The organism is Roseovarius sp. E0-M6, from assembly GCF_037083845.1.
Taxonomy (GTDB): Bacteria; Pseudomonadota; Alphaproteobacteria; order Rhodobacterales; family Rhodobacteraceae; genus Roseovarius.
In genome coordinates, this window is the sequence record NZ_JBAPLA010000008.1 from 108,991 (window position 1) to 191,490 (window position 82,500).

At 59.9% G+C, this 82,500-nt stretch carries 72 protein-coding genes and 2 tRNA genes (1 of these 74 only partly in view); 51 read left to right on the forward strand and 23 right to left on the reverse strand.

The features are described 5' to 3' along the window. A protein-coding gene (gene dtd / locus V8359_RS17025) for a D-aminoacyl-tRNA deacylase (RefSeq protein ID WP_336430290.1) crosses the window boundary here: on the reverse strand, positions 1-383 show its 5' portion. 67 nt of this gene lie to the left of the window's left edge; the window shows 383 of its 450 coding nt (coding positions 1-383); it begins with the start codon at positions 381-383; its stop codon lies beyond the left edge, outside the window. Positions 384-689: 306 nt separating this feature from the next. Here dtd and V8359_RS17030 point away from each other — a divergent pair, with 306 nt between their 5' ends. Further along, entirely contained in the window at positions 690-1,214 is a 525-nt protein-coding gene (locus tag V8359_RS17030) for an REP-associated tyrosine transposase (protein WP_442970396.1), read from the forward strand. Positions 1,215-1,544: 330 nt separating this feature from the next. On the opposite strand, the gene V8359_RS17035 is transcribed toward V8359_RS17030, so the two are convergent. After that, on the reverse strand, positions 1,545-1,976 hold the full coding sequence (locus V8359_RS17035; RefSeq protein ID WP_336430292.1) for a hypothetical protein: 432 nt from the start codon (positions 1,974-1,976) through the stop codon (positions 1,545-1,547). A 5-nt stretch (positions 1,977-1,981) separates the two neighbouring features. Beyond that, positions 1,982-4,177, reverse strand: coding sequence for an excinuclease ABC subunit UvrB (uvrB, locus tag V8359_RS17040; protein WP_336430293.1), 2,196 nt, complete (start codon positions 4,175-4,177; stop codon positions 1,982-1,984). Positions 4,178-4,393: 216 nt separating this feature from the next. Between uvrB and V8359_RS17045 the strand changes: the two genes are divergently transcribed. From V8359_RS17045 to V8359_RS17125, 17 genes are all read left to right on the forward strand, one after another. After that, positions 4,394-5,248, forward strand: a complete 855-nt coding sequence (locus tag V8359_RS17045; RefSeq protein ID WP_336430294.1) for a hypothetical protein — start codon at positions 4,394-4,396, stop codon at positions 5,246-5,248. A gap of 45 nt (positions 5,249-5,293) precedes the next feature. Further along, positions 5,294-5,369, forward strand: a tRNA-Thr gene (locus V8359_RS17050). A 434-nt stretch (positions 5,370-5,803) separates the two neighbouring features. Then, positions 5,804-6,814 carry a response regulator gene (locus V8359_RS17055; protein WP_336430295.1) on the forward strand — a complete coding sequence of 337 codons (1,011 nt, stop codon included), beginning with the start codon at positions 5,804-5,806 and terminating at the stop codon, positions 6,812-6,814. Between the two features lie 844 nt (positions 6,815-7,658). Beyond that, entirely contained in the window at positions 7,659-8,765 is a 1,107-nt protein-coding gene (gene wecB, locus V8359_RS17060; protein ID WP_336430296.1) for a non-hydrolyzing UDP-N-acetylglucosamine 2-epimerase, read from the forward strand. 118 nt (positions 8,766-8,883) lie between these two features. Continuing rightward, positions 8,884-9,861, forward strand: a complete 978-nt coding sequence (locus V8359_RS17065) for a Gfo/Idh/MocA family protein (protein WP_336430297.1) — start codon at positions 8,884-8,886, stop codon at positions 9,859-9,861. A gap of 1 nt (position 9,862) precedes the next feature. Next, positions 9,863-10,438, forward strand: coding sequence for an acyltransferase (locus V8359_RS17070; RefSeq protein ID WP_336430298.1), 576 nt, complete (start codon positions 9,863-9,865; stop codon positions 10,436-10,438). Between the two features lie 32 nt (positions 10,439-10,470). Continuing rightward, a complete protein-coding gene (locus tag V8359_RS17075; RefSeq protein ID WP_336430299.1) occupies positions 10,471-11,604 on the forward strand; it encodes a DegT/DnrJ/EryC1/StrS family aminotransferase in 1,134 nt (377 codons plus the stop codon). 169 nt (positions 11,605-11,773) lie between these two features. Then, positions 11,774-12,148, forward strand: a complete 375-nt coding sequence (locus V8359_RS17080; protein ID WP_336430300.1) for a GNAT family N-acetyltransferase — start codon at positions 11,774-11,776, stop codon at positions 12,146-12,148. 13 nt (positions 12,149-12,161) lie between these two features. After that, on the forward strand, positions 12,162-13,427 hold the full coding sequence (locus V8359_RS17085) for a glycosyltransferase (protein ID WP_336430301.1): 1,266 nt from the start codon (positions 12,162-12,164) through the stop codon (positions 13,425-13,427). A gap of 89 nt (positions 13,428-13,516) precedes the next feature. Then, positions 13,517-14,641, forward strand: coding sequence for a DegT/DnrJ/EryC1/StrS family aminotransferase (locus V8359_RS17090; RefSeq protein WP_336430302.1), 1,125 nt, complete (start codon positions 13,517-13,519; stop codon positions 14,639-14,641). Between the two features lie 17 nt (positions 14,642-14,658). Continuing rightward, positions 14,659-15,420 (forward strand): class I SAM-dependent methyltransferase, encoded by a 762-nt coding sequence (locus tag V8359_RS17095; RefSeq protein WP_336430303.1) that lies wholly within the window; start codon positions 14,659-14,661, stop codon positions 15,418-15,420. Positions 15,421-15,458: 38 nt separating this feature from the next. Continuing rightward, entirely contained in the window at positions 15,459-16,316 is an 858-nt protein-coding gene (locus tag V8359_RS17100; RefSeq protein ID WP_336430304.1) for a transketolase, read from the forward strand. After that, entirely contained in the window at positions 16,309-17,226 is a 918-nt protein-coding gene (locus V8359_RS17105) for a transketolase family protein (protein ID WP_336430306.1), read from the forward strand. The genes V8359_RS17100 and V8359_RS17105 overlap by 8 nt, the downstream gene beginning before the upstream one ends. Then, positions 17,223-18,035 (forward strand): sugar transferase, encoded by an 813-nt coding sequence (locus V8359_RS17110; RefSeq protein WP_336430307.1) that lies wholly within the window; start codon positions 17,223-17,225, stop codon positions 18,033-18,035. Before V8359_RS17105 ends, V8359_RS17110 begins: the two co-directional genes overlap by 4 nt. A 3-nt stretch (positions 18,036-18,038) precedes the next feature. Continuing rightward, positions 18,039-19,190, forward strand: coding sequence for a glycosyltransferase family 4 protein (locus V8359_RS17115; protein ID WP_336430308.1), 1,152 nt, complete (start codon positions 18,039-18,041; stop codon positions 19,188-19,190). Next, a complete protein-coding gene (locus tag V8359_RS17120; RefSeq protein WP_336430309.1) occupies positions 19,180-20,127 on the forward strand; it encodes a D-glucuronyl C5-epimerase family protein in 948 nt (315 codons plus the stop codon). The genes V8359_RS17115 and V8359_RS17120 overlap by 11 nt, the downstream gene beginning before the upstream one ends. 5 nt (positions 20,128-20,132) lie before the next feature. After that, complete coding sequence (locus V8359_RS17125) at positions 20,133-21,407, forward strand: oligosaccharide flippase family protein (RefSeq protein ID WP_336430310.1); 1,275 nt, start codon at positions 20,133-20,135, stop codon at positions 21,405-21,407. Here the strand turns inward: V8359_RS17125 and V8359_RS17130 are convergent. Beyond that, positions 21,385-22,752, reverse strand: coding sequence for a hypothetical protein (locus tag V8359_RS17130; RefSeq protein WP_336430311.1), 1,368 nt, complete (start codon positions 22,750-22,752; stop codon positions 21,385-21,387). The two genes, V8359_RS17125 and V8359_RS17130, sit on opposite strands and share 23 nt — an antisense overlap. A 292-nt stretch (positions 22,753-23,044) precedes the next feature. Between V8359_RS17130 and asnB the strand changes: the two genes are divergently transcribed. The 3 genes from asnB (at position 23,045) to V8359_RS17145 (ending at position 27,723) form a co-directional block, all read left to right on the forward strand. Further along, positions 23,045-24,892: an asparagine synthase (glutamine-hydrolyzing) gene (gene asnB / locus V8359_RS17135; RefSeq protein WP_336430312.1), complete on the forward strand. Its 1,848-nt coding sequence runs from the start codon at positions 23,045-23,047 to the stop codon at positions 24,890-24,892. After that, positions 24,868-26,334 (forward strand): hypothetical protein, encoded by a 1,467-nt coding sequence (locus V8359_RS17140; protein ID WP_336430313.1) that lies wholly within the window; start codon positions 24,868-24,870, stop codon positions 26,332-26,334. The genes asnB and V8359_RS17140 overlap by 25 nt, the downstream gene beginning before the upstream one ends. Positions 26,335-26,427: 93 nt before the next feature. Next, positions 26,428-27,723, forward strand: coding sequence for a nucleotide sugar dehydrogenase (locus V8359_RS17145; protein WP_336430314.1), 1,296 nt, complete (start codon positions 26,428-26,430; stop codon positions 27,721-27,723). Between the two features lie 63 nt (positions 27,724-27,786). Here the strand turns inward: V8359_RS17145 and V8359_RS17150 are convergent, their stop codons facing one another. From V8359_RS17150 to V8359_RS17160, 3 genes are read right to left on the reverse strand one after another with little or no spacing between them, the layout of a single operon-like run. Continuing rightward, a complete protein-coding gene (locus V8359_RS17150; protein WP_336430315.1) occupies positions 27,787-29,295 on the reverse strand; it encodes a heme biosynthesis protein HemY in 1,509 nt (502 codons plus the stop codon). Between the two features lie 18 nt (positions 29,296-29,313). Further along, positions 29,314-30,798 carry a COG4223 family protein gene (locus tag V8359_RS17155; RefSeq protein ID WP_336430316.1) on the reverse strand — a complete coding sequence of 495 codons (1,485 nt, stop codon included), beginning with the start codon at positions 30,796-30,798 and terminating at the stop codon, positions 29,314-29,316. Positions 30,799-30,808: 10 nt separating this feature from the next. Then, the gene (locus tag V8359_RS17160) at positions 30,809-31,522 is read right to left on the reverse strand and encodes a uroporphyrinogen-III synthase (protein ID WP_336430317.1); all 714 of its coding nucleotides are present in this window, start codon (positions 31,520-31,522) and stop codon (positions 30,809-30,811) included. Positions 31,523-31,603: 81 nt separating this feature from the next. Between V8359_RS17160 and tsaD the strand changes: the two genes are divergently transcribed. The 5 genes from tsaD (at position 31,604) to folE2 (ending at position 35,786) form a co-directional block, all read left to right on the forward strand. After that, on the forward strand, positions 31,604-32,692 hold the full coding sequence (gene tsaD, locus V8359_RS17165; protein WP_336430318.1) for a tRNA (adenosine(37)-N6)-threonylcarbamoyltransferase complex transferase subunit TsaD: 1,089 nt from the start codon (positions 31,604-31,606) through the stop codon (positions 32,690-32,692). After that, positions 32,689-33,648, forward strand: a complete 960-nt coding sequence (locus V8359_RS17170) for an NAD(P)H-dependent glycerol-3-phosphate dehydrogenase (protein WP_336430319.1) — start codon at positions 32,689-32,691, stop codon at positions 33,646-33,648. Before tsaD ends, V8359_RS17170 begins: the two co-directional genes overlap by 4 nt. After that, on the forward strand, positions 33,648-33,917 hold the full coding sequence (locus tag V8359_RS17175) for a YciI family protein (RefSeq protein WP_336430320.1): 270 nt from the start codon (positions 33,648-33,650) through the stop codon (positions 33,915-33,917). The genes V8359_RS17170 and V8359_RS17175 overlap by 1 nt, the downstream gene beginning before the upstream one ends. A gap of 4 nt (positions 33,918-33,921) precedes the next feature. Beyond that, positions 33,922-34,341: an EVE domain-containing protein gene (locus V8359_RS17180; protein WP_336430321.1), complete on the forward strand. Its 420-nt coding sequence runs from the start codon at positions 33,922-33,924 to the stop codon at positions 34,339-34,341. Positions 34,342-34,685: 344 nt separating this feature from the next. Beyond that, positions 34,686-35,786, forward strand: a complete 1,101-nt coding sequence (folE2, locus tag V8359_RS17185; protein WP_336430322.1) for a GTP cyclohydrolase FolE2 — start codon at positions 34,686-34,688, stop codon at positions 35,784-35,786. 13 nt (positions 35,787-35,799) lie between these two features. Here the strand turns inward: folE2 and V8359_RS17190 are convergent, their stop codons facing one another. After that, positions 35,800-36,594 (reverse strand): crotonase/enoyl-CoA hydratase family protein, encoded by a 795-nt coding sequence (locus tag V8359_RS17190; protein WP_336430323.1) that lies wholly within the window; start codon positions 36,592-36,594, stop codon positions 35,800-35,802. Between the two features lie 226 nt (positions 36,595-36,820). Here V8359_RS17190 and V8359_RS17195 point away from each other — a divergent pair, with 226 nt between their 5' ends. Both V8359_RS17195 and V8359_RS17200 read left to right on the forward strand, forming a co-directional pair. Then, positions 36,821-37,951, forward strand: coding sequence for a pyridoxal phosphate-dependent aminotransferase (locus V8359_RS17195; RefSeq protein WP_336430373.1), 1,131 nt, complete (start codon positions 36,821-36,823; stop codon positions 37,949-37,951). 89 nt (positions 37,952-38,040) lie between these two features. Further along, complete coding sequence (locus tag V8359_RS17200) at positions 38,041-38,205, forward strand: hypothetical protein (RefSeq protein WP_336430324.1); 165 nt, start codon at positions 38,041-38,043, stop codon at positions 38,203-38,205. 24 nt (positions 38,206-38,229) lie between these two features. Here V8359_RS17200 and V8359_RS17205 read toward each other — a convergent pair whose 3' ends face one another. Then, positions 38,230-39,432 (reverse strand): pyridoxal-phosphate-dependent aminotransferase family protein, encoded by a 1,203-nt coding sequence (locus V8359_RS17205; protein ID WP_336430325.1) that lies wholly within the window; start codon positions 39,430-39,432, stop codon positions 38,230-38,232. A 146-nt stretch (positions 39,433-39,578) separates the two neighbouring features. On the opposite strand from V8359_RS17205, the gene V8359_RS17210 reads away from it, so the two are divergent. Then, positions 39,579-40,262 carry a fused DSP-PTPase phosphatase/NAD kinase-like protein gene (locus V8359_RS17210; protein ID WP_336430326.1) on the forward strand — a complete coding sequence of 228 codons (684 nt, stop codon included), beginning with the start codon at positions 39,579-39,581 and terminating at the stop codon, positions 40,260-40,262. Between the two features lie 37 nt (positions 40,263-40,299). On the opposite strand, the gene V8359_RS17215 is transcribed toward V8359_RS17210, so the two are convergent. Beyond that, positions 40,300-40,599, reverse strand: a complete 300-nt coding sequence (locus V8359_RS17215; RefSeq protein WP_336430327.1) for an FtsB family cell division protein — start codon at positions 40,597-40,599, stop codon at positions 40,300-40,302. Between the two features lie 134 nt (positions 40,600-40,733). Between V8359_RS17215 and V8359_RS17220 the strand changes: the two genes are divergently transcribed. Then, positions 40,734-42,356, forward strand: a complete 1,623-nt coding sequence (locus tag V8359_RS17220) for an acyl-CoA dehydrogenase family protein (protein ID WP_336430328.1) — start codon at positions 40,734-40,736, stop codon at positions 42,354-42,356. Between the two features lie 105 nt (positions 42,357-42,461). On the opposite strand, the gene V8359_RS17225 is transcribed toward V8359_RS17220, so the two are convergent. From V8359_RS17225 to V8359_RS17235, 3 genes are all read right to left on the reverse strand, one after another. Further along, positions 42,462-43,355: a fructose bisphosphate aldolase gene (locus tag V8359_RS17225; RefSeq protein ID WP_336430329.1), complete on the reverse strand. Its 894-nt coding sequence runs from the start codon at positions 43,353-43,355 to the stop codon at positions 42,462-42,464. A 117-nt stretch (positions 43,356-43,472) separates the two neighbouring features. Next, the gene (locus tag V8359_RS17230) at positions 43,473-44,255 is read right to left on the reverse strand and encodes an SDR family NAD(P)-dependent oxidoreductase (RefSeq protein ID WP_336430330.1); all 783 of its coding nucleotides are present in this window, start codon (positions 44,253-44,255) and stop codon (positions 43,473-43,475) included. A gap of 57 nt (positions 44,256-44,312) precedes the next feature. Further along, positions 44,313-45,503, reverse strand: a complete 1,191-nt coding sequence (locus tag V8359_RS17235; protein WP_336430331.1) for a phosphoglycerate kinase — start codon at positions 45,501-45,503, stop codon at positions 44,313-44,315. 129 nt (positions 45,504-45,632) lie between these two features. Here V8359_RS17235 and V8359_RS17240 point away from each other — a divergent pair, with 129 nt between their 5' ends. The 4 genes from V8359_RS17240 (at position 45,633) to V8359_RS17255 (ending at position 48,532) form a co-directional block, all read left to right on the forward strand. Beyond that, a complete protein-coding gene (locus tag V8359_RS17240; protein ID WP_336430332.1) occupies positions 45,633-46,139 on the forward strand; it encodes a peptidylprolyl isomerase in 507 nt (168 codons plus the stop codon). Next, positions 46,132-46,683, forward strand: a complete 552-nt coding sequence (locus V8359_RS17245; protein ID WP_336430333.1) for a peptidylprolyl isomerase — start codon at positions 46,132-46,134, stop codon at positions 46,681-46,683. The genes V8359_RS17240 and V8359_RS17245 overlap by 8 nt, the downstream gene beginning before the upstream one ends. A 25-nt stretch (positions 46,684-46,708) precedes the next feature. After that, positions 46,709-47,458 carry a DUF4336 domain-containing protein gene (locus V8359_RS17250; RefSeq protein WP_336430334.1) on the forward strand — a complete coding sequence of 250 codons (750 nt, stop codon included), beginning with the start codon at positions 46,709-46,711 and terminating at the stop codon, positions 47,456-47,458. Between the two features lie 93 nt (positions 47,459-47,551). Further along, on the forward strand, positions 47,552-48,532 hold the full coding sequence (locus V8359_RS17255; RefSeq protein WP_336430335.1) for a DUF3179 domain-containing protein: 981 nt from the start codon (positions 47,552-47,554) through the stop codon (positions 48,530-48,532). A gap of 68 nt (positions 48,533-48,600) precedes the next feature. Here V8359_RS17255 and V8359_RS17260 read toward each other — a convergent pair whose 3' ends face one another. Further along, entirely contained in the window at positions 48,601-50,139 is a 1,539-nt protein-coding gene (locus tag V8359_RS17260) for a trimethylamine methyltransferase family protein (protein WP_336430337.1), read from the reverse strand. 425 nt (positions 50,140-50,564) lie between these two features. Here V8359_RS17260 and V8359_RS17265 point away from each other — a divergent pair, with 425 nt between their 5' ends. Then, positions 50,565-51,545, forward strand: a complete 981-nt coding sequence (locus V8359_RS17265; protein ID WP_336430338.1) for an NAD(P)H-dependent flavin oxidoreductase — start codon at positions 50,565-50,567, stop codon at positions 51,543-51,545. 282 nt (positions 51,546-51,827) lie between these two features. Here V8359_RS17265 and V8359_RS17270 read toward each other — a convergent pair whose 3' ends face one another. Then, positions 51,828-53,000, reverse strand: coding sequence for a pyridoxal phosphate-dependent aminotransferase (locus V8359_RS17270; protein WP_336430339.1), 1,173 nt, complete (start codon positions 52,998-53,000; stop codon positions 51,828-51,830). Between the two features lie 96 nt (positions 53,001-53,096). Next, a complete protein-coding gene (gene soxR, locus V8359_RS17275) occupies positions 53,097-53,567 on the reverse strand; it encodes a redox-sensitive transcriptional activator SoxR (RefSeq protein WP_336430341.1) in 471 nt (156 codons plus the stop codon). Between the two features lie 80 nt (positions 53,568-53,647). On the opposite strand from soxR, the gene V8359_RS17280 reads away from it, so the two are divergent. The 4 genes from V8359_RS17280 to V8359_RS17295 all read left to right on the forward strand — a co-directional run bounded on the left by V8359_RS17280 (position 53,648) and on the right by V8359_RS17295 (position 58,403). After that, positions 53,648-54,022, forward strand: a complete 375-nt coding sequence (locus tag V8359_RS17280; protein WP_336430342.1) for a VOC family protein — start codon at positions 53,648-53,650, stop codon at positions 54,020-54,022. A 225-nt stretch (positions 54,023-54,247) separates the two neighbouring features. Beyond that, on the forward strand, positions 54,248-55,678 hold the full coding sequence (cysS, locus tag V8359_RS17285; RefSeq protein WP_336430344.1) for a cysteine--tRNA ligase: 1,431 nt from the start codon (positions 54,248-54,250) through the stop codon (positions 55,676-55,678). A gap of 262 nt (positions 55,679-55,940) precedes the next feature. After that, entirely contained in the window at positions 55,941-57,560 is a 1,620-nt protein-coding gene (gene cimA, locus V8359_RS17290; protein ID WP_336430345.1) for a citramalate synthase, read from the forward strand. Positions 57,561-57,638: 78 nt separating this feature from the next. After that, positions 57,639-58,403, forward strand: coding sequence for a squalene/phytoene synthase family protein (locus V8359_RS17295; RefSeq protein ID WP_336430346.1), 765 nt, complete (start codon positions 57,639-57,641; stop codon positions 58,401-58,403). 195 nt (positions 58,404-58,598) lie between these two features. On the opposite strand, the gene V8359_RS17300 is transcribed toward V8359_RS17295, so the two are convergent. Continuing rightward, positions 58,599-59,585: an adenosine kinase gene (locus V8359_RS17300; protein WP_336430347.1), complete on the reverse strand. Its 987-nt coding sequence runs from the start codon at positions 59,583-59,585 to the stop codon at positions 58,599-58,601. Further along, a complete protein-coding gene (gene nth / locus V8359_RS17305) occupies positions 59,582-60,226 on the reverse strand; it encodes an endonuclease III (RefSeq protein ID WP_336430348.1) in 645 nt (214 codons plus the stop codon). Before nth ends, V8359_RS17300 begins: the two co-directional genes overlap by 4 nt. A 162-nt stretch (positions 60,227-60,388) precedes the next feature. On the opposite strand from nth, the gene V8359_RS17310 reads away from it, so the two are divergent. Further along, positions 60,389-61,237, forward strand: coding sequence for a bifunctional helix-turn-helix domain-containing protein/methylated-DNA--[protein]-cysteine S-methyltransferase (locus tag V8359_RS17310; protein WP_336430349.1), 849 nt, complete (start codon positions 60,389-60,391; stop codon positions 61,235-61,237). 177 nt (positions 61,238-61,414) lie between these two features. Next, positions 61,415-62,083, forward strand: coding sequence for an OmpA family protein (locus tag V8359_RS17315; RefSeq protein WP_336430350.1), 669 nt, complete (start codon positions 61,415-61,417; stop codon positions 62,081-62,083). 60 nt (positions 62,084-62,143) lie between these two features. Here the strand turns inward: V8359_RS17315 and V8359_RS17320 are convergent, their stop codons facing one another. Next, a complete protein-coding gene (locus V8359_RS17320; protein ID WP_336430351.1) occupies positions 62,144-62,677 on the reverse strand; it encodes a hypothetical protein in 534 nt (177 codons plus the stop codon). Between V8359_RS17320 and V8359_RS17325 the strand changes: the two genes are divergently transcribed. The 3 genes from V8359_RS17325 to V8359_RS17335 all read left to right on the forward strand — a co-directional run bounded on the left by V8359_RS17325 (position 62,677) and on the right by V8359_RS17335 (position 65,069). Continuing rightward, on the forward strand, positions 62,677-63,543 hold the full coding sequence (locus V8359_RS17325) for a LysR family transcriptional regulator (RefSeq protein ID WP_336430352.1): 867 nt from the start codon (positions 62,677-62,679) through the stop codon (positions 63,541-63,543). The two genes, V8359_RS17320 and V8359_RS17325, sit on opposite strands and share 1 nt — an antisense overlap. 111 nt (positions 63,544-63,654) lie before the next feature. Beyond that, positions 63,655-64,758, forward strand: coding sequence for a 3-isopropylmalate dehydrogenase (gene leuB, locus V8359_RS17330; protein ID WP_336430353.1), 1,104 nt, complete (start codon positions 63,655-63,657; stop codon positions 64,756-64,758). A 234-nt stretch (positions 64,759-64,992) separates the two neighbouring features. Then, a tRNA-Pro gene (locus V8359_RS17335) sits at positions 64,993-65,069 on the forward strand. 40 nt (positions 65,070-65,109) lie between these two features. Here V8359_RS17335 and V8359_RS17340 read toward each other — a convergent pair. Together V8359_RS17340 and V8359_RS17345 are read right to left on the reverse strand one after the other, a co-directional pair. Next, the gene (locus V8359_RS17340) at positions 65,110-67,617 is read right to left on the reverse strand and encodes a cation:proton antiporter (RefSeq protein ID WP_336430354.1); all 2,508 of its coding nucleotides are present in this window, start codon (positions 67,615-67,617) and stop codon (positions 65,110-65,112) included. A gap of 159 nt (positions 67,618-67,776) precedes the next feature. Then, a complete protein-coding gene (locus V8359_RS17345) occupies positions 67,777-69,309 on the reverse strand; it encodes a catalase (protein ID WP_336430355.1) in 1,533 nt (510 codons plus the stop codon). Positions 69,310-69,487: 178 nt separating this feature from the next. Here V8359_RS17345 and V8359_RS17350 point away from each other — a divergent pair, with 178 nt between their 5' ends. From V8359_RS17350 to V8359_RS17360, 3 genes are all read left to right on the forward strand, one after another. Then, positions 69,488-70,132 carry a GntR family transcriptional regulator gene (locus V8359_RS17350; protein ID WP_336430356.1) on the forward strand — a complete coding sequence of 215 codons (645 nt, stop codon included), beginning with the start codon at positions 69,488-69,490 and terminating at the stop codon, positions 70,130-70,132. Between the two features lie 120 nt (positions 70,133-70,252). Next, positions 70,253-71,176 carry a dihydrodipicolinate synthase family protein gene (locus V8359_RS17355; RefSeq protein WP_336430358.1) on the forward strand — a complete coding sequence of 308 codons (924 nt, stop codon included), beginning with the start codon at positions 70,253-70,255 and terminating at the stop codon, positions 71,174-71,176. Beyond that, the gene (locus tag V8359_RS17360) at positions 71,176-71,949 is read left to right on the forward strand and encodes an SDR family oxidoreductase (RefSeq protein ID WP_336430360.1); all 774 of its coding nucleotides are present in this window, start codon (positions 71,176-71,178) and stop codon (positions 71,947-71,949) included. Before V8359_RS17355 ends, V8359_RS17360 begins: the two co-directional genes overlap by 1 nt. Positions 71,950-72,011: 62 nt before the next feature. Here V8359_RS17360 and V8359_RS17365 read toward each other — a convergent pair whose 3' ends face one another. Both V8359_RS17365 and V8359_RS17370 read right to left on the reverse strand, forming a co-directional pair. After that, positions 72,012-76,130, reverse strand: a complete 4,119-nt coding sequence (locus V8359_RS17365) for a translocation/assembly module TamB domain-containing protein (protein WP_336430361.1) — start codon at positions 76,128-76,130, stop codon at positions 72,012-72,014. Between the two features lie 2 nt (positions 76,131-76,132). Further along, entirely contained in the window at positions 76,133-77,953 is a 1,821-nt protein-coding gene (locus V8359_RS17370) for an autotransporter assembly complex protein TamA (protein ID WP_336430362.1), read from the reverse strand. A 345-nt stretch (positions 77,954-78,298) separates the two neighbouring features. On the opposite strand from V8359_RS17370, the gene V8359_RS17375 reads away from it, so the two are divergent. From V8359_RS17375 to V8359_RS17390, 4 genes are all read left to right on the forward strand, one after another. After that, positions 78,299-79,267, forward strand: a complete 969-nt coding sequence (locus tag V8359_RS17375) for an agmatinase (protein ID WP_336430363.1) — start codon at positions 78,299-78,301, stop codon at positions 79,265-79,267. Positions 79,268-79,377: 110 nt separating this feature from the next. Further along, a complete protein-coding gene (locus tag V8359_RS17380) occupies positions 79,378-80,295 on the forward strand; it encodes an MBL fold metallo-hydrolase (RefSeq protein WP_336430364.1) in 918 nt (305 codons plus the stop codon). Continuing rightward, entirely contained in the window at positions 80,295-81,236 is a 942-nt protein-coding gene (locus V8359_RS17385; RefSeq protein WP_336430365.1) for an MBL fold metallo-hydrolase, read from the forward strand. Before V8359_RS17380 ends, V8359_RS17385 begins: the two co-directional genes overlap by 1 nt. A gap of 228 nt (positions 81,237-81,464) precedes the next feature. Further along, positions 81,465-82,500 (forward strand): YeeE/YedE family protein (locus V8359_RS17390; protein WP_336430367.1); only part of this gene is annotated, 1,036 nt, incomplete at its 3' end.

Here is an 82,500-nt window from a genome sequence, read left to right on the forward strand (position 1 = left end):
GCGCCGAATTCACCGGTTTGCGCGGGCACGCCAAGGTCATAGAGGCAATCGGTGAAATATTCGTAAAGGCGCCGCCCTTCGTCGGGCGGGGCGGCGGCGGAGAAGCCGGGCCGGTTGCCGCTGCGCGTATCGGCGGCGAGCGTGAACTGGCTGACGACGAGAGCCGAAGGCGTGTCCGCATCAAGGATCGAGCGGTTCATGCGGCCAGACTCATCCTTTAAAATCCGTAGCTTGGAGATTTTCGTAGCGAGCTTGCGCGCCTCGTGTTCGGTGTCGTTCTGCATGGCACAGACGAGGATGAGCAGGCCGGGACCGGTTTCACCGACGATATCGTTTCCGACGGTAACCCGGGCGTCGGTGACCCGTTGAATGAGGGCGCGCATGGGTAAGGACCAAAGGTTAACGGTCTGAACACAACGTCGGTATCACGTCGGTATCGCGTCCGCATCATGTATGTGAACTGTGAGTCGGGCGATGCGTGAAGGGAGCGTGCGGTGGGGCAGCCAGACCTCGGGCGAAAGCGGAGAGTTGCGGTTTCGTATGGCGTGCAGAATGGCGCGCGGTTGGTCAGGGCGCGTAGGGTGGGCAATCTGCCCACCGCCCGCAACACCAACGCAAAGACGGTGGGCAGATTGCCCACCCTACGGATGGTAACGCGATGTTAACCTTGGAACGGTCAAGTTTGACCCATGCCGAATTATGTCAGGGCGCGCGTTCCGGGCGCGACTTATTTTTTCACAGTGAAGCTGTCTGACCCACGGCTGGCGTTGTTGACGGATCGGATAGATGACCTGCGCGCGGCTTATGTCGCAACAGCGCGGGAAGCTCCGATCACATGCGACGCGATGGTTGTCCTGCCCGATCATTTGCACGCGGTTTGGACCTTGCCACCGGGAGACTCGGATTTCCCCGAGCGTTGGCGCCGTATCAAGGCGCGTTTCTCGCATCGCATCGGGCGGCACATGCCGCGATCGCCGAGCAAACGCGGGAAGCGGGAATGCGGTCTGTGGCAGCGCAGGTTTTGGGAGCATGTGATCCGCGACGAGGCGGATTACCACAATCATATTGCCTATTGCTGGGGCAATCCGGTGAAGCACGGGCTGGTGGCGCGCGCAGTGGATTGGCCTTATTCGTCACTGCATCGGGATATCCGGCTGGGCCGGGCCGGGGCGGAATGGGCAGGTCAAGAGATCAACGGTGATTTCGGAGAGTAGGGTGGGCAATATTGCCCACCGTGGTTGCATTGGTGTCCGGCGGTGGTGGGCAGATTGCCCACCCTACCGTTGGCTTATTCGTCATTGCATCGGGATATCCGGCTGGGCCGGACCGGGGCGGAATGGGCAGGACATGAGATCAACGGTGATTTTGGAGAGTAGGGTGGGCAATATTGCCCACCGTGGTTGCATTGGTGTCCGGCGATGGTGGGCAGATTGCCCACCCTACGCTTGCTTTGCATTAATCGCCTATTCGCGGTTGGTGCCCTTTAAGACTCGATAACCTGAGAACTTGGGAGTTAGCATCGGGCAACAAAAACTTTTGCGTGTTTACACAAAAGGATTAGAAAAAAGAAGCATCAGCATTGTTTCATAAGCAAATTTGGCGTCTCTTTCTAAGCTAGGTGTGTAAGCGTCACTGTAACAGGAAATTTCTTTTTGACCGTTTGCCTGTAACGAGTGAACCCAACTGTTTCGTAACTTTCTTAGCTTGTGAATTCGGTTTTTCAGTTCGTCGTCAAGTTCATATTTTTCGATTAAAATGTAAAGTTTAGCGTCATAGTCTGATTGCTCTGTTTTAAGGTAAGCCTCACACGTGCTGGCGCAAAGAATGATAGTTGATATGTCGGCACCTGCAACAAAGCAGGTGTGGGCCTCATATGACATAAGCGTAGCCCATTCAGAAAAGGATGCACCGCCTTGCAGAAGGTGCTCTTCCAAGTCTAAAGCCCATTGATCGCGCTCAAAAGAATCGGAACGCATCAAAACTACCTCCCCCGCCGCTTCACATTCCCCCCGCGCTGCCCCGGTCGTCCCGCCGTTGACCGCCCGCGCCCCTTTGTCGCCTCGGCTGAAGCTTTCTCCACCGCCTGCTGCCGTGCAAGGGGATCGTCCGCCACGGCGAGGTCCACCGCCTCGAGCCGCTTGACCTCGTCGCGCAGGCGGGCGGCCTCTTCGAACTCGAGGTTCTCGGCGGCGCGGCGCATGTCGGTGCGCAGTGCGTCGAGATGGGCCTGAAGGTTGCCGCCGGTGGGGCTGTCGACCTGGGCGGTGACGCGGTTCATGTCCACGTCGCCCTTGTAAAGCCCCGCGAGGATATCCTCGACATTCTTCTTGATGGTGGCAGGTGTGATGCCGTGTTCCTCGTTATAGGCGATCTGCTTGGCGCGGCGCCGGTCGGTTTCGCCCATGGCGCGCTCCATCGAGCCGGTGATGCGGTCGGCATACATGATGACCCGGCCTTCGGAATTGCGCGCCGCGCGGCCGATGGTCTGAATGAGCGAGGTTTCCGAGCGCAGGAAGCCCTCCTTGTCGGCATCGAGAATGGCCACCAGCCCGCATTCGGGGATATCCAGCCCCTCGCGCAGGAGGTTGATGCCGATGAGCACGTCGAAGGCGCCAAGGCGCAGGTCGCGCAGGATCTCGATCCGCTCGATCGTGTCGATGTCGGAATGCATGTAGCGCACGCGGATACCCTGTTCGTGCAGGTATTCGGTCAGATCCTCGGCCATGCGCTTGGTCAGCGTGGTGACAAGGGTGCGGAACCCGTCGGCGGCCACCCGCCGCACCTCGTCCAGGAGGTCATCGACCTGCATTTCCACCGGCCGGATTTCGACCATCGGGTCGAGGAGGCCGGTGGGGCGGATCACCTGTTCGGTGAAGACGCCGCCGGTCTGCTCCATCTCCCATGCCGCGGGGGTGGCGGAGACAAAGACGGATTGCGGGCGCATGGCATCCCATTCCTCGAACTTCAGCGGGCGGTTGTCCATGCAGGAGGGCAGGCGAAAGCCGTGTTCCGCGAGCGTCATCTTGCGCCGGAAGTCACCCTTGTACATGCCGCCGATCTGCGGGACCGAGACGTGGCTTTCGTCGGCGAAGACGATCGCGTTGTCGGGGATGAATTCAAAGAGGGTGGGGGGCGGCTCTCCGGGGGCGCGGCCGGTGAGGTAGCGTGAATAGTTCTCGATGCCGTTGCAGACGCCGGTCGCCTCGAGCATTTCGAGGTCGAATTGCGTGCGCTGTTCGAGCCGCTGCGCCTCAAGCAGCTTACCCTCGCCGACGAGCTGATCAAGGCGGATGCGGAGCTCTTTCTTGATGCCGATGATGGCCTGTTGCATCGTCGGCTTGGGGGTCACGTAGTGCGAATTGGCATAGAGGCGGATATGGTCGAACGTGTCGGTCTTTTCGCCGGTGAGCGGATCGAATTCGGTGATGGATTCCAGTTCGTCGCCGAAGAACGAGAGCCGCCACGCGCGGTCTTCGAGGTGGGCGGGGAAGATTTCGAGTGAATCTCCGCGCACACGGAACGAGCCACGCTGAAACGCCTGATCATTGCGCTTGTATTGCTGGGCCACGAGATCGGCCATCACCTTGCGCTGATCATAGTCGGAGCCGGTCTTGAGATCCTGTGTCATCGCGCCGTAGGTCTCGACCGAGCCGATGCCGTAGATGCACGAGACCGAGGCCACGATGATCACGTCGTCGCGTTCCAGAAGCGCCCGGGTGGCCGAGTGGCGCATCCGGTCGATCTGTTCGTTGATCTGGGATTCCTTCTCGATATAGGTGTCGCTGCGCGGCACATAGGCTTCGGGCTGATAATAGTCGTAGTAGCTCACGAAATATTCGACGGCGTTGTTCGGGAAGAACCCCTTGAATTCGCCGTATAGCTGCGCCGCGAGTGTCTTGTTGGGGGCAAGGATGATGGCGGGGCGCTGGGTTTCCTCGATCACGCGGGCCATGGTAAATGTCTTGCCCGTGCCGGTGGCGCCCAGAAGAACCTGATCGCGCTCGCCCTCGGTGACGCCTTGGGTCAGTTCGGTGATGGCTGTCGGCTGATCGCCCGCGGCGGAAAACTCGGTCACCATCTCGAACCGTTTGCCGCCCTCGAGCTTGGCGCGGGAGGCCACGTCGGGCGCCGGGGCGTGCAGAACCGGGGGTGAACTGTCGGAATGGGCGTAGGGCATGGGAAGGCGTCCTTCGGATTTGATCCCAATGTGACGTTTTTGGCGTGAGCTTCAAGGTGGGGTGGCCGGCGCGCGTGCATTCTGCAACATGAGGTCAGGGAAGGGCCACGATTTGGCCTTGATCCGCGCGTAGCCTTGGGTCAGATCAAAGGGACCGGGACAGGTCCGAAAGACGGCAGGAACCACATGCAGGTCATCATTCACGCCGGCGCACACATGACAGACGAGGAGCGCCTCCTCAAATGCCTTATGGGCAATGAGCCGGTGCTGTCCGAGCTTGGCACGCTTGTTCCGCATCCCAGCACCTATCGCAAGCAACTGCGCGACATGATCAACGAAGCCGCCTCGAGCGGCATTCCCGCCGATGGCGCGCGGGCGACCATCATGCAGCAAATGGGTATCGAGCCCGGGGCCGAGCCGGAGCGGATCGTCCTGTCGAACCATGGCTTCTTTGGCACGCCGCGCATGGCAGTGACCACCGGACAGTTTTATCCCGCCGCCCCCAAGCGCATGGAAATCCTTCAGCGCATCTTTGACGGCGACGATCTGGAGCTTTTCTTTGCGCTGCGCAATCCGGCGAGCTTTCTGCCGGCGATGGCGCAGGAGACGAAGTTCAATTCGGTGTCGGAATATCTGGGCGGAGGCGATCCGCATGACATGCGCTGGTCCGAGCTTGTGGCGCGGCTGCGGCAAAGCTGTCCCGACGTGCCAGCGACCATCTGGTGCAACGAGGACACGCCGCTTATCTGGACGGAACTCCTGCGCGAAATGGCCGGAGTCGAGCCGACGATCCGCATGGATGGCGAGTATCTTCTTCTGCGTGAGATCATGACCGCCGCGGGAATGAAACGGTTCCTGACCTACATGGACAGCCATCCTAACATGACCGAGATTCAGGCCCGGCGTGTGATCGCGGCCTTCCTAGACAAATTCGCCGACGATGAGGCCATCGAAGAAGAACTTGATTTGCCCGGTTGGACCGAGACGATGGTTGATGAATTGAGCGAGGCTTATGACGAGGATATCTTTGCCATAGCGCGGATTCCCGGCATCACGCTGATTACGCCATAAGCGGGATTGCCAACCCCCCCGGCGCCTGCTAAATCCGCGCCCGGCGCCCCTATAGCTCAGCTGGTAGAGCAACTGATTTGTAATCAGTAGGTCCGCGGTTCGAGTCCGTGTGGGGGCACCATTTTCCGTCTTTTTGTGCTATCGGCTTTGGCTGCTTTCGTGGCGTGACGTATCCGCGTTTCGGGGTTAGCTGCGAGCACGCGAGGAAGATGCCGTCCGTGACCCTGTCGGATGCTGCGCTGCAATGGGACGATACGGCAGGAGGTGGCAGGGAGTGCATCGGTGCGATCCGGCCGCGCAATCCCGTTTTGGGCGCGGCGTGAGTGGCCCCATTTCACCGCAGGCATCATTGTTTGATCCTTAAACGTGACGAGAATTTGGCCGGATTTTTCAGCATCATTGAGCGCGCAGGTAAATAAGCATAAAAACAAAGGCTTGCACATCTTCATATCGCCTTTCCGGTGTCTGGAACACTCCAAAAAATCGCCAGATTTGATTGCTATACGATGTGTTCGAACGGTCTGAAGTCTTTATCCTGTGAAGGAGAATGTCACCATGCGGCTGCTTCTCGTAGATGACGATCCGGTTTTTTGTGATCTCGCGACCGCGGTTTTGGCGGAGAGCGGTTTGACCGATCTGACGCTGGCGCGATCGGCAGAAGACGCATTGCAGATCGTCGATGAGCAGCGGATCCCATTCGACTGCTACCTGCTGGATATCATGCTGGACGGCATGGATGGCATCGAACTTTGCAGTCGCCTGCGTCAACGCGTCGATTGCAGAGTTGCGCCGATGATCATGATAACGTCTGCCAAGGCCGCGCCGCTGATGGAGCGTGCTTTCGCGGTTGGGGCGACCGACTTTCTTCGCAAACCTCTGGACGAGACCGAGCTTGTCGGCCGAATCAGAATGGCCATGCAACTTGTCGCGGTGACGAAAAAGGAACGGCGCCGCACCAGCGCCTTGTTGGCGCTAAGCTCCTACGGGTCAGACATCGGTCCTATGACCCCGGAAGAACGCCTTTGCTTTCCGGATGTTGCGAGCATGCTGGATTACTATGAACTTGAGAACCGGCTGTTGCGGATGCAGTCGGGTCACTATCAGTTCAGCGTCTTCCGCGTCGAGATCGACAATTTTTCCCGGTTCAACCGGATGACCGAACGCAGAGATGTCTTGCAGCTGTTGCAGACGACCGGCGCCCGTATCTCCGAGGCGATCCCAAAGCAGCCGTTGTTGCTGTCTCATACCGGGGCAGGCCGGTTCATTGGGTGTATCATCGGCCGACAGCCCGACATCCTCCCCGCGCTTGAGGAGCGTCTTCAACTGCCGGTTTCCGAGGCTACGACGGAGCGCGACGCGTGCGCACACGATGAAGCATCGCTGGTTGTGACGGCGTTGTCGGACAGAAAGATCATGTCGCGGGACGCGGCCATCGCGCTTCTGCGGACCGAGTTTGAAGAAACGGCTTCGACGCAGGCCGAAGATCGGCCCGAGATCGACACGATCGAGGACGAAATCTTTGCCAAGGCGACCGATGTCGAGCGCAATATCTTCGCGGAAAACTGAACGCAGCAGCAAAAACCAGAGCCTTTGGGATCAGCGGAGCGATCGGGGGAAGGTAAACTTCGGTTCCTGCATGTCGTTGGGCGATGCAGCCGAACAGAGGCTTTTGCCGAGTCAGATTTCACCGTGTAAGACCCCCCGAACAACATAAGGTGAAGCGGTTTGGGTACTCGAAATCTTGCCTTGCCGACATTTAGAAGCCAAAAAACTGCCGCACCGGTTTGAGCTCTTCCTGTATCATCCTTCATACCGCGTTTGACCGTCATCGAAACAAGACGCTGCCTATTGAATCTTTATGTACCTGGCTCGCTTCAATAATAACCTGTCAATTTTGAGGCACGGCAGCGTTGTGTCTGGTGGAGCGAGCTGGGAATTGCTTTATGGTCTTCAGCCTTACTATTTCTCTGCAAACGCCTGAGCCTTGATTGGATTATGTCTGTGTCTGTTGGTTGAAGTGTTATGAGAGAATCCTGAGACACAGAAATTCGCGGAATGCAGCGGGAGACGCGACCTTTGGGCGTGTTTGCCTTTGATCGATGCTTCAATTCAACCTCGAAGCGCTTGCAAGGTTCTGTAGAGAAGGCTTGGATATTCATGATCCCATGATTGCTGCTACGATGATTTGGCGTGACGAGGCAAAGTCACCCATACGCGTCGTCGACACACATGAGGGGGGGTCTTTATGCCCATAGCGTCGTGCAGCTGTTGCGTTCTTCGTAGAAAATACCGACAAGCTGGATCGCGGCCTAAAGACTGATTCCAGACCTTGTTTTGGAATAGCTTGCCAGGAGTAAACTACGCCTCCGATGCTAATTGATCGGAGTTGCCTATTTTTATTGGAGGGTTCATGAAAATTGTAACGATCATCGGAGCGCGACCGCAATTCATTAAGGCAGCGGTCGTGTCGCGGCGCATTCTTTCCCGAACCGATATGGAAGAAGTTCTGGTCCATACTGGGCAGCATTACGATGACAACATGTCCGACGTTTTTTTCAAGGAAATGGGCATCCCCGCTCCAAAGTATCATTTGGGGATTGGCGGCGTCGGACATGGCGCTATGACCGGGAGGCAGCTTGAGGCGATCGAGACGGTGTTGATTGATGAAAAGCCCGACATACTGATCGTATATGGAGATACGAATTCGACATTGGCAGGTGCGTTGGCTGCTGCGAAGTTGAATATCCCGGTGGCTCATATCGAGGCCGGCCTGCGAGGATTCGACCGGCGCGTGCCAGAGGAAGTAAATCGCGTGGTCACGGATCATGTGTCGTCGTGGCTTTTTGCGCCGACCGAGGCGGCCGTAGAACACCTGCGTCAAGAAGGTATCGATCCCGAAAATGTCGTCCTCTCCGGCGATGTGATGTATGATGCGGCGCTGGTTTATGGTGCCGAGGCTGAGCAGAAATCGGATATTCTTGACCGCTTAAACCTCGTTTCGGGCGATTTCCGTTTTTGTACGACCCACCGGCAAGAAAATACCGACAACATGTCGCGCCTGACAGGGATATTCGACGCTTTGCGCGCGCTCGCCGAAGAAAAACCTATGGTTTTGCCATTGCATCCGCGGACTCGTAAATGCCTTCAGGCAATTGGCAGGTTCGACGAGATGACAAAAGGTATTACCCTGATTGATCCGATCGGATTTTTCGACATGATTTGTATGCTCCGGGGAGCGTCAGTTGTCATGACAGATAGCGGAGGGGTTCAAAAAGAAGCCTATTTCCACGGCACGCCGGTGGTCGTGATGCGAACCGAACAGACCGAATGGACGGAACTCGTCGATCTGGGCTGGGCACATATGGTACGTCCGGACAATGCTAAGGCACTGGTTGATGTCGCGCACCGAATCGAGGGCACCGCCGGAGACACCTCGACGCAGCCCTATGGCAACGGGCACGCCGCAGATGCCATACTGGACAATTTGTTTGAAGGCTTTAAAGGTTCATGCCGATAATCAGAGATTTTAAGGAAAAGGGTCCGCAGGACAATCAATCCGAGGCCTTCTAGACTTGCAACGAAAGAGTGGTCAATCCGCCTCTTTTGTCAGCAAAAAACTTACGCGGGACAAACATATGAATACGATCAAGGTCGCACAGATTGGTTGCGGTTACTGGGGCAAGAACCTGGCACGAAATTTCGCGGAACTGGGGGCGTTGGCGGCGGTGGTCGACGGGAACCCCGATACGGCAAACGCTTTTTCAGAGCAGTATTCCGTGCCCGTGCGCACCTTGGACGAGGTGCTGGCCGATAACACGATTCAGGCCGTTTCCCTAGCAACCCCGGCGGAAACCCATGCTGCGCTTGCCTCGCGTGCGATAAAGGCCGGCAAGCATGTTTATGTCGAAAAGCCGTTATCCTTGGAGATCGCCGACGCAGAGGCTGTGATCAAAGAAGCGGCCAGTGCCGAGCGTGTCCTTATGGTCGGGCACCTATTGCAATACCACCCGGTTTTCCTACGCTTGCGAGAAATCGTGGAGTCAGGGACACTCGGGCCCCTGCGGTATATTTATTCCAACCGCATGTCGCTAGGTAAATTCCGGGTCGAGGAAAATGTTCTTTGGTCTTTCGCGCCGCACGACTTTTCGATGATCCTGTCGTTGGCTGGTGAAGAACCAAGCACGGTGACAGCGCAGGGGGCGGCTTTTGTAACAGCTGATTTGGCGGACTGGGCAACTGTACAGTTCGTGTTCCCGTCCGGAGTTCGTGGGCACGTTCAGGCCAGCTGGCTACATCCGTTCAAGGAACACCGCCTGGTGGTTGTCGGCGAAAAGGCGATGGCGGTTTTCGAGGATTCTGCCTCCGAATGGGGTGAGAAACTCAAAATCTATGATCACACGATCGACTATTCCGGTGCGGTACCGGTTCCGCGTAAGGCCGATGCGCAGTGTATTGCAGTCGCACCTGGCGAACCCCTCAAGGAGGAGTGTCGTCATTTTCTCGATTGTGCCGAAAACGGCAGGTCGCCGCGAACCGATGGAACCGAGGGGTTACGTGTATTGCGCGCTTTGGAGCAAGCTGAATCGGCCCTGCAAACCTCATTGAGAGCGTGAAATGAACGATAATACAGCCTTTGTACATGAAAGCGCCTATGTGGACGACAAGGTCGAAATCGGGTTAGGCACGAAGATATGGCATTTCGTTCATGTGCTGCCAAATACCACGATCGGACGCAATTGTGTGCTTGGTCAAAACGTAATGGCCGGCCCGGATGTGACCATCGGTGACAATTGCAAAATCCAGAATAACGTTGCGCTTTATCGCGGTGTCATTTTGGAGCAAGGAGTGTTCTGTGGGCCGTCGTGCGTGTTCACAAACGTGCTGACGCCACGGGCAGAGGTCGAACGAAAGGACGAGTTTGGCCAGACGTTGGTGCGCGAGGGTGCTACAATTGGTGCAAATGCCACCATCGTTTGCGGCAACACCCTAGGCAAATATTGCATGGTCGGGGCAGGAGCCGTAGTGACACGTGACGTGCCTGATTATGCTCTTGTAATAGGCACACCGGCGCGGCGGATCGGCTGGGTGAGTCGGACTGGCGACCGGCTTAACGAGAACCTTGTTTGCCCGCGAACCGGCGAGCGATATGAGCAAGTCGGACCTGATGCTCTGCGTCCGCTAACAGACTGATATTCAATCAGAAGGCTTGGAGATCTGATTCTATGCAATTCATCGACTTGGGCGCTCAGCAGGCGCGTATCAAAGACAAGCTGGACACCCGCATTCAGGGTGTTTTGGCGCACGGCAAATACATCATGGGCCCAGAGGTCAAAGAACTTGAGGCCGGTCTGAGCGAATTTTGTGGCGCGCGCCATGTTCTTGGCTGTGCCAATGGAACGGATGCGCTGCAACTGGCGCTTATGGCTTTGGGGGTTGGTCAGGGTGACGCGGTGTTCTGTCCCAGCTTCACATTCGCGGCCACGGCCGAAGTTGTTCCCGCCACGGGCGCGGTTCCGGTTTTCGTGGACGTGGATCCGCGGACATTCAACATTGATGTCAGCAGTCTGGAGCGGGCGATCGAACACGCCAAGGCGAATGGGTTGAGACCAACTGCGGTTATTCCAGTGGATTTGTTCGGTTTGGCTGCCGACTACACAGCGATCGAAGCCATTGCCGCTGCAGAGGGCTTGAAAATACTGGGTGACAGCGCTCAAGGGTTCGGCGCAACCTACAAGGGCCGTACGACCGGTGCGATTGGAGATATTGCGACAACATCGTTTTTCCCTGCCAAGCCCTTGGGTTGCTATGGTGATGGCGGTGCCGTCTTTACTAATGATGATGACTATGCCGCGCTTTTAGAGAGCTTGCGCGTCCATGGCAAAGGCAACGACAAGTATGACAACGTGCGGATCGGACTCAACTCGCGTCTTGACACCTTGCAGGCCGCTATCTTGCTGGAAAAGCTCGCCGTGTATGGCGATGAGATCGAGGCCAGACAAAAGGTGGCCGAACGTTACAGCACCGAACTGCGCGAGCTGGTGGAAGTTCCCTTAGTACCGGAAGGACAGAAGTCGGTCTGGGCGCAATATACGCTCAAGCTGCGCAATGGGCAGAGTCGGACTGCAGTGCAATCGGCTCTGAGCGACGCTGGGGTTCCCAGCGTTGTATATTATCCGATGCCGCTGCACATGCAAACCGCCTACAAAGAATTCCCCTGTGATCCCAGCGGTCTGAAGACGAGTGAGGATCTGTCTCATCGCGTTCTTAGCCTGCCAATGCATCCCTATCTATCAGCAGATGATCAGGGCCGCGTGATTGACGCGTTGAAAAGTGCGCTGCAAGCCGCTGTAGCCTGAGAACGACGCGGTGCCGGTCCTTTTTTATTCATCCAACAAGTTGGACCCCTCGCTGCTGTCGCAGGCGCGGGCCCGGTGCCCGGATTATGAAGCAACGCTCTGGCGTCCCAGCGGTGGGAGTATAATTCCGCCTGCGGCCTCCGGAGTAGCTTATCACATCTATGGTGCCATGCACCGCCTAGGCCTTTTCGCCAATGATGACTATTCGGCGATGCTGCTGGCAAAGGAAGGGACACCGCCAGCGCATATTTCGTCGGTTTTTCCTGGTTTCATGCGCTTTCCATTTATGAAGCCGGAGGACCTGCAGATTGGGGCAACCGCCACCGCGCCCGAGGCCGCAGGGTCGGGGCTGGCCACCAGAGCGATTGTGGAGATCGTCGACCGGCTTGAGAAGCCTGACCGCACGTTCTGGTATTTGACGGATGCAGCCAACGCCGCCTCCTGCCGGGTTATTGAAAAGGCAGGTTTTCGGCTCGTTGGGGAGGGCGAAAAATACCCCCGCCTAGGGGTTCGAGCGCTGGGATACTACGATATCAGGCAATAGCAGGGGAAAGAACTTGCGAATTTGGACTTCGGTGATTGGCCAGCGACTTGATGACGCGCAAAACACTCGTTCGATGCTTCTGTGTGACGCGTTGTTGAAGCGCGGTCACGAGGTGGTCATGTGGACTTCGGCCTATGATCACATACATAAAAAATGGCGGCCTGAATGGCGCGAAGCGCACGGCGGACCCTTCATCATGGATAACGGCCTCGAAGTGCGCTTCATGAAGGGGTGTGGTTACAGCAAAAACATGTCGCCCCGCCGGTTCCTTGACCACTGGCTCTGTGGGCGAGATTTTTTGCGGCAGGCTTCTGACTTGCCGGCACCCGATGCCGTTGTCGCATCCATACCTGATCACCTGACCGCCGACGCGCTTGTGAAATTCGCGCGACGTGCCCGGACAGCGGCGATTGTGGATGTGCGGGACAAATGGCCCGACATCTTTATTGATTACGCTCAACAGCCGATGCTTCGCGCGATGGTCCGGTTGGCACTTTTGTCGGAACGACGGCGGGCTGCTCGAACCTTGGGCGATGCCGATGCGATCGTGGGCATGATGGGTTCAATGGTCGAGTGGGGTTTGGAGCGCGCAGGGCGGCCTTCGGGTGAAGAAGATCGGGTTTTCTATCTCACAACGGCGGAAAAGAATTTTGGAGAAGCCCCGGTGCCCGATATTGATCCGGCTTCGGACGCGGCCGCGGCAATACAAGCGACAGAAGGACGGATCGTTTTCTCTTTTACCGGGACATTCAACCGGACCCAGCATCCGCTGATACTACTTGATGCACTCGATATTCTGAAAAAGCGTAACGACCCGGCGCTGGACCGTGCTTCTTTTATCATCGGCGGGGGGGGCGTTGATGCCGACAGGGTGCGAACGCGAGCGGCCAAACACGAGAACGTGGCTCTGGCCGGTTGGTTGAAATCGAATGAAATGGCTGCGATCTTGAGGGCTTCGGACGTCGGGCTTCTTTTGATGAATTTTCCTTCGCCGGCCTTTAACAATAAGGCATTTTCCTATTTGGCTAGCGGTATCCCGATTATAAATTGCGCGACTGGGGACTTGGCTGACCTTCTGACCGAAAACGAGGCAGGCATGAACGTGCGCGGTGGTGATGCTCTCGGCCTAGCGGAGGCCATCTCCAAATTGACGCTCGATGATGCTCTGCGGACCCGTATGCGCGGTAATATACGGGTAGCTTATGATCGTTTTTTCGACCGTGATGCCAACTACATCGACTATGCGAAGCATATAGAGCGTGTCATCGCGATGCGGTGATATTCACGGCCTTAAAGGGTCTGTTCTTTGGAGCCGATATTCGTTAGAGCATCGAGTGAATTTTGAAAGTCGGCCAGAGGATTCGTGGCATGCAGACACATAGGGATATACCTTTCTTCAACTATCCTGGTTTGTTTGAAGAAGATGCCGAACAATACCTTTCAGTGATGAAGAATGCGCTCTCGCGTGGTGCTTTCATCATGCAGAAAGACCTGTTGGATTTTGAGCAGCACTTAGCCGATTATCTGGGATGTAAGCACGCAATAGGAGCTGCGGACGGGACTGCTGCACTCATCCTTTCCCTGCGGGCAGCAGGGGTCGGGGATGGTGATGAGGTCATTGTATCCTCTCATACGTTTGTTGCCACCGCTGCGGCGGTGCATCATGCTGGTGCTACCCCGGTCGTCTGCGACTGTCTTTCGGACAGTATGATGGATCCCGAAAGCGCCCGTAGCATGATTACGGACAAGACCAAGGCGATCATGCCGACGCAATTGAACGGACGAACGTGCGACATGGATGCGCTTTGTGCGCTGGCCGACGAACATGGGCTAAAGATTGTTGAGGATAGCTGCCAGGCGCTAGGGGCGCGGTATAAGGGCACGCCTGCGGGCCTTTTTGGCGTGGCCGGATCATATAGTTTTTATCCGGCTAAGACTCTGGGCTGCTTTGGAGATGGTGGCGCGGTTGTGACCGACAGCGATGAGGTCGCGGCGATGATCCGGCAGATGCGTGATCATGGTCGGGGTCCGGACGGCAAGGTCACGATGTTCGGTCATAACGGTCGGCTTGACAACATCCAGGCTGCGGTTCTTGACGTTAAGCTGGCGCGTTATGATGCCTATGTGGCCCGGCGCCGCGAGATTGCGGCCCGCTATACCGAGCGGCTTTCTGGTATTGAGGGCTTACTTCTGCCGCCGGGTCCTGAAGCCGACCCCAATCGCTTCGATATCTACCAGAACTACGAGATCCAAGCCGATCGTCGGGATGCACTACGAGAGCACTTGTCGCAAAAAGGTGTTGGGACCATCATTCAATGGGGCGGCTGGATGGTGCACCAGTTTGATGATCTGAACCTACGCGTAGACGCGCCTTATGCCGAAGAGATGTCTCGCCGTTACATGATGTTGCCAATGCATCATCTTCTCAGTGACGCGGATGTTGATCATGTGTGCGACGCAGTTCTCGACTTTTACCAACGCAACTCAATTTAAAGTGGTCACCGAACTCTATGAGCCAAAAACCAATCAATGTCGCGGGCGGTCTGCGCACCGATGCCGAAGCGCAAGAAGGAACGCGCAACCAAGCCCTTTTTGAAGCCAACCCGTCGCCTTGGGAAACCAAGATGGAGAATTTTCCCAAGTATGTGCGGCGGCAGAACATAACCCGTTTTCTTGCACTTTACGAGATTTTCAAGAAAGTTTTGCCGGTCAAGGGATCAATCGTTGAATGCGGCGTGAATCATGGGTTCGGGCTAATGAGCTGGGCCAAGTTCTCTGCCATCATGGAGCCAGTGAACCTGACGCGTCGCATCTATGGATTTGACACATTCGAAGGGTTTCCCGGCGTCAGCGAAAAGGACCGCTCTGCCAGTTCAATGCATGTCAAGGAGGGCGACCTTAAGGCCGACGTGCATGATGAGCTTTCGGATCTTATCGACATCTATGACAGCACGCGATTCATCGGCCATGTAAACAAGGTCAATTTGGTGCGCGGTGACGCGACCCAAACGATACCGCAATTCGTCGAAGATAACCCGCATTTGCTGATCTCGCTTCTTTACATGGATTTCGACCTTTACGAACCAACCAAGGTCGCACTGGAGCATTTTCTGCCGCGCATGCCCAAAGGAGCGGTGCTGGCCTTTGACGAGTTGGACAACCCGCTCTGGCCTGGCGAGACGCTCGCAATGCTCGAGGCCCACGCCAAGCGCCCACTGCGCATCGAGCGGCTGGAATTTGACCCGTATATCGGTTTTGCCATTCTCGATTGAGGAGGCTGACCATTATGGATCAGGAAGGAAAAACAGCAGTGACAAACAGTCCTGATTTCGACTCGGTAAGAGAAGCAGCGCATCGCGTGCGCAGGCATGTTCTCGACATGACCAGCCGGGGAAAAAGTTCGCATGTCGGCTCGGCACTTTCGATGACCGATATCGTGACAGTGCTCTATGGGCACATGATGACCTATGATCCTGCTGACCCCCGGTCGGCAAACCGAGACCGGTTCATTCTTTCGAAAGGCCATGCCGGGGCCGCGGTCTATGCCACGCTGGCCGAATTCGGCTTTTTCGACCCGGGCCGCCTCAAAGACCATTACCAGAACGGGTCGGTTTTTTCGGGCCATGTCAGCCATAAGGGTGTTCCGGGGGTGGAGCTGTCGACCGGCTCACTCGGGCATGGTCTTGGTGTGGCGACGGGGATGGCGCTCGCCGCACGTCGCCAAGGCAAGAGCCACCGGGTCTACGCAGTCCTCTCGGACGGGGAATGCGATGAAGGCTCGAACTGGGAGGCAATACTGTTTGCCGCCCATCACAAGTTGTCGAACCTGACTGTGGCGGTGGATTACAACAAGATCCAGTCGCTGGCACCGGTGTCGGAGACCCTAGCGCTCGAGCCGTTCGCAGACAAATGGCGTGCGTTCGGCTGGCATGTCGAAGAGGCAGACGGTCACGATCACGAGGCGCTCTTCAATGCCTTTGAGGCTGCCAATATCGCCCTTACTCCGGGTGTCGTGATTTGCCATACCACCAAGGGCAAAGGCGTGAGCTTTATGGAGGATTCGGTCCTGTGGCATTACCGAAATGCTCAAGGACAGGAATATGAAGATGCTGCCGCCGAGCTTGACCGCTTTGCAGCCAGCGACAGGAGATTTGAGCCCGATGCGTGATGCCTTTCTCAAGGAGCTGACCCGGCAAGCCGCCGAGGATGCCGGTGTAATGCTGATCACCGGTGATCTGGGATTTGGCGTTCTCACCGAATTCTCGCAACGGTTTCCCGACCAATTTGTCAATGCCGGCGTTGCCGAACAAAACATGACGGCGATGGCCTGTGGCATGGCTATGGAAGGCTACCGCGCCTTCACCTATTCGATCGCCAATTTCACGACGCTGCGCTGTCTCGAACAGATCCGCAACGACGTGTGCTATCACGACGCCGACGTGACGGTGGTGTCAATTGGTGGCGGGTTTTCCTATGGCCAGCTCGGTGTGTCGCATTTCGCGACCGAAGACCTGGCGATCCTCCGGGCGTTGCCGAACATGACGGTTATCGCCCCCACCGACCCTTGGGAGGCCGAGGTGTTGGGCCGTCAGATGGCGGAACTCAAGGGGCCGAAATATCTGCGCATCGACAAAGGCAAGGCAGGTCTGCCCGAAGACCGTGACAGCGTACGGATCGGCAAAGCGCGACGGGTGCGCGACGGAAGCGACGCTACCATTTTCTGTATCGGCGCGATCCTGTCCGAAGGGCTGGCTGCGGCCGAAATGCTGGAGAAGGACGGCATCTCGCTACGCGTCGTCGGTATCCACACGCTCAAACCGTTGGACACAGACGAAATCGTGGCCGCCGCGCGCGAGACCGGCGGTGTCGTGACGCTCGAGGAGCATTCCGTGATAGGTGGGTTGGGCGGCGCGGTGGCCGAAACCCTCTTGGAGGCAGGCTGTGCGCCCGGCTTCTTCCGTCGCATGGGGCTACAGGACATCTATCCCAGCGTGGTCGGCGACCAGGATTACCTGCGCACAGAATATGGCATGGATGCGAATGCAGTCGCGGGTATGGTGCGAAAGGCACTGTCGTGACCGATCTCACCCCTTCAGACGCGTCCGTCACCGTCGCTGAGCGCAACAGCTATCCTCTCAAACGGTTGTTCGATATCGTGGCATCGCTGTTGGCGCTGATTTTGGCGGGACCGGTGTTACTGGTCTCGCTGCTGCTGGTCTGGTTGCAGGATCGTCATTCGCCTTTCTACATGGCCCGCCGGATCGGACGCGGTGGTGACAGCTTCACTATGATCAAGGTGCGCTCAATGATCGTCAGGGCCGAAAGCTCGGGGGTGAATTCCACCGGCGCCCATGACAACCGCATCACCCGGGTCGGGCGGTTCATCCGCAAGTTCAAGATCGACGAACTGTCGCAGTTTCTCAACGTGCTCAAAGGCGACATGTCCGCCGTCGGTCCGCGCCCCAACACTTGGAGCTGGGGCGTTGAGCTGTATACACCAACCGAACACACGATCCTTTCGGTCCGCCCTGGCATCACCGACCTATCTTCGATCGTGTTCTCGGATGAGGGCGAAATCCTCGATGGTGCCGACCATCCGGACCTGCTTTACAACCAGATCATCCGTCCTTGGAAGAACCGTCTGGCCCTTTGGTATATCGACAACATGACGCTGGGAATGGATATTCGCATCTGCTGGCTGACGGTCATGGCGATCCTCGACAAGCCGAAGGCGATCAGCGGCGTCGTCGCGCTGTTGGAGCGCGGTGGGGCCGATCCCAAATTGATTGAAGTCTGCCGTCGCGACGCTCCCCTTCCCGCGGCCCCGCCGCCTGGGGCTCAAGAAATTGAGACTGGGGCTCGGATGTTCGATCAGACCGGGGGATGAGATATGGGAAAGAAACCTAAGGCCCTACATCTGACCACGGTACACAATCCTTTCGACGTGCGTATCTTTCACAAGCAGTGCGTCTCTCTGGCCAAGGCAGGTTTTGACGTTGCGCTGGCCCAGCGTGGGGAAGTGGATGAAACTCGTGACGGGGTGCGCATTCGAGCGCTGCCCCGCTATGGTTCGCGTATAAAACGGATGACCCTCGGTGTGTGGCACGCTTTCAGAGTGGCGCGTGAGGAACGTGCGCAGATCGTTCATCTCCACGATATAGAATTACTTTGGGCGGGTATTCTACTTCGGTTGTTTGGCGCGAAAGTGATCTATGATTGTCACGAGGACGTTGCGGCGGATCTCGATGACAAAGCTTATTTGCCCCGCGCCTGCATCCGACCACTGAAGATTGTGGTGCGCGCTGTTGAGGGTGTCGCAGCGCGCGCCTGCAGTCGCATCGTCGTTGCAACTTCTGGGATAGAAAGGAATTTCGCAGGCTTCGATCCGGTGCTCTTACGAAATGTCCCTATACTGGGAGAATTGGCTAGCCTGAATGCTCCTACCTTCAGCCAGCGTGATAGACGGATTGTTTACATCGGCGGTCTTGCGCCCTTTAACGGCGTTGAGCAGATGATTCGCGCCATGGGGATTTTGCCCGAGGGACATGGAATCCGCTTAACACTTGGCGGGGAGTTTGCTTCTGAAGCTGAAGAACAGACTGCACGCGGATTGCCTGGAGCTGAATACGTTGATTTCATCGGTTGGGTGGGTCGTGATCAGGTCGCGCGGGAATTCGCGCGCGCTCGGGCGGGCCTCGTAGTCTATCAGCCAACAGCCAACGTGGTGAATTCCGAGCCGAACAAATTTTTTGAGGTCCTTTCGGCAGGGCTGCCGCTGATTGCGTCTGATTTTCCACATTGGCGTGTGCTGGTTGAAGCTGCCGATTGTGGCCAACTGGTTGATGAGAGCGACCCGCATAGCATCTCCGAGGCGATTCTGCGTGCCGTTGATCATCCTGATGTGTCAGAGGCTTCGGGCGCGCGCGGGCGTCAATTCGTCGAAGCGGAGCGCAATTGGGCGCGTGAAGAAGGAAAACTGATTGCGATGTACGAGAACCTCCTCGGCTCGGCATCGCGTCAAAGGATTACAGATGCCGCGTAAACCGCTGAAAAAGCTTCTGGGTGACATGGGCGAGTACATTACCGGCAGCGCATATATTCCTCGCGATGCACCAAAAGACGGTGATTGGCCCTATCCGTTGAATTGCCTTTTCATGCTCGACGATCCGACCGCATACTTTGAGCCGCGGGACGGCGATGGTGTGCCTATGAAGAACTTCGCAAACTCGATCGGGGTGCATTATTTGCCATCTCGGGTGGCGGCTTACGGCTTTGCCTGTTGGCAGGCTTGGAAGGCTGGAGACACCACGCGGAAGGACGACTTCTTCAAGGCTGCCGATTGGTTCGTTGCTCACGAGGATGGACTTTTTCTGCATCATTTCAGTTTGACAAGTGTTGGGCTAGAAGCACCGTGGCTCTCATGCATAGCCCAAGGCGAAGGGATATCGGTATTGGCCCGTGCCTACGTGGAGACCGGTGCGGAGCATTACCGAGATGTGGCTGTGGCGGCGCTTGCACCGCTGACCCGCCCGGTGGCGGACGGGGGTGTCTTTAGCAAGTTGCCAAATGGCGCGTATTTCTTGGAGGAGTATCCCGGAACGACGCATCGGCACGTGTTGAACGGCTGTCTTTATGCGATGGTGGGTTTGCATGATCTGGACAGGATCGCACCCGAATCTGGCGCAGGTGCGCTGTTGCAGGAATTGTTGAAAACAGTGGCTCTCAATGCGGATGCTTGGGAGCGGGGCGGGTGGTCGCTTTATCAATACGCCCCTCGGGGATCAGGCCTTGCGATGAATTACAACACTCCCGGATATCAGAATGTGCATATCGCACTACTTTCGTTCCTTGCCGCTGAGCGCGATACCGAGGGGCTGGGGCGAGTCGCTGATAGATTGAGCCGCGCCGCAGAAAGCTTGCCACGACGGCTGATCGCTCTGGGTGGCAAAGTTGCCTACCGCGCTCGGGCGGGCTGGTAGGTGTTATGAGATTGCGACAAAAGCTCAGGGGTGGCACATTCTCTGCCATGATCCTGACCGGGGGCGCGGCTGGGGTCGCACAACTGTTCGTATTGGCCACAACTCCAATCGCTACACGGCTTTTCGACGGTGAGGCCTTTGGCACACTAGGCCTGTTCATGGCCTTTTCCAATATCCTGACTATCGGCGTTCATTTTGGCTTAATAGATACTATTCTCGCAGCCAAGGATGACGACGAAGCCGAGACGCTGCTACTGGCGGTCTTTCTCAGTATTGCAGTGATGTCCGTGCCGGTTGGAGCCACGATGTTTGCGCTTATTGCGCTCGATCTTTTTGGAGCAGGTGCGCTGCCAATTTGGACGGCCCCGGCAACTGCGCTGCAAGCGGCCTGTGTGGCTGCGGTGATGGCCCAACAGATGGCCGCAATCCGTCGACGCACCTATCGTACGCTTGCTGGATCACACTTGGCTCTCGGCCTCTCGCGCGGCGGGGGTCAGATTGGGTTTGGCTTTCTCGGTCTGGGGTCGATCGGTCTGGTGATGAGTGAGTTGGGGAGTCGCCTTGTTACTGCGCTGGTGCTTTGGCACCTTTCGCCGCCGCTTCCGAAATTGGATCGGAAAGCGCTGCGCCGGGCAGCATCGACAGCTTTGGGCTGGCGGCGTTTCATGGTTTTCCGCACTCCGGCTACGCTGCTTGGCGTCCTCAAGGTTTCTTTTCCTCCGCTTCTGATCGGAGCGTTCTTCATGGTAGATCAAGTAGGGTACTTTACCCTTACCACTGCTGTCCTATTTGCTCCTATCGGCCTTCTTCAAAAAGCGATCGGAGATGTCTTCACTGGGAACTATTCAGCAGCGCGCCGGTCTGACCCGCGAGAAGCCACTCGCATATTATGGCGCACGGCTGCGGGGCTTGGGGGGCTTGGTTTCCTGATGGCCGCAGCGCTATATTGGAGCGGACCAGAGCTCTTTTCCGTAGTCTTTGGCGCACCTTGGCGCAGCTCTGGTGAAATAGCCTCAATACTCGCCCCAGCATTTTGGGCAATGGTCTTGGCGGCGCCTCTTTCACCGGTGCTGAATGTGTTGCGACGTCCAGATTTACTCATGTGGTTTAATGCTGCAGCGGTCGTTGTTTTCATCTTTCTCTATTGGGCGACAGGTTTCTGGCGTCTAGATTTTAAGGCGACGGTTGGCGGTATTTCTACGATTATACTTGTATCTAACCTTGGACTCTTTGGCTTGGTCACGTTGGCTGACCGTTTCATCCATGAGAGGATGGACTGAGATCCAAAGTCGCTATGGGCTGCTGAGGCTTGGAGGACTTGCGTTTCGTAGAGCCACCAAGGGGCATCATCCATATCATAACAATCAGCAGCAAGATGCCATTCGAAGTCAATGAAGTGTGCACAGCAGTGTTTGCTAGGACCAAGGCAGGTGAGATGGTCAGCGCCGTGACGACCATTGGGTCTTTTCGTGCCGCTGCAATGTCGTATAGCCACATCACTATCATGCATTGTATGCTTGCGAAGAGCATACCGGCCGTACCCATGTTGGCAAACCCATTAGCCAAAAAACTAGCGTTGGCGTTATTATCTTCGACAGTAGATACATAGCCTCCTGCGATCCTCGAAATGGGCTGGGAAAGTGGAGAATTCAAGAAAGAAGACAGGAAACTGTCCGCGTAGAACACCATTGGCAGTTCCGAGAACAGCTCGATATAAGTCGCAGCCAAAAAGCCATTGTTAAGCGCCATGCGGAACGTCGTTGTCCAGAGAACAAGGATATTTCCGGACACCATGCTGAACAGCCAAGGGATAAAATAAATAAACAAACAAACAAACAATATAGCAGCCTTGGGTGAAGCTTCATTGCCGCCTTTTTTGCGAAGAAAGAAGTAGAACAAGCCGGTAATAATAGCGGTTAGCGCATTGATTTTGTGTGTGGAGATAGCGAAGGAAAGAATTCCAGCCATTACGCCGATAATCACAAGAGCGGGTTTCTTTCTGGCCATTCCGATTACAGTCAGGATAGGTGCGATAGCCGATCCCAACCAATTGCAGATATAAAAGACAAATGTCGGGATGTCTGTGAGGCCTTCCTTAATATATCGGCGGCGCTCGTAGACATTCTCGGTAAGGCTTTCCAGACTATATTCTCCAAACAACAGTGCTGCTAATATTGGGACGCCTACCAACAGGCTCAGCACGCTTCGCCGTAAGGCTCGAGACGGAGTTTGACTAAACGTAAAGCTTCGAACCGGAATAAGGTTTTTCAGTTGAATCGCGCTGAAGCTTACGCAGAACATTAGAGTTGCGAAAGTTTCGGCCGTGTCAAAATCAGCGTTGTACATCGCGAAGAACGCAACCGAAGGTAAATATAGGATAAAATACAGTAGAAGGAAAATATAGTCAGAAGGTCGTGTGGTATTGGCCGAAATGAGCAAACCAGGAAGAACCGCCAAAACGAAATAGAGCACATATATTCCCGAAAAGGGAGTAATAGGTGGGAAGAAAAAGAAGAAATCTGCTTGGAACGAAGGTAAAATAAAGCGACCGTATATATGGATGTTGACCATAAATACTGCAGTCGCACTCAGCGCCATCAGTCCTTTGAATTTCGCGGATTTCATGGGCCGTCTTTCAGTCTCGTGTGGCTCGTCGGCCCGCGCACAGTCGACATCGCGTGAGCGAAGTTACCGAAAACGAGGATCGCCGGTGCTATACACATTGGCACTGTAATGGTCCACAAAAGATTGCGAAAACGACTGAAAGTCGAATGATTTCAAAACCTGAGCTTTCAATTCTCCGAGAAATTACGCGCGGTAAGCTATAGCTCCCAGTATTTTTAGCGTCTTTTGTTGCAAGGCTCAATAAACCGTAATAACCGGTGCTGAGGTGCCTTGGGGGACGGGGAGAATAGACATGTGCGGGATTTCAGGTGCGCTGTCTTTGAGTCCTGAAAAGGATGTCCCGGCTTTGGTGCAGGCGATCGTCGAAGACCAACGACCCCGAGGTCCTGATGCCCAAGCTGTGCAAACCTATGCTTCGCCAGAGTTTCGTCTTGCTCTTGGTCATAACCGTCTGAGTATCATTGACCTCAGTGAGGAGGCCAATCAGCCAATGCTCAGCGAGGATGGTTCGCTCGTGATGGTGTTCAATGGTGAGATCTACAACTACATTGAATTGCGAGCGGAACTGGAGGCTGCAGGCTACCGCTTTTCCACCAATAGCGACAGCGAGGTTTTGCTGACCGCTTTTCGTCATTGGAACGAAGGTGCATTGTCACGCACGATTGGGATGTTCTCTCTCGCGATTTATGATCGGCGCGACCATAGCTTATTTCTCGCGCGTGACCGGTTCGGGGTGAAACCCTTCTATTATTACAGTGATCCTCGCACTTTCGCCTTTGCCTCGACGCCGCGCGTTTTGGCAAAGGATGCTGGGCTTAAGCCTGATTTGGAATATGTCGCTCGCGGTATCGCTCTGAAGTACTATGAAGATGACAGTGATATCGCTCCTTATGACGGGCTAAAGGCATTGAAGCCTGGGCACATGATGCGTGTGCGTGTTCAGGACGGAAGGCTATCGTTAGACACACGTGCCTACTATGATCTCACGGCCCGCGCTGATGAAACTCGCGAAAGGCTTGCGGGGATGTCCTCAGCGGCGCTTGACGAAGAATTGATAGCACTCTTAGATTCGGCAAACTCCTTGCGCTTGCGTTCCGACGTGCGGGTGGGGCTGTCTGTTAGTGGGGGGGTCGATTCATCGATGATTGCCTCTCTGATCGCCCAGACGGGGGAGCCGCCAACCGGATTTTCCTTTGGTCATCCCGAAGCGCTTGATAGCGAAGGCCCGCTGGTCTCACGATTGGCCGAGCATACAGGGATGCATACTCGCTGGGTCTGGCCCGAGGCGGGTCCTGATCTGGCTGATCTTTTTTGGAAGACTTTACAGGCGCAGGATGCGCCATTTCCCCATGTTTCGATCATGGCGCAATATGCTGTGTTCGAGGCCGCTCGGGCCGATGGTTTTACCGTTATGCTCGGCGGGCAGGGGGGGGATGAAGCGTTCATGGGGTACCGCAAATTCTATCTTTTTTATTTGCAATCCATCATGCGCACTCGCAATTTTGGGGCCCTTCCACATTTTCTGAGCGCATCGTTGCCGCTCGTACCGCCGGTCATGCGTCGCTCCGGTGTTTTCTGGTCGGAACGTAAGCGCTATAGCGGTGGAACCGAAGGTATGGGGGTGTCGCTTCGACTGCCAGCACCGCGCAATGTCCATTCGCCCGCACTCTTGCCAGGACAAAGCTTGGCCGAACGTCAAGCGCTAGATGTGACACGGTTCAGTTTGCCCACGCTTTTGCGCTATGAAGACCGGAATTCGATGGGCAACAGCATTGAGAGTCGGTTACCGTTCATGGATCAACGTGTGGTCGAGTTCGGCATTGCTCTACCACCGAAACAGAAACTGAATAGTGGATTCGGTAAGCATATACTGCGCCGGGTTGCAAAAGGTATGATTCCTGAAGAGATTCGAGTGAACCGGGACAAACGTGGCTTTGATGTCCGGCAAGGTCAATGGTTGCGCTCGGGACTTGGTGCGGTGCTGCGTGATGCGCTGGAAGAGCGCCGTGATGTGGCGCGCGAATTCCTGCCTGCGGGTGATGAAATCGCCACTGTGTTTTCAGATGGTCGGTTGTCTTCGGACCCGCAAGCCTTCAAACAGGCTGTGTCACTGATATGGTTGGCCAAAGCTGGGATATGATCTTTCGTTTTTTACTTTGCGCTATGATGGTGGTTCCCGCCGGAAGTGTTCAGAGCGCGGATCAATGTCTTTCTCATTCGGAAGCTCCAGAGGCATTGATCTCTGAAAGTCTTGTAAGAATTGATGAAATCCTTTCAGGCATCTCACCTCCGACGAATACGGGAATATATCAGGCTTATAATTTGGCTAGGGCGCCATTGGATCTCGTTTATGGCGCGGAAGGCAATCAGGTCGCCGAAGCAAAGGTGCGCCTGAGCCTCGCCGATTATCTGCGCGAATTGCCACGAATAGGCACTCTTCAGGAGATGCACGGTACTGTGGTTAAGATCGACGGATTTTCGGTCAAGAATGGTTCAGAGTCGAGGCGACGCGTTCCGGTGGCCGTGGTGCCGGGCTCAGGTGAAGCCGCATTGTCCTCGGGTTCAGCGATACAGTTCGGTTTCCTTGTCTCGACCGCGCTGCGTTCGGCGGCTGATGCGGGCTCTTCTGTCGATGCCGAAATCAGGGCGCTATACGAGTTTACGATGAACGATACGCTGCGTTTCTACTGGCTTGAAGCTCCGGCTTGGCACTGGGCCGGTGTCTATCCGAACCGTAAAGCGCGAAGCGCGGCGAGGTTCGGATACTTTCTTCGTTTGCGCCCAGCGTTCTTCCAAGCCTTCACGGATTACGACCTACATATTTTTGCATTGGCCGCAAATCTACGCATCACGCTTGCCGAATGGCCCGAACTGGCTCGAGCAGGAGACCTCGCTTTGATTGATGAGGTTCTGGACACAGCTTTTCGGGCCGTAGAGGAGAGAATGGATGGCGGAGAGTCGGGCGACGGTTTTGGTTTTGATCGGGGTCGCTGGCGGGATGCCAATGGGTTTGAATACACGGCCTGTGAGAGTGCAGCCCCACCTCAGGCACCTTGTGGGCCGCCCGCCGCCGACCATCCCGATGTCAGCCACGCTCAACGCTGGCCTCAGTGGCTGCGGAGCTTATCGGGAGCCGCAGAGCTTCGCGGTCGGATCGATCTCGCCAAAGAACTGGAAGATCGGCGAGTTGGCCTGGCGCGTCAGATATCCGGCGCTGCGCTCTATTGGCGGGATCAGCGTCCGGTTCTGCGAAATTTCATCAGCGGCGCTGATGGTTGGTACAGGTACGACAAAGATGTGAAGGGGTATGGGCATCCCCCTTCTTCACTGACGGGGTGGGCCTTTGGATTCGGTGCGTACTCTGCTCTGGCTCCGCTTAACCCAGACCTTGCCAAAGCCTATCGGGAATTTTGCTCTGTTATCCAGAGTGACGATCCTAAAGATGTTGCTTTTCGGGTGAAATTTTATTCCCAAAACCCTATTTCCCCGCGGCCAGCAGATGCTCCCGCAAAGGATGATTATGGCACCTCCTCGCCTGCGGTATTCGCTTGTCGCGCTTATGCAGCGCTCGGATGCTTCTAAAACGCGGAAACGCTCGAATAGTGAAAAATATCCTAGCTAAGAAATGGCAAAACGGCTATGCCGCGCCTGAATAGAATTGCATTGGAACGGCTTATGTTTTCAGCAGAAGATATTAGACTGCGCAGACCTAAAATTGGTATTCTTGGTCTTGGTTATGTGGGAATTCCACTGGCTTTGCGCATCGCCGAAACTGGCTTCACTGTTCTTGGATTTGATGTGCTGTCGGAGCGCGTGACCGATCTCAATTCCGGTATCAGCCCGATCAAGCACATTGCTAATTCTGATGTGCAGAGAATCGTAGAAAGCGGCTTCGAGGCAACGACGGATTTCACCCGTGCCTCTGAATGTGATGCGTTGATCATTTGTGTGCCAACACCGCTGGATAAATCACGTGAGCCCGACCTGAGCTTTGTCGTCGCTACCATGAACAACATCGCTGGTAGCCTGCGCGAGGGGCAGCTTCTGGCATTGGAAAGCACCACTTGGCCTGGCACTACAAAAGAAGTGCTTTTGCCGTATGCGGAACGAGCCGGCCTTTCGGTGGGAACTGATTTTTTCCTAGTCTATTCGCCAGAACGCGAAGATCCCGGCAACCCGAATTTTCAGACGCGCACGATCCCCAAAGTGGTCGGTGGACATACACCTGCCTGTCGCGCGGCGGGAGAGGCGCTCTATGGAGCATTTATCGATCATGTGGTGCCAGTCAGCTCCACCGAAGCCGCCGAGATGGTCAAGCTTTTGGAAAACATCCACCGGTCGATCAATATCGGTCTCGTAAACGAGATGAAGATCGTGGCCGATGCGATGGGGCTCGATATTTTCGAGGTGATCGACGCCGCCAAAACCAAGCCATTTGGCTTTACGGCCTATTACCCCGGCCCCGGAATTGGCGGACACTGCATTCCGATCGACCCTTTCTACCTGACTTGGAAGGCGCGGGAATATGGACTGCACACCCGCTTTATTGAGCTTGCTGGCGAGATCAACGCCGGCATGCCGCAATATGTGGTCGACAAGACAGTACGCGCTTTGAACGAAGCGGGCAAAAGCTTGAAGGGGGCAAAAGTTCTTGCCTTGGGTATCGCTTACAAGCGTGACGTGGACGATATGCGTGAAAGCCCATCAGTTTTTGTCATGGAGCTGTTGCGTGACTGGGGGGCAGAGGTGGCCTATTCTGACCCGAACGTACCGATCTTTCCCGAAATGCGCGAACACAGTTTCGATCTGTCTTCAGTGGAACTGACCTCCGAAAGCATCGCCTCGTATGACGCGGTGATCCTGCTTACCGATCATAGCGATTTCGACTACGATTTGATCAGGAAACATTCCAAGACATTAGTCGATACGCGAGGCAAGTTTCGTGGTGATTTAGGCGTAATCCGCGCCTAACCCGCTCGCCCTGAGTTGAGCCTATCAGGCTGTGATGCAGATCCACCCATCCCGCGCAACGGGTCAGTTGGGCGCGGTGGTGTTGTCGCTGGTGTCTTCGGAGACGATTTCGGCGTCTTCGACGATGGGGGACGTGGATTTTTCGGTTGTGTCGGAGCCTGTATCTTCCGCGGTGTCGGTCTGGCTTTGATCCTCGATCGCGCCGACGATGAGGGGGAGCATTTCGACGCCTGTGGGCATTGCGACCTGTGCTGTTGGCGGTGTTTTCCAGTCGAGCGTATCGACCGATCCGCAGTTTTCACAAGCGGCCACCCATTCGGCGTGGATATGCTGACATTTGTCGCAGATCCATTGTGGGCCGCGCGGCGCCGAGAGCGCGCGGGCGAGCCAGCCCCTGACCACAGCGTCATTCGCCCCCTCGCCGCGTTCGATCGCGGCCATGATGGTGAGGGCGCGGGCGTCGGCCTCGCTTTCGGCGAGGGTTCCGAGGGCGCGGCGGGCGGCCGGGAAATTCTCGGCGGCGATCTGAAGTTCGGCTTCGACCAGCTTGGCCTCTCGGTGGTCGGGTGAGAGGCGGAAGAGCTTGGTGAAGCGCTTGAGGCGGGCGTCGGGGGTTTCATCGGGTTCTACGGCGGCATAGGTGGCGGCCAGATCAGGGTGGGGCTGCGCCTCCCATGCCTTTGTCACCACGCGGTTGGCATAACGTTTCTTGCCCTGATTAATATAGGCCCGCGCCGCCATGACAGCGGCCGGCACGAGGTTTGGCGACAGTCGATTGGCTTCGATCGCCGCCTCGCGGGCTTCGATGGTCTTGCCTTCGTCGGCTACATCGCGGGCCTCGGCGAGGGCCAGAACGGCATCGCGGCGGCGATGCACGTCGCGGGGCAGGTTGCCATGCTTGAGCTTGGCGCCGAGTGTCGCACGCGCGTCGGACCAATTGGCATTCTGGGTTTGCAGGCGCAGCAGCGTGTCCTGCACCTCTTCGTGTGCGGGCTTCATGCCGAACGCCTTTTCGGCGAGTTTCAGGGCAGTATCGGTGTCGCCGTCGGCAAGTTTCTGTTGCAACAGGCCACGGACCCCCACGAACCGCGTCCTGTCATTGGCCAGAAGCCGCCTGTAGCTTTGTTCGGCGGTCTTGCGGTCGCCCGTCATCTCGGCCGCCTGTGCGGTGATGAGGGTCGTGAGTTCGGGTTTCTTGAGATACTTTTCGGCCTTGTGGGCGCGGGCCATAGCGACGTTCCCCTCGCCCGAGGCGAGGGCCATCATGCCTTCGGTCAGGGCGCGGTAGCCCTTTTCCTGCCGGTTGCGATCGAACCAGCGCGAGATCGCCGTTTCATCACCGTTGATGAAGTGCAGGACCGCGACAAGCAGCGAGGCGAGTTTGAGCAGCACCCACATCGCCACGATCAGCACGACAAGCGCGATCACCGCCTTGAGCGGCGAGAGATTGACCTCATACCCCGCCATCACGATGCGCACCCCGCCTTCGAGGTTGAGCAGATACATCGCACCGAAGCTGGCCGCCACGATAAGCGCAAGGAAGATGACGATCTTGATCACGGACCAAAGCATATGAGCGCCCTTTCGGGGTTAATTGAGTTGGGCGCCGATAGAGTCGGCGGCGTTGACGGCATCGAGACGCGTGGTGGCCCGGTCCATCCAGTCAGAGAGTTCGGTGCGGGCCTCTTCGGGGAGGGCTTCGAGTTCGGCCAATGTATCGGCCAGACGCCCCTCGCGCAGCGCGGCCTCGGCGCGTGACAGCACCGCGTCGGGGCCCGACCCTTCGCGCGGTTCGAGCGAGCGCACGCCAAGCTGAGACGACAGGAAGCTTGCGAAGCCGCCGTTCTCGGACTCTTCGGACCCCGATCTGCGGGCCGCCGTGAGCGCGTCACGCGCGGCGTCGGGGAAGGATTGCCTGAGGTCGCTGAGCGTGGGCACACCGGTTTCGGCGACCTGCGACAGCGGTGCGGGAATGTCCTGTCCGGTGTCACGCAGATCGGACAGGGCCGTATCGAAGGGGGCGCCGGTATCGAGGGCGGTTTGCAGGCGGGTCAGAGCCGCGCGGCGCAATGTGTCGCGCGCGGATTGCTGTGCCATTTCTTCCTGCCGGGCGGCGTTGTCCATCAGCGTTTCGATCTGCTCGCGCTGGGTGTTCAGGGTCTCGCGCAGGTCGGCCAGCTCTTCGGAGGTGGCGCCTGAGCCGCCCTCTGTGGGGGCCGTGGGCCGCGCTTCCAGATCCGAAACACGAGTGTCGATAGTCTCCATACGCTCGGTCAGGTCGTCGAGCCGGGTGCCCAGATCATCAAGCGAGGATTCGATGCCGCTCAGGTCCGGGGCCTCGGTGTCGCTCTGTGATTCGGCGGACTCGAGCCGGTCCGAGAGGTCTGCGATTTCCGCAGACTGATCGTCGAGCCGGGTTTCGAGAGTGGAAAGTGCTTCGGCCGACGGTCTTTCAAGCACACCCAGTTGCGGAAGAATGAAATAGGCCGCACCCGCGCCGATCAGGGCCGCGACAATGCCGCCGAGGATCATTGATCCCCCGCCGCCGCCGCCGGATTCGGCGGGGGATGTGGCGGGCAGATGGGCGGTTTGATCGGTTTTCTTCGCCCCGTCATGGGCGGTTTCATCCGTTTCGGACTTGTCCGTGACCTTTTCGGTGTCTGACGTGTGGGTTTCGTCCGCGCCTTCGACCTTTTCGGGCGTTTCGGACTTACCCATGGCAGGGGAGGGATCGGCAGCGTCGCCTGTCTCGGGTCCATCCCCGTTTTCTTTGGTGTCGTCGGTGTGGGTGTCATCCGCGCCTTCGACTTTCTCTGGCGTCTCGGACTTGCCCATGGCGGGGAGGGGATCGGCGGTTTCTTCTGTCTTGGCGTTGTTCTCGGGCTTTTCGGTGGCCTGATCATCCTTGTGGTCGGGGGGCGTGGTGTCGCCTGCCGTCTCGACCGGCTGATCGGTGTCGGAGGTGTCAGCAGGTTTTGTCACCTTTTCAGCGTTATCCGCCTTCTTCGAAGCGGTTTTTCGCGATGGCGTCGTCTTTTTCGCGGCCACGGTGATCACCCTTTCATCACGTTCCAACCCTGTCACCTTACTGTGGTGACATGTTACCCTCAACCCGTCTCGCAACGTTCCACGCGGCGGGAAGTTCCTCCAGAAGCGCCTTTGCATCGGGTCGCGGCGCGACAAGAACGTTGCCAGCATATGCGTCGGGCACGGTCGCGGCGACCGCATCACTGAGCGCCAGAATCACAAGCGGCGCGGTGAAGGGCGCGTTTTCAAACAAGATGCACCCGGAGCGCGGTGAGAAAAGGGGAATTACGACCGGATTTTCGCCGCTAAGGCAGGCGCGTGCCTCGGGGGTGAGCGGTTGCGCGTGTTGAGTATAGACTACGGCCTCACGCGTGGGCAGGCCCGCCTTTGACAAAGCGTTTGAAATACTCACCGCGACATGTTCGCCGCGCAGATGCAGTAACGGGGGTTGCGGCGGGTCGTCGCGGAGCATTTGCAGAAGGGTGGTGGCATCCGGCGCCGTCATGCGCACCGAGAGCCCTGCGTCACGGGCCAGAGAGGCAAGCCGTGGCCCCACGACATAGGTCGGCATGTCGCGAGGTGCGGCAAAAAGCGCATGCTGCGAGGTCAGCAGAAGCGTTGCGGCATCGCCGGGATCGGGCACCCTGCGCCGTTCGATCCGTAGAAGGGGCGACAGCACGACGCGCGGATCGAAGCCCAGAGCCGTCCGCGCCGCATCGGCAAACCGTGCGCCATCCGGGTCCGGGCGGGTGATGAGCAGGGTTGGCGGCATGGGGCGGGTGTCCTCTGCGCGGTTGTTTGCGCCATCGCCCGGTGTTACCTGCGATGGGTAGTTTCCGCAACGGGCAGGCCCATGGGCGACACTCTTACCATCCTTGGTATCGAAAGCAGCTGTGACGATACGGCGGCGGCGGTTTTGCGCGTTGGCGACACGGCGCAGACCCTTTCCTCGATCGTGAGCGGACAGGGAGAGCTGCATGACGCCTATGGAGGTGTGGTGCCCGAGATCGCGGCGCGCGCGCATGCCGAAAAGCTTGATCATTGCGTGCGCGAGGCGCTGGACGAGGCCGGGGTGCGGGTGCGCGACCTTGATGCGGTGGCGGTGACGGCGGGTCCGGGCCTTATCGGGGGGGTTATGTCGGGTGTCATGTGCGCCAAGGGAATTGCGGCGGGCGCGGGGCTACCGCTTATCGGGGTGAACCATCTGGCGGGACACGCGCTGACGCCGCGGCTGACGGATGGGGTGGCCTATCCGTATCTCATGCTGCTTGTGTCGGGCGGGCATTGTCAGTTTCTTCTGGTGCGCGGCGCGCAGGACTTCGCGCGTTTGGGCGGAACGATCGACGATGCCCCCGGTGAGGCTTTCGACAAGGTGGCGCGCCTTCTGGCGCTGCCGCAGCCCGGTGGCCCCTCGGTCGAGGCCGAGGCGGCACGTGGCGATGCCACGCGCTTTACCCTGCCCCGTCCGCTTTTGGACCGGGCGGGATGCGACATGTCCTTTTCCGGGTTGAAGACCGCTGTGTTGCGCGCCCGTGACGGGGTCATGACCGACAACCGGTTAGGCCGACAGGCGCGGTCCGATCTTTGCGCCGGGTTTCAGGCGGCGGTTTGTGACGTTCTGGGCGAAAAGACGCGCAGGGCCCTTGAGATTTACCTGTCCGAGACGCCGGAGCGCGCCACCCTGACAGTGGCCGGCGGTGTCGCGGCCAATGGGGCGATCCGCGCGCGATTGACGGAGGTGGCACGCGGGGCGCATGTTGATTTTGTCGCGCCTCCGCTGGCGCTTTGCACGGATAATGCCGCGATGATCGCCTATGCGGGGGCCGAGCTTTATCGATTGGGCCAGCGTGATGGCATGGAGCTTGCCGCGCGGCCGCGCTGGCCGCTGGATCGGACCAGCCCGGCGATGCTCGGGTCCGGCAAGAAAGGAGCGAAAGCATGATCGGCGTGATGGGAGCGGGCGCATTCGGCACGGCACTGGCGATTTCGTTTGCGCAGGAGGACCGGGTTTTGTTGGTGGCGCGGGATGAGGATCATGCGCGCGCCATGCGGGACGAGCGCGAGAATGCGCGGCGTCTGCCCGGTGTGGCCCTGCCCGATGCGCTTGAGGTAAGCGCAGAGACGCGCGCGCTGAGTGAGTGCGATATCGTGCTTGTCTCGGTTCCCACGCAAAAACTTCGTTCCGCGCTTGAGGGTGCGCGCGAGATACTGGCCGACAAGGCCCTTGTGGCCTGCTGCAAAGGGGTTGAGCGTGAGACGCAGTTGAGCCCGACACAGGTCATTGCCGAGGTTCTGCCTGCGGCCACGGCAGCGGTGCTGACCGGGCCGAGCTTTGCCGCCGATATCGCGCGGGGCCTGCCGACCGCGCTGACGCTGGCGGTGGCGGATGAGGCACAGGGCGAAGTGTTGCAGGCAAGTCTGAACGCACCGCATCTGAGGCTTTACCGGACCACGGATGTGACAGGTGCCGAGCTTGGTGGTGCGTTGAAGAACGTGATCGCGATCGCCTGTGGTGCCGCGATCGGTGCGGGCCTTGGAGAGAGCGCGCGCGCCGCGCTGATGACCCGCGGCTATGCCGAGATGGCGCGCATGGCGCACGCGCTGGGCGGCAGGCCCGAAACGCTTGCCGGGTTGTCGGGATTTGGTGACCTTGCGCTGACATGCATGTCCGAACAGTCGCGCAACCTGCGCTATGGGCTAAGCCTTGGGCGGGAGGAGACGTTCGAGGCGGGCGTCACCGTCGAGGGCGTGGCGACCGCGCGCGCGGTACAGGATCGCGCCCGAGCACTGGGTGTGGACATGCCTATCACCGATGCCGTTGTCGCGCTTGTCGCCGGTGAATTGCGCGTCCGCGAGGCCATGGATATGCTGTTGTCACGACCATTGAAGGAAGAATGATGCTTATTGCTCTTATTGCCCGCGACAAGCCCGGAGCGCTTCAAACCCGGCTCGAGACGCGGGATGCGCATGTCGCCTACCTCAAGTCCAGTGGGGTCGTCTCGCAGGCCGGGCCGTTGTTGACCGACGCGGGCGAGATGTGCGGCTCGCTCATCGTGCTGGATGTCGCGGACATGGATGCGGCGAAGGCCTGGGCGGCGGCGGACCCTTATGCCGAGGCGGGCCTGTTCGAAAGTGTCGAACTGATCGAGTGGAAGAAGGTGATCTGATCTCATGCGCTATTGGCTGTTCAAATCGGAACCTGCGACCTGGAGCTGGGATCAACAGATGGCCAAGGGCGAGGCCGGTGAGGAATGGGACGGTGTGCGCAATTATCAGGCGCGCAATTTCATGCGTGATATGGCCGTGGGCGACCGTGGCTTCTTTTACCACAGTCAGACCGAAAAGGCCGTGGTCGGTATCGTTGAGGTCTGTGCCGAAGCGCATCCCGACAGCACGACCGACGATGATCGCTGGGAGTGTGTGGATATCAAGGCGGTGCAGCCATTCGCGCACCCCGTGAGCCTTGACATGGTGAAGAACGATCCGCGCCTTTCCGAGATGGTTCTGGTCCGCAATTCACGCCTGTCGGTGCAGCCGGTGACGGACGAGGAGTGGCGCATCGTCTGTGACATGGGAGGTGTCACGGCCTGAGCTTGGGCCCGGGGGCCCGCATATCAAGCGGAGGGCGCGACCCAATGGCCGAACCCTCCGCTTCCCCACGTGCTCCCTACGCACCACACGTGTCTTGTTGGAAATAAAGGTTCGGCCATACTGGTCCGACAGGGTTCACCCTACAGGATGGTGCGGAGAAGTCCAAAACCAAGTGTTTCGCATCTTGTTCAAATCCGACGTTTCAGGGGCGGTCATAGGGGCGTCAAACGCTGCCGGCTGTGAATTGTGAACCGGGTGGCACCCGGAGACGTATACCGATTCAACAATGGCAATTTGACCGCGGGCAGCTTATGTAAGGCCCGGCTGAGTGTGAGGGATTTTCCATGAATCTGCGTCCTGAGGAACTGACAAAAGCCCCGGACCGTGACGAGGCGCGTGAGGCGTTGGCCCGGTTGCGCATCTGGGCGAAGGATGCGACGCCCGAGGAAATCGCGGATCTCGATCCGGCGATCGCGCGTCTTCTGCCGCAGGGCGAAGTGTCGAACTATCCCAGCCTGAGGCGCGATTATCCCGAGGGATTCGTGGTCGATGACGCCTATCGCGCGACCCTGCCCGATTTGCAGAACGGTCCAACGTCATTGATCCGTGGCGCGCGACAGCAGCTTCAGCATGTAGGTATCTCGAATTTCCGCCTGCCGATCCGGTTCCACCGGCGTGACGACAGTGACCTGACGCTGGAAACCTCGGTGACCGGGACCGTCAGCCTTGAGGCCGGCAAGAAGGGCATCAACATGTCGCGCATTATGCGCAGCTTTTACAAGCACGCCGAGAAAACCTTCAGCTTTGAAGTGATCGAGGCGGCGCTGGACGATTACATCACCGATCTCGACAGTATCGACGCCCGTATTCAGATGCGGTTTTCCTATCCGATGAAGATCAGGTCGCTGCGGTCTGATCTTGAGGGATATCAGTATTACGATTTCGCGCTGGAACTGGTCGAGACGGGGGGTGTGCGGCGCAAGTTCATGCATCTCGACTATGTCTATTCCTCGACTTGTCCTTGCTCGCTCGAACTAAGTGAACATGCGCGCCAGCAGCGCGGACAACTGGCGACGCCGCATTCACAGCGGTCGGTTGCGCGGATATCCGTGGAAATGTCATCGGACGCTTGTCTGTGGTTCGAGGATTTGATCGAGATCGCGCGCAGCGCGGTGCCCACGGAAACGCAGGTCATGGTCAAACGCGAGGATGAACAGGCGTTTGCCGAGCTGAATGCCGCCAATCCGATCTTTGTCGAGGATGCGGCGCGGCTTTTCTGTGAGGCGCTTTTGGCGGACGCCCGGATCGGTGATTTCAGGATCGTGGCAAGCCATCAGGAAAGCCTGCACAGTCATGACGCGGTGAGCATTCTGACCGAAGGTCCGACATTCGCCTCGGAAAGTCTTGATCCAAAGCTGTTCAACACGTTGTTTCATGTAGGCTGAGAGGCCGTCGCGTTCAGCGGTCGCCGGTAAACTTGGGGTTTCGGCCTGCCATGTTGGCGGCGATCACTTCCATCTGATGCGGCCTGCCGATGAGTTGCGTCTGTTCACGACTCTCGGCCATGAGCACATCGGATGCCGGCGCCCCGCTTTGGGCGACAGCGATCAGGCGTTTGGCGGCACGGATGGCCGATGGGCTTCGCGTCGAGATTTCAGCCGCGAGTGCCTGCGCCGAGGCAAGCGGGTCGTCGGCCAGTTCGGTCACGAGCCCCCAGTGTTCGGCCTGTGATGCGGTGACGGGCGCAGCGGTATAGGTCATGCGGCGGATCACGTCATCGCGGGTCAGGCGGGGTAGAAGAACCATGCCCCCCATGTCGGGGATCAGCCCCCATTTCATTTCCATGATCGCCAGTTCGGCATCGGGCGCGGCGACCCGCATATCCGCCCCGAGCGAAAGTTGAAACCCGGCCCCGAAGACCGCGCCATGCAGCGCCGCGATGACCGGAACCGGAATGCGGGTCCAGACCATTGCCACCTCCTGAAACAGGTTGGTGTCGCCGTGGCTGCGGGGCATCACGAGGGATTCGGGGTCGCCCGCGGCAAGTTGTCCGAAACTCATCACATCGAGCCCGGCACAAAAGGAGGCACCTTCGCCGGAGAGCACGACGGCGCGAATATCCGCGTCGATGAGCGATTGACCCGCCGCGACGATGGCGTCGGCCATGGCGGGATCTATGGCGTTGCGCTTGTTCGGGCGGTTAAGCCGGACATGGGCGACATGATCCGAGATTTCGGTGGTGACGCGGGACATGGGGCGCTCCTGTTAGGACGTGGGGACGCGGACGCCCGATCCTAGCGCAGCCGGTGCGCCATGTCATGATGACGTGAGGGCACCAGAGACGCGGCGGCGATGAGCCCAAAGCATTTGAGGAACGGTCGGGTTGACCCTGGGTTTCGCGAATGAGTGTCAGGTGGGTGTCGCCCCGCCGTCACGCCAAGCACTTGCGCGTCTGGCACGGCTGTCGTTATCTGCCGGCATGACAGAAAAATCCCCCAGCCACGCGCGCCCGACCCCGCTTGTCCGTTCCTTGCCACCGACGGTGCCGTTTGTCGGACCCGAAGTGCATGAACGCGCCAATGACATGCGTTTCCGCGCGCGGCTTGGCGCGAACGAAAACGTCTTTGGCCCATCGCCCAAGGTGATCGCCGCACTTGCCGAGGCCGCGAGCGAGATATGGAAATATGGCGATTCGACCAGCCATGACCTGCGTGCGGCATTGGCGGCGCATATGGATGTCGCGCCGGCCAATATCGTTGTGGGCGAAGGGATTGACGGGCTGCTGGGGTATCTTGTGCGGCTGATGGTCGAGCCGGGCGATGCTGTGGTCACCTCGGACGGGGCCTATCCGACGTTCAACTATCACGTCGTGGCGCATGGTGGCGTGCTGCACAAGCAACCTTATCGCGACGATCGCGAAGACCTGCCCGGGCTGATCGCGGCGGCGCGCGAGGTGGGTGCGAAACTTGTCTACTACGCCAATCCCGACAACCCGATGGGCACATGGGAAAGGGGGCAAGACATCGTGGCGAATCTGGACGATCTGCCCGAGGGCGCGCTTCTGGTGCTGGATGAGGCGTATGTGGAACTGGCCCCCGAGGGCACGGCGGCGCCGGTTGCGGCGGATGATCCGCGGGTGATCCGCATGCGCACCTTTTCCAAGGCCTATGGCCTTGCCGGGGCGCGGATCGGGTATGCGCTGGGCGAGGCGCCGCTGATTGCGCAGTTCGAGAAGATAAGAAACCACTTCGGCGTCAACATACTTGCACAGCGGGCCGCGCTTGTGGCGTTGCAGGATCAGCAGTGGTTGAGGGGAATTCGCGACAAGGTGGCCGCCTCGCGGGAGGGGATCGCGCGGATCGCTGCCGAAAACGGGCTTGAACATGTGCCCTCGGCCACGAATTTCGTGACCATCGACTGCGGGCGAGACGGGGAATTCGCGCGCCGTGTTCTGGCGGCGCTGGTGGCACGGGGGGTGTTCGTGCGGATGCCGTTCGTCGCCCCTCAGGACAGATGCATTCGCGTTAGCTGTGGGGCGCCGGGCGACCTTGAGATCTTGGCCGAGGTGTTGCCTCAGGCGCTTGCGGCGGCGCAAGACCGAGGTGACTAACGCGTTTCGCGAAAATCCGTGAGTCAGGTATTTCACCAAACGCTTTAAAGCGCGAATCGGGCTATCATGGCGCCATGCAGCGTGGACAGATGCCAGAAGCACCGAACTATACGAGCGCGGCCCTCGTGATGGGGCTGGTCAATCTGTTGTGGATATTCGGCGTCATCTGGGCGGTGTTCGGACTGCCGGTCGTGGTGGCGGTGGGTATCGTCCTCAATCGGGTGATCACGTGGCTGGCGCACCGGCGCGGCTAAACCTTGCCGCGCCGGGACGAAGGGTCAGGCCCGGGAGCCGAGTTCGCGCGCCGCAGCCGAAAGACCGCCCGCGCCATAGGGAATGCCCAAGGAGTCGAAACCTGCCTCAACGGTGCCGAGCATCCCCATGATCATGGGGACGTTGATATGGCCCATATGGCCGATCCTGAAGAAACCTCCGGCTTCGGGGCTACCCGGTTCGGCCATGCCGAGGCCGATTCCGAGGGTCACACCAGCCTCGTTTTCGGTCCAGCGGCGCAGGCGGTCGGCGTCGGGCGCGGGCAGGGAAAGCGCCGTCACCGCGTGGCTGCGATAGGCGCGGTCCGCGATATTGAGCCGCAGTGTGCCGTCACCGTCGCTCCACGCCTCGCACGCGGCCCAGATCGCGCGGGCCAGCGTGGCATGGCGGGCCCAGACCGCTTCGATCCCTTCGGCCATGATCATGTCGAGTGCGGTTCGCAGCCCATGCAGGTGATGGGTGGGCGCGGTGCCCCCGAAATACTGATAGAACCCATCGGGGTCGGCGCGCGGACCCCAATCCCAATACCGGCTGACGCGGTCGAGGCGGGTGCGGGCGTGGGCGGCCTTGTCACTGAACCACACGAAGCCGAGCCCCGGCGGCAGCATAAGACCCTTTTGCGAGGCTGATACGGCCACATCGACCCCCCACTCGTCCATTTCGAACCGGTCGCAGGCCATCGAAGCGATGCAGTCGACCATGAGCAGCGCCGGATGCCCCGCCGCGTCAATCGCCGCGCGGATGCCCGCGACGTCATTGACCACGGAGGTGGAGGTGTCGGTGTGGGTTGCGAGCACCGCCTTGATCGTGTGCCCGGTATCGGCGCGCAGTCGTTCCTCAAGGCGTGTCGGGTCCACCGGGCTGGATTTCCCAAAGTCGAGCAGTTCGGGCACAAGACCGATGGAGTCGGCCATTTCCGACCAGCCCATGCCGAAACGACCGGTGGCAAGCGCCAGCACCTTGTCGCCCGGCGCAACCGTATTGGCGAGCGCGGCCTCCCATGCGCCGTGGCCGTTGGCCACATAGATCGCGACCTTGCCGGCTGTGCGCGCCACAGCGCGCAGGTCGGGGATGAGGCTATCGGTCAGTTTGATGAGGTCGCCCTCGTAGATATTGGGGGCGGCGCGATGCATTGCGCGCAGCACTTCGTCAGGCACCACCGAAGGGCCTGGAATGGCCAGATATGTGCATCCGTGGGACAGGGTCATGGGCTCTACTCTCGTTTGGGTCGCGGTCACTCTAGGGCCGGCCTTGCCGAGGTCAATCGCTTGTCCGGCTTGTCACCGGGCGGGGCAGGCCCTACATGGGGGCGTCTTTAAACCGGCACATCGACACGTGGAGCGGAACGCGGCATATGAAGCTTTTCAAACGGATTTCAGATTGGGAACGCGGGCTTCGTGCGCGGTATAACACCGATCTGAGCACGCCCGAGAACCGCCGCCGCGCGCATATCTACAACCTGTGGTTCGATCATGCGATCCTGCGCACGGTGTGGACCAATTTCTTTCCGGTGGCGCCGGGGGTGTGGCGGTCGAATCACCCCACCCATCGGCGCTTTGAGAAAATGAAGGCGATGGGGATACGCACGATCCTGAACCTTCGGGGTGCGGCGGGTGCGGCGCATTATCTGGCCGAGGAGGAAAGCTGCCGAAAGCTTGGTCTGACGCTGGTCAACGTGACGCTTCATGCCCGCACAGCGGCACCGCGTCAGGATATCCTGCGTCTGCTCGAGGCGTTCCGCGAGATCGAGAAGCCGTTCGTGATGCATTGCAAGTCCGGGGCGGATCGGGCCGGATTTGCCTCGGCTATCTGGCTTTTGGTGATAGAGGGGCGCCCGGTCAGCGAAGCCCGGCGGATGCTGAGCTTCAAATATGTGCATATCCGCAGGTCAAAGACCGGTGTTCTGGATCATATCCTTGATATTTATGAGGCACGGCAGGCCGAAACGGGGATAGGCTTCGAGGAGTGGATACGTCACGAATACGAGCCCGAGGCGCTTCAGCTTGAATTCGACCGGACATTCCGCCGGAAATTTTGACGCAATCGGATAAAGAGTGCCGCGGTCGGATCGCCGGTCAGCGAATGACGATTTCGTCGCTGCGCATGAGGCCCAGAACGCTGCGGGCCTGTTCGTCCAGAAGATCGAGATCGAGATAGGTGTCCGAGAGGCGCTTGGTCAGGTTTTCCATACGAGTGACCTGTGTGTCGAGCGTATCCAGCCGGGCCTGAAGCGCGCGCGATTCGCCTTCGATCTCGGCGCGGCGGAACAGGCCGAAATCGCCTTGGACGGCGGCGAATGTGAAATAAAGACCAAGGCCGAACGCCACGGTGAAATAGATCAGCACACCCATTGCGGGCCGTTTTCGCATGCTCAACTGCTCTGCCTTCTTTCGTGTTGCGCCTCTTGGCGGGCGTCGGTGCGACAGTGGCACAGGCATAAGGGTTTGTGAATCCCCTTTTCATTCACGGGACAGCGCCTGTAGCATTCAGGCCAGAGGAGGCCTTGCCCATGGCGACACTACCCGCCCACGATGTCACAGATACTCATGAGATCAGCAATCAGCCCCCCCCGGTCGGTGACAGGGATCTGTGGGCCGGCGATCCCGCATTGCGGGATCATGCCGTTGCAGCCGGTGCGGAGGCCGATCACCTGGCCGATTACGGGGCACAGATGGGCCGCGCCGAGATGGTCGAGGCCGGACGCCGCGCGCGCGGCACACAACCCGAGGCGGTGTTGTTCGACGCGGGCGGGCGCAGGCTTGACGAGGTGCGGTTTCATCCGGCCTATCACCGGCTACTGGAGGTGGGCATCGGGGCGGGGTATTCCGCGCTGCCATGGGAGGGGCGAAGCGGCGGGCACGCAACCCATGCCGCGATGGTTTACCTCACCAGTCAGATCGAGCCGGGCGTCTGTTGTCCAATGACCATGACCTATGCGGCGGTGCCGGCGCTGCGGGCGGATACCGAGCTTCTTCGGACCTGGGTGCCCAAGCTGACCGCGCGGGTCTATGACGGCGCAGCACAGCCGCTTGGGCGCAAGCCCGGCGCGACGATGGGCATGGCGATGACGGAAAAGCAGGGCGGGTCGGACGTGCGCGCCAACACCACGCGCGCGGTGCGCGAGGGCGATCACTACCGCCTGCGTGGGCATAAGTGGTTCTGTTCGGCGCCTATGTCGGACGGATTTCTGATGCTGGCGCAGGCACCCGAGGGCCTGACCTGTTTTCTGGTGCCGCGTTGGCGCGAGGACGGGCGCAACATGGTCCATATTCAGCGCCTCAAGGACAAGCTTGGTAATCGCGCCAATGCCTCGGCCGAGATCGAGTTGGCCGATGCCTATGCGCACCGCTTGGGTGACGAGGGCGCAGGCGTCCGCACGATCATCGAGATGGTGCACCATACGCGGCTTGATACGTCGATGGCGCCGGCCGGGCTGATGCGGGCCGCGCTGGACCATGCTCATCACTGGGCCGCCCATCGCAGCGTGTTTCAAAAGCAACTCATAGATCAGCCGCTCATGCGGTCGGTGCTGGCCGATCTGGCGCTCGACTGGGAGGGAACGCTGGCGCTGGGTCTGTATGTGGCGGCGGCGTTCGACCGTGACGACGAGCCATCACGCGCCTTTGCACGTCTGGCGGTGGCGTTGGCGAAATACCTTGGCAACAAGCTCTGCCCCGGCCTTGTCTATGAGGCGATGGAGGCCATGGGCGGTATGGGTTATGTCGAAGACACCGATCTGCCCATGCTGTACCGCGAGGCGCCGCTCAACTCGATCTGGGAAGGGTCGGGTAACGTGATCTGCCTCGACATCCTGCGAACCCTGCGCAAAGAGCCGCTGGCCGGGGAGGTTCTGAGTGCAGAACTGGGGGAGGCAATGGGCCAATCGCGTGGGTTCGATGCGGCGCTGCGAGCCCATATGGCACGGTTTCCCAAGCTTCCCGAGGAGGGCGAGGCGCGCTGGTATGTCGAGAGCCTTGCAACTTTGCTGGTGGGATCGGTTCTGATGCGCTCCGCGCCGGCGGCTGTGGCCGACGCCTATGTCGCAACGAGGCTGCATGGCGACCGGGGCCGAACGGCAGGCGCGATCGGTGGAGTGGATACCGACGCCATACTGAGCCGCCTTAGCCCCTGATCCAAACGTTGGAGGGGGGCGCGCTCAGGCGCGTTGAGGTGCTGCGCCTTGTGATGACGCGCGTCCGAGAGGCGAGAAGCCGGTTGCCGCTTTTCGCGGCGTGCCTTAGCCCGAGATCGAGGCGTCGTAGATGCTCTGGACGGTTTCGCGCAGGGTGCTGTCGAACGTGTCATCGTCCTGATCGGCCGAAAGCCCCTCGGTAAGGGCGCGCGAGAAGCTGGCGATGACCCCGGTGTTGCGCGAGAGGCGTGCATTGGCCTCTTCGCGGCTATAGCCCCCCGAGAGAGCCACCACGCGCAGAACGCGCGGATGATCGACCAGCGGTTTATAGAGATTATCGGTCTCGGGCAGGGTCAGCTTGAGCATCACCTCGCGCCCGTCGGGCAGGGCATCGAGATGGCGGGTCAGCGCCTCGAGCAGCATACTCTCGGCCTCGGATTTGTCGGTGATCGAAATCGTCACTTCAGGCTCGATGATCGGCACGAGGCCGTGATCGAGGATGATGCCGCCGATCAGGAATTGCTGGGCCACGACGGCGTCGATGCCACTTTGGCTTGCCGCGTCGACGACCGAGCGCATCTTGGTGCCGAAGATGCCCTGTTCGCGCCCCCGCAGAAGCAGCGCCTCGAGGTCTGGCATGTCTTTCATAAGGCGCACGCCATCGGCTTCGTCGGCAAGGCCCTTGTCCACCTTGAGAAAGGGAACGACGGCGCACGCGTCCCACAGGAACCGGGCTGTCGGCTTGCCGTCGATTTCGCGGTCCATTGTCATCTCGAACAGGATCGCGCCCACGATCCGGTCACCGGAAAATGCCGGGCTTTTTACAATGCGGGCGCGCATCTGGTGAATCAGGTCGAACATTTCGGTGTCCGAGCTGTAGGCATCTTCGTTGATGCCATAAAGCTTGAGCGCCTTTGGGGTCGATCCGCCGGACTGATCGAGCGCGGCGATGAAGCCTTGCCCCTCACGGATTTTCTGTCTTTGCTCGGCCTGCGACATGTGACGTCCCCCTAATGACAATATCTTTTGCGATCTCTTAGGCGAGGGGCGTCAGCCGTGCAATCGTGGTGACGCTAACATGCGGTCCAGAGTCACCCCTTGATGCGCGTCAGGACCTTAGCCCCGACCCTTGCTCATGAACTTGCCGGCGATGAAAGTGGTGACCGCCCGTGGCGCAAAGCGCGGTGCAGCCGCGAACATCTTGTTCATCGCGCCGGTCACGCGAATCCTGCGGCCTTTTTTCATGGCTTGCCATCCGACGCGCGCGACGCTTTCCGCGCTGGCCGGGCGGCCAAGCTTCAACAGGCCGACACCGCGCATATCGGCGGCATCGAAAAACGCGGTTTCCGTGGCGCCGGGGCAAAGCGCGGTCACGCTCGTGTTGCTGCCGCGGAGTTCTTCGGCCACCGCCTCGGTGAGGGACAGGACATAAGCCTTGGTCGCATGATAGACTGAAAGATTGGGGCCGGGCATGAAACCGGCGGTCGAGGCCACGTTGAGGATGCGCCCGCCGCCCTGTGCCTGCATGTGCGGAATGGCCATTTTCATAAGGTATGTGAGCGCGGTCATGTTGACGCCGATGGTGCTCAGGTCACGGGGCCAGCCTTTGCCGCTGCCAAAGGTGCCGTGACCGGCGAGCCCGGCATTGTTCACCAGAATGTCGATATGGCAATCGCGGCTCGCCTCCTGCCAGAGCGATTCCACCTGAGAAAGATCGCCGAGATCGGCGGGTAGGACGCGGATTTCCCCGGCAATTCCGTGCAAGTCCTCTGCGAGAGCGGTCAGCTTGTCCTTGGACCGGGCGGTCAGGATCAGGTTGCGGCCTTCGGCGGCGGCGATTCGGGCGAATTCCGCCCCGAGACCTTCGGAGGCCCCGGTGATGAGGGTCCAGTTTTCCACGCGATCAGAATGCGTCTCTGAGGTGCCATGCGTCAAGCGCGCAACGCGTTGCGGGCGCTAAGCTTGGCCCTTGAGCGCGGCCACACCGGGCAGTTCCTTGCCTTCCATCCATTCGAGGAATGCGCCGCCTGCCGTGGAGATGTAGGTGAAATCGTTGGCCGCGCCGGCCTGATTGAGGGCGGCCACTGTATCACCGCCGCCCGCGACCGACACGAGAGCGCCGCCGCGGGTGAGACGGGCCGCTTCGCCGGCGGCGGCGTTGGTGGCCGCGTCAAAGGGTTCGATCTCGAATGCGCCGAGCGGGCCGTTCCAGATGAGCGTGTTCGCCCGTGCCAGCGCGGCGTTTACCCGCGCGACACTTTGCGGACCAGCATCGAGAATCATCGCGTCTTCGGGGCAGGCGTGGGCCGGCACGGTTTCGTTTTCGGCGCCTGCCTTGAATTCGCGCGCGACGACAACATCGGCGGGCAGGATAATCTCGCACCCGCCTGCGCCCGCCTTGGTCATGATCTCGCGCGCGGTGTCGGCCATGTCATGTTCACAGAGCGACTGACCGACGTTGAGACCCTGCGCCGCAAGGAAGGTGTTGGCCATGCCGCCCCCGATCACGAGCATGTCCACCCGGCTTACCAGATTTCCCAGAAGGTCGAGTTTGGTCGAAACCTTGGCGCCACCGACCACAGCCAGAACAGGCCGCCGAGGCGTGCCGAGTGCAGCCTCAAGCGCCTGCAATTCGGCTTGCATCAGGCGACCGGCACAAGATGGCAGGTGGTGGGCCACGCCTTCGGTCGAGGCATGCGCGCGGTGGGCCGCGGAAAACGCGTCGTTGCAGTAGATGTCACCGAGACCGGCGAGCCGGCGGGCAAAATCGGGATCGTTCGCTTCTTCGCCGGGGTAAAAGCGGATATTTTCCATTAGGAGCACATCAGCGGCCAGCGCCTCGTCCGTCAGGTTTTCCGCGCCTTCCAGCGTTTCGAGAAGCGTCACTTTCCGGCCGAGCGACTTTTCCAGGGCGGGCAGAATGACGCGCAGCGACATGTCGAGAACCACCTTGCCCTTGGGCCGACCAAAATGGGCCAGCAGGACCGGTTTGCCGCCGCTTGCAATGATATCCTCGACGGTGGGCACGATCCGTTCGATGCGGGTGGGGTCCGTGACGCGGCCCTCCTCGACCGGCACGTTGATGTCCACGCGGGTCAGCACGCGTTTGCCGTCAAGGTCCATATCGTCGAGGGTGTTCCAGCCCATGTTCCCGTTCTCCCGTTCAGAGCGCGCGTCTCTCATGGCGCGAACGGGTTGGAGGGTCAAGCCGGGACGCTTGGCAATCGCGTCCGAAACACATACCTATCGGGCAACAGCCAATGCAAGGAGCGCCAGATGGCCGAAATCAAAGACCCCGAAAACACCATCCTGATGGAACTCAAGGATGGCACCGTCACGATTGAGTTGTTGCCGGACGTCGCGCCGGGACATGCGGAGCGGATGAAAGAACTGGCGCGATCGGGCGCCTATGACAATGTGGCCTTTCACCGTGTGATCGACGGTTTCATGGCCCAGACGGGCGATGTGGCTCATGGCAACATGGAGCGGGATTTCAATCTGCGCATGGCCGGGACCGGAAGCAGCGATCTCCCCAACCTCAAGGCCGAGTTCAGCGGCGTGCCGCATGACCGCGGAACGCTAGGAGCGGCGCGCAGTCAGAACCCGGACAGTGCGAATTCGCAGTTCTTCATCAACTTCAAGGACAACCATTTCCTGAACCGGCAATATACCGTCTACGGCCGGGTCATCGACGGTATGGAGCATGTGGACGCGATCACCCGGGGTGAGCCGCCCGCCGATCCCGACCGGATGGTCAGTGTCAAGGTGGCTGCCGATGCGTAAATGGGCGGTGCTGGCGCTGAGCCTGATGGCGAGCCCCGCGCTTGCCACGGGTCTCAAGATCGATATCGAGGGCAAGGCCAACGGATCGGTCGAGATCGACCTTTTCGAGAATGTGGCCCCCGGTCACGTGGAGCGGATCACCAAGCTTGCCCGTGAGGGCAAGTATGACGGCGTGGTCTTTCACCGCGTGATCGACGGATTCATGGCACAGACGGGTGATGTGCAATTCGGTCGCCTTAACGGTGGCGACATGCGCAATGCCGGGCGCGGAGGGTCGGACCTGCCCGATCTCAAGCAGGAATTCTCGGACAAGAAGTTTCTGCGTGGCGTCGTGGGCATGGCGAGAAGCCAGAACCCCAATAGCGCCAACAGCCAGTTTTTCATCATGTTCGCACCGGGTGAGTTTCTGAACGGGGACTATACCGTTGTGGGCGAGGTCACTGACGGCATGGAGGTGGTCGATGCCATCAAGCGTGGCGCCGGCCAAAACGGCACTGTGGTCGGGCAGCCTGATGTCATGACGTCTGTCACGGTGACCGAGTAGGGATTTGGCCACCGGATATGAACCCTTGAATGTCCCAAAGCCCGTCGCGGACGGGCTTTGGATCGTGGATGGCCCTTCTGTTGCCTGCCGCGGAATTCCGCACCCGACGCGGGCGACCATCGTGCGCTTGTCGGATGGGACGCTTTGGGTGCATTCGCCCACGCCCATGACCGAAGATATGGCCGGGACCATCGGCGCGCTGGGGCCGGTGGCGTATCTCGTGGCACCCAACCGTTTGCATTACACTGGCATTCCGACATGGCAGGCCCGGTTCCCCGACGCCGAGACATGGGCCGCGCCGGGCGTGGCAGACCGCGCCGCAGCCGAGGGGGTCGAGCTTCGCATCGACCACGATCTTGATGACCTTGCGCCATGGCAGGACGAGATCGAGCAGCATCTTGTCGCCGGAAGCGCGCGTCATCGCGAATTTGTCTTCTTTCATCGGGATAGTGACACGCTGATCCTGACCGATATCATCCAGAACTTCGAGACCGTGCATCTTCCGCCATGGGTGCGGCCTCTGATCTGGCTTTCCGGCGCCGATGACAGCGACGGGCGGATGCCGAGCCTGTTGCGCATGAGCTTTCGCGACAAGGCCGCGCTGGCCGACAGCGTCGAGGAAATGATCGGATGGGCGCCGCGCCGGATCATCCTGAGCCATGGGCGCTGTTACGAGGGCAACGCTGTGAGCGAGCTTGAGCGGGCCTTCCGACGCGAGCTTAGATCACGGCGCTGGGGCGAGGCGTCGAAAGTGATCCGGGGTGGCCAAGACTGAGCACGGATTGTCACGAATGCGTGGGGCCCACTGGCCAGAAACCGGCCCGCCCGGCACAATGCGCACATCGCGATATCCGGGAGGAGCTTTGTCATGCATCACTCTGTCAGCCGCATCCTTGGTGCTATCACTCTGATTCTTGTTCTGACCGCGCCGCTGCGCGCCGAACCTGCCTTGTGGAAGAACGAGTGGCCCGAGACGAATTTCGACCTCACATCAATCAACAACTGGAGTGAGATCATGTCGGGAGGGCCGCCCAAAGATGGCATTCCCGCGATCCACGACCCCAAGTTCAAGCCTGCAGGATCAGAGGCCCGGATCAAGGACAAGGAGCCGGTGATCACGCTTGAACTGGGCAATGCGCCGGCGCGCGCTTATCCGATCCGCTATCTGATCTGGCACGAGATCGTGAACGACAGGGTGGCCGGGGTGCCGGTGGCCGTCACCTTCTGTCCCTTGTGCAATTCCGGCCTCAGCTTTGACCGGCGGGTAGATGGCCGCACGCTCAGCTTTGGCGTGTCAGGCAAGCTTCGGCATTCGGACATGGTGATGTATGACCGCGAGACCCAAAGCTGGTGGCAGCAGGCCATAGGCGAGGCCATTGTCGGCGACCTTACCGGTGAGGAGCTTCGCTTGTTGCCAAGCTGGATGGAAAGTTGGGGCCAATTCAAGGCGCGCAATCCCGATGGGCTTGTTATGGAGCAGCCGAACTTCCGCAGGAATTACGGGCAAAATCCCTACCCGGGATATGACAGCCTGAGCAAACCGTTCCTTTATTCGGGTGAGCGCCCGCCGCACGGTATCGAACCGCTGGCGCGGGTCGTGCGTGTGGGGCCCCGGGCATGGCCATTGGCGCGTATCCGCGATGCCGGCGCGTTAAAAGAGGCAGGCATTCGCCTAAGCTGGCAGGCGGGGCAGGCGTCGGCGCTCGACAGTGCGAACATGGCGCGGGGGCGTGATGTGGGCACCGTCAGGGTGCGCGATGCCCAAGGCCGGGACGTGCCGCATGACATGATGTTTGCCTTCGCGTTTCATGCCTTCTGGCCCGAGGGGCGCTGGATGTTGGGCAGATGAGTATTTGAGGAAAGATGAAAGCCCGGACGCGAATCCGGGCCTTAGATCATGTTTCCCTGTCCAAGCTGTCAGGCCGGAAGATGAATGTTGAACCTGCGCCGGATGTCCGCATCAAGCGCCGCATCGAGCCGCGCCGCCGAGCGGGCCGCCAGAATCTCGTTCTTTTTGGCGATGGCCTTGGCGTTGAGATCGGGTTTGCCGATCTCCGCCCATTCCTTGGGTGATGTGCGATCACCGAGCTTGGGATACTGATAATCCGATTGCATCCGCGCCAAGGTCTGATCGGTTCCGAGATAGTGGCCCGGCCCCTCCATGCAGACCGTGCGCATCTGATCGAGTGCGATGGTTTCGTCCGTCACCTCGATCCCGCGCACGCAGCGCATGGCGTGTCCGATCAAATCGTCGGCGAGAATGAGTGATTCGTGACAAAAGCCCAGAAGAGAGGCATGCATGCCCGCTGCTTCGTAGATCATGTTGAGCCCTGAAAGCCCCCCCATCACGTTCGAGCACATCGCTTCCCATCCGGCCTGCATGTCGGGTGTCTTGGCATCGGTGATGCCGCCGACAGCGCCGCCGGAGAGGCCGTAGAATTGATGCATCTGGGCACATCCCGCACTGAGAAGAGCCTGTTCGCCCGAGCCGCCGGTCATCGCGCCGGTGCGCAGGTCGAGGCCGAAGGGCCATGTGCCGAAGATCGCCGGATGACCGGGGGAGACCGCATTCACATAGACCAGTCCCGCAAGGCACTCGGCGGTGGCCTGCACGATCGCGCCCGCGATGGTCGAGGGGGTCGTCGCACCCGCCATGCCCGCCGACAGGAGCAAAACGGGCATACCGCCCCGGATGCAGTTCTCCATCACCTGACAGGCTTCGGTCGCGAATTTCATCGGCGGGACGACGAAACAGTTGGAGTTCGACATGAAGGGACGCGCGCGCCATTTATCCTCGCCGCCCGCGATCATATGCAGCATCTCGAGCGCCGGACCTACGAAATCGGGTTCGGTGAAGGAGGTGCCGATATGCTTGGTGGTGCCCGAACAGCAGGCATAGACAGTGTTGAGGTCCATCTCGCGGTTGTCGGGAATGTCGCGGGCGACCATCGGGCGCTGAACAAAGTGGATGTTGTCGAGGACATCGCAGATGCGGGCCGCGTCGTGGAGATCCTGAAGCGTGCTGTCGCGGTAGGCGCGGCCTTCGACATCGACCATGCTCACCGCCGCGCCCGCCGTTCCGTAATGGACGCGCGTGCCGCTGAGGTCGAGATCGTGGCGCGGGTCGCGGCCGCAGAGCGTGATGTCCTTGCAGGCCTTGGCCAGCGCGTCCTCGACCACGGTGCGGGGAAAGCGGATGCGCCCGTCCGGGCCCTGTATGGCCCCGGCACCGGTAAGGTATTCAACCCCGCTTGGGGGCGCGTCGGCAAGACCGATGGTTTCAAGCGCCTCGAGCGCGGCTTCGTGGAGGCGGTGGACCTGAGCTTCGGTCAGGGCCTTGTATCGACCGCCTTCCATACCAGGGCGTATTGAGCGGAGCGATTCGATGGGAGGGGCCGCGCGGCTGGCACGACGCGCGGCGCGTCCGCCGCTCCGGCGAGGGGTGATATCATTCATAATGGTGATCCTTGGAAATACCTGGGGAAGGGCGAAAATATCAGCCTATCCCCGGTCGCCCCCGTGCGGCGCGGCCCCGGGCCGCCCCGATCGTATAGATCACCAAAGCGATCTTGCAGCACGCGATCATGTGCTGACCTCCCTACCCATATTGGTTAGAGATTGCTTGAGCCGAATAAGGCGTTCTGTCCCAATCGCGACATATGTCGCAAACGGAACGGTCTGCGGGACATTTTTGGCCGTGGCTGCGACCCGCGGTGATCGGGGTCGAGTTCATACCGCTTATGAAGCATTAGCGATCACAGGGTGTATGACCGCCTTGGGCAATTAGAAATGGCAGGATCAACTCCAGCAGGACCAAATATGTCTTGGAAGGCGCTCTCTGCTATAGTTTGCGAAGGGAACCATTTTAAGGAGCCAATCTTATGTCCACAGCATTTTGCCGAAAGTTCGGCGTTGAGCACCCTATCGTTTTGGCACCGATGGGACGCGTTGGACCGCCAGAGCTGGTCGCCGCGGTCAGCAATGCTGGGGGCCTTGGGTTGGCACCACTTTGGACCGATGGTCCGGACACAATGAGATCGGAGATACGTCGGATTAAGGAGCTGACCGACAAACCCTTCGGCGTCAATCTCAATATGGATTTTCGAAATGAAGAGCAATTGGATGTCTGTCTCGAAGAGGGCGTTGAGGTACTCTCACTTTTCTGGGGCGATACTGGCAATTTCGTTGAACGCGCGAAAGCCGGCGGGACAAAAGTTATAATCACAGCCAGCACCGCCGAGAGCGCGCGCGAGGCTGTCGACCTTGGTGCCGACGCCATCTGTGCGCAGGGTTGGGAGGCCGGTGGGCACGTGGAGGGCAAGGTTTCTACCATGGCACTTGTTCCCGCAGTTGTTGATGCGGTCGGTGAGGTGCCGGTAGTCGCGGCGGGCGGTATAGCTGACGGGCGTGGGTTGGCGGCGGCAATCGCGCTCGGCGCTTCGGCGGTCTGGATCGGCACCCGTTTTCTCGCCGCAGAAGAAGCACCTGTTCATCCAGTTTACCTTGAGCGCCTGTTCGCGGCATCCGAAGACGATACGGATCATTATGACGACCTCTATGACCTTGTTTGGCCAAACGCACCGCATCGCGCCCTAAAGAATAGCACCTCAGCGGTTTGGGAAGCCGCTGGAAAGCCGCCGCTCGGCGAGAGGCCGCGAGAGGGTGACGTTCTTGCCCGGCGCCCGGATGGTGTTGAGATCCCCCGCTACGCCAGCGCGGTGGCTTTCGCGGCGTTGGAGGGGGAGATTGAGCCGCTACCATTGTGGTCTGGCCAAGGTGTCGGCCTTGTTAATAAGGTCCAGCCGGCCGCGGAAATCGTTCAGGAAATAGTCAAACAGGCAAAGGCCATTGTCGACTTCTAGAACCACGCAAGCACTCTTGCGCTATCAAAGCGGGTAGAGCGGATGGGCCGATCGTCGCCGCGCGAGTTCATCAAGGCCGGAACCGGAAGCGCTCAGGAGCCCGGTGAAACGGGGGCAGTTCAATTCAGATTAAACCAGAGCGATAACATGATCATATTCTCCGCTATCTCGCGCAGCGGGCACTCGACGAGTTCGGGTCTGAAAGACAGGGATGCTCCCCGCATGGTGACCCAACGCGGTTTGCGGGCCTCGTCATTGCTTTAGGGCCTTTCGCAAAAGGCCTTAGTTTGCCAGTGCTCCGGCCAGATCAATGAGATCGCGCACCGCCTCTTCTAGCCGGTCATCGGCCACGGTTAGCGCCACGCGCAGGTGTCCGGCGGCGGCGGTGCCGAAGCTTTCACCGGGCATCACGGCAACATGGCGTTCATCCAGCAGGCGATTGGCGAAATCTTCGCCCGAGAGGCCGGTGGCGCGGATATCGACCATGACATACATCGCCCCGTCCGCAGGTATCGCACGCGCGGCGTTCTGCCCCTCCATGAGCTTGAGCACGAGGTCGCGGCGGCGGCGGAATGGCTCGGCGATCATCTCTTCGAACTCTGTTCCCTGATCGAGGGCGAAGGCCGCTGCGTGCTGAACAAAGCCGGAAATGCCGTAGGTCGTATGTGTGGCGAGATTGGCCATATGCTCGATCGCCTCGGGCGGGCCGACAACCCAGCCAACGCGGCTTCCGGTCATGGCGTGGCTTTTGGACATGGACCCGATGACGAGCGTGCGCTCTTCGAGCCCGGGAAGGGCGCGGGGGCTCAGGTGATCGCCGATCCAGACCTGTGTGTCATAGACTTCGTCCGAGATGATCCAGAGATCGTTCTCGGTGGCGACGCGACCGATGCCGTCAAGGGTTTCACGGGTGTAGACAACGCCGGTCGGGTTGTTGGGAGTGTTAACGAGGATCGAGCGCGCGCCGGGCGCGACGGCGGCGATATCGTCCGGGTCGGGCTGAAAATCGCGGTCGGCGCGGGCCTCGACAGAGACAGGGGTGGCGCCGACGGTTCGGATGGTGCCGGGATAGGTGGTATAATAGGGATCAATGTAGAGCGCCGTATCGCCCGGATCGCAGACCGCGTGGTGGGTGGCGAAAAGCCCGCCCTGACCGCCGGGCACGATCAGCACGTGATCGGGTGTGGTCATCACGCCGGTCCGGCCCGTGATCCGTGCGGCGACACGTGATCTAAGGGCCTCCTCGCCTTCGAATGTGGTGTAGCCGGTATGGCCGTCACGCGCTGCGTTGTGCATCGCCTCAAGGATGATGGGATCGGTGCGGATATCGTGCTCGCCTATGGTGAGTTCGGTCACATCCACGCCGCTGCGCACCATGTTCTTGGCTTTGCGGAACACGTCCCACCCGTCCGAGCCACCACCAGTCATGTTTCGGATCGTGTTCGAGAACCGCATCTTCAAATCTCCTGTCGCGTGATGCGGGGACGTGACCCAAGAGGCACGGGGATGTCAAGCAGGCTCCGGGCGGTCGGACGTTGCGCGGGGCGCGCGTCAGGTGGTTTCGGCCCTGTCGCCCAGCACATAGCGCGGGCCCGCGCCGTGCCGGCGCGCGGTATCGCGCGGGTTGTAGAGCGCGCAGGTGCGCAGTGAGAGGCAGCCGCATCCGATGCAGCCGTCAAGCCGATCGCGAAGCGCCTGCATCCGGGCGATGCGGGTGTCGAGCACTTGGCCGAAACTGCGCGAGATGCGGGCCCAGTCGGCCTTGGTGGGCGTGCGGTTCTCGGGGAGCGTCGAGAGCGCGGCACGGATTTCGGCGATCGAGAAGCCGAGACCTTGGGCGATCATAATGAAAGACAGCCGGCGGATGTCGGAGCGGGCGAAACGCCGGTGCCCCGCGGCGTTCCGGTCGGGGCGCACAAGGCCCTCGTCCTCGTAGTAGCGGATGGCCGAGGGGGCGAGGCCCGTGCGCTCCGAGATATAGCCTATGGGCACTCCGCGATCGGCCAAGCGTCTGCTTTGCATGAATATTTTTCCTATTGATCTAAAGCATACTTGAGAAATTACAGTAATTACCAATGAAACTCAAAAGGAAAGGACATGCAATGAATCTGGAGCATGTGAACATCACGGTGCCCGACCCCAAGGCCAGCGCGGCCATCCTCTGTGAATTGTTCGGCTGGCACGTGCGGTGGCAGGGCGCGGCGAAGGACGACGGCTTTACCGTGCATGTGGGCGACAGGGACAGCTATCTGGCGCTTTATGCGCCGGCGAAACCACTTGAACCGATGGGAGACACCTATGCACATGTGGGCGGCATCAATCATGTGGGCGTGGTGGTGGACAACCTCGACGCGGCGGAAGCGAGAGTGGGCGCAGCGGGATACATGCCGCGCAACCACGGCGACTATGAGCCCGGGCGGCGGTTCTATTTCGACGGGCCGGACGGGATCGAGTTCGAGGTGGTGAGCTATTCCTGAGCGCGGGGCCGGGTGGCCGGTGTCGGATATGAGTATTTGACCCAAGAAGAAGCAGGGGCGGCGCGCTTGACCGAAGGTTGCGGCGCTCCTATGCTTCGGACATGACCAAGACCTGCATCATCATTTGCTGCATTACCTGCTGAGATATTCAGGCGGGCCGGTCACCTATTTCAAACATGAGAGTTAGTTGGTAAGCCCGCCGCGAGACGCGCGTGCGAGGGAACCATGACGACGATCAAGCTGCACAATACCAAGACCCGCAAGAAGGAGGTGTTTGCGCCTCTCGATCAGGATGACGTGCGGATGTATGTCTGTGGGCCGACGGTCTATGACCGGGCGCATCTGGGCAATGCGCGGCCCGTGGTGGTGTTTGATGTGCTCTACCGTCTGCTGCGGCATGTCTATGGGCCGGATCACGTGACCTATGTGCGCAACTTCACCGACGTGGATGACAAGATCAACGCACGGGCGGCGGAGAGCGGGCGGGCCATAGGCGAGATCACGGCGGAGACGACGCAGTGGTTTCTGGATGACATGGCGGAACTGGGGGCTTTGGAGCCCAACCACATGCCGCGCGCCACGCAGTATATCCCGCAGATGGTGGCGATGATCGAGGATTTGATCGCCAAGGGCCATGCCTACGCCGCCGAGGGCCATGTGCTCTTTGCCGTGGACTCGTGGCGTGAGAGCTATGGCAAGCTTTCGGGGCGCTCTGTTGATGACATGATCGCCGGTGCGCGGGTCGAGGTGGCCCCCTACAAGCGCAACCCGATGGATTTCGTGTTGTGGAAGCCGTCGGATGAGGGGCAGCCGGGGTGGGACTCGCCTTGGGGGCGGGGCCGTCCGGGCTGGCATATCGAATGCTCGGCGATGGCCTATGAACTCTTGGGCGAGAGTTTCGACATCCATGGCGGCGGCAACGATCTGATGTTCCCCCACCACGAGAACGAGATCGCCCAAAGCTGCTGCGCCCATCCCGAGGGCGAGTTCGCGCGCTACTGGCTGCATAACGAGATGCTGCAGGTCGAGGGCAAGAAGATGTCCAAATCCTTGGGCAATTTCTTTACGGTGCGGGATTTGCTGGATCAGGGCGTGCCGGGTGAGGTGATTCGGTTCGCGTTCCTGAGCACGCACTACCGCAAGCCGATGGACTGGACGGCGGAAAAGGCACGGAGTGCGGAAAGAGCGCTTCGTCGTTGGCGCAGCTTGGTTGAAGGGATAAAACCCGGACAACTTCCAAAGGAAGTTGAAGATTTCCTTGCCGATGATCTGAACACAGCAGGCGCGCTCAACTTTCTTGGCCATCTGGGGCAGGTTCTTTTTCAGAAGGCAGGATCGACGTGGAATGCCGGGCCTGAGACATTGAAAGACCCGGAATGGTCCCGGCTTGCAGGTGAGTTCGTTGCATCGGCGCAGTTGCTTGGTCTTTTGTATCCGACATTGGGTCAATGGACGGAGGTTCCCGATTTGCACCCTTTGGCACGGCGCCTTTCGGAGTGCCGAACCGCAGCCCGTGCCAGTAAAGACTTCTCCGAGGTCGATGCGCTTAAAGCGGCTCTCGTCGATGCAGGGGTCGAGGTGCGGATGAGCAAGGAAGGTGTAGAGCTTGTCCCCGGACCGGGCTTTGACGCTGCCAAGCTGGAGGGGTTGAAGTGACGCGCATTGCAGCACACCGCCTGCCTGCCGCGCAGGGCCCGACCGCGGGGGGGCGCTGCACCGCTTGTGGTCTGCACTTTATGGTTACGTTTACTGCGACGATTGTTCGGGTTGCGACGTTGCAGAAGCGCCCGCCCGTCACGCCAAAGGCGTGCCGACTATGGACGGCGCACCTCTGGTGCGACGGGCGGTCGGGCGCTGCGCGGCGGCGCGTTCCGCGCCTTGTTTCCGCGCAGGGCGCGTGCTGCGAGGGGCGCGCGGCATGACCAAGGAACGTCTCTACCTCTACGACACCACCCTGCGGGACGGGCAGCAGACCCAAGGTGTCAGCTTTTCCACGCCGGAGAAGATCCAGATTGCGGAGGCGCTGGATGGCTTGGGTGTGGATTACATCGAGGGCGGCTGGCCCGGCGCGAACCCCACCGACAGCGCATTTTTCGAGAGCGCGCCGCGGACGCGGGCCACGCTGACCGCCTTCGGCATGACCAAACGCGCCGGGCGCTCGGCGGAGAACGACGACGTTCTGGCCGCCGTGATGAATGCAGGCACCCAAGCCGTGTGCATCGTCGGCAAGACCCATGATTTCCACGTCAGCGCGGCACTTGGCATCACGCTGGAGGAAAATGTCGAGAACATCGCCAAATCCGTGGCGCATCTGGTCGCGCAAGGGCGAGAGGCGCTGTTCGATGCGGAGCATTTCTTTGACGGATACAAGGCGAACCCCGGCTATGCGCTTGAGTGTCTGCGCGCGGCAATGCAGGCGGGCGCGCGGTGGATTGTGCTGTGCGATACCAATGGCGGCACGCTTCCGCACGAGATCGGCAGGATCACCGGCGAGGTGATCGCGGCGGACCTGCCGGGGGAGCGTTTGGGCATTCATACGCATAACGACACCGAGAGTGCCGTCGCGGGCAGCCTCGCCGCCATTGATGCCGGCGCCCGTCAGGTGCAGGGCACGCTCAACGGTCTGGGCGAGCGGTGCGGCAATGCCAACCTCACGGCGCTTATCCCGACGCTTCTGTTGAAGGAGCCTTATGCGAGCCAGCTTGAGACCGGGATCACCTTCGGCGCGCTGGAGGGGTTGACCCATGCGAGCCGGATGCTTGACGATATCCTGAACCGGGTGCCGGTGCGGCAGGCGGCCTATGTCGGCGCGTCGGCCTTTGCGCATAAGGCGGGGCTGCATGCCAGTGCGATCCTCAAGAACCCGGCGACGTATGAGCATATCGACCCCGGTGCGGTGGGCAACGCCCGGATCATCCCGATGTCGAACCAAGCGGGGCAATCGAACCTGCGCCGCCGCCTGAGTGATGCGGGGATCGAGGTGGAGCCGGGCGACCCGGCGCTGGCGCGTATTCTGGAGGAGGTCAAAGAGCGCGAGGATCGCGGTTTTACCTATGACAGCGCGCAGGCCAGCTTCGAACTTTTGGCGCGCGGTGAGCTGGGACAGCTGCCCGAATTCTTCGAGGTGAAGCGCTATAAGGTCACGGTCGAGCGGCGCAAGAACAAGTATGACCAGATGGTCACGCTTTCGGAGGCGGTGGTCGTGGTCAAGGTCGATGGCGACAAGAAGCTGTCGGTGAGCGAGTCGATGGACGAACAAGGCAGTGATCGCGGCCCGGTTAACGCCCTGTCGAAGGCGTTGGCCAAGGATCTGGGCCGCTATCAGAATGTGATCGACGATATGCGGCTGGTGGATTTCAAGGTGCGGATCACCCAAGGCGGCACCGAGGCCGTCACGCGCGTCATCATCGACAGCGAAGACGGGCAGGGCCGTCGCTGGTCCACTGTGGGGGTCAGCCCGAACATCGTGGACGCGTCTTTTCAGGCGCTTCTAGATGCGATCAATTGGAAGCTTTTTCGCGACGGCTGCATGACATGAGCAAGCGGGGCGCCATAGCGCGCCTGTGGCGCTCAGGTGTGGTGACCTTTACCGGATCAGGCGAACGGGATGCGACCGATGGATGACGCCATCCGCGCCTGTGCCGATCTGGTGCGCCGGGGCGACCCGGAGAGGTTGCGCGCGGCGATGGCCGCACCGGTGCCGGCACGGCGAAAGCTGTTTCCGATATATGCCTTCAATGTCGAAGTGGCGCGCGCGCCTTGGGTGACACAGGAAAGCATGATTGCCGAGATGCGGCTGCAATGGTGGCGCGATGCGCTTCTGGAGATCGCTGAGGGGCGCGACGTGCGCCGTCACGAGGTGGCCACGCCCCTAAGTGGGGTTCTGGACCGGGCCAGTGCCGTGCAATTGGATGAGCTGGTGCTGGCCCGGCGCTGGGACATATATCGCGAGCCTTTCGAGGATGAGGCCGCCTTTCGCTCTCATCTCGATCATACCGCGGGGCATTTGTTGCGGGCCAGTGTCCGCGCGCTTGGGGTCGAACCGGACGAGGCGGTGACGGATGCGGGATTCGCGCTAGGGCTTGCCAACTGGTTCCGGGCCGTGCCTGCACTTGAGGCGGCAGGACGGATGCCGCTTGTCGATGGGCGCGAAAGCGCTGTGCGCAGTTTGGCCGAGGAAGGGCTGAACCGGCTTGGGCGTGCGCGCAGGGCAGGTGTGCCTGCCGCGGCCCGGCCTGCGATGCTGATGCTGTGGCAGGCCGGGGGGATACTTGGCCGCGCCGCGCGACGGCCCGCGCTTGTCAAGGCGGGCGAGATCGAACCAGCGCCACTCAGAGATCGGCTCACCCTCACGGCGCGGGCTCTTTCCGGCAGGTGGTAGCGCGGGGTGTTGCGGAAAATTCTGCTAATTTTCCGGTGCCTCCGGCGGGATATTTAAAGCGTTTCGCCTTTAACCTGAGACATCAGCGAAAGGCGAAACGCGTGCAACGCCTGAATGTTGCGCTGCGTTTCGCGAAAATCTGTGATTCAGGTTTTTCGCGAAACGCTTTAGGGCAAGAAGAATGGCAGTCGGGGGTCAGACCAGACCTTCGGCCTTGAACAGGGCCCAGACATCGGCCTCGGGGCGGGCGCCGTAATGTCCGATGACCTCCGCCGCCGCGATGCATCCCATGCGGCCCGCGATTTCGAGCGGTTTGCCGGTGACGAGGCCGTAAAGGAACCCGGCGGCAAACTGATCGCCGGCGCCGGTCGTGTCGAGCGGGGCGATCCGGTCCACCGGTACCTGGACGTTGGTGTCGCCCTTGTGGATCGCGACATCATGGCCCGAGCGTGTGCACACGATGAGGGCCGAGTCGCGCGCGGCCTCTTCCAGCGCGGCACCGAGATCGTCGGTCTCATAGAGTGAGCGCCATTCGTGTTCGTTGCCGATAACGTAGTCCAGTTCCGTGACCAGTTTGCGGAAATCGTCGCGGTGGCGGTCAACGCAGAACGGATCGGAGAGCGAGATGCCGGCCATGCCCCCGGCAGCGCGACAGGCGCGCGAGGCGGCGATAAAGGCGGCCTTGCCCTTGGGCTTGTCGAAGAGATACCCCTCAAGAAGCAACAGGCCCGCGGCGCCGGCCACTTCGTCAGCGATGTCGTTGGGGCCAAGCTCGGTGGAGATGCCGAGATACGTGCTCATCGACCGTTCGCCATCGGGCGATACGAAGATCATCGAGCGCGAGGTGGGCAATTCGCCACCTGCGACGGGGGCATTCACAAATTCGGTGCCGACCTCCGTCATGGCGTTTGCATAATAATGGCCCAGATCGTCATCCGAGACCCGGCCAACGAAACCGGTCGAAAGCCCAAGCGCGCCAAGCCCTGCGATCGTGTTGGCAACCGAACCGCCCGGCATTTGGGTTCGGTTGTCCATCGCGTCATAGAGCGCTTCGCCCCGGTCCTGTTCGATGAGGGTCATGACGCCTTTTTCGATGTTCATTTGCGTCAGGAACGCGTCATCGCAGCGGGTAATCACATCAACGACGGCGTTGCCGATGCCGACGGCCTGGTATTTGGTCATATGGTCTTGTCCTCGAATTGGCAGAGATCGCGAATGATACAGGTGGGGCACAAGGGTTTGCGCGCCTTGCAGTGATAGCGGCCGTGTAGAATCAGCCAATGGTGAGCGTGGTGTTGAAAATCGGCCGGAATCTGATTTTCGATCGCCCGCTCCACGGCAACCACGTCCTTGCCGGGGGCGATGCCGGTGCGGTTGCACACGCGAAATATATGGGTGTCGACGGCTTGGGTGGGCATGCCCCACCACATATTGAGGACGACATTGGCGGTTTTGCGACCCACACCCGGCAGGCTTTCCAGAGCTGCGCGTGAATTGGGCACCGTGCCTTCATACTCATCAACGAGAATCTGGCTGAGCTTGATGACGTTTTTGGCCTTTTGCCTGAAGAGACCGATTGTCTTGATATGTTCGGTCAGCCCCTCGACGCCGAGATCGAGCATCTTTTGCGGCGTGTCGGCGACCTTGAAGAGGTCGCGGGTGGCCCGGTTGACAACGGCGTCGGTGGCTTGGGCCGAAAGTGCGACCGCGACCACCAGCGTATAGGCGTTCACGTGCTCAAGCTCGCCTTCGGGCTTGGGATCGGCCGCGTGGAAGCGCGTAAAAATCTCGCGGATCGTATGGTAATCAAGCTGTTTTGCCATGCTGCATGCTATGCCCGCCCGCGCGCTGCATGGCAAGTCATGCCTCGCAGCCGGGGCCGCAATTCCCGCGTGATCGGGACCGCGCTGCTGTCTTTGCGCAAAATCCGGGTCGCAGTGCGCCGGGCAGGGGCTTAGGATCATGGGATCAAGGAGTGTGGCGATATGAATGCCCCCATAGAACGCAACTATCATTATCAGGTCATGCGCCGGGCCATCGACCTGATCGACGCGGGCGGTGAGGATATGACGCTCGACGCGTTGGCGCGGCAGATGCAGATGAGTCCGGCGCATTTCCAGCGGCTGTTCTCGTCATGGGCCGGTGTATCGCCGAAACGGTATCAGCAATACCTGACGCTCGGCCACGCGAAGGCGATGCTGGAGCGGAACTTTACCACGTTGGAAACCGCCGATGCGGCGGGCCTTTCGGGGACGGGCCGTTTGCACGACCTGTTCCTGAGGTGGGAGGCGATGAGCCCCGGGGATTATGCCCGCAAGGGCCGAGGCTTGCGGATTTACTGGGGATGGTTCGACAGCCCCTTTGGCCTCGCGCTGGTGATGGGTACACAAAAGGGCCTTTGCGGTATCGGTTTTGCTGGGGAGATGGGCGAAGAGGCCACGATGCAGGACCTTGTGTCGCGGTGGCCGGACGCCGCCTTTGTCGAAGACCCGATGATGCTTAGGCCGTGGGCTCTGACTGCGTTCGGCGCGGGCGACCAAGCGGCGGAGGTGACACCGCTCTACCTTATCGGTGCGCCCTTTCAGATCAAGGTCTGGGAGGCACTGCTGAGCATCCCGTCCGGTCAGGTGACAACCTATTCCGAGATCGCGCAGGCCATCGGCCGCCCCCGGGCCGTGCGCGCGGTGGGCACGGCTGTGGGCCGCAACCCGATCAGCCTTTTGATTCCCTGTCACAGGGCCTTGCGAAAGTCTGGCGGACTGGGTGGATATCACTGGGGGCTACCGGTCAAACGGTCGATCTTGGCATGGGAGGCCGCCCGCGCGGAAGCTTAGGAGTAGGCGGCGGTGGTCTTGGTGCTGCGGGGTTGCTCGGCCTCGTGTCGCGTGCTGCCATGCCTGCTGCGCGAAATGCCGCTGATTTCCCCCTATCGAAGGCTTGGGGATCGGCGGAGGGATGCCTATAATCAACTGAATGTCCAAAAGGGACGATTGAGCGATGAGGCAAATCAGATGATCCGAGTGAAAACCAAGAATGGTGCGATGACGTTGGCGGGTGTGTCGCTGTTGCTGGTCAGTGCGTGTGCCGAGCCTGCGCATCTCAAGGGCCAGAACCCGAATGCGCGCACCCAGCAAGGGGCGCTGATTGGTGGCCTTGTCGGTGCGATCACCGGTGCCGCCGCAAGCGACAAGAAAGGCAAGGGCGCGGTGATTGGCGGCGCGATTGGCGCGTTGGGCGGTGCGGCCATTGGCAACGCACTCGACAAGCAGGCGGCGGAACTTGAGCGTGATATCGCGAATGACAATGTGAGCGTCACCAACACGGGCGACCGCCTTATCGTGACGATGCCGCAAGACATTCTGTTCGCCGTCGATAGTTCAACGGTGAATTCCGGCTTGCGCGGCGACCTGATGACCGTCGCGGACAGCCTGAGATCATATCCCGATACGACGGTTCAGGTGGTCGGCCATACCGACAACACCGGCGAAGCCGCCTATAACCAGCGCCTGTCCGAGCGGCGGGCGAATGCCGTGGCGGATGTGCTGATGGATGGGGGCGTGTCCTTTAACCGCATCCAGACTTATGGCCGCGGTGAGGATCAGCCCATCGCGTCGAACCTGACCGAGGACGGGCGTGCCCAGAACCGGCGGGTCGAGATCGTCATCCTGCCGAACGCCTAAACACGGACGTCTTGAGACGCCAAGAGGAAAGGCGGCGCATCCGGCGCCGCCTTTTTCTTGTTACGACCGTTGGCGGCACCCGCAGAACGTGTTCGCCATCATCGTGGAAAGGGGCATCCACCGTACGAACGAGAAAGAGCGCCGCCGCCGCCGGTCAGGGGGCGTGAAGCTACCGATGTCGCGCAATTCGGACAACGACACGGACCGAACCCGATGACCCGCAAACCTGCCGCGCACGCCGCGAGGAACGACGATCATCGCGTCTGATTTTCGGGCCAGATCCGCGGCAGATTTCAATGTTGCGCGGTTGGTGACGATGATCTCGGTGACCTCGGTCATGTGGTCGTCCGGCGCGCTATTGGCCAGCCTGATATGCCAGCCAGCATTCCAAAACGCTTCGGCGGCTGCGGCGCAGAAGGTATCGTCGGGGTCGAGAATGAGAACCGTTTTCTCCATGGCTTTTTCCAAATATCTATGTCTCTGGACAGTTAACCCAAAGTAAGCATACGCTTTGCTGAATGGGAATTGCCGAAATTCAGAAAACAGGTATTCAATATTGAATGGGTAACTCGATTTCTTCCTGTGACTGGTCATTGATCCGCGCGTTTCTTGCAGTGGCCGAGAGCGGTTCCTTGTCGGGTGCCGCGCGCAATCTTGGGTCAAGCCAGCCCACATTGGGGCGTCAGATCAAACAGCTTGAGGAAATGCTCCAACAGGTACTTTTCCACAGGCAGGCGAAGGGACTCACGCTGAGCGAGTCGGGTCAGGCGATTCTTGAGCCCGCACAGGCCATGCGGCGGGCGATGACGGATATCGAACTGACGGCGATGGGCCGTCAGACCGCGCTTGAAGGCACGGTGCGCATCACCGCAAGCGAGATGGTTGCGCAATGGCATTTGCCACAGATCATCGCGGACATCCGCGCCGCGCATCCGGGCATCATGATAGACGTCGTGTCATCGGATAGTAGCGACAACCTCTTGTTTCGGGAGGCTGATATCGCGATCCGGATGTATCGCCCCGAGCAGCTTGAACTGGTGGTGACGCATCTGGGCGAGGTTCAACTGGGGCTTTATGGTGCAAAGGGCTATCTGGACCGGACGGGGCGGCCCGAAACGATGGCTGAAATTCTCAAGCATAACCTTATTGGATACGACCGGAATGAAGAGATCATCAAGGGTATGCAGGAGCGTGGCCTGCCGGCAAGCCGCGATTGGTTTTCGGTGCGCTGTGACAGTCACCCGGTCAACTGGGCGCTTGTGCGTGCCGGCTGTGGATTGGGTTTCTGTCATGTGGAGATTGCGCGCGCTTACCCGGATGTGGAGCGCATAGACGTGCCGCTGGATATTCCGGTGCTGCCTGTCTGGCTGACCACTCATCAGGCGCTGCGGCACACGCCGCGCATTTCGGTTGTCTGGGACGCGCTGTCGGAGGGTCTTCGCAAGCGGCTTGAACCGTGAGGTGATCTGACCCCGGGTCCGCATGGCACGATGCAGACCGCTTTCTTGACCATCCCGGCGGCGCGCGCTAGGCCAATCGCGACAGTGACCCACCCGAAAAAGGACCGTTCCATGACCAATCCATCGCTTCTTATTCTGCCCGGTGACGGGATCGGCCCCGAGGTCATGGCAGAGGTCCGCAAGGTCATCGAATGGTTTGGCGCGAAACGCGATCTTGCCTTCGACCTTGACGAAGACCTTGTCGGTGGCTCGGCCTATGACAAGCACGGCGTGCCGCTGGCCGACGAGACGATGGCGCGTGCGCAGGAGGTGGATGCGGTTCTTCTGGGGGCTGTGGGCGGCCCGAAATACGATGATCTCGATTTTTCGGTGAAACCCGAGCGTGGCCTTTTGCGGCTCCGCAAGGAGATGGACCTTTTCGCGAACCTGCGCCCGGCTCAGTGTTTCGATGCGCTTGCCGATTTCAGCAGCCTGAAGAAGGATATCGTGGCCGGTCTGGACATTATGATCGTGCGCGAACTGACCAGCGGCATCTATTTCGGAGAGCCGCGCGGTATCTTCGAGGAGGGCAATGAACGCGTTGGCATCAACACCCAGCGTTACACCGAAAGCGAGATCGAGCGCGCGGTGCGCGCGGCGTTCGAATTGGCCATGCGGCGGGGTCGCAAGGTGTGTTCGATGGAGAAGGCCAATGTGATGGAATCGGGCATCCTCTGGCGCGAGGTGGCAAGCCGCGTGGGGCAAGATTATCCGGATGTTGAGCTGAGCCATATGTATGCCGATAACGGCGCGATGCAGCTTGTCCGGGCGCCCAAGCAGTTTGACGTCATCGTGACAGACAACCTGTTCGGGGATGTGCTTTCGGATTGTGCGGCGATGCTGACGGGATCGCTTGGGATGCTGCCATCGGCATCATTGGGCGCCCCGATGGAAAATGGCCGGCCCAAAGCCCTTTACGAACCGGTGCATGGAAGCGCGCCCGATATCGCGGGGCAGGGCAAGGCGAACCCGATCGCCTGTATTCTGAGCTTTGCCATGGCGCTTCGCTATAGCTTTGACAAGGGGGACGAGGCCGCACGCCTTGAGGCCGCTGTGGAAAGCGTTCTGGCGGATGGGGTGCGCACCGCCGATCTGCTTGGTCCCGAAGGGGGCTCGCCGATTTCGACGTCCGAGATGGGCGATGCCATTCTCGCGGCCCTTGACGCAAGCCTTTGACCGCATTGATCGAGCTCGACTTCGCCCCCGGTGCATTGCGCCCGGGGGTTTGGTTTGAAGCGTTTCGCGAAAACCTGTGAGACGGAGGGCTGCGAAACGCTGCGCGAGGCCGAAACGCATTTGCGAAGCTGACAAGTGTCATGCAACTCCGAACCGACCCCCGGCAACCCGCATCTTTTATTGTTTGAACGGCTTGCAAGTAACGTGTTTTAACAGTAATCGGCACGGCACGGTCGGAGTGTAGCTCAGCCTGGTAGAGCACTGTCTTCGGGAGGCAGGGGTCGGAGGTTCGAATCCTCTCACTCCGACCAATAAAACAAGGCGCCCAAGGGCGTCTTTTTTGTTTTCTGATCAAGTCTGGGACGCAGACAACAACACGTCTGGATCAATGCCGCGTTTTTCGGCGCTGGCGCGGACGGCTTCCTGAAGCGTGGTGCTCCTACGGAGGAGGCGGCGAAATCGCTCTTCGTCAAGCACGAGCAATGTGGACGGAGAGATGGCGCGGGCCTCGGTGCGGCGGGCTCTGTTCATCAGGATTGCAAGTTGTCCGAACATTTCGCCCCGGCCCAGCCGCCATGTCTGACCCGCGCTTTCGAGTTCGAACGCCCCTGATGCGATGAAGAATACGCGCTTTGGCAGGCTGTCTTTGCGGATCACGACATCACCGGCGTTCACGTATCGGGTGTGCAGTGAGCGGGCCAGACGTTTTTGTGCCCGTAGGTCGAGATTGGCAAAGAGCGGGAACTGTTTCATCAATTCGGTGCGTCGCAGGGCGATATCGAGCCGGGGCCGCACTTCGGCTTGCGCGCGCCGCGCTGCGACGTCCTGCATCAGTGCTGTGTAAACCTCTGCCCCAATGAGGCCATCCTCGCGCATGGTCGTGTATTCTCGTTCCTCGAGCCGAAGGGCTGTGCGCCGGATGAAGCGGCGTTCCAGCTCTTCGGCATAGCCAGGATATTGGAGACGAAGCCCCTGAAGCGCAGTTTCCAGCATGTCGACCCGCCGCGCCAACATCTCGTTGAGAAGTTCTGCCACGCGGCGACCGTGAATGCGCCGGATACGACCTTTGATGAAATCGCCCAAGTCTTTCAGGATCAGACGTTGCGCCAACAGAAGTTCGAACCGATCGGTGGTCATACGTGCGAGTGGCGCCGAAAGCCCGAGGCGCCGGTTCAGAACCACCGCCGCGCGCAGCCCCGAGCCATAGGCGATACTTCGGCGTGCGCTGCGCATATAACCGCTGCGCCCGTCGCTGCGCGCCCCCTCAATGAGCCGGTCGGCATCCGAAAGCACCTGTTCGGCCATGCGCGCCGAGATCGTTCTTTCCCTGACCCGTTCAAGGATCGTGTCACGCTCATGACCGGCAAGCGCGATGAGCCCGAGCGTGATCCTGTCGCGATCGAGAATGTCGGCGCTTGCCTCGGCGTTTTTGACCGAATTGTCCAACCTTTCGCCAAATCTTTTGGCTTCGGAGCGCACGATGTTGTGGGTCAGATCGTAATTCTCGGCTGTGCGGGCGATATCCTCGCGCACAGTCTGAAGTGCCACAGCCACCACCTGCCGCGAAAGAGCCTCGTCAAGCGGCGACAGCCGGTCGAGCCCGAGCCAGTGAATGACGGGCCGTAGCGTCGTGCCCTGCACGATCAGGGTAAAGAGTGTAAAGCCGGTGGCAAGGATACCGACGACGCGCTTGACCTCGACTGGCACCCGGAAACTCTCGGTCACCGCCAATGCCAGCGCGAGTGTTACCGCCCCGCGCAACCCGCCCCACAAGATCGCGGCACGATAGGGCCGCTCGACCGCCGGTGAGACCCGCAGTAGCGTGAGCAATGGCAGGAGCCCGAAAAGTATGAGTGCCCGGGCTGCGATCGCGGCAAGGATAACGACGCCGACCAGCATAAAATCAGATGCCCTGACCTCTTCCAGAAGTCGCGGAATCAACAGCGCCGCAAGGATAAAGATCAGCGCGCCCGCCCAGTGTGCGAGCAGATCCCAAACCTCGCGCAGGTTGGCCCAGGCTTGCGGTGGCAGGCGCCCCGGTCCGGTAAGGTTGAGCGTTAGCCCGGCGGTCACCACCGCGATCACCCCCGAGGCACCGACGCTTTGTTCGGCGCCGATATAGGCCAGATAGGGCAATGCCACCGAGATCGAGATCTGTGCCAGTTCATGCCGGTTGAAGAGCGCCATAACCCAAACCGAGATTCGCGCCATGAGCCAACCGGTCAGCGCTCCACCCGCGATGAGAACGGGAAACCGCGACAGCGCATCGCCCAGATTCGGATTGGGCACCCCGAGCATCACGAAGCTCATGAAAAGGCCGAATAGCGCGATCGCGGCGGCATCGTTCAGCAGGCTTTCACCTTCGATGATCCGCGCCAGCCTTCGCGGCGCGGAGAGCGAGCGAAAGATGGATACCACCGCCGACGGGTCGGTCGTGGAGACAATCGCACCGATCAGCAGACACGTCGTCAGCGACAATGTGCTTGCCCATGACAGCGCATAGCCCACGCTCACGGTGGCGACGATGACCGCAACAACGGCGAGCACCAGAATCGGCACCCAGTCATCCAGCATCCGCCGCAAATTCATGCCCAGCGTGACCTGAAACAGCAGTGTGGGCAAAAATACGTAGAGAAAGACGTTGGACCGGATAGGAAGGCCGAGGATCGCTTCGGCCACCGGGTTAAGCGCATCGGTCAGTTCCGTGCGCAGAAAGAAAACCGCCCCGAGCCCGATCAGAATGCCCAGTGTCGCGAGGATCACGCTATAGGGCAGGCGCAGCCGCGCCGCCAACGGCTCGGCCACCCCGATCACGAAAAACAGTGACGCGATCACCGTGGTGATAAGAACAATGTCCATGACTTTGATCTAGCCCGAAAAAGGGCTGAATGAAAACGCGGCGGTCAATTTATGGGCCGCCGGAGCAATGAATGATGAATAAACAAGTCGTGACCTTCCGCCAGATGCCTAGCCATGTCTCTGGCGGCATCTGGCGAAGTCCGGATGATAAAGCCGCGTCTATTCGACCGCGTCCTTGCTGTCGATGCTTTCGGCCGATGCGAGGCCCGGCGCGTCCGAGGCACCGCCAAGCTTGTCCCGAACCCCTTTCTCGATCTTGTCGCCGGTGTCGCGGTCGATGTTACGCCAGTAATCGAAGGCGCGTTGAAGCACCTTTTCGCTGACGCCGTCGCGCAGGTGGCCGACAACATTCTCGACCAGACGGGCGCGCGCCGCGTCATCCATCACGTCACGAACCAATATGCCTGCCTGTGTCCAGTCGTCATCGTCCTCTCGCAGAGTATAGGCTTGGCGCACCATGTCGCCGTCCGCGTGCCAGAGCCCGGCCTCGCCCCGGGTATCGGGCTGTGCCGTGGGGCCGCCGTATGAATTGGGCGCGTAAACCGGATCCGAGACATTTTCGGTTCTACCGTGGCCGTCCTTGGAATAGCTGTGAACGGGACACTTGGCGCTGTTTACCGGAATCTGTTTGTAATTCACGCCAAGCCGCGCACGGTGTGCGTCTGCGTAGGAGAAGCCGCGTGCCAGCAACATCTTGTCCGGCGACAGGCCGACACCCGGCACCATGTTGTTGGGTTCGAACGCAGCCTGTTCGATCTCGGTGTGGAAATCGGTGGGATTGCGGTCGAGAACCAGTTTGCCGACCTCGATCAACGGGTAATCCGAATGTGGCCAGACCTTTGTCAGGTCAAATGGATTGAGGCGATATGTCTTGGCGTCCTCATAGGGCATGATCTGCCATTTCAAGGTCCAGCTTGGGGGAGTGCCGTCGCGGATCGCGTTGAAAAGATCCCGCCGGTGGAAATCTCCGTCGGTTCCGGCAAGCTCGTCGGCTTCTTCCTGACTGAGGTAGGCATTCCCGTCACCCTGATCGGTGTGGAAATGGAATTTGACCCAGAACTTCTCGCCTTCGGCATTCACCAACGAATAGGTGTGGCTTGAATAGCCATTCATCTCGCGCCAGGTCCGGGGAATGCCGCGGTCCCCCATAAGATAGGTGACCTGATGCGCGCTTTCAGGTGAGAGCGTCCAGAAATCCCACTGCATATCGTGATCGCGCATGTCATTGTCGGCGCGGCGTTTCTGGCTTCGGATGAACTGTTGAAACTTGAGCGGATCGCGCACGAAGAAAATCGGCGTGTTGTTTCCGACCATGTCGAAATTGCCGTCTTCGGTATACATCTTGACCGAGAAGCCCCGTGGATCACGCCACGTGTCGGGGCTTCCACGCTCGCCAGCGACGGTCGAGAAGCGAACCACCACGTCGCATTTTGCGCCGGGCTGAAATATCTTGGCCTTGGTGAAGCGCGAGACGTCCTGCGTGGTCTCGAAATGTCCGAACGCCCCGGCGCCCTTCGCGTGGGGTTGGCGTTCCGGGATACGCTCCCGATTGAAATTTGCCATTTGCTCAAGAAGGTAGGTATCGTTCAGGACAATCGGTCCGTCGGGCCCGACGGTGAGCGAATGCTCGTCGCTCTGAACGCGAATACCGGCATCTGTCGTGGTGGGGGGGACGTCTTTTTCGCTAGCCATTGTCAGCCTCCATAGTTGTCCTTGAGGATAACCGGCGTGCTTTCCAGAAGTTCCTTGAGCATCTGGCAAGAGCGACTGAAGTTTGACCAGCATGGCTTTACGCATTGTTGTCCTTGGTATACCAAATATTCAGATTGGCATTGAAAACCCGGACCGAGTTGAGAGAGCGGAGCCATAGGTGCAAAAAGAGCAAAGCCTTGCCGAAAACACAGTTCAACGGCTGCGCACCATGATCCTGCGTGGTGAGCTTGCCTCTGGCACGCCGCTTCAAGAACGCACTTTTGCTGAAAAGCTGGGAGTTTCGCGGACCCCGGTCCGCGAGGCGATCGCGCGTCTTGTGAGCGAAGGTCTGGTCACCCGCACGCATCGCGGTGTGCCAACCGTAAACCGGATTTCCATTACCGAGCTTGTGGAAATCTTGCATGCTCGTAGGCTGTTGGAATGCGAAACTGCGCGGCAAACGGCAAGTGTTCATTCGGATCCGGAAATATGGTTGAAATACAAAAGAATATTAGCCGGATATCTCAGCGGAGAGCGTCCGGACCGAGCGGAACATGCGGATTTCGATTATGCGCTGCATATGCAGATCGCGCGCATGGCGGGCTCGTCGCTACTGTGTGAGATGATCGAGGGATTGAAGCTCAAGACCCGGATTTTCGACCAAGGGGAAATTCCCGCCCGGTTCGAGCCTGGTGTCAGGGAACATATCGCTATTCTCGACGCTATTCTTGCGCGTGACCCGGACGCCGCCGAAGGCGCGATGCGGGTGCATATCGACAATGCCAGGGAAGCTATTCTGACCCATATAAACCGCCTGATGTGACACGCTTGTTGCCGGGGTGGCGATATGCTGTTGACGTTCTGCTCGAATACCGTTGGTATACCAACGAATATCCTATGGAATTTGCAAATGACAAAGCAGCCAACAAAGGGAGACGAGACCATGAGCCGGCTGACAGAAGAGGCGCGGGGCGTCTATGTGATCGCCGCCACGCCGTTTCAGGATGACGGGACGCTTGATCTTGAAAGCGCCGACCGCATGGTCGACACCTATCTTGAGACCGGGGCGACGGGCCTGACGGTTCTTGGCATGATGGGTGAAGCGCCGAAACTCACCATGGAGGAGTCGCGCCGCTTTGTTCAGCGGGTTTTGATGCGCGTGGACGGTCGCGTGCCGGTGGTGGTGGGGGCCTCTTCACCGGGTTTCGCACAGATGAAAGAGCTGAGCGACATGGTAATGGGCGAAGGTGCCAGCGGAGTGATGATCGCGCCGCCGGGCGCGCTCAAGACCGACGATCAGATCGTCACTTACTATACTCAGGCCGCTGAATTCATCGGTGATGCACCCTTCGTGCTTCAGGATTTTCCCCTTGTCACGGGTGTGCAAATGTCGGTGTCGGTTATTGCACGGATCGTGCGGGATCTTCCGACCTGTGTGTGCCTCAAGCATGAGGATTGGCCTGGATTGGAGAAGATCAGCGCCCTGCGCGCGCCGCAAGCCTTGGACCGGCGGATCTCGATATTGTGCGGAAATGGCGGGCTCTTCCTACCCGAGGAGATGGCGCGTGGGGCAGACGGCGCCATGACCGGATTTGGGTTTCCCGAGATGATGCGCGATGTCGTGCGCGAGATGGAGGCCGGCAATCCCGAACGGGCCCGTGACATTTTCGACGCCTACCTTCCGATGGCACGTTACGAACAGCAGCCGGGGCTTGGCCTTGCGGTACGAAAATACGTTCTGGCCAAGCGCGGCATCATCGCAAGCCCGGCCTTGCGCAAACCCGGAGCGCCGCTGACTGCTGCCGCGCGCGCCGAAGTGGATCGAATGCTGGATCGGCAGGAAAAACGATTGAAGGAGCTGAACTGATGGAACTTGGATTGACTGGAAAGCGCGCTTTGGTGCTTGGCGCAAGCCGCGGGCTGGGTGCGGCTATTGCCAAATCGCTTGCCGCCGAGGGGGCGCAGGTGATTGCCGCCGCGCGCAACGCCGAAAAGATACAGGACTGGGCCGCGGCGGAAGAGGGGCAGATTGATGCCATGCAACTTGACCTGTCGGATGTCGACGCCATCAACGCGGCATTGGACGATCTTCTGAAAGATGGCGGAATCGATATCCTTGTCAATAATGCGGGCGGCCCCCCGCCCGGCAAGACGACCGGTGCCTCACGCGCGGATTGGATCGCGCATTTCGAGACGATGTGCGCCAATCTTATTCACGTGACAGGGCGGGTGCTTCCGGGGATGCAGGACAAGGGGTGGGGCCGCGTGGTCACCATTACCTCTTCGGGTGTCGAACAGCCGATTCCGAATCTTGCGCTGTCGAATGGCCTGCGGTCCGCCCTTGTGGGGTGGTCGAAGTCGCTTTCGAACGAAATCGCGGGTGACGGGATCACCGTGAACGTCGTGATGCCGGGCCGTATTCATACGCAGCGTGTGGATGAGCTGGACGCCGCCGCCGCCAAGCGCACGGGCAAGCCGGTCGAGGAGGTCGCGCAAAGCTCGGCCGCGTCGATCCCGACCGGGCGCTATGGCAAGCCCGAGGAGTTCGCCGATGTTGTGACGTTCCTGTGTTCCGAGCGGGCATCCTATGTCACCGGGAGCAAGATCCGCATCGATGGCGGGTCGATAAAGTCCGTCTGACCGGCCCCCTTAAGGGTGGGGACAGGACATACTGAGCGCGGCGGCGTCCTGCCGCCGCGGCTTCAGTAATCCTTTTCGAAAAAAATACCGAGCCCGCTATCGCCCCCCGCGCCAAAGCTGCCCTTGGCTTTGAGGTTCTTGTTGATGTCGAGGTTCAGGTTGATTTGGGATTGGCCTTCGGAATCGACTTCGACTTCGGAATAGACGTTTTCAGACAAATACTTGCCTGCCCGAACCTCTGTCGTGTCATCGGGACCGGTTGTCACGTCGAGATCATCGAGTCCAAAGCTACTGCGCAGTTTCCCCACGACGCCATCTCCGCCCTTACCTGCGAGCGTGGCCACCGCACTGGCCAGTTGCAGCGCCTGAAATGCCGAAATCTGGCTGATGTCCCGTTCAAAGATCAGTTGTGAGAGAACCTGATCCTCCGGCAATTCGGGCTGCGATGAAAAGGTGATATCGGGTTGGGATGCTGGCCCTTCGACCACGATGATGATCTGCACCTCACCGCTTGTCGTTTCGGCCACCAGATAGAGGTAAGGCTCGAAGCTTCCGCGCATCCTGAGGTACCCGTCGGTCAGGGTCAGCCGCTTACCCAGTATGTCCAGCCGTCCACGGATGAGATCAAACTGTCCCTCGGGAATTATGTTCTTGGTGTTTCCACGGAGCCGCAGCGACCCGCCGAGTTCCGCATCAAGGCCGCGACCGCGAATGAAAATGCGCGACGGTGCGTTGACCACGATACTGAGATCATAGGCTGGACCGGCCGCACCTGCGGCACCTGACTGAGAGGTGCCGTTGCTGATAAGCTCTGCGAAGGCGCGGGTTTGGCGCACGTCCGCCGGCTCGTTCACATGGCGCAGCCCGGGAAGATCAACGCCCGAAGATATGGCCCCGTCCGGCACACGCACGTTGACCTCACCAAGGTTTACCGTCCCGGCAATGGTCGCTCCGCCTGCGGCGGGCCCGTTGAATGTGATCCGTCCATCGGCTGTGGTCGAATAGAGCGCGGGATCGGTGATGCCGACGCCGCGCAGGTCTATGGCAAGATCGGATTGGAAAGGTGGGTCAAGCCCCACGCGCCCGTTTATGGCGATCTGACCGCCAGTGGAGACGCCCGAAGTCATGCTGATCTGGGCACCGCCGCCATCAAGCGACACGTTCGCGTTCATCTCCGAGAGGGCAAGCTTTGCGTTGGGAAGCGCCAGTCCGGCGCCGCGTGTTGTCACTGTTCCCGACACCGAAGAGAGCGCGGGCGGCCCATCCACGCGGAGATCGAACTGTGCCACGCCCGAGAGGCTGCGCGGGCTAAGCACCGGATTGGCAAGCGCGAGCGGGGCTTGGCCGGTTATGCCAAGGTTGAGGCTGCGGTCCGTGCCGATCCGCCCTGACACATTGGCTGTCATGCCGGCGGGGCCAGTCGCGTCCGCCTCCACGATATATGTCTCACCATCGCCCCGAATCGTTCCGCGCACCGTCGCAGGCCCGGGAAAGCCCGGCGCAAGCAGAGCAACATCCGCGAGCCTTGCATTGAACTGAGCCGAGGAAGAGCCACTCGTGCCAATGGTTCCAGATGCCTCGGCGCTGAGCTGTGGAGTGGTAAGATTGGCGCGGTCGATGGTGAGTGTTCCATCGCTGTCGCGCGCGATTTCCGCGGTGAGGGTTGAGCGGCCCCGCAGAAGGCGATCCACCTGTTCGTTGCCGATGGAAAGAGAGTCGCCCGTCACTTCTAGGTCCACATTCGCGGCTCCATCAGCTTGAAGCGCGCCATTGGCGTTGGCTTGCAGGCGCGGTGAGGTGATGCGGGCGCGCCTTAGGGTGACAGACCCGTCGGCCGCGCGCGAAACCGACAGCAGCGCTTGAGAACGGCCCCGCAAATTGCGATCCAACGCTTCGACACCTAGGGCGAGGTCCTGTCCGTCCACCGTCATTTCGATGTCGCCGCTGCGCGTTTCCAAATCTCCGTTTGCGTCGATTTTGAGGTCAACGGCACCGCCAAGATCACGTTCCGCAAGTGGGGCATAGCGCGAGAGATCGGCCGCCGACGCTTCGGCCTGCACCGAGAATTCGCCCGGCTTGCCATCTGTCAGGCCGATGGTTCCGTCGGCTGTCATCTTGGCTTCTCCGGGGCCCGTTGCCTTGGTCTGAAACTGCCAGATGTCGTTGGATTGCTCTGTCTGTTGCGCGGTCAGGCTTAGCGTCGCGGGCCCATCAAGAGATGGCTCCACCACGGCGAGGTTGTTAACCGTCAGCGAGAGGGCCGCGCGGCTTTGATCAGTTTTCCAATCGGCGCTGGCCGATAGGGTCGTTTGCGGTGAGGTAAGCCTGAGCCATTCGAGATATGTTCCCGTGGGGCCGCGCCTCAGGTTGGCGGAAAGCACGGTTTCGCCTGCTAGCAACGGATCAAGGCGTGGTTGGCCAAAGCCGAGGTCTTGCGCCTTGCCTTCAATACTGACGCGGGTCTTGCCCTCGGTCGGCTGAAAGCTTGCGTTGATATTGAGATCGGCGGCCCCTGAAAGATCGGTCTCGGCGATGCCGGAGAACCGTTCGAGATCCGAGGCGCTCAGCGTGAGCGAGGCCGTGGCACGCGGCGATGCCGATTTCGAGATGCCGGAGATTTCCGCCGTGCCGTCAAGCCGATAATCTTCTCCTTCGAGGGTCAGGGCCTGCAATCGGAATGGTGATTGCTCCTGCCATGAGAATTCGATCTTCCCTTTGAGCGCTTCGCCCAGAGCCGCCGCCAGATCGGGGTCTTGTAGGGCAAGGTCCTGCACAACATAATCAAGCGCGCCGGTAACCTGACCGGGCGTGGCTCCTTCGCCTTTGGACAATGTGCCGCCACCGGTCAGTTGCGCGCGTCTGAGCGACAGGTCTTCTCGCTCAAGGCCGTGCGCATCCAGTGTCATGCGCCAGTCATCGCCGCTCGCCCGGTCATAGCGCAATGCCAGATCAAGCGAGTCGAGTTCAGTTTTGGGGCCACCTAGCGGCAGGAGAACCCGAGAGCCATCCTTTGAGGCAAGTTCACCGGTGAGATTGAACCTTTCGGGCCAGTTATCCGGCCCGACCTCTAATTGCCCGTCGAGCCGCAGCGCGGCCGCCTTGAGGCTCAGTTCCCGGATCGACAGCCCGCCTTCTGCTGGCTTCGATCCTTGCAGACTGAGCGATATATCGGGTCCAAAGAAGTCGCGGTAATCGGGGGCAAAAACCGGCGCGATGTCGCCTTGAATGTCGGCGGCAAAACGAATTGGAGGTGTGTTGCCCTTCTCGTCCGGATCAGGCTGTGGCGATTTGATCGTAACCGTGCCACCGAGACGTCTTTGATCATCAGTGCTCAGGGCGATTTGCGCGGTGAAATCGTCAAGTGGTGCGTCGCCCTCGACGCTTAGCGTGATCAATGGCGCGCCCGGAATTCCCAGTAGCGACGATGCGATGCCGCCGTCTTGCTCCTGTAGGGTTAGGTCGATGCCCAAGTTGCGATCGGCGTTCGAATAGCTGGCTTCGAACGACACGAAATCGGAGGTGCGATCAAGCCGCGATACCTCAAGCTTTGCTTGCCCTTCGCCATCCTCGAGCCGCATCGAGCCTTCAAGCGACAGACTCAGTTTTTCTCCAAGCACGGGCTTGCCGAGGACGACCTTCTTGGCGGCGATCTCTTCGATATTCACCGACACCGGCAGGTCCGGCAATGTGAAACCACTCGCTTCAGCTTGGGGCAGATCAGGGCCGGTTTCGGGATTGGGGAGCCGTTCGAGGATGATCTCGGCGGCAGAAAACTTGGTCACATCAAGAGTGCCGGCCAGAAGCGCGCTGCGGTTCCAGTCAAGCGTGACATCCTTGACTGTCAGCCAGATGCCGTCGGTGTCCTCGATCGTCAGCAGGTCGAGTGTCGCCTCGCTGCTCAGTGCGCCTTCAAACCCTTCGATTTTCACATCGCGGCCTTGGGTCGAAAGATTGTCTTCGATCAGCCCTTGCAGGAAACCGCGATCATTCTCTTGCGCATGGGCCACGGGCGCAGAAAGAATTAGCCCCGAAACCAGAGCTGTGCGCGCCCATCTCAGGGCCGGTTTCACGATGCGGTCGATCATNTCTTGCGCATGGGCCACGGGCGCAGAAAGAATTAGCCCCGAAACCAGAGCTGTGCGCGCCCATCTCAGGGCCGGTTTCACGATGCGGTCGATCATATTCAAAACGCCTGTCCGATACCGATATATACCTGCACACCCTCGCCCGTGCTGCCGCTGACCGGTGCGGCCACGTCAAGCCGCAATGGACCGATCCCTGTCGCATACCTGATTCCGACGCCTGCACCGCTGTGCCAGCGGCCGCTCCCGTCATAGATGCTTTCGGGGCCAATATACCCAACGTCATAGAAGGCGACCGGATCGAAATTGCCCGCCAGGTCGATCCTCAGTTCCGCCGATGCCGCAAGGAATGACCGGCCACCAGTCAGCCCGCTGCCGGTATTCACGCCTAAAGATTGATAGGGATGGCCCCGGACCGTATCGCCACCGCCGGAATAGAACAGGAAATCCTGTGGCGTATCCCCGAGGCTTGAGCCAAGGACACTGCCGAATTGCAGCCTGCCGGCCACCGTGAAAAGGCCGCTGTCGTCAAGCTGTCGATACGTTCTGCCGTCAAGTTCGATCCGCGCGCCGGAATCGTCTTCGTCCAGTGAGATGAAGGGCATCACCTCGGCCTGAAGATAGACGCCTTTGACCGGGTCCAGAGGCACATCCCGCGTATCATATGTGGCCTTGAGCGGGACCAGAAGGTGAAAGTATTCGGTGTTTCCGTTGATCGCATCGGTTTCGTCGGAATAGCGCAGGGTCAAACCCGCCTCGACAGTCAGTTCATCGGTTACGATCCGGCTGAACCCGAACCCGAGCTCAATCTGGTCAGAGAGATAGTTGGGCTCATCCTCGCGTGCGGCTCGTCCCGTGATGAAGAGGGTCGTATCCGCGCCGAAGGTCGCGGGGCGTTCGAACCGGCCCGCGACTTCGTAGTCGATACCACCGTTGCGACCGCCGGCTTCGCTACCGATGCCGCCAACATTGGCGTCGAACCGCAACCGTTCGGCGCCGCCCAAAAGGTTCCGGTGCAGCCAGAAACTCGAGAGCATAAGGCCTTCGTTGCTCGAGACTTCGGCGCCGAAGCCAAAGCGGCGCGGCTTTTCATCGGCAACGTCCATCTCGATGTCCATCACCTTGCCGTTGCGCAATTTCTTGGCTTCGCTAAGCGCGACGGACCGGAAAGCGCCGGTGCGGCGGAGCCGCTTGGCAGATTTTTCAAGCTCATCCGGCGAGAAGCGCTCGCCGGTGGGCAAGCCCGCGATCACGCGAAGGCGTTCGGCGCGCACTGCGCTTTCGGACGTCTGAACCAGATTGCCGAACCGCACCACCGGGCCGGGGCGCAGGGCCAGTTCGGCAATGAGCGTTTTGGAATTGTGGTCCGCCACGAGGTTCTGTCCGGCCAGTTCTGCCTTGGCGTGACCTGCTTCGCGCCATCCCTCGATACCTGCATCCACGGCGTTCTTGACGACCGGCGCACGGGCTCGCGCTCCACGGGTGAACCCCTCTGGCGGGTCGGTCGCGGGTGCAATGGGCGCGATGCGCGCGCGACCGAAGGTGAACGGCTGCCCCGGATTGACACTCACCGTGACGTTACGCAGCCTTGAGGGGGTGGCGAACGGAGATAGATGCCCGGCCTCGCGGCCGTCCACCAAAATGCTGACGACTCCACCGTAGTATCCGAATTCGTAAAGCACGCTGACAAGCTTGGCATAGTCGGCGTTGGCGGCGGCAATGATGTCCTGAGGGTCGTCGCGGTCCTCTTCGTTCGCGGCCTGCACGAGGGAGGCATCGACCAAAGCCTTTCGCAGGTTGTCGTCGCTTGTGCGGATGTCGAAACGGACTTGTTCCAGGGCCGTGGCGATTGATGCCGAGAACACAATGATCGCCACCAGAACACACACACATGGCAGCTTTGAATGAAAACCTTGTGACAATCAGCGTCCCCTCAACGTCTCTACGCCTTGATCGCCGGCGCCGCGGCACTGCCATCAAAGTCTATGGTAATACGCGTCGGGCCTCCAGTAAGTTCCCGCCGGCGCGCCCGCCACGCAAAGGGATTGACGGACATGTCGGCAGTATCCCGCCCAAACAAAACCCCGCGCTACGGTGACCCTCAAGGGCGTGGGTCCAAGTGAGTCTTCTTGTCTGTCCCGGTCTTCGACATGCTTGGGCGTTCGCCGCATTGTGAAAGTGTATGCCTTGTGCCACCGTCATCGCCAAGGTTCGGGTTTAGCATTTCGGTGGCGGCCCGGAGGCACGCACAAAACTGGAGAATGCACATGGCGGGGCACGGGTATGAAACCGGTAGGTTGAACCTTCCATTCGTGGGGATATGCACGTTCGGCAAATATCCTTACGTGGAAGACTGGGACGCGATTGACGCGGATGTCGCGGTGATGGGCGCGCCTTTCGATTTCGGATGCCAATGGCGGTCAGGAGCCCGTATGGGGCCGCGCGGTATTCGCGAGGCATCGACCCTTTTTTCCTTTGGCCATGGCGGGGCCTATGACCACGAGGATGACGTCACATATCTTGATCCGGCCAAGGTGCGAATCGTCGATCTGGGGGATGCCGATATCATTCACACAGATACCGTGGGGAGCCACGCCAATATCGAATTCGGTGTGCGCAAGATGTTGGAAGCGGGCGCCTTGCCTGTTGTGTTGGGGGGCGATCATTCGGTCAACATTCCGTGCATCAACGCTTTTGACGGACAAGAGCCGATTCACGTTGTTCAGATCGACGCGCATCTGGATTTCGTGGATGAACGTCATGGCGTGCGGTTCGGTCACGGCAATCCGATGCGCCGCGCGGCGGAAAAGGAATATGTCACTGGCCTGAGCCAGATTGGCATCCGCAACGTATCTTCGACAGCGCGGGACGGCTATGAGGATGCGCGGGCGATGGGGGCGGACATTCTATCGGTCAGGCAGGTGCGCAAGATGGGCACCGAGGCGATGCTCGCTCGTATTCCCGAGGGTGCGCGCTATTACCTGACCATCGACATTGATGCTTTCGATCCCTCCATTGCCCCCGGCACCGGCACGCCAAGCCATGGCGGCTTTCTTTACTATGATGTGCTTGAATTGATCGACGGGCTTGCCAAAAGGGGCGACATCGTGGGGCTGGACCTTGTCGAAGTTGCACCTGATTATGATCAGACCGGCAGCACCTCGATCCTCGCGGCGCAGATTTTGATGAACACGATCGGCCGGATCATGCACCAGCGCGAGGTCAAAGGCACCTGACACGAGACACCCCCTTGCCAATGGCGGGGGTGGCAGGTCATATTCAATTGTGTGAATAAGTTTGTCGCGCGCTTGCTTGGGCGCGTGTCGCCGCTATCGAGGAGGCCGTCATGAAAATCCAAAGACGTACTATGTTGAAAGGGCTGGGAGCCGGGGCCCTGTTGGGGCTTCCGCAGCAGGTATGGTCCGCGGCGACAATGGAACTTGGCGGCCTGACGGTCAGCACGGTGAGCGACGGGCATCTGGCATTTCCGGCGGAGTTTTTCTTTGAAGGGTTGCCCGAGGAGGAACTGACGACAATCCTCGAACAGTATGACGTCGCGCAAGATACGCTTACGCCGCCCTGCAATGTCACGGTGGCCCAGTTCGGTGGGCGCACCGTCCTCTTTGATTGTGGTTCTGGTCCGGCTTTCATGCCGACGGCCGGCAAGCTTGTCGATGGATTGAGTGCGATGGGGATCACACCCGAGGACGTCACAGAGGTTGTCTTTACACATGGGCATCCCGATCACCTTTGGGGGGTGCTCGACGATTTCAACGATCCGGTCTTTACCGAGGCACAGTATATGATGGGGCGCACCGAACGCGCCTATTGGTCCGACCCGGAAACCGTAGAGACGATCGGGCAAGCAAGGGCCAGTTTTGCCGTGGGCGCGGCCCGCAGGCTTGAGGCCATCGCGGAAGACATGAGCACGTTCGAGAGCGGCCAAGAGATCCTTCCCGGCATCATCGCCCATAGCAGCTTCGGTCATACGCCGGGGCATATGTCCTTCGAGCTTCGCGGCACCGAGGGCGCACTGTTGGTGGTCGGCGATGCCATAGGCAATGGTCATGTGGCGTTTGAGCGTCCGGAATGGCCCAGCGGTTCGGATCAGGACCCCGAGACCGCGGCCAACACGCGCGCCCGCCTTCTCGACATGCTGACGCAAGAGCGTATGGGGCTTATCGGCTTTCACCTTCCCGGTGGCGGGTTGGGGCGCGTTGAGCGCAAGGGCGATGCATACCAATTCGTGACGGAGGAAATGTGATGCGTTGGATTCTGGCATTGATGGCGCTTACCGGGATGGCGCAGGCCAGCGAGGATATCGCTGACAAATACCCGGCTTCGCTTCTTTATGACAAACCCTACGAGGTGATCCCCGGCGTCTATTCGGCGATCGGTGCAACCGCGCCGCCCACCTATGAGAACGCAGGTCACAACAACAACCTGAGCTTTATCGTGACGGGTGACGGTGTCGTCGTGATCAATGGTGGCGCGGCCTATGGTCTGGCCAAGGCCCTGCACGAAGAGATCAAGACCGTGACCGATCAGCCGGTCAAACTGGTCTTCAACGAAAATGGCCAAGGGCACGCCATGCTTGGAAACAGCTATTGGGCCGAACAGGGCGTGCCTATTGTGGCCCATGAAGATGCGGCGCAGGAAATCGAAGACTATGGTGCGCAATCGCTCGCGACCATGGAACGGATAAACCAAGAGCAGCACGAAGGCACGCAGATCGTTCGTCCAACCGAGACTTTCGCGGAGAGCTATGTCGTGGAGCGCGGAGATTTCAGGATTGAGGCGCGGTATCTGGGGCCCGCGCATAGCCCGGGCGACATTGTCGTGTGGCTGCCGACGCAGGAGCTTGTGATTTCCGGAGACATGGCTTTTCACGAACGGATGCTCCCGATTTTCGAGCACACTTATACCGCCGACTGGCTTGACACATGGGAGACCGAATTCGAGGCGCTTGAGGCAACCTATGTCATTCCGGGGCACGGCCATCCGACCAACATGGCGCAGGTGCGTCGCTATACGCGTGATTACCTTGTCTATCTGCGCGAAAAGATCGGTGCGCATCTGGATGCGGGGGGTGATCTGGCCGATGCCTATTATGTGGATCAATCGCCCTATGCGCATCTCGATACGTTCGAGGAGCTGGCAACCAAAAATGCGGGCCGGGTCTATGAGCAGATGGAGTTCGAATGACGCAACACCCAAACATTCCCGTAGAGAGCGCCATCACCGCGATTTAAGGCCAAGCTTTCAGAAAACAGAACGATCATGACATATTTTGCCGGTGGTGCGCGCCGGGGTGGAACCCTGTTCCGTTCATGATCAACTTTGCAAGAAAGTGTCCCGGGTTGGGCTTCTTGACCTCATGTGCAAAAGCGCGATGTAAGGCCGGATTGCCATTTTCGCCGGGACGAAACTTCCATGCTATTCGAGCTTTACGAACTGCCGTTTGACGCGCAGGGCGCGCAACTTCTGATCGGGTTGGCCCTCGGGCTTGCCTTCGGCGTGGCGGCGCAGGTCAGCCGGTTTTGTCTTCGTCGCGCGGTGGTGGCGGGCCCTGATCGCAATGCGGCGCTTGGCACATGGCTGAGCGCGCTCGCGGTGGCCATTGCGGGCACGACGCTTGTGACCGGGTTGGGCTGGGTTGATCTTTCTGATCATCGTCAGATGGTATCGGACCTGCCGCTTGCCGCGCTGATGGTCGGGGGGCTTGCCTTTGGTATCGGAATGGTTCTGACGCGGGGCTGCATCAGCCGCCTCACGGTTCTGGGCGGTACGGGCAATCTGCGGGCGCTGACTGTGCTGGTGATCTTTGCAATCGTGGCGCATGCCACGCTCAAAGGCGTCTTTGCGCCTTTGCGGGTGGGACTTGGCGGTGCCACCCTTGAGGCTGGTATCGGGTCGTTGGCCGAGTTGCCGGGCGGGGCGGTAACATGGGCCGCGCTTCTGGTGGCAGGTCTTGTCGCGGCGATCGCATGGCTTCGGCCACGTCCTCTTCATGTTATGATGGCCGGGGCAATTGGCGCGCTTGTCGTGGCGGGCTGGGTCGCGACCGGCTGGCTTTTCTTCGACGCGTTCGAGCCGCAGCCGGTGCAGTCCATGGCCTTCACATCGACATGGGCCGATAGCCTTTTCTGGACAGTGGCGTCGACATCCATTCCGGCCGGTTTTGGTGTGGGGCTGGTCGGGGGCGTGTTTGCAGGTGGTTTCCTGTCCGCGCTGATCCGGCGCGAACTGAGCCTTGAGAGTTTTGAGAGCCCGCGGCAAACGCTCCGCTATGTGGCAGGGGCGGCCCTCATGGGCTTTGGTGGCGTTCTGGCGGGGGGCTGCACCGTGGGTGCTGGCCTTTCGGGTGTTTCGATGCTGAGCCTGTCCGCGATTGTGGCGCTTTTGTCCATCGTGACGGGCGCGTTGGTTGCGGATCGCGCGCTTCGGCGCGCGCCCGCGCTGCAACCTG

Excerpts from the sequence above, each read along its gene's own strand:
- folE2 (WP_336430322.1), top strand. The coding sequence starts at position 34,686 with ATGAATCTGCGTCCTGAGGAACTGACAAAAGCCCCGGACCGTGACGAG.
- cimA (WP_336430345.1), top strand. The coding sequence starts at position 55,941 with ATGACCAAGGAACGTCTCTACCTCTACGACACCACCCTGCGGGACGGG.
- V8359_RS17115 (WP_336430308.1), top strand. The coding sequence starts at position 18,039 with ATGGGAAAGAAACCTAAGGCCCTACATCTGACCACGGTACACAATCCT.
- uvrB (WP_336430293.1), bottom strand. The coding sequence starts at position 4,177 with ATGCCCTACGCCCATTCCGACAGTTCACCCCCGGTTCTGCACGCCCCG.
- V8359_RS17105 (WP_336430306.1), top strand. The coding sequence starts at position 16,309 with ATGCGTGATGCCTTTCTCAAGGAGCTGACCCGGCAAGCCGCCGAGGAT.
- V8359_RS17160 (WP_336430317.1), bottom strand. The coding sequence starts at position 31,522 with ATGCCGCCAACCCTGCTCATCACCCGCCCGGACCCGGATGGCGCACGG.
- V8359_RS17200 (WP_336430324.1), top strand. The coding sequence starts at position 38,041 with ATGCCAGAAGCACCGAACTATACGAGCGCGGCCCTCGTGATGGGGCTG.
- V8359_RS17280 (WP_336430342.1), top strand. The coding sequence starts at position 53,648 with ATGAATCTGGAGCATGTGAACATCACGGTGCCCGACCCCAAGGCCAGC.
- V8359_RS17355 (WP_336430358.1), top strand. The coding sequence starts at position 70,253 with ATGAGCCGGCTGACAGAAGAGGCGCGGGGCGTCTATGTGATCGCCGCC.
- V8359_RS17195 (WP_336430373.1), top strand. The coding sequence starts at position 36,821 with ATGACAGAAAAATCCCCCAGCCACGCGCGCCCGACCCCGCTTGTCCGT.
- V8359_RS17190 (WP_336430323.1), bottom strand. The coding sequence starts at position 36,594 with ATGTCCCGCGTCACCACCGAAATCTCGGATCATGTCGCCCATGTCCGG.
- V8359_RS17180 (WP_336430321.1), top strand. The coding sequence starts at position 33,922 with ATGCGCTATTGGCTGTTCAAATCGGAACCTGCGACCTGGAGCTGGGAT.
- V8359_RS17310 (WP_336430349.1), top strand. The coding sequence starts at position 60,389 with ATGAATGCCCCCATAGAACGCAACTATCATTATCAGGTCATGCGCCGG.
- V8359_RS17120 (WP_336430309.1), top strand. The coding sequence starts at position 19,180 with ATGCCGCGTAAACCGCTGAAAAAGCTTCTGGGTGACATGGGCGAGTAC.
- V8359_RS17145 (WP_336430314.1), top strand. The coding sequence starts at position 26,428 with ATGTTTTCAGCAGAAGATATTAGACTGCGCAGACCTAAAATTGGTATT.
- V8359_RS17130 (WP_336430311.1), bottom strand. The coding sequence starts at position 22,752 with ATGAAATCCGCGAAATTCAAAGGACTGATGGCGCTGAGTGCGACTGCA.
- V8359_RS17150 (WP_336430315.1), bottom strand. The coding sequence starts at position 29,295 with ATGCTTTGGTCCGTGATCAAGATCGTCATCTTCCTTGCGCTTATCGTG.
- V8359_RS17125 (WP_336430310.1), top strand. The coding sequence starts at position 20,133 with ATGAGATTGCGACAAAAGCTCAGGGGTGGCACATTCTCTGCCATGATC.
- V8359_RS17095 (WP_336430303.1), top strand. The coding sequence starts at position 14,659 with ATGAGCCAAAAACCAATCAATGTCGCGGGCGGTCTGCGCACCGATGCC.
- V8359_RS17375 (WP_336430363.1), top strand. The coding sequence starts at position 78,299 with ATGGCGGGGCACGGGTATGAAACCGGTAGGTTGAACCTTCCATTCGTG.
- V8359_RS17140 (WP_336430313.1), top strand. The coding sequence starts at position 24,868 with ATGGTTGGCCAAAGCTGGGATATGATCTTTCGTTTTTTACTTTGCGCT.
- tsaD (WP_336430318.1), top strand. The coding sequence starts at position 31,604 with ATGGGCGACACTCTTACCATCCTTGGTATCGAAAGCAGCTGTGACGAT.
- V8359_RS17065 (WP_336430297.1), top strand. The coding sequence starts at position 8,884 with ATGAATACGATCAAGGTCGCACAGATTGGTTGCGGTTACTGGGGCAAG.
- V8359_RS17055 (WP_336430295.1), top strand. The coding sequence starts at position 5,804 with ATGCGGCTGCTTCTCGTAGATGACGATCCGGTTTTTTGTGATCTCGCG.
- V8359_RS17235 (WP_336430331.1), bottom strand. The coding sequence starts at position 45,503 with ATGGGCTGGAACACCCTCGACGATATGGACCTTGACGGCAAACGCGTG.
- V8359_RS17205 (WP_336430325.1), bottom strand. The coding sequence starts at position 39,432 with ATGACCCTGTCCCACGGATGCACATATCTGGCCATTCCAGGCCCTTCG.
- V8359_RS17225 (WP_336430329.1), bottom strand. The coding sequence starts at position 43,355 with ATGTCGCAGGCCGAGCAAAGACAGAAAATCCGTGAGGGGCAAGGCTTC.
- V8359_RS17385 (WP_336430365.1), top strand. The coding sequence starts at position 80,295 with ATGCGTTGGATTCTGGCATTGATGGCGCTTACCGGGATGGCGCAGGCC.
- asnB (WP_336430312.1), top strand. The coding sequence starts at position 23,045 with ATGTGCGGGATTTCAGGTGCGCTGTCTTTGAGTCCTGAAAAGGATGTC.
- V8359_RS17090 (WP_336430302.1), top strand. The coding sequence starts at position 13,517 with ATGCAGACACATAGGGATATACCTTTCTTCAACTATCCTGGTTTGTTT.
- leuB (WP_336430353.1), top strand. The coding sequence starts at position 63,655 with ATGACCAATCCATCGCTTCTTATTCTGCCCGGTGACGGGATCGGCCCC.
- cysS (WP_336430344.1), top strand. The coding sequence starts at position 54,248 with ATGACGACGATCAAGCTGCACAATACCAAGACCCGCAAGAAGGAGGTG.
- V8359_RS17240 (WP_336430332.1), top strand. The coding sequence starts at position 45,633 with ATGGCCGAAATCAAAGACCCCGAAAACACCATCCTGATGGAACTCAAG.
- V8359_RS17295 (WP_336430346.1), top strand. The coding sequence starts at position 57,639 with ATGGATGACGCCATCCGCGCCTGTGCCGATCTGGTGCGCCGGGGCGAC.
- V8359_RS17210 (WP_336430326.1), top strand. The coding sequence starts at position 39,579 with ATGAAGCTTTTCAAACGGATTTCAGATTGGGAACGCGGGCTTCGTGCG.
- V8359_RS17300 (WP_336430347.1), bottom strand. The coding sequence starts at position 59,585 with ATGACCAAATACCAGGCCGTCGGCATCGGCAACGCCGTCGTTGATGTG.
- V8359_RS17320 (WP_336430351.1), bottom strand. The coding sequence starts at position 62,677 with ATGACCAGTCACAGGAAGAAATCGAGTTACCCATTCAATATTGAATAC.
- V8359_RS17080 (WP_336430300.1), top strand. The coding sequence starts at position 11,774 with ATGCACCGCCTAGGCCTTTTCGCCAATGATGACTATTCGGCGATGCTG.
- wecB (WP_336430296.1), top strand. The coding sequence starts at position 7,659 with ATGAAAATTGTAACGATCATCGGAGCGCGACCGCAATTCATTAAGGCA.
- V8359_RS17175 (WP_336430320.1), top strand. The coding sequence starts at position 33,648 with ATGCTTATTGCTCTTATTGCCCGCGACAAGCCCGGAGCGCTTCAAACC.
- V8359_RS17360 (WP_336430360.1), top strand. The coding sequence starts at position 71,176 with ATGGAACTTGGATTGACTGGAAAGCGCGCTTTGGTGCTTGGCGCAAGC.
- V8359_RS17035 (WP_336430292.1), bottom strand. The coding sequence starts at position 1,976 with ATGCGTTCCGATTCTTTTGAGCGCGATCAATGGGCTTTAGACTTGGAA.
- V8359_RS17255 (WP_336430335.1), top strand. The coding sequence starts at position 47,552 with ATGCATCACTCTGTCAGCCGCATCCTTGGTGCTATCACTCTGATTCTT.
- V8359_RS17220 (WP_336430328.1), top strand. The coding sequence starts at position 40,734 with ATGGCGACACTACCCGCCCACGATGTCACAGATACTCATGAGATCAGC.
- V8359_RS17265 (WP_336430338.1), top strand. The coding sequence starts at position 50,565 with ATGTCCACAGCATTTTGCCGAAAGTTCGGCGTTGAGCACCCTATCGTT.
- V8359_RS17245 (WP_336430333.1), top strand. The coding sequence starts at position 46,132 with ATGCGTAAATGGGCGGTGCTGGCGCTGAGCCTGATGGCGAGCCCCGCG.
- V8359_RS17315 (WP_336430350.1), top strand. The coding sequence starts at position 61,415 with ATGATCCGAGTGAAAACCAAGAATGGTGCGATGACGTTGGCGGGTGTG.
- V8359_RS17070 (WP_336430298.1), top strand. The coding sequence starts at position 9,863 with ATGAACGATAATACAGCCTTTGTACATGAAAGCGCCTATGTGGACGAC.
- V8359_RS17030 (WP_442970396.1), top strand. The coding sequence starts at position 690 with ATGCCGAATTATGTCAGGGCGCGCGTTCCGGGCGCGACTTATTTTTTC.
- nth (WP_336430348.1), bottom strand. The coding sequence starts at position 60,226 with ATGGCAAAACAGCTTGATTACCATACGATCCGCGAGATTTTTACGCGC.
- V8359_RS17170 (WP_336430319.1), top strand. The coding sequence starts at position 32,689 with ATGATCGGCGTGATGGGAGCGGGCGCATTCGGCACGGCACTGGCGATT.
- V8359_RS17075 (WP_336430299.1), top strand. The coding sequence starts at position 10,471 with ATGCAATTCATCGACTTGGGCGCTCAGCAGGCGCGTATCAAAGACAAG.
- soxR (WP_336430341.1), bottom strand. The coding sequence starts at position 53,567 with ATGCAAAGCAGACGCTTGGCCGATCGCGGAGTGCCCATAGGCTATATC.
- V8359_RS17045 (WP_336430294.1), top strand. The coding sequence starts at position 4,394 with ATGACAGACGAGGAGCGCCTCCTCAAATGCCTTATGGGCAATGAGCCG.
- V8359_RS17270 (WP_336430339.1), bottom strand. The coding sequence starts at position 53,000 with ATGCGGTTCTCGAACACGATCCGAAACATGACTGGTGGTGGCTCGGAC.
- V8359_RS17345 (WP_336430355.1), bottom strand. The coding sequence starts at position 69,309 with ATGGCTAGCGAAAAAGACGTCCCCCCCACCACGACAGATGCCGGTATT.
- V8359_RS17380 (WP_336430364.1), top strand. The coding sequence starts at position 79,378 with ATGAAAATCCAAAGACGTACTATGTTGAAAGGGCTGGGAGCCGGGGCC.
- V8359_RS17260 (WP_336430337.1), bottom strand. The coding sequence starts at position 50,139 with ATGAATGATATCACCCCTCGCCGGAGCGGCGGACGCGCCGCGCGTCGT.
- V8359_RS17340 (WP_336430354.1), bottom strand. The coding sequence starts at position 67,617 with ATGGACATTGTTCTTATCACCACGGTGATCGCGTCACTGTTTTTCGTG.